General features: G+C 58.7%; 73 protein-coding genes and 1 pseudogene (1 of these 74 running past the window's edge). 27 read left to right on the top strand and 47 right to left on the bottom strand.

The features are described 5' to 3' along the window. From ftsA to B3527_RS11940, 4 genes are all read left to right on the top strand, one after another. Positions 1–830 carry the 3' portion of a cell division protein FtsA gene (gene ftsA / locus B3527_RS11925; protein ID WP_206991405.1) on the top strand. It extends 466 nt beyond the left edge of the window, so 830 of the gene's 1,296 nt are visible here — the last part of the coding sequence; the start codon falls outside the window, past its left edge; its stop codon occupies positions 828–830. Between the two features lie 91 nt (positions 831–921). After that, on the top strand, positions 922–2,376 hold the full coding sequence (gene ftsZ / locus B3527_RS11930; RefSeq protein WP_290480012.1) for a cell division protein FtsZ: 1,455 nt from the start codon (positions 922–924) through the stop codon (positions 2,374–2,376). Between the two features lie 171 nt (positions 2,377–2,547). Further along, entirely contained in the window at positions 2,548–3,471 is a 924-nt protein-coding gene (gene lpxC, locus B3527_RS11935) for a UDP-3-O-acyl-N-acetylglucosamine deacetylase (RefSeq protein WP_290480013.1), read from the top strand. 101 nt (positions 3,472–3,572) lie between these two features. Continuing rightward, on the top strand, positions 3,573–4,412 hold the full coding sequence (locus B3527_RS11940) for an outer membrane protein assembly factor BamD (RefSeq protein ID WP_034815037.1): 840 nt from the start codon (positions 3,573–3,575) through the stop codon (positions 4,410–4,412). Positions 4,413–4,424: 12 nt separating this feature from the next. Here the strand turns inward: B3527_RS11940 and ligA are convergent, their stop codons facing one another. The 3 genes from ligA to B3527_RS11955 form a co-directional block, all read right to left on the bottom strand. Next, positions 4,425–6,710, bottom strand: coding sequence for an NAD-dependent DNA ligase LigA (ligA, locus tag B3527_RS11945; protein WP_290480014.1), 2,286 nt, complete (start codon positions 6,708–6,710; stop codon positions 4,425–4,427). Beyond that, positions 6,707–8,398 (bottom strand): DNA repair protein RecN, encoded by a 1,692-nt coding sequence (locus B3527_RS11950; RefSeq protein WP_290480015.1) that lies wholly within the window; start codon positions 8,396–8,398, stop codon positions 6,707–6,709. The genes ligA and B3527_RS11950 overlap by 4 nt, the downstream gene beginning before the upstream one ends. A 78-nt stretch (positions 8,399–8,476) precedes the next feature. After that, positions 8,477–10,288 carry an aminopeptidase P family protein gene (locus B3527_RS11955; RefSeq protein WP_290480016.1) on the bottom strand — a complete coding sequence of 604 codons (1,812 nt, stop codon included), beginning with the start codon at positions 10,286–10,288 and terminating at the stop codon, positions 8,477–8,479. 170 nt (positions 10,289–10,458) lie between these two features. Between B3527_RS11955 and B3527_RS11960 the strand changes: the two genes are divergently transcribed. Further along, positions 10,459–10,641: a hypothetical protein gene (locus B3527_RS11960; protein ID WP_206991411.1), complete on the top strand. Its 183-nt coding sequence runs from the start codon at positions 10,459–10,461 to the stop codon at positions 10,639–10,641. Positions 10,642–10,652: 11 nt separating this feature from the next. On the opposite strand, the gene B3527_RS11965 is transcribed toward B3527_RS11960, so the two are convergent. Beyond that, positions 10,653–11,510, bottom strand: a complete 858-nt coding sequence (locus tag B3527_RS11965) for a 50S ribosomal protein L11 methyltransferase (RefSeq protein ID WP_290480017.1) — start codon at positions 11,508–11,510, stop codon at positions 10,653–10,655. 63 nt (positions 11,511–11,573) lie between these two features. Between B3527_RS11965 and B3527_RS11970 the strand changes: the two genes are divergently transcribed. The 4 genes from B3527_RS11970 (at position 11,574) to B3527_RS11985 (ending at position 15,682) form a co-directional block, all read left to right on the top strand. Next, positions 11,574–12,497 (top strand): peptidylprolyl isomerase, encoded by a 924-nt coding sequence (locus tag B3527_RS11970; protein ID WP_290480018.1) that lies wholly within the window; start codon positions 11,574–11,576, stop codon positions 12,495–12,497. A gap of 47 nt (positions 12,498–12,544) precedes the next feature. After that, the gene (locus B3527_RS11975) at positions 12,545–13,831 is read left to right on the top strand and encodes an ammonium transporter (protein ID WP_206991414.1); all 1,287 of its coding nucleotides are present in this window, start codon (positions 12,545–12,547) and stop codon (positions 13,829–13,831) included. A gap of 56 nt (positions 13,832–13,887) precedes the next feature. Continuing rightward, positions 13,888–14,658 (top strand): peptidoglycan editing factor PgeF, encoded by a 771-nt coding sequence (gene pgeF, locus B3527_RS11980; protein WP_290480019.1) that lies wholly within the window; start codon positions 13,888–13,890, stop codon positions 14,656–14,658. Positions 14,659–14,746: 88 nt separating this feature from the next. Continuing rightward, positions 14,747–15,682 carry a ribose-phosphate pyrophosphokinase gene (locus B3527_RS11985; protein WP_206991416.1) on the top strand — a complete coding sequence of 312 codons (936 nt, stop codon included), beginning with the start codon at positions 14,747–14,749 and terminating at the stop codon, positions 15,680–15,682. 6 nt (positions 15,683–15,688) lie between these two features. On the opposite strand, the gene B3527_RS11990 is transcribed toward B3527_RS11985, so the two are convergent. The 5 genes from B3527_RS11990 to B3527_RS12010 form a co-directional block, all read right to left on the bottom strand. Then, complete coding sequence (locus B3527_RS11990; protein WP_206991417.1) at positions 15,689–16,192, bottom strand: hypothetical protein; 504 nt, start codon at positions 16,190–16,192, stop codon at positions 15,689–15,691. An 87-nt stretch (positions 16,193–16,279) separates the two neighbouring features. Further along, the gene (locus tag B3527_RS11995; RefSeq protein ID WP_290480020.1) at positions 16,280–18,190 is read right to left on the bottom strand and encodes a peptidoglycan DD-metalloendopeptidase family protein; all 1,911 of its coding nucleotides are present in this window, start codon (positions 18,188–18,190) and stop codon (positions 16,280–16,282) included. Next, positions 18,187–18,570 (bottom strand): BlaI/MecI/CopY family transcriptional regulator, encoded by a 384-nt coding sequence (locus B3527_RS12000; protein ID WP_290480021.1) that lies wholly within the window; start codon positions 18,568–18,570, stop codon positions 18,187–18,189. Before B3527_RS12000 ends, B3527_RS11995 begins: the two co-directional genes overlap by 4 nt. Positions 18,571–18,689: 119 nt before the next feature. Next, positions 18,690–18,968 carry a hypothetical protein gene (locus B3527_RS12005; RefSeq protein WP_290480022.1) on the bottom strand — a complete coding sequence of 93 codons (279 nt, stop codon included), beginning with the start codon at positions 18,966–18,968 and terminating at the stop codon, positions 18,690–18,692. A gap of 91 nt (positions 18,969–19,059) precedes the next feature. Continuing rightward, complete coding sequence (locus B3527_RS12010) at positions 19,060–19,770, bottom strand: molecular chaperone DjiA (RefSeq protein ID WP_034815017.1); 711 nt, start codon at positions 19,768–19,770, stop codon at positions 19,060–19,062. 279 nt (positions 19,771–20,049) lie between these two features. On the opposite strand from B3527_RS12010, the gene B3527_RS12015 reads away from it, so the two are divergent. Then, the gene (locus tag B3527_RS12015) at positions 20,050–20,508 is read left to right on the top strand and encodes a fasciclin domain-containing protein (protein ID WP_349677865.1); all 459 of its coding nucleotides are present in this window, start codon (positions 20,050–20,052) and stop codon (positions 20,506–20,508) included. A 59-nt stretch (positions 20,509–20,567) separates the two neighbouring features. On the opposite strand, the gene B3527_RS12020 is transcribed toward B3527_RS12015, so the two are convergent. The 6 genes from B3527_RS12020 to dusA all read right to left on the bottom strand — a co-directional run bounded on the left by B3527_RS12020 (position 20,568) and on the right by dusA (position 27,953). Further along, positions 20,568–21,449, bottom strand: coding sequence for an ion transporter (locus B3527_RS12020; RefSeq protein ID WP_290480024.1), 882 nt, complete (start codon positions 21,447–21,449; stop codon positions 20,568–20,570). Positions 21,450–21,555: 106 nt separating this feature from the next. Continuing rightward, entirely contained in the window at positions 21,556–22,026 is a 471-nt protein-coding gene (locus tag B3527_RS12025; protein WP_290480025.1) for a YybH family protein, read from the bottom strand. A 26-nt stretch (positions 22,027–22,052) separates the two neighbouring features. Next, entirely contained in the window at positions 22,053–23,792 is a 1,740-nt protein-coding gene (locus tag B3527_RS12030) for an MFS transporter (RefSeq protein ID WP_290480026.1), read from the bottom strand. Beyond that, positions 23,789–25,279: an ATP-binding protein gene (locus B3527_RS12035; RefSeq protein WP_206991425.1), complete on the bottom strand. Its 1,491-nt coding sequence runs from the start codon at positions 25,277–25,279 to the stop codon at positions 23,789–23,791. The genes B3527_RS12030 and B3527_RS12035 overlap by 4 nt, the downstream gene beginning before the upstream one ends. Positions 25,280–25,316: 37 nt before the next feature. Continuing rightward, positions 25,317–26,885 carry a YifB family Mg chelatase-like AAA ATPase gene (locus tag B3527_RS12040; protein WP_290480027.1) on the bottom strand — a complete coding sequence of 523 codons (1,569 nt, stop codon included), beginning with the start codon at positions 26,883–26,885 and terminating at the stop codon, positions 25,317–25,319. A 90-nt stretch (positions 26,886–26,975) separates the two neighbouring features. After that, the gene (gene dusA / locus B3527_RS12045; RefSeq protein WP_290480426.1) at positions 26,976–27,953 is read right to left on the bottom strand and encodes a tRNA dihydrouridine(20/20a) synthase DusA; all 978 of its coding nucleotides are present in this window, start codon (positions 27,951–27,953) and stop codon (positions 26,976–26,978) included. Between the two features lie 136 nt (positions 27,954–28,089). Between dusA and B3527_RS12050 the strand changes: the two genes are divergently transcribed. Then, positions 28,090–28,761 (top strand): 4'-phosphopantetheinyl transferase family protein, encoded by a 672-nt coding sequence (locus tag B3527_RS12050; RefSeq protein WP_290480028.1) that lies wholly within the window; start codon positions 28,090–28,092, stop codon positions 28,759–28,761. Here B3527_RS12050 and B3527_RS12055 read toward each other — a convergent pair. From B3527_RS12055 to B3527_RS12070, 4 genes are all read right to left on the bottom strand, one after another. Further along, positions 28,758–34,862, bottom strand: a complete 6,105-nt coding sequence (locus B3527_RS12055; protein ID WP_290480029.1) for a beta-ketoacyl synthase N-terminal-like domain-containing protein — start codon at positions 34,860–34,862, stop codon at positions 28,758–28,760. The genes B3527_RS12050 and B3527_RS12055 overlap by 4 nt on opposite strands. Then, positions 34,859–36,199, bottom strand: a complete 1,341-nt coding sequence (locus B3527_RS12060; RefSeq protein WP_290480030.1) for an SDR family NAD(P)-dependent oxidoreductase — start codon at positions 36,197–36,199, stop codon at positions 34,859–34,861. The genes B3527_RS12055 and B3527_RS12060 overlap by 4 nt, the downstream gene beginning before the upstream one ends. A gap of 110 nt (positions 36,200–36,309) precedes the next feature. Further along, entirely contained in the window at positions 36,310–40,260 is a 3,951-nt protein-coding gene (locus tag B3527_RS12065; RefSeq protein ID WP_290480031.1) for a beta-ketoacyl synthase N-terminal-like domain-containing protein, read from the bottom strand. A gap of 27 nt (positions 40,261–40,287) precedes the next feature. After that, positions 40,288–41,805, bottom strand: coding sequence for a PfaD family polyunsaturated fatty acid/polyketide biosynthesis protein (locus B3527_RS12070; protein ID WP_290480032.1), 1,518 nt, complete (start codon positions 41,803–41,805; stop codon positions 40,288–40,290). Positions 41,806–42,279: 474 nt separating this feature from the next. Here B3527_RS12070 and B3527_RS12075 point away from each other — a divergent pair, with 474 nt between their 5' ends. The 3 genes from B3527_RS12075 to B3527_RS12085 are packed head-to-tail and all read left to right on the top strand — an operon-like array spanning position 42,280 to position 45,291. After that, a complete protein-coding gene (locus tag B3527_RS12075) occupies positions 42,280–42,807 on the top strand; it encodes an ATP-dependent zinc protease (RefSeq protein WP_206991432.1) in 528 nt (175 codons plus the stop codon). Beyond that, the gene (locus B3527_RS12080; RefSeq protein ID WP_206991433.1) at positions 42,800–44,332 is read left to right on the top strand and encodes a UUP1 family membrane protein; all 1,533 of its coding nucleotides are present in this window, start codon (positions 42,800–42,802) and stop codon (positions 44,330–44,332) included. The genes B3527_RS12075 and B3527_RS12080 overlap by 8 nt, the downstream gene beginning before the upstream one ends. Further along, positions 44,329–45,291 carry an alpha-L-glutamate ligase-like protein gene (locus B3527_RS12085; RefSeq protein WP_206991434.1) on the top strand — a complete coding sequence of 321 codons (963 nt, stop codon included), beginning with the start codon at positions 44,329–44,331 and terminating at the stop codon, positions 45,289–45,291. The genes B3527_RS12080 and B3527_RS12085 overlap by 4 nt, the downstream gene beginning before the upstream one ends. Before the next feature lie 6 nt (positions 45,292–45,297). On the opposite strand, the gene B3527_RS12090 is transcribed toward B3527_RS12085, so the two are convergent. The 8 genes from B3527_RS12090 to B3527_RS12125 form a co-directional block, all read right to left on the bottom strand. Next, positions 45,298–46,029 carry a proteasome-type protease gene (locus B3527_RS12090; RefSeq protein WP_206991435.1) on the bottom strand — a complete coding sequence of 244 codons (732 nt, stop codon included), beginning with the start codon at positions 46,027–46,029 and terminating at the stop codon, positions 45,298–45,300. A gap of 33 nt (positions 46,030–46,062) precedes the next feature. Next, on the bottom strand, positions 46,063–46,863 hold the full coding sequence (locus B3527_RS12095; protein WP_034814986.1) for a transglutaminase family protein: 801 nt from the start codon (positions 46,861–46,863) through the stop codon (positions 46,063–46,065). Between the two features lie 4 nt (positions 46,864–46,867). Continuing rightward, a complete protein-coding gene (locus B3527_RS12100) occupies positions 46,868–47,809 on the bottom strand; it encodes an alpha-E domain-containing protein (RefSeq protein ID WP_206991437.1) in 942 nt (313 codons plus the stop codon). Between the two features lie 3 nt (positions 47,810–47,812). Next, entirely contained in the window at positions 47,813–49,243 is a 1,431-nt protein-coding gene (locus tag B3527_RS12105; RefSeq protein WP_206991438.1) for a circularly permuted type 2 ATP-grasp protein, read from the bottom strand. A gap of 93 nt (positions 49,244–49,336) precedes the next feature. Continuing rightward, complete coding sequence (locus B3527_RS12110) at positions 49,337–51,103, bottom strand: glycoside hydrolase family 15 protein (protein WP_290480033.1); 1,767 nt, start codon at positions 51,101–51,103, stop codon at positions 49,337–49,339. Beyond that, positions 51,100–51,834, bottom strand: coding sequence for a trehalose-phosphatase (gene otsB, locus B3527_RS12115; RefSeq protein WP_290480034.1), 735 nt, complete (start codon positions 51,832–51,834; stop codon positions 51,100–51,102). The genes B3527_RS12110 and otsB overlap by 4 nt, the downstream gene beginning before the upstream one ends. Then, positions 51,831–53,225, bottom strand: a complete 1,395-nt coding sequence (locus tag B3527_RS12120) for an alpha,alpha-trehalose-phosphate synthase (UDP-forming) (protein ID WP_290480035.1) — start codon at positions 53,223–53,225, stop codon at positions 51,831–51,833. Before B3527_RS12120 ends, otsB begins: the two co-directional genes overlap by 4 nt. 151 nt (positions 53,226–53,376) lie before the next feature. After that, positions 53,377–54,966: an FMN-binding glutamate synthase family protein gene (locus B3527_RS12125; protein WP_290480036.1), complete on the bottom strand. Its 1,590-nt coding sequence runs from the start codon at positions 54,964–54,966 to the stop codon at positions 53,377–53,379. A gap of 282 nt (positions 54,967–55,248) precedes the next feature. Between B3527_RS12125 and B3527_RS12130 the strand changes: the two genes are divergently transcribed. After that, positions 55,249–55,677: a DUF2853 family protein gene (locus B3527_RS12130; RefSeq protein ID WP_084333332.1), complete on the top strand. Its 429-nt coding sequence runs from the start codon at positions 55,249–55,251 to the stop codon at positions 55,675–55,677. A 77-nt stretch (positions 55,678–55,754) separates the two neighbouring features. Here the strand turns inward: B3527_RS12130 and B3527_RS12135 are convergent, their stop codons facing one another. The 4 genes from B3527_RS12135 to B3527_RS12150 form a co-directional block, all read right to left on the bottom strand. Further along, on the bottom strand, positions 55,755–56,891 hold the full coding sequence (locus B3527_RS12135) for an acyl-CoA dehydrogenase family protein (protein ID WP_206991442.1): 1,137 nt from the start codon (positions 56,889–56,891) through the stop codon (positions 55,755–55,757). Next, complete coding sequence (locus B3527_RS12140; RefSeq protein ID WP_206991443.1) at positions 56,888–57,211, bottom strand: hypothetical protein; 324 nt, start codon at positions 57,209–57,211, stop codon at positions 56,888–56,890. Before B3527_RS12140 ends, B3527_RS12135 begins: the two co-directional genes overlap by 4 nt. A 2-nt stretch (positions 57,212–57,213) precedes the next feature. Further along, a complete protein-coding gene (locus B3527_RS12145; RefSeq protein ID WP_206991444.1) occupies positions 57,214–58,428 on the bottom strand; it encodes an acyl-CoA dehydrogenase family protein in 1,215 nt (404 codons plus the stop codon). Between the two features lie 78 nt (positions 58,429–58,506). Then, positions 58,507–59,835 carry a glycosyltransferase family 2 protein gene (locus tag B3527_RS12150; RefSeq protein ID WP_290480037.1) on the bottom strand — a complete coding sequence of 443 codons (1,329 nt, stop codon included), beginning with the start codon at positions 59,833–59,835 and terminating at the stop codon, positions 58,507–58,509. Between the two features lie 258 nt (positions 59,836–60,093). Here B3527_RS12150 and B3527_RS12155 point away from each other — a divergent pair, with 258 nt between their 5' ends. From B3527_RS12155 to B3527_RS12165, 3 genes are all read left to right on the top strand, one after another. Continuing rightward, positions 60,094–61,635: an FAD-binding domain-containing protein gene (locus B3527_RS12155; RefSeq protein WP_290480038.1), complete on the top strand. Its 1,542-nt coding sequence runs from the start codon at positions 60,094–60,096 to the stop codon at positions 61,633–61,635. Positions 61,636–61,880: 245 nt separating this feature from the next. After that, a complete protein-coding gene (locus tag B3527_RS12160) occupies positions 61,881–62,063 on the top strand; it encodes a hypothetical protein (protein WP_290480039.1) in 183 nt (60 codons plus the stop codon). A 98-nt stretch (positions 62,064–62,161) separates the two neighbouring features. Then, positions 62,162–62,467, top strand: a complete 306-nt coding sequence (locus tag B3527_RS12165) for a UrcA family protein (protein ID WP_290480040.1) — start codon at positions 62,162–62,164, stop codon at positions 62,465–62,467. A gap of 94 nt (positions 62,468–62,561) precedes the next feature. Here B3527_RS12165 and B3527_RS12170 read toward each other — a convergent pair whose 3' ends face one another. Then, a complete protein-coding gene (locus B3527_RS12170) occupies positions 62,562–63,092 on the bottom strand; it encodes a SixA phosphatase family protein (protein ID WP_206991449.1) in 531 nt (176 codons plus the stop codon). Positions 63,093–63,218: 126 nt separating this feature from the next. On the opposite strand from B3527_RS12170, the gene B3527_RS12175 reads away from it, so the two are divergent. Then, positions 63,219–63,857 carry a peroxiredoxin gene (locus B3527_RS12175; protein ID WP_206991450.1) on the top strand — a complete coding sequence of 213 codons (639 nt, stop codon included), beginning with the start codon at positions 63,219–63,221 and terminating at the stop codon, positions 63,855–63,857. A 53-nt stretch (positions 63,858–63,910) separates the two neighbouring features. Here B3527_RS12175 and B3527_RS12180 read toward each other — a convergent pair whose 3' ends face one another. The 4 genes from B3527_RS12180 to B3527_RS12195 form a co-directional block, all read right to left on the bottom strand. Then, positions 63,911–66,469, bottom strand: coding sequence for an HWE histidine kinase domain-containing protein (locus B3527_RS12180; protein WP_290480041.1), 2,559 nt, complete (start codon positions 66,467–66,469; stop codon positions 63,911–63,913). Next, positions 66,444–67,022 (bottom strand): biliverdin-producing heme oxygenase, encoded by a 579-nt coding sequence (locus tag B3527_RS12185; RefSeq protein WP_290480042.1) that lies wholly within the window; start codon positions 67,020–67,022, stop codon positions 66,444–66,446. Before B3527_RS12185 ends, B3527_RS12180 begins: the two co-directional genes overlap by 26 nt. Before the next feature lie 32 nt (positions 67,023–67,054). Beyond that, positions 67,055–67,876: a TIGR00282 family metallophosphoesterase gene (locus tag B3527_RS12190; protein ID WP_290480043.1), complete on the bottom strand. Its 822-nt coding sequence runs from the start codon at positions 67,874–67,876 to the stop codon at positions 67,055–67,057. Between the two features lie 89 nt (positions 67,877–67,965). Then, positions 67,966–69,597 carry a hypothetical protein gene (locus B3527_RS12195; protein ID WP_290480044.1) on the bottom strand — a complete coding sequence of 544 codons (1,632 nt, stop codon included), beginning with the start codon at positions 69,595–69,597 and terminating at the stop codon, positions 67,966–67,968. 68 nt (positions 69,598–69,665) lie between these two features. On the opposite strand from B3527_RS12195, the gene B3527_RS12200 reads away from it, so the two are divergent. Beyond that, the gene (locus B3527_RS12200; protein ID WP_290480045.1) at positions 69,666–70,385 is read left to right on the top strand and encodes a M48 family metallopeptidase; all 720 of its coding nucleotides are present in this window, start codon (positions 69,666–69,668) and stop codon (positions 70,383–70,385) included. A 6-nt stretch (positions 70,386–70,391) separates the two neighbouring features. Here B3527_RS12200 and B3527_RS12205 read toward each other — a convergent pair whose 3' ends face one another. The 6 genes from B3527_RS12205 to B3527_RS12230 all read right to left on the bottom strand — a co-directional run bounded on the left by B3527_RS12205 (position 70,392) and on the right by B3527_RS12230 (position 77,616). After that, complete coding sequence (locus B3527_RS12205) at positions 70,392–72,308, bottom strand: cation:proton antiporter (protein WP_290480046.1); 1,917 nt, start codon at positions 72,306–72,308, stop codon at positions 70,392–70,394. A 47-nt stretch (positions 72,309–72,355) separates the two neighbouring features. Beyond that, a complete protein-coding gene (locus tag B3527_RS12210; RefSeq protein ID WP_206991457.1) occupies positions 72,356–72,880 on the bottom strand; it encodes a hypothetical protein in 525 nt (174 codons plus the stop codon). A 38-nt stretch (positions 72,881–72,918) separates the two neighbouring features. Then, positions 72,919–73,929, bottom strand: a complete 1,011-nt coding sequence (locus B3527_RS12215; RefSeq protein WP_290480047.1) for an endonuclease/exonuclease/phosphatase family protein — start codon at positions 73,927–73,929, stop codon at positions 72,919–72,921. 53 nt (positions 73,930–73,982) lie between these two features. Then, positions 73,983–74,858, bottom strand: coding sequence for a flagellar motor stator protein MotA (motA, locus tag B3527_RS12220; RefSeq protein WP_290480048.1), 876 nt, complete (start codon positions 74,856–74,858; stop codon positions 73,983–73,985). Between the two features lie 92 nt (positions 74,859–74,950). Further along, entirely contained in the window at positions 74,951–76,786 is a 1,836-nt protein-coding gene (locus B3527_RS12225; RefSeq protein ID WP_034814933.1) for a dipeptide ABC transporter ATP-binding protein, read from the bottom strand. 149 nt (positions 76,787–76,935) lie between these two features. After that, on the bottom strand, positions 76,936–77,616 hold the full coding sequence (locus B3527_RS12230) for an OmpW/AlkL family protein (protein ID WP_290480049.1): 681 nt from the start codon (positions 77,614–77,616) through the stop codon (positions 76,936–76,938). Positions 77,617–77,927: 311 nt separating this feature from the next. Between B3527_RS12230 and B3527_RS12235 the strand changes: the two genes are divergently transcribed. After that, on the top strand, positions 77,928–79,058 hold the full coding sequence (locus tag B3527_RS12235; protein WP_206991460.1) for an iron-containing alcohol dehydrogenase: 1,131 nt from the start codon (positions 77,928–77,930) through the stop codon (positions 79,056–79,058). Between the two features lie 47 nt (positions 79,059–79,105). On the opposite strand, the gene B3527_RS12240 is transcribed toward B3527_RS12235, so the two are convergent. Beyond that, the gene (locus B3527_RS12240) at positions 79,106–80,497 is read right to left on the bottom strand and encodes a carotenoid oxygenase family protein (protein ID WP_242517412.1); all 1,392 of its coding nucleotides are present in this window, start codon (positions 80,495–80,497) and stop codon (positions 79,106–79,108) included. A 115-nt stretch (positions 80,498–80,612) separates the two neighbouring features. On the opposite strand from B3527_RS12240, the gene B3527_RS12245 reads away from it, so the two are divergent. Together B3527_RS12245 and B3527_RS12250 are read left to right on the top strand one after the other, a co-directional pair. Further along, positions 80,613–81,185, top strand: a complete 573-nt coding sequence (locus tag B3527_RS12245; protein WP_290480051.1) for a TetR/AcrR family transcriptional regulator — start codon at positions 80,613–80,615, stop codon at positions 81,183–81,185. 33 nt (positions 81,186–81,218) lie between these two features. After that, entirely contained in the window at positions 81,219–81,635 is a 417-nt protein-coding gene (locus B3527_RS12250; RefSeq protein ID WP_290480052.1) for a hypothetical protein, read from the top strand. Between the two features lie 6 nt (positions 81,636–81,641). Here the strand turns inward: B3527_RS12250 and B3527_RS12255 are convergent, their stop codons facing one another. Further along, complete coding sequence (locus B3527_RS12255; RefSeq protein ID WP_206991464.1) at positions 81,642–82,025, bottom strand: hypothetical protein; 384 nt, start codon at positions 82,023–82,025, stop codon at positions 81,642–81,644. Between the two features lie 188 nt (positions 82,026–82,213). Here B3527_RS12255 and B3527_RS12260 point away from each other — a divergent pair, with 188 nt between their 5' ends. Then, complete coding sequence (locus B3527_RS12260; RefSeq protein ID WP_290480053.1) at positions 82,214–83,515, top strand: polyhydroxyalkanoate depolymerase; 1,302 nt, start codon at positions 82,214–82,216, stop codon at positions 83,513–83,515. Positions 83,516–83,535: 20 nt separating this feature from the next. Here B3527_RS12260 and B3527_RS12265 read toward each other — a convergent pair whose 3' ends face one another. From B3527_RS12265 to B3527_RS12275, 3 genes are read right to left on the bottom strand one after another with little or no spacing between them, the layout of a single operon-like run. After that, positions 83,536–84,180 (bottom strand): hypothetical protein, encoded by a 645-nt coding sequence (locus B3527_RS12265; protein WP_290480054.1) that lies wholly within the window; start codon positions 84,178–84,180, stop codon positions 83,536–83,538. A 40-nt stretch (positions 84,181–84,220) separates the two neighbouring features. Beyond that, a complete protein-coding gene (locus tag B3527_RS12270; protein WP_290480055.1) occupies positions 84,221–85,030 on the bottom strand; it encodes a HupE/UreJ family protein in 810 nt (269 codons plus the stop codon). Continuing rightward, positions 85,030–85,827 carry a ZIP family metal transporter gene (locus B3527_RS12275; protein WP_206991468.1) on the bottom strand — a complete coding sequence of 266 codons (798 nt, stop codon included), beginning with the start codon at positions 85,825–85,827 and terminating at the stop codon, positions 85,030–85,032. Before B3527_RS12275 ends, B3527_RS12270 begins: the two co-directional genes overlap by 1 nt. Before the next feature lie 151 nt (positions 85,828–85,978). On the opposite strand from B3527_RS12275, the gene B3527_RS12280 reads away from it, so the two are divergent. The 3 genes and pseudogenes from B3527_RS12280 to B3527_RS12290 all read left to right on the top strand — a co-directional run. Then, a complete protein-coding gene (locus B3527_RS12280; protein WP_290480056.1) occupies positions 85,979–86,620 on the top strand; it encodes a ZrgA family zinc uptake protein in 642 nt (213 codons plus the stop codon). 1 nt (position 86,621) lies between these two features. After that, positions 86,622–87,317 (top strand): ABC transporter ATP-binding protein, encoded by a 696-nt coding sequence (locus B3527_RS12285; RefSeq protein ID WP_290480057.1) that lies wholly within the window; start codon positions 86,622–86,624, stop codon positions 87,315–87,317. Continuing rightward, positions 87,314–87,613, top strand: a pseudogene (locus B3527_RS12290) (ABC transporter permease); the annotation flags it as partial. The gene B3527_RS12285 and the pseudogene B3527_RS12290, both read left to right, overlap by 4 nt.

An 87,613-nucleotide genomic window follows, 5' to 3' on the forward strand; every position in this document is an offset into this window, starting at 1 on the left:
GTGAGCCCGCCGGGATGTACGCAGACACACTCGGCCTGATGCTGTCTGTGGTCACCGCGCCCAAGTCCATCGTCCGGAATCTGGTCGAATGCGTCGGCCGCGCGCATCTCAGCGTCGATGCCCTGATCCCCTCCTCCATTGCCAGCGGTGCAGGCACGCTGATCGACGACGAAATCGAGAATGGTGCCATCTGTATCGACATGGGCGCCGGCGTTACGGCGGTCTCAGTCTATCTGAACGGCTCGCCCGCATGGCTTGGCCTTATCCCGGCTGGTGGCACACATGTGACCTCCGATATCGCGCAGGGCATCGGCACGACATTCGCCGCCGCCGAGCGCCTCAAAAGTGTCTATGGCACCGCCAATCTCGAAGGCCCGGGCCTGGCAGAACGGATTGAGGCCCCTCGCCTGGGTGATGATGGCCGTCTGCAAGCCACCCGGATGGAACGGGGCAAGCTCGCTGAAATCATCGCGCCGCGCGTCGAGGAAATCTTCGAATATGTTCAGCAAACCCTGCAAGGCAGTGGTGTACGCAAAGTACTGCCGCGCCGCGTGGTGCTGACCGGCGGCGCGAGCCAGTTGCCGGGCGTTCGCGACGTCGCCACGCGCATCCTTGAAGCGCAGGTGCGGCTCGGCCGTCCGACAAATGCTGAGTTCCTTGGCGAAACACTGGGAACACCAGCTTTTTCTACAGCTTCAGGTCTGCTACTGTATCCCGAGTTGGGGTTCGCAGACGCAGTACGGGCTGGCATTGCGTCAAAGGAATACGGAGCAGAAGCCCGAAGCGGAGCCGTGAACAAGGCGTTCCATTGGTTGAAAGAAAATTTCTGATACCAATCGCGAATCACTTAACCGCTTCTTAGCTGCAACGCGTCATTTTAGCGCTTCAGCATGGCTTATGGCGGTAAGGTGAGGACGACGAATGACACATGAACTCAAGCCCAGGATCCTGGTCTTTGGTGTTGGCGGTGCCGGAGGCAATGCCGTCGACAACATGATCGAGGCAAACCTGCAAGGTGTCGAGTTTATCGTTGCCAACACTGACGCTCAGGCCCTTTCCCGTTCCAAAACGGAAAACCGCATCCAGCTCGGCCCGGAAACGACCTCTGGCCTTGGCGCAGGCGCCCGCCCGGACATTGGCGCGAAAGCCGCCGAAGAATCCATGAATGAGATCCGCGAGCGCCTCGAAGGCGCCCACATGGTCTTCATCGCCGCTGGCATGGGCGGCGGAACCGGAACCGGCGCAGCCCCGGTGATTGCGCGGGCCGCGCAGGAAATGAACATTCTGACCGTCGCCGTGGTCACCAAGCCGTTCAGTTTTGAAGGCACGCGCCGCATGACCTTTGCGGAAGAAGGCCTCGCTGGCATCCAGAAATACGTCGACACGATGATCGTCGTGCCGAACCAGAACCTTTTCCGCATCGCGAATGACCGTACGACCTTCGCCGAAGCCTTCCGCATGGCAGATGATGTGCTGTATTCCGGTGTCCGAGGCATTACCGATCTGATGGTCATGCCCGGCCTGATCAATCTCGATTTCGCCGACGTCAGCTCGATCATGCGCGGCATGGGCGCAGCCATGATGGGCATGGGCGAAGCCGAAGGCGAAAACCGCGCTCTCGAAGCTGCCAAGCTGGCCATCGACAACCCGCTGCTCGACGATATTTCGATGCGCGGCGCCAAGGGCGTGCTGATCAATATTACCGGCGGCTATGACATGACGCTGTTTGAACTCGACGAGGCCGCCAATGAGGTGCGCCGCGAGGTCGACCCGGATGCAAATATCATTCTCGGGTCTGCCTTCGATACCGAACTTGAAGGCAAGATCCGCGTCTCCGTCGTCGCCGCAGGCGTCGATGCCGTGATGCCATCTCTGAAGCAGGATGCACCGGTCGCAGAGACTGTGCGCCAGCCCATCGCAGAGCCGATTGAGGAAGAGCATGTGGAGCCCGTCGCCGAAGTTGAATCGGAGACCGAAGTGGAAGTGGCTGCAGAAGAAGACGATCGCCCGAAAGTGATCCTGCATCATGCCTCCCCGCTCCGTTCAGGCGATGTCGATCCGCGGGACGACTTCACGGGACAGTCCCTGCCCGCAGAACATTTTGAAGGCAGTGAAGGCGAAGACCAGATCCAGGCCGACGCCGTTTTCAGCAAGCAGACCGAAGCTCCGGTCGAGGAAGACGGCCGCCCGAGTCCGTCCGGCTTCTCGAACCTTTTCGGCTGGCGCCGCGGCGCTCAGGGCGAGAATGATCACGCTCCGTCTGCCGAATCCGGCTCGCAAATCGTGTCCTCTCCGGACGATCACCCCGAACCCGCCCCGTTCGATGATGCAGACCTCGAAATACCGGCCTTCCTGCGCCGGTCTGCCAATCACTGATTTCGCATTCGATTGCAGTCTCAGCGAACGCGAATTGTTACAATAAATCACCAATGTTTACAGGGCGAAGGCGGGCATCTTCGCCCGCTTTGTAATACGCCGAAACAACCCGTGTTTTGTATCCTGGAGACATACACCCCAAACTAAGCTCCGAAACTGGAGGTTGGTGTGTTGTCCGGTAGTGTAGAATTTCAACAAACGATCGCGCGGCCTGCAGTATGTGCAGGTGTCGGTGTGCATAGCGGCAAGAAGGCAAAGCTCGTCCTGAAGCCTGCCCCTGCTGGCACAGGTGTCGTTTTCCGCCGGACCGACGTGAAAAGCGGCGATACCGCCATTCAGGCCGATGCCGAATACGTCTCCGACACCCAACTCGGCACCACGCTGACCAATGATGATGGTGTCTCTGTGGCAGTGGTCGAGCATTTGATGGCCGCACTCGCGGGCATGGGCATCGACAATCTCCTCATCGAAATCGACGGGCCGGAAGTGCCGATCATGGACGGCTCCTCGGCAGTTTATTGTGAACTGTTGATGCAGGCTGGCCTGCAACGCCAGTCCGCGCCGCGCCGCCGCATTCGCATCCTGGAAGCGATCGAGATTGAAGACGGCCCGAAGCGGGCACGCCTGTCGCCTTCCGACGACAAGTTTCTGACGCTCAATGCGCGCATTGAATATGACGACTCGTTGATCGGCGTGCAGGAGATGGCGCTTAAACTCGCGCCAGGCATGTTTGCCCGCGACCTGGCCTTTGCCCGCACCTACGGGTTTGCGCGCGATGTGGATATGCTGCGCTCGATGGGCCTTGCCCGGGGCGGGTCGCTGGAAAATGCGGTCGTCGTGGACAATGGTGAAGTCATGAATCCTGAGGGCTTGCGCTCAGAGGACGAATTCGTGCGTCACAAGATGCTTGATGCCGTTGGCGACATGATGCTGGCGGGTGCACCGATTGCCGGGATTTATGAAGCGGTTCAACCCGGTCACTCGATCAACAATCTGCTGGTCCGCAAGCTGCTCGATACGCCTTCAGCCTGGTGCTGGGAAACCGATACGGCAGACGCAACCCGCATAGACGCGCGCCGGTCGGCCGCCGTCTGAGGCGTTGCCCCACCGATCCCTGAGAAACCTGCTTGGAAAACCCCGCTGGTTCGCGCTAAGCAGGTAGCCAGATCATCACAGCAGAAAGCGCCTGCCCTGCCATGCGACTGTCCTCCAAGTTTCCGATCCTCCTCATTGCCACTGCAGCCCTCACGCTGACGGCGTGCCAGTCGCGCGACAAGCGCCGTCAAGAACTGGCCTATGTCGAACGCCCCGTGGAGGCGCTCTACAATCAGGCGGCTAGCGAACTCGACAAACGCGACTTTGATCAGGCGGTCCTGCTGTTCAACGAAGTCGAGCGCCAGCACCCTTATTCTGAATGGGCCCGCCGCTCGATGGTCATGACGGCTTTCGCCCATTATCAATCCCGCAATTATGACGAAGCGATCAGTGGCGCCCAGCGCTATCTTGCGCTTCATCCTGGCGGCTCCGAGGCCGAGTATGCGTATTACCTGATTGCGGCGAGCTACTTCGACCAGATCACGGATGTCGGTCGAGATCAGGCAACAACGGAACGCGCGCGTGATGCCTTGGTGGACGTGGTCCGCCGATTCCCAGACAGCCAGTATGCCCGTGATGCCAGCGTGAAGCTCGACATGGTTCGCGACCAGCTGGCTGGCAAGGAAATGACGGTTGGCCGCTGGTATTTGCGTAACAATCAGACCCTGTCTGCGGTCAATCGCTTCCGCACGGTTGTGAAGACCTATGACACGACCTCTCACGCCCCCGAGGCATTGCACCGTCTGGTCGAAGCCTATCTGACGCTTGGCCTGCGGGATCAGGCGCTCGCGGTCGGATCGACGCTTGGCTACAATTATCCCAATAGCGATTGGTACAAGATGAGCTATCGCTTGCTGACCAATGAAGGGCTGGACCCTGAAGCGCTGGACGCCGAGACCCGCCGCACCCTGTTGCAGCGGATTATTCCCGGCGGCAAATAACCGCCCGGCGGATCAGCCGCCGATCAGTTCAAACCATTCGTCTTCTGTCAGCGTCTGAACGCCGAGGCTTTCGGCTTTTTTCAGCTTTGAGCCCGCGCCCGGACCGGCGACGAGGATGTCCGTCTTCGCCGAAACAGACCCCGACACTTTTGCACCCAGCGCATTGGCTCGCGCCTTGGCTTCGTCGCGCGTCACCCGCTCCAGTGTGCCCGTGAAGACAATCGTCTTGCCGGCGACAGGGCTGTCCGATGAGGCAGCTTCTTCGGCTTCGACGCTGATTTCTTCAAGCAACGCGCTCAGCATGTCGCGATTGTGGGGCTCCGCCTCGAAATCGACGAGCGCGCCCGCCGCCGCCTTGCCGACGCCATCAATGCCAGTGAGTTCCGCAAAGGATTCGGATTCCTGTCCGCCTTCGGCTGCGCGCACGACCGTTTCCCAGAAAGGCGCCCAATTCAGGAAATGCCGGGCATAGAGCTGGGACGTGGTCTGGCCGACATGGCGGATGCCGAGCCCGTTGAGAAAGCGCGCAAATGGCACAGTCCGGCGCGCATCGATCGCGTCGAACAATTTCTTCGCTGAGGCTTTTCCGAAGCCTTCCCATTCTTCAAGTGGCGGCAGGCCTTCCGCCTCAATGCGCGCGGCCAATCGGAAAATGTCCTGCGGTGCTTTCACCACGCCCTTCTCCTGAAAGAGCTGGACCTGTTTCGCGCCGATGCCATCAATGTCGAGCGCCTTGCGGGAGACGAAATGCTTCAGTCGCTCGACTGCCTGCGCCGGACAGACGAGCCCGCCCGTGCAGCGACGGCGCACATCGGCCTCGCCCTTGTCGTCGATTTCGCGCACAGCGGCCGATCCACAGACCGGGCACGTGTCCGGCATATGCCAGACCTTGCCGCCGCCATCCTGCACCACGCGCAGGACTTGCGGGATGACATCCCCTGCCCTCTGGATTTCGACCGTATCGCCGGGTTTCACGCCAAGGCGTTCAATTTCGTCTTCATTGTGAAGCGTTGCATTCGAAACCACGACGCCGCCAACCGTAACCGGGGCCAGGCGCGCGACCGGCGTCAGCGAGCCTGTGCGGCCGACCTGAATGTCGATAGCATCAAGCAGGGTCGTTGCCTTCTCGGCAGGAAATTTGTGTGCGATGGCCCAGCGTGGGTGGCGACTAACGAAACCTAATCTGTGTTGTAGTTCGAGGAGATCAACTTTGTAGACAACGCCATCAATATCGTAAGGCAGTTCTGGCCTTTGCTCCTCGATTATTCGATATGCGCGCAAGATATCTTCTACTGAATCTGCAAGCGTCGTAAGCGGGTTGGTCTTAAACCCCCAAGACGCAAACTTCTTCACCGCCTCAAATTGAGAAACTGCAAAAGACGAACTTTCTGACGCCCAAGCGTACGCAAAGAAGCTCAGTGGCCGAGAGTTGGTAACCTGCACGTCTAGCTGTCTTAAACTGCCCGCCGCAGCATTTCGGGGGTTTGCAAAAGTTTTTCGACCCGCGGCTTCTTCTCTTCTATTGAGCTCATTGAAATCATGTTTCGACATGAAAACTTCGCCCCGAATTTCTATTGAGTCGGGCCAACCGCTACCTCTCAAATGCTCGGGGACGTCGCCAATAGTTGCGACATTGGCAGTTACGTTTTCTCCAACGTGGCTGTCTCCACGGGTCGACGCGCGCACAAACTCACCCTTCAAGTAAAGCAGGCTAACCGACAATCCGTCTATCTTAGGGTCCACCGTAAACGCGACCGGCTCATCTCTTCGCAGACTCAAAAACCTCCGAACTCTGTCTACAAAGTCGTACACGTCCGCATCGGAAAAAATATTGTCCAAAGACAGCATCGCAGCGCCGTGTCGGACTTTCCCAAATCCATCACGTGGAGTTGGTCCAACGCGCTCCTCTGGGTCTTCCTCCCATTGGATTCTCAGCTCTTTTCCGAGTAATATTACCAGTTTTCTAAGTTCATCGAATTCTCCATCCGAAAGTGGAGAATCTTGGGTGAAGTTATATCGGTCATCCGCATCGATGTAGAACCGGTAAAGTATGCGTGCTGCATCTCTTAAACGTTCCACTAGGCTCGGTCGCTTAGATAAAACTTGCTGTTCTAGTTCCGCGAAGTCGTGGCAATTGAGACAATAATTACTCGTACTCCGAAAGGTCCCAACGACGCGCTTTCTCTCATCGGGCGAAAGTTTATCGATCGCAGATTCGATCGTCCCCTGGAACACTTGGGGGTAAAAAAGCCTAATCGCAGGCAAATGATCGCGATTTCGAACTCTTCTCTCGCTCATGCACCCTCCAACAACCTCCCGGCGGCTGCGCGGGCCTCAGCGGTAACTTCGGCGCCTGACAGCATTCGGGCAATTTCTTCCTGCCTGCTGCTGTCATCTAGCCCGCGTATGCGTGAGCCGCCAGCCCCATCCTGCTCCTTCTCCACAAGCCACTGGGCTGAAGCGGACGCGGCCACTTGCGGGCTGTGCGTGATGGCGAAGACCTGCCGGGCCTGACCCAGCGAGATCAGGCGTTCCCCGATCGCAGCCGCCACCGCACCGCCGACGCCCTGATCCGCCTCGTCAAAGATCAGCGTCAGCGCAGAGCCTGCTTCGGCGAGGGCGCATTTCAGGGCGAGCGAGACGCGGGCAAGTTCGCCGCCGGACGCAATCTTGCGCAACGGGCCAAAACCCGCGCCCGGATTGGTCTCGGCATCAAATTCGACCCAGTCGATTCCGTTCGGGCCGCCCTCCCCCTCTGCCAGCGGCGTGATCGCAACCCGGATCACCGAGCGGCCGAGTTTCAGCGGCTTCAGCTCGCGCGCGATGGCTTTTTCCAATTGCGACGCGGCCGCCTGCCGGGCGTCGCTTAGCTTGCCCGCCGCCTGATGCCAGTCGGCCCGGGCAGATGCTTCAGCCTTGCGGGCAGCAATCAGCGCGTCTTCGCCCGCTTCAACCAGGTCGAGCCGATCACTCAATGAGGTGAGCATGTCTGGCAGGAGATCGGGATCGCAGCCATGCTTCCGGCCCGCGGCCCGCAAGGCGAACAGCCGCGCCTCGGCGCCGTCCAGTTCAGCAGAATCATGATCGACAAGCCGTTCGAGCTGGCTGATCGCGCCTGCTGCTTCGCGCGCTTCAATCAAGGCCCGCTCGACTGCTTCGGCGGCGGCACGTGCGGCAACCGGCAGCGTGTCCTGAGAGGATTCAAATCCCGGCAAGCGGCAAATCCGTTCGGTGGCACGCGCCGCCTTGGACAAGGCATCTTCCACGCCGGACTTTTCCAACACATTTTCGGCTTCACGCACGGCCTCGGTGACGCGTTCCGACTGCATCAACAGGGTCCGACGCTCTGTCAGGATGGCGGCTTCGCCTTCCTGCGGATTCAAGCTGGAGAGCTCGGCCACAGCCTCGGCCAGCCATTCGCGATGTTCGATGGCTTCGGCATGCGCGTCTTCAAGTTCCTGACGCCGGGCGCTGGCCTCCGCCATCGCAGCATGAGTGGCCGCGCACATGTCCAAAAGCTTTTCATTGCCTGCAAACTGGTCGAGCAAACGGCGGTGAGATGATGGCTTCAGCAGGGTGGAGGCCGCGTGCTGGCCGTGAATCTCGACCAAGAGGTCCCCGATCTCCGACAGGAGCGCCGCGCTGACCGGCTGGTCATTGAGAAAGGCACGCGCGGGGCCGTTGCGGCGGATCACGCGTTTCATGGTCAGGGTCTCGTCCGGCGAAGCGTCAATGCCTGCTTCGGCCAGTGCAGACCAGACCGGATGGCTGACCGGGGGCGAAAACTCAACCGCCACACTCGACTGGTCCTGCCCCGCCCGGATCATCCCACGGTCGGACCCGTGCCCCATCGCAAGCGACAGGGCATCGAGAATGATGGACTTGCCCGCCCCGGTCTCCCCGGTCAGCGCCGTAAACCCGGCGCCCGGTTCGATGTCCAGGCGGTCAATCAGGACGAAATCACGTATCGACAATGAAAGGATCATGGCCAGTCTCCAAAGAGTCTACTGGCCATGATTTATCACCAGAACAAAACCGGAACAAGCGCGATTTTCACAGACTGCCTAAAGCGGCATGCAGGCCGCGCGCAACCAGTCCTTCACCGGCCCGTCCAGACGGTCGGCCAGCAATTCGTAGACTTGCGCGTGATAGGCATCGACCCAGTCCCGCTCGTCCTTGGTCAGATGAGCCAGATCGATCAGGTCCCGCGCGAGGGGCGCAAAGGTCAGGCATTCAAAGCCATACATGTCGAGTTCGCCACCTTCGATGGCCGCCGGTGGCGTGACATATTGAAGGTTCTCGATGCGGATGCCGTACTGTCCGGCGCGGTAGTAGCCCGGCTCATTCGAGACGATCATGCCGGTTTCCAGCGGCACGGAATTCCACGCCTTGGCAATGCGCTGCGGGCCTTCATGGACGCCGAGATAGACGCCGACCCCATGGCCGGTGCCGTGCTGGTAGTCGAGCCCGGCCTGCCAGAGCGCATGGCGCGCGAGAATGTCGAGATGGGTTCCGGTCGTGCCTTTCGGAAAGCGCACCATGGCCAGCGAGATATGCCCCTTCAGGACCAGCGTGTAGTGACGCCGCATGTCCGCGCTCGGATCACCGATGGGAACCGTACGCGTCACGTCTGTCGTGCCGTCCAGATACTGGCCGCCACTGTCGACAAGATAGAGGCTGCCACGTTCCAGCTTTCGGTTCGAGGCTGTCGAAACGCGGTAATGCGGCAGCGCGCCATTCGGGCCGGCACCGGAAATTGTCGGGAAGGACAAATCGTTCAGGCCGCCAAGGTTTTCGCGGAATTCCTCCAGCTTGATGGCGGCGTCGATCTCGGTGATCTCGCCGCTCTGCGCGTCCGTATCAAGCCAGTGCAGGAAGCGCGTCAGGGCCACGCCATCACGAAGATGGGCGGCGGCCGAGCCTGCGAGTTCCGCGTCATTCTTGCAAGCCTTGGGCAGAGCCACCGGGTCGCGTTGGCGTACAGGCGTTGCACCAGCCTGTTCGAGCTGGTCAAAGAACCAGGCTGAGGCCACATCCGGATCAACGCTGACCGTCTTGCCTTTCAGGTCTGAAAGGCCCTTTTCGAGATCGGCCAACGGGCGCAGAGTGACACTGTTGCCAAGATGCTGGCGGAGCGCGTCGGACACTTTCACTTCATCAAGGAAGAGGTCAGCTGACCCGTCTGCGAACAGAATGGCGCGGCCGAGCGGCAGCGGCGTGCAGCTGACATCACCGCCGCGAATGTTGAAAGCCCAGGCGATGGACGCCGGCGACGTGATCACAGCCGCGTCGAGCTTTTCGGCTTTGAGATCGTGGCCAATCTGCACGCGCTTTTCGTCATGCGCGACGCCTGCAAATTTTACCTCATGCGGCACGACGAGCGCGGCGGGCTGGTCTGGCCGGTCGGCCCAGGCGAGGTCGATAGGATTGTTCGCGACGCTGACCAGTTCAGCGCCAGCCGCCTTGGCGGCCGTGCCCATGGCCGCGACATCGTTCGGGCTCATCAGTTTCGGGTCATAGCCGATGCGCTTGCCGGTCATGTCCTGCGATTTGAGCCAGCCGAACGGGCCGGGCTCCGGCACAGCCTGAACTTCCCAGAGATCCGGGTCGGTCTGGTCAGCGACCTGTAGCGTGTAGCGGCCATCGGCGAAGATCACCGCGCGGTCTGTGAAGACGAATGCAGAACCGAACGAACCGGTAAACCCGCTCACCCAAGCCAGGCGCTCATTGGCGTCAGGCAGGTATTCGTTCTGGTATTCATCATCATGCGGAACATAAAGGCCGTCGAGGCCCTGCGCGGAAAGCTGTTCGCGAACGAGGGGCAGATGCGCCCGGCCGTCCTGCGGACCGCCCTTGATATCAAATGTCTGTCTCATGTCCCCTACTTAGTGCGAAAGCGTGGTTTTGACCATAGAAAGCCGCATCGTTGCTATGCATTTATTCATGCTATTTTCCGCTTTTCTATGCTTTTTTGTTTATGCTTTTACGCTACATAGCGCCCACACAAAAAATTGTGCGCCGCACAATACAAAAAGAGGGACGCACTATGAGACGTCAAAACACAATTACTGCGCCAGAAATGGCAATCCTCAACGGCCAGGGCCGTTCGCTGATGGTCAACGAGATGGCTGAGCCAGCCTTCGTGAACGCGCTGCAGAGCGCCGAAAGCCAGCGTCCGCAAATCCTGGCACGCCGTTCTGCGCGCTGGGCGCGCCGCGCCGCTTACTGATCCTGCAGGGCTTAACCCGGCTTCCGGAACACCAGCGTCGACCACCCGTCTTCGCGAATACGTGTCTGGAAGTCGAGCCCGCGGGACGCAAAGGCGTTCCGGACTGGCGGCGCTTGGTGGTGCAGCAGTCCTGACAGGATAATTGTGCCGCCCGGCGCCGTGAGAGACGCAATATCCGGTGCGAGCCCGATCAGGGGCCGCATCAGGATGTTCGCAAACACGGTGTCATACGGCCCGCCCTGACGAATGCGTGGCGTGTTCGCACCGGTGACATGCAAGGCGGTGAAGCCGTTGACATGATTCTTGCGGGCATTCTCATTCGCCACACGCACGCTATCGAGATCGATATCCGTACCGATCGCCGAGGATGCCCCCGCCTTCAGAGCAGCAATCGCCAGAACGCCGGAGCCCGTGCCAAGGTCAAGCACCTTGCCGATGGACCGGCGGCGGCGCACATCATCCAGCGCCAGCAAGCATCCGAGCGTCGTGCCATGATGGCCCGTTCCAAACGCAGGGCCGGCCTCGATCAGCACGGAAATCTTTCCCGGTGACTGGCGCGCAAGGGCGTGGCTGCCCGCTACAACGAACGGTCCGGCCTTGACCGGTGGCAAGCCTTCGAGTGACAGCGTCACCCAGTCTTGCTCGATCACCTGTTCGATCCGCGCGACAAGATCCGGCGCGGCTTCTTCGATAATGACAACGCAGGCTTTGGCGTCTTCGAGCGTTTCCGCGAACGCATCGAGCCGCCAACTGGTCCGGCTGTCCTCCTTGGCATCAACCGCGCCCGCTGGCGACGGATCGGCCCAGGCCAGCGCATCCCACGCCGTTTCAACTGGCGCCCGCGCGCCTTTTGCACTTATCTGATACATGAGCGGCGCTTAGCAGGCGGATGATTTCTTGGGAAGGACACAAAGATGGTGCGGATATCTCTCATGGCAGTTGCCATCGGCATCTCCTTGTTGGGCGCTTGCGAAACAGCGCCCGATCCGAGCCCTGCCCCCGCCTCCGAGATGGTAGACGCTCCGGCCCCTGTGGCGCCATGGCGTGAGGTGGCCCCTGAAAATCTTGTGGTCCTGAAAACGGTGACAGGGGATGTCATGATCGAACTCGCCCCTGAGGCAGCCCCCAAACATGTGGCACAGTTTCGTGAGGCGATCCGGAGCAATCTCTATAATGGCGAATATTTCTATCGCGTGATCGATGGCCATGTGGCGCAGGCAGGACTCGAATTCGAACACCTTCTGGAAGATTGGGCCGAGCTACCGCTGGAAGCCGAGCGGGCCGTGGACGCAGACGGCTTCGTGCCCCTAGGCAATGAGGACCTGTTCGCCGGTCAGGTGGGCCACCGGAATGGCTTCGCAGTTGGCCGAGAGAGCGGACAGGAATGGTTACTGCATTGTCCCGGCGCCCTTGGCATGGCGCGCAATTCCCCGCCGGAGACCGGCTCGACCGAATTCTTTGTTCCCATCGGCCAGCGCCGGTATCTTGATCGGAACTATACGATATTTGGCCGGGTCATTTCGGGCATGGCCCATATCAACCGACTGGAACGCGTGGAGCCTGTGCAGGAGGACAAGATAGAATCCTTCCAGAATCCGGACACATCCGAAAAAGCATTTGCGGCGCGCGCGCAGGCCCTCTCAGCCAATGAGATCTTGTCTGTCGGGCTCGCGGCTGACATGCCCGAAAGTTTGCGCCCACGCTGGGAAGTCATGGCAACGCCCGGCGCAGAATGGGAAGACCTGAAGACCTCCAAACGCGATTACAGCATCTATGATGCCTTTGTGGTTACACCTCCAAAACGCGTGGATATCTGCACACTCCCTGTCCCTGCGAGACAGGTGCTCGTTGATTGACGAACCGTTCGAGCTTCGTCAGAAATGACGAAAAAACGGGGAGTGAAATGCTGAAATCAATAAAAGGCGCTGCACGCGCAGGCTTAGTTGTGGCCGCCATCGGGGCACTTGCCCTGCCCGCCCATGCCGATACCGGAGACACAGCCTGGATCCTGACCGCCACGGCGCTGGTCCTGTTCATGACCCTGCCGGGACTTGCCCTGTTCTATGGCGGCCTCGTTCAAGCGAAGAATTTGCTTTCCATTTTCATGCAGTGCTTTGCCATTGCTTGCCTAGTCAGTCTGGTCTGGCTGGTGTGTGGATATTCCATCGCTTTCGGTCCGGGCGCGACGGGCTATCTCGGCGGGTTCGCGAAGAGCATGCTTGCAAACGTCACCGGCGCGCCACTCGACGGGCAGACCATTCCCGAACCCTTGTTCTTCATGTTCCAGATGACCTTTGCCATCATCACCCCGGCGCTGATTGTCGGCGCGTTCGTGGAGCGCGTGAATTTTGCGGCTGTGCTGATCTTTTCCGCGCTCTGGCTCGTGCTCTGCTACGCGCCTGTTGCCCATTGGGTCTGGGGTGGAGGCTGGCTGGCCCAGCAAGGCGTGATCGATTTCGCAGGGGGTATCGTGGTGCACACGACAGCCGGCATCTCCGCACTCGTCTTCGCACTGATGCTGGGACGTCGTAGCCATTTTCCGAAGGATATGCGTCCGCCCCACAGTCCGGGATTCGTGATGCTTGGCGCGGCCATGCTCTGGGTCGGCTGGTTCGGCTTCAATGCTGGCTCGGCCCTCGGTGCCAATGATGGCGCGGCGCAGGCCATGTTGGTCACACACATCTCGGCCGCCACAGCATCACTTGTCTGGATGCTGATCGAATGGGTCAGCTTTCGCAAACCCACACTCGTCGGCATCGCAACCGGCATGGTCGCAGGCCTCGCGACGATCACCCCGGCGGCGGGATCCGTCGGCCCGGTCGGTGCCATCATTATCGGCATCCTAGCCGCAGGCGTCTGCTACGCAGCCGTTGGCTTGATCCGGCAACGTCTGAAGATCGATGACAGCCTCGACGTGTTCGCCGTGCATGGCGTTGGCGGTATTCTCGGCAGTTTGTTGATCCCATTCCTCGCAGCCGCAGGTCCGCTGGCGCCGGGACTGGAGATGTCCACCGGTGCACAGTTTGGTGTGCAACTGCTCGGTGTAGCAGTCGTCGCCGTTTATTCGGCCATCATGACCGGAGCGATCCTGTTCGTCATCAAGCTGTTCATTCCTTTGCGCGTTTCTACCGAGGATGAGGAGAACGGCCTCGACTCAGCCACTCATGGTGAGTCCGCCTATCACTTCTGAATGGTATCGCGGCGGCGCGCTTGACAGGCGCGCCGCAGCAAACCACGGCTAGGGCAATGACCGATACGCCCCCCTTTGAAACGAGTGATAATCTTTCAGGCCTGCCGGAGATCCGCCATGGATTCTTTGGCCGAATGGGCGGTGTTTCGGGTGGTCTCTATACCAGTTTGAATGCCGGGGAAGGCTCAGGGGATGTGCCCGGCGCCGTCGCGACCAATCGCGAGCGAATCCGCACCGCCATGTCCGCGCGCGCGCTGCTCTCCTGCTACCAGATTCATTCAGCCGATGTCGCACATGTCACCGAACCGTGGAGCGTGCGCCCGGAGGCCGATGCGATGGCGACGAAAATTCCGGGAATCGCCCTGTGCATCCTGACGGCCGACTGCACGCCGGTTCTGTTTGCCGATGCCGAAGCGGGCGTGATTGGTGCGGCACATGCGGGCTGGAAAGGCGCCATCGGAGGTGTGCTCGACACCACTGTTGCGGCGATGATTGAACTTGGCGCCGAAGCTGGCCGGATTCGCGCAGCCATTGGTCCCACGATCCAGCAGGCAAGTTATGAAGTCGGCCCCGAATTCCGAAACACTTTCCTGGACGCCTCCCCCCATAACGCGGCCTTGTTCTTGCCCGGCAAGGGAGACCGGTTTCAGTTCGACCTGCCGGGCTATTGTCGACAAAGGCTGGATGGGCTCGGCGTCCACAGCGTTCACGACACCGGGCTGGACACATGCGCGCTGAAAGACTCCTATTTTTCCAACCGGCGGCGCAATCAGCGGGGCGAGCCAGACTATGGCCGAAATGCCTCAGTCATCATGCTTGCGCTGTAATTTTCTGAAAAAGTCGTAAGAGTCCGGTTGCGACTCGCCGCCCTATGTTACAAAAGCGACACCAATTGGGCAGCACGGGCGCTCCATCATGAAACTGCTTTCCTGCAACGCAAACCGGCCATTGGCGGAAGCCATCGCCGATTATCTTGACACGCGCCTGACGCGGTCTGAGGTGAAGACCTTCTCGGATCAGGAAATATTTGTCCGCATCGACGAGAATGTCCGCGGCGAAGATGTCTTCGTGATCCAGTCCACGTCCTACCCCGCCAATGACAATCTGATGCAGTTGCTGATCTGCATGGACGCGCTGAAGCGCGCCTCGGCCCGTCGCATCACCGCCGTCATCCCCTATTTCGGCTATGCCCGGCAGGATCGTAAAACGGATGGTCGTACGCCCATCTCCGCCAAGCTGGTCGCAAACCTGATCTGCAGCGCGGGCGCCGACCGCGTATTGACCGTCGATCTGCATGCCGGCCAGATCCAGGGCTTCTTCGATATTCCAACAGACAACCTGTTCGGCAGCCCCGTCATGGTCGATGACATCAAGGAGCGCTACGGGAACAAGGATCTCATGGTGGTCTCTCCGGATGTTGGCGGCGTGGTGCGCGCCCGCTCGCTGGCCAAGCGACTGGAGGCCGACCTTGCCATCGTCGACAAACGCCGCCCCGAAGCTGGCAAGTCAGAAGTCATGAACATTATCGGCGATGTGTCCGGCAAGCGCTGCATCATGCTGGACGATATGTGTGATTCCGGGGGCACGCTGGCAAACGCCGCCGCCGCCCTGAAAGAGCATGGTGCCAAATCGGTTTCTGCCTATGTCACGCATGGCGTGCTTTCAAACAATGCCGTTCAGAGGATCGAGAAATCGGTGCTGGACGAATTGGTGATGACCGACTCGATTCAGCCGTCCGAAGATGCGATTAAATCGGAATCTATCCGCATCCTGCCCATTTCCCCGCTATTGGGCGAAGCCATTCGCCGTATCGCGAACGAGGAAAGCGTTTCGAAACTGTTCGATCGCTAGGACTCACTAGTCGACTTCAGGCGCCAGCCGATTCACCAAATACCGGACCGCGCCGAGGATCAACAGGATGCTCGTCACCAGCAAACCCGCCAGCACAGCCATCAGCGTGGCAATGGCGTAATACGACATCACATACCAGTTCGTCGGGATATCTTCGAATTCCCCGATTGGAATGGATGAGAATGTCAAAAGCGCCACAGCGCTGCACAGGCTGATCGTGGCGAACCAGGCAATCATGCGCACGCGCTTGAACAACCAGATGCCGATGTCGGCACTACTGTTGTGCATCATCCCGAGCATGGTGAGCATAAGGGCAAGGATCGTGGCCGACGCGCTGGCGATAGCCGATCCGAAATAGAGGGACGAATCCGACAGCGCCTCCACAAGGCTCACCGCCTCGGATCGGGAATATATCTGACCGACGAACAGACGGTGGATGCCAAACAGGGCAAATGTCAGTACACCCCCAATGATTGGAGTGGATTTCCCGACCGGTTTGGGGTTTGCCATGATCGAGAATCCTCCTGACAGCCGACGCGCCTGCTATTAGACGCGTCGGCGGATCAGAAAGTTCCAAGCATCGTCATCCAGTCCGCGCTAGGCGATACAGAATTCCATCGGATATGTGATGCCTTTGACGTCGACAGGCTTGCCTGCCTTATTGGTAAGCGGTTTGAACGTCGCGCCCTTCAGTGCTGCCGCCGAAGATTCGAAGACCGGATCGGTGCATTCTGCGAGCATGTTCTGCGGAACGCCATCAGTGCCAAGATCGAACAGGACCATGCAGCCACCGCTGAGTCGTTTCTTGGCCGCGTCGGCAGGATAGGATGGCCTTGGATAATTCACAGCCTCAGGCGTCCAGTTTGCGTTTAGCGACAGGCCAGCAAGCTTGTTCTCGGCCTTGGATGCATCCAGCCTTGCCAACCAGACGGCAGACTTTTCGCGCGTGTTGGCCCAGTTTGCGATGACCTCGCAACCGCCAACTTCACCTCGGATCTCCTCAAAAGCCACATCGCGCTTGATTGGTGCCAGCGGTGCAGCCGGGATGGAGGCAGGCTTGGGCGCGGCATCCGGCACAGGAGCCGCGGGGGGCTGTGGAACCTTCGCGCCGGAATTTGCCGTGATGAACAGGGAGTCCGCCAGGATGAGCCCGGGCTCTGCCATCGGATCGACCGCCTGGCCTGCGCGCCAGACTTCAAGGTGCAGGTGTGGCCCGGTGGCTTGGCCGGACTGGCCCAGCGAGCCGATCACAGTACCTGCGGAGACGGATTCCCCCAGTGACACTTTGATATCTTTCAACTGCCCGAAGCGGAGCACAGTCTCACCCGCAGCGATTTCGACGAGATTCCCGTATCCATTTGTCATTTCTGCGCGGGTCACGATTGCTGAAGTCGGCGCATAGATCGGCTTGCCTTCTTCCTCTGCCAAGTCGACGCCCTGATGTTGTTTCAATTCGCCTGAGACAGGGTGTTTACGCACGCCAAAGGCGCTGGTCAGCTTCGCCTTGTCCAGCACGGCATGACTGTATGTAACCGCGTCGGTCGGCAGCGCGGCGGCGCCCCGGATCAGTGATCCCTGCGCCAAGGCGAGCGGGGTCGCGAGCGCCAGCGCTGCCGCGACTGCCAAGCCAAGACGTTTCGGCCGGTGGTGGGTCTCACTCAGGAGTTGGGTCAAGCGCATTTTGAGGGTTCCTTCTTTCTTGAGCGTGAATGCTGCAACCGGCAGGATGAGCGCAGGCCGGGCAAGACGCGCCACCTGGGTCAGGGCGCGAGCATAGGCGATCCGGTCACCCGTCAGCTCGGCGGTCTCTTCATCGACGATCGCCTCGCGCCAATAATCAAGGCGCTCGCGCATGGCCCAGGCAAAAGGAGAGAACCAGAATATGTCTGCGACCATACGGTCAAATGGGCGGGTCAGCAGGTCACCCCGCTTCAGGTGAACCAGTTCGTGCACGATGATTTGTGGTGTGTGTTGTTTCGAGATGAGCGCTGCCGGTATGAAGACGACCGGGCGCACGATACCGGCAAGGAACGGCGCCCCCTGCGGGATAACCCGCACATCCGGCACGCGCCGCAATCCAATCGCGTCGGCCCAGTGGCGAACCGGGCGGATGACCGGACGGGATGTCTGCTTCAGGCGCTGAAGTCTGGCCTGCCCCACAGCCCAACAGACCGCACGCACGAACCACCCGGCAACAAGCGCCCACAGCACCAGTGTCGCAACCGGCGGTATACGGAATTCTGTGGTAGATTCTTCAACAAAGACGGCATCAGACTGGACCGTCAGCGCATCCATGACCGGCAAGTCCGGCAAGGCCTGTGCGGCAACTTGAGTCAGACCCGGCATGAAAGCAGATGCCAGGAATGGTGCGAACATCAAAGCTGCTGCGCCGCGCCATATGGCCTGAGCCATCCTGGGTGAGGGTTTGAGCGTGCAAAGCACGGTGGCGAGCAGCCAGAGCGCCGCGCTCCAACCAAAGGCGAGTGCGATCAGTCCGAACAAGCTCATGCCTTGCCCTCCGTATCGGCCGCCGCCGCGTTGATGATGGCGTCGAGTTCGTCAAGTTCGGCATCGGAGAGGTGTGGACTTTCCGCAAACAAGGCCGCCGGCAACGGCCCGTCCATATCCAGAACCTGGCGGGCGAGATGACGGACCAATCCGCCCAATGTGGCGGTCCGGTCTATAGCGGCGGCATACACTGCGATGCCATGCATGTCCTGACGGCTGACCCAGCCCTTCTCTTCCATCCTAGCAATGACGGTGCGGGTCGTCGACGGCTTCCACCCCTGCCTCGGACCGATGGCATCATGCACCTCACGTGCGCTTTGCCGGCCATGTGACCAGAGATGTTTCAACACGCTGAGTTCGGAAGGATTGGGCTGGGACATGCAAATCTCGCTATCAAAGTCACGTGTACGCTACAGTTGTAGCGCACCAGTGTCAAGCGAGTGCTTTTAGGGGCTTCAGGCTCCCCATCCGTTTCAAAATTCCAAATAATTCGGAGTTGTTATTCGACAGTCCAGCCGCGCGGCGTGCGGCGGGCGTCGAGAATGAGCGGCTCTTCAGCCGTGTCGCGCGCTTGCGGGGGGATGCCCTTCCGGCCAGCATACCGCATGAACAAGGCCGCCGAAGCCAGCAAGACGCCTGCGATAGCGGTCATCACGGCTAGCAATCCGGCAAACAGCACCAGCAAGAGCCCAATACATAGCCGCGCCACAAGGCTGATCGCACTCGAAAATGCGTCTGCAATATTGAAACGGCCGGAACTGGAAGCTGCTTGGGTCATGAATCTCTCGTTTACAGTGCAAACATGGCGCCAGTGCTGCGTTCCGTCAATGGAATGGCATGCCGATACTATGTGAATTCGCGGAAATGCCTCAATCCGACCGGATCAGCAGACCGCGTTCGGTCCGAATTTGCGCATAGGCGGCTGTAATCGATGCCGCCTTGGCATGCGCGGCATCCTCGAATTCGCGTGGTGCGCCCATTTGCACCACACGGTCCGGATGGTGATCAGACATCAACTGACGATAGGCGGCACGAATATCGGAAAACTCTGCATCATGGGAGACGCCGAGAATGTGGTATGGGTCGTCGCTATCCGGGCCCAAATGGCTGGCCTTGATCCGGCGGAATGTCAGCTCATCAAAGCCGAAGGCATCGGATACGGTGCGCAAATAGTCCATCTCATCCGCCGTCACGACGCCATCCGCACCCGCGATTTGGAACAGGCCGTCCAGCACGCCTTCCAGCAAGCATGGGCGGTCTCGGTATTTCCGGCCGATCTTGCGAGCGTAGCCTTCATAGCCGCGCACAGTCTGGCGGGCGATATTGAAGACACGGCGAACACTGTCGGCATCTTCAGGCGCGGCGCGGAAGACGCGCGAAAACACCATGATTTCCTGATCCGATACGGTGCCGTCAGCTACGGCAAGCTTTGCACCGAGCCCCACGACCGCCGCAGTAAACCCGACATCATTCGGATCTGGCGCGCACGCAAAATCAGCTCCGTCGGCAAGCATGCCGTCAGAGTTGTCAGGATCGAACAGGCGCCGTCCGCCCTCAAGCACTCGGGTCCACAAAGACATCTCGGGAAATTCTATACCCTATTTTGGCAATTTTGGGAGCGCGGCATGCTGACAGTTGCGTGAAGTCCTGCTCACACTTCCAAAAATGAATTCTTTTTTAGATTCTGATCCTCCGGGACGGACGACCCGTAAAGAGTGGCATCGATGGATATGGTTCCATCGGAAAATTTCTGAATTGGGACACCCCTAATCATGAAACGTCTTCTCACGCTCACCGCTGCTTTCGCCTTCCTGGCCGCCCCGGCCCTCGCAGAGACCTGTCAGTATTCCAAGGATCGCATGGCTAGCCATGTCGAGGCCGAGCTCATCAAAGGCGAATGGTCCAAGATGGATATCGTCGACACCGCCGCCGAAGCTGGCCAGTTCAACACGCTGCTGGCTGCCGCGACTTCAGCTGGTCTGGTCGATGCCCTGAAGGGCGAAGGCCCGCTTACCGTGTTTGCGCCAACCGATGCTGCCTTCGCCGCCCTTCCCGAGGGTACGGTCGAAATCCTGTTGATGCCGGAGAACAAGCACCAACTTGCCGACATTCTCAAACTGCACGTGATCGCTGACAGCAAGGTGACCTCTGACCAGCTCGCCGGAAAGACACTGACCGCAAGCACGTTGAATGGCGACGTAGCAATCGATGGCACCGACGGCGTAACGGTGAATGGCGCCACCGTCGTGAAAGCCGATGTCATGGCCTCCAACGGTGTCATCCATGTGATCGACCAGGTCCTTCTGCCCAAAGGCTAAGGTGATCTGCAAAGCGAAGCGATGCTGAAGGCCCGCCCACAAACAGAGGCGGGCCTTATCTACTTTGACTGCGCCTCAACCGAGGCTCTCAAGGCGGCGATCTCTGATCGCATCTCCTGTATTGCCGAAAGGACGGCGGCGCGCTCCTTCTCGGCGGTCATGAGTTCACCTTCCAATTCTCCTTCGATTTCGTCGAGTCCCTCCTCGATGATCGCCTGTTGTTCGGCCGCGAGCGAATCCACAATCAGGGCGATGAACAAGTTGAGAATGGCGAAGCTGGCGATGAAGATGAAGATCAGGAAGAACATCCAGGCATAGGGATTGCCATCATCAATCACTTTCTGGACAACTTCGAACCGCCAGCCATCCATCGTCATGACCTGGAAAAGTGAATAGGCCGAACGCGGCAGATCCCCGAACAGTTCGGTGACCTCTTCATTCTCGGTATTGCCGTACATGTTGGTCGCCATTACGGCGGCAACATATGTGATCAGCGCCAGCACTGCGAAAATGGCGCCCATGCCCGGCAGGGCCTTCATCAGCGCCTCGGTAATCCGGCGCATCATTGGAACGATATGCAGCAATCGGAGAATCCGCAGGACCCGGAGCGCACGCAATACGCCGAATGCCTGAGTTCCTGGTATCAGCGAAACGCCAATGACGATGAAGTCAAACCAGTTCCAACCCCGCCGGAAGAATTGCAACCGATAGACTACCAGTTTCAGCAGGATCTCGACCGCAAAGACATATGTGATCGTCTGGTCAACTGCGTCGAGCGACACGACAAGACCCGCGGGCAGTGTCTCGCGATAGGTCAGCACGCCAAGAATCACGGCGTTCACGATGATCAAGGCGATCACCAGGTGCCGGAACCATGGCCGCTCGATCACGCGCTCCAGCGCAGAATTATGGGTTTCAAAATCGAGTGTTGCGCGTTTCATGGTCTGTGCCGGCTCCCCTTCGGTCGTGAGGCCACACGGCGTTTTGCCCGTAACTGGGCCGACTGCCAAGGCTTGGAATGGCTTATGTCGGCGTCATCGCAACCCGTTAGTCCGCTGACGTGGTTGTGTCGGAAATGATCACCCAACCGCCATCAATCTTGCGCAGGACCAGCGTGTACAGTCCGGACGGATTGTCGCCTTCGACTTCGAGCATCCAATGGCCATGTGCGATGGCGGCATCGGGCGACAGAATTTCAATCTCATAGTCGGACGTCACCAGCGTGCCCATTTTTTCAGGCGTATCGTAGCGTGTTTCATAGCGTTGAAGCGTTGCGTCCCACCCGCGCGCAATGTTGCCGCCAGACGCAAAGCGCAAGTCGGGAGACTTCCAATATCCGTCCATGAAGGCGGGTATATCACCGCGATTCCAGGCTGCGTCTTGCGCCTCAAGCATCGCCGTGATGGCTGCCTCCTCCTGAACTTCCAAAGCGACGCTCACCCCAGCCGGTTGGCCCTGAACAGTCCCGCAGGCCGATATGGCAAGGGGCATGACGAACGCAATCAGGGCTGAACGCATGGGACTTCCTCCAGTATTAATGAGGTTTACCCGGCCGATACCGACCGCTTGAGATAGGTTTGACGGCCCCACTCTATGGCACTGAGTACGACCGCAACACCCCCAAGCCAGAAGGTAATGATGAACACGTCATAGAACCCGTTCTGTTCAATCATCTCGCCCAGCCAAGGCCGGCCCAGCGTGCCGATCAGCATTGTGAGCGAGGCCAGCAACGCATACTGAACGGCGGCAAAACGCGGATTGACCACTGATGTCAGATAGGCCGTCATTGCGACGAGCGCGAAGCCGCCTGCAATGTTCTCGGCAAAGATCGTCACCATCAGGCGCGCCATGCGCTGGCCCTGGTCAGAGGCAATTGCCACTTCCTCAGGCTGGAGTTTTGCGGCCCAATCCGCAAAGGTGATCAATGGCGCATCAAGATGGGTGAACGCCAGAAAAGCATCAACCGTCGCCGCGCCAGCCGCCAAGTCCGCATAAAGCAAATTGGTCGCAGCCGCGACGATCCCACCAACAAAAAAGACTGGCATCCGGCCGAGCACCGCGATCAGCGTCGCACCGATGAGCGAGCCGAGAATGGTCGCCACAACACCGAAGAATTTCGAGGCGATGGCTACATCGTCGAGCGTATGTCCCAACGCATCAAGGTCTGCGCGCAAATAGAAAGGATAGGCAAACGAGCCCCAGACCGCATCGGTGAACCGGTAGGTCAGTGCCAGTGCGAGCACGAGAATGGTCCACCAGCCGAGCCGGGAAATGAGCTCCATCAATGGGTCGAAGATCGCCCGAAACAGGGTGGCCAACAGCTTGTCGCCGCGACTCTGTCCCACCACCAGCAAGGGCGCCTCTGTTGCAACAGCCTTTTGTGTGAACACCAGCAAGGCGGCAACGACGGCTGGCAGGACCACGGTCAGCAAGACAATGACGGGCCCCTGTTCGGAAACGAACACCCGCGAGGATATGTCTGCGCCCAAGGCCAGTTTGCGCACGACAAAAGTGCCGATCATCGTGAAGCCGATGAGCCAGCTGAGTGCGACGACGATCACGGCCGGAAGAGTAACTTTTCTGCGCAGCGAGGGCAGGAAACTCATACGGCTCGTATCAGGGCGGGACGAAGATTCCGGTTCCGGCGCGAGCAAACTGCCCAGCACGGTCAGCGCAATGAACACCGACATCATCACATAGGACACGGTCCATCCGACACGTGCGGCCACCAGCAAGGCGAGAAAGCCGGAGATGAAACCGCCGGACTTGTAGCCGAACTGGTAGAGGGCGGACATGAGGTCCTTGTCCTCTTCAGAGCGCGCCACTTCGATCCGCCAGGCATCGAGGATCAGATCATGGGTCGGCCCAATAAGGGTGATCACGAAACAGATCAGCGCCACGAGGCCAATATTTTCCGGTGGATTGCTAAAGGCCAGGATGATCAGCAGCAAAGCGATCACGGATTGGCACACGATCAGCCAGGATCGGCGTCCCCCGATGCGCAGAAATGGTACGTTTCGAGCGCGGCCAAACATGGGCGCCCAGAGATATTTGAACGAGTAACCCAGAGAGACCAGCGCGAGCACACCGATCGTGTTTGTGTCGACGCCTTCCTGAGTAAGCCAGGCCGACAAGACACCAACCACCGCGCCATATGGTATGCTGGCAGCAAATGACAGGATGAGCATAGCCGCCATGCGGCGATCCTTCAGGGCCTTCAGCGCGCGGACAGCGCGCGATGGTTCGCGAACTTCAGGAGGCGTTGGCGCTGAGGTGTCGCTCATGCAGCGCCTTCGTGCCGGACCGGCGCGCTCGTCCAGTGCAGCGCAAGGCGACGGAGTGCCTCGGCATCCAGAGGCTTGGCAGCCACGCCGTTTGCGCCAGCCGCGCGCGCCTGTCGCTCGATGTTCGGATTCATTTCCGCAGAGACAGCCAGCATCGGAACGTCCGACCCGTTGTCGCGAATGCGGCGCATGGCTTCAAAGCCATCCATGACTGGCATGCGCAAATCCATCAGGATGAGGGCGATGTTCATTTGCGTTGCAGTCTCCACAGCTTCGCTTCCGGTGGAGGCTACAGTGACGGTAAAACCGGCCGATTCCAAGGCGCGTCGTGCGATCAGTGCATTTACCGGATTGTCATCGGCAATCAGCACATGCCCTGCCCCTGTCTTCTGCTCCGGCTCGTCTATCGCCTGCTCACCTGATTGGACGACATAGACACGTTCTGCAATCGAGGATGCGCGCAGCGGTCTTACCAGCCAGCCTGTGCAGCCCAGACTCCGAAACCGCTCGATCGCGCCACGGTCTTCGGGACGCAGGACCACCAGGGTTGGACGCTGGCAGGCAAATTCTCTGACGAGCTTTTCGCGTAAATCAGCGCCAATCAACAATATATCGACGTGACCGGGCACACGCCCCGCGACTGGGTCGATCAGAAAAGGCCTGGCCTCGGACCCGGAAAGCGCAGACGCGGCTGCAAGCGTGGTGGCGGCCGGGAGACCGACGAGGCCAACGGTCATGTCGAGTTGCGGCAGGTCATGCGTGGACGGCATGTCTGCACGTGCCAGGGGCAGGAATATCTTGAAGGCGGTGCCCAGGCCGGGAGCACCATCAATGTCTACCCGTCCACCCAGCAGCTCCGTCAGCCGCTTGACGATGGCAAGGCCAAGCCCGACTCCGCCATCATTGAAAGCATCCTGCGTGGCCGATTGTTTGAACGCGCTGAACAATTGCACGCGATCCGCTTCAGCTATGCCGGGACCGGTGTCGATGACACGGAATTCGAGCCCATCCGTTCGAGCCGCGATATCCAGCAGGACCGAACCCTGGCGCGTGAACTTGAGGGCGTTGCCCACCAGGTTAAACAAGATCTGTCGTATACGACCTGCATCGCCGGAATAGGTCGGCATCGGCAAAGGCTGCGCGCGAACAGCAAGGTCGAGCCCTGCCGCATGCGCACGCGGGCTGAGCAGTTCGATCACTTCACGGCCCAGCCGCACCGGGCAAAAATTTTCGACTTCCAGTTCCACTGCAGACGCATCGAGCCGGGCATAATCCAGCACATTATTAAGCAAATCGAGCAGGCGCCCGCCGCTCATCTTGATCGCCTCGGCATATTCGCGCTGCGCTGGGGCCAGTTCGGTCTCAAGCAACAGGGAAACTGTGCCGAGAATACCGTTCAGGGGCGTGCGAATTTCATGACTCGCCGTTGCCAGGAAGGTGTCTTCCGGCTTGGCGGGATTTGCGGGAGGCTTTTGTGAGTCTGTCATCGGGCAGCAGACTTATCGCAAAGCCTTTAGCATTCATTTAACCGACCATGCTCCCGGCTGCAGCGCCGCGCGCCGCAGATACGGCTGGCTCGGGCATGCCCGGCGGACGATGCCGATAGGATAGTGCCTCAGCGACATGAAGCCGCCGCACGCCGTCACAACCCTCAAGATCTGCAATGGTGCGTGCCACTTTGAGCACCCGGCTGTAGCCCCGCGCGGTCAGTTGCAGCCGCGAAGCGGCATCCGCCAGCAAAGCGGCACCAGCCTCATCAGGCGCTGCCGACTTTTCCAGTTCGGAAAGAGGCGTGTCGGCGTTAACCGATCGGATCGTGTCACTTGCCATATGCCCCAGCCGCTCTGTCTGGATGTCACGCGCCCGGGCGACGCGCACGCGAACTTCTTCAGAGCCTTCCGAGGGCGGCGGCAGCGCAAGATCAACGGCGGTAACTGGTGGCGTGTCGTAGTAGAGATCGATCCGGTCCAGGAACGGACCGGACAAGCGGGTCTGATATTGCTGTGCACAGCGGGGACCCCGCCGACAGGCGGCTGCGCCGGGCCCTCCCCCACACCGGCATGGATTCATGGCAGCGATCAGCTGAAACCGCGCCGGATACCGCACATGCCGGTTGGCCCGCGCCACCACGGCTTCGCCCGCCTCAAGCGGCTGTCGCAAACTGTCGAGCACCGTTGCGGGGAATTCCGGCAATTCATCAAGAAAAAGCACGCCATGATGCGCGAGCGAGACTTCACCGGGCTTGGCCTTGATTCCGCCCCCGACCAAAGCAGCCATGGAGGCCGAATGGTGGGGCGCGCGAAAGGGTCGTCTCCGCGAGAGGCGTCCGCGCTCCAACAGGCCCGCAATCGACTGAATTTGCGAAACTTCCAGCAATTCCCGCGCAGATAATGGCGGCAATATGCCAGCCAATCTTTGGGCCAGCATGGACTTCCCCGACCCAGGCGGGCCGCAAAAAAGGAGATTGTGCCCCCCGGCGGCTGCAATTTCGAGTGCGCGCTTGGCACCTTCCTGACCTTTCACATCGCGCAGATCCGGCCCGGCGGGCGGGGTTGCCAGCTCGCCCGGCTGCGGAGGGCTGATAACAGCGCGGCCAGTAAAGTGATTGATCAGGGCAATCAGGCCTGTTGCGCCAATAACACTGCCGCCTGCCCAGGCTGCTTCAGCGCCGCAAATCTGTGGGCAGATGAGTTGTAAATCCATCCCTTCAGCGGCCATGGCGGCTGGCAGGACCCCGAGCGTTTCGCCCAGCGCGCCATCAAGCGAAAGTTCTCCAATGGCCGCGTAGGCCTCCAACTGGTCTGGTGGGATCACGCCCATCATGGCGAGCAGGGCAAGCGCGATGGCGAGATCATAATGGCTGCCTTCCTTGGGAAGATCAGCGGGGGCGAGGTTCACGATGACCCGTTTCGGCGGGAGTGCGAGCCCAAGGGAGGCAAAAGCGGCCCGGACACGTTCACGGCTCTCGCCAACCGCCTTGTCCGGCAAGCCGACAATATGAAACGCTGGCTGGCCGCCGGTCATCTGGACCTGCACATCCACGGGCTGGGCGTCTACGCCCTCAAATGCAAACGTCGTAACCCTGCAAACCATCTCCAACCCCTGTCAGCATGGGGCAAATGGTTAACAGAATATTGCGAACAAATAAAGAACGAAATTCCGAAAAGTTGAACCTGCTTTGTATCAGGCGTCGAGCATGACCGCGCTAAGCGCTTCATCCAACACTTCCAGACCGGCGCCCTTACGCACGGCTTTCTCAGAGAGTGTTCGCCGCCAGCGGCGCGCGCCGGGCTGTCCGTTGAACAGGCCCAGCATATGACGGGTCATCGCATGCAACCCGACGCCCTCTTCCAGACGCGCTGCCATATAAGGCCGGTACGCGTCGAGGGCTACCTCTGGTGAGACAGGCTCGCCGACCCCGAACAATGCGGAATCCACCTCGCCCAGCAGGGCTGGGGATTGATAAGCGGCACGCCCCAGCATGACGCCATCAAAAGTATCGAGGTGGTCGCGGCAAGCCTCGATTGTGGTGATGCCGCCATTCAGGATAATGGTCAGGTCAGGCCGCACGGCCTTCAGGCGCGCCACAAGGTCATAATCAAGCGGCGGAATATCGCGGTTCTCCTTCGGGCTCAGGCCTTTAAGCCAAGCCTTGCGCGCGTGAACGGTGAAAACCTCGCAACCTGCTGCGCTGACTTTCTCGACAAAATCAAACAGAGTTTCTTCCGCTGGCAAATCATCAATGGCGATGCGGCACTTTACCGTGACCGGGATGGACACGCGGGCTTTCATGGCGTCAACGCACGCGGCTACTTCGTCCGGCCGCGCCATCAGGCAAGCTCCGAACGCGCCTGATTGAACTCGGTCGGACGGGCAGCCGCAATTGATATTTACCTCGTCATAGCCGAACTGCTCGGCAATGGCGGCCGCTTCGGCGAGCTTTGCCGGCTCGTTGCCACCCAGTTGCAGGACGACGGGATGCTCAGCTTCGGAGAAGCCAATCAAGCGGCCGCGGTCTCCATGGATGACGGCATCAGCCGTCATCATTTCAGACCAGAGCAGCGCATGTTTCGACAGGCTCCGATGGAACATGCGGCAGTGCCGGTCCGTCCAGTCCATCATGGGCGCGATCGAAAACTTGTAGGAAAGGCTGGATGGCATAGTCAATGTCAGGTCCGGAAGTGCATATACGGGCTCATTCCGACTTCTAGCGGAAACAAGCGGTGTGTGTATATTCTTGGCTGTAATTGGATCATTTCCCGCGCTGATCCGGTATATCACTTGCAGCCTGACTGATATGATCCAACTCGACATTCCCTCATCTCAGACCCGCACGCCGGAGCAGCCGAGCATCTCGGCGTATATTCTGGATCATTCGGAAGTACAGACGCAGTCATCGGTCCTCACCAATACCGAGTACGCGCGCCTTGGAAAGTTGTTCGATCCAGACATACGTCTTGATCTGGAACGCTCATTCGCAGCTGTGCGAACCGGCCTTTCAAATCATCTCGGCCAAGCGAAGGCGGATATAGTTCTCGAACATGATACGCTCGGGGCGCCTTCCCTGCGAAATATGCGGGAACTGTATCTGTCGATTTCTCGCACCGGGGGCTGGTCTGCCTTCGCCACCTCTCATGACAAAGCGGTCGGAATTGATATCGAAAAGGTTCGCGACATCGATTGGCGACAGATGCTGCCGATGATGTGTTCGGCTTCGGAGCGAAAGATATTCAGCGGTATCGCTAACGACGATCTCCTCCCATTCTACAGGCTGTGGACGATCAAGGAGGCCATCATGAAAGCCGCCGGTCAGGGATTCCGCATGGGGGCACCGACGATCAACCTATCCGCAAGCCTCATCCTTGGTGAGACTTCCCAGGGACAAGTATCGCATACGGATCGCATATTCGACATTTCGTGCTTCCTGCACGGAGACATTGTCACTTGCGTCGCGAGCGAGTGCGCCTAGCCTTTGTCCACCAGCGCAAGGCTGTAGGGACCGACTTCGTAAACACGCAGGCCATCCCGCCACAGGCTTCCTCGTGCAGTGACCAACCAGCCCTTGTCGCGTTTCTCTATGGAAACAATCTCCATCACGGTAACGACTTCTTTCTTGTCGGGCGTCACCTGTCCGCGATAGCTCCATTTGAACGGTGCGCCGGTCGCAATGGTTTCAAAGTGCGGGTCGCTCATGCCCTCATCCAGTCCCTTGAGCAGAATGGCGTGCGCCAGCAATTGTGCGAGCGCATCAAGGCCGAGCGACCCCGGCTGGACCGGATCCTGATAGAAGTGCGCCTTGAAGTACCACGCATTCGGATCAACTGCTTGGCGGCCCCGGATCAGACCAAGCCCGGCCTCTCCGCCGGTCGGGTTGAAATAGTCGACCGCGTCCAGCATGCGCATCTTGCCGCCTGCAAGGCGCTTTTCAATCATGCGCGTCTTCACTTTTTCGCCCGGCAGGTCGAACGCAGCAGAGAAATGCGGCTTGGCCGCCAGGCCGGCCTGGCGCACCAGCGCGGCAGCTGGAAAGAATCCGAACTGGGTCGTCAGGTCCAGGACAGGTTCGCCTGAGGCTAGCGTGACCACAACGCTGAAGGTCACAATGGTCATCGGTCCGACACGTGAGAAGGCCGTCAACTCGCTGTCAACGACCATCGTCCCATCGCCCGGGCGAAGCTCGCGATGCAGGACACCATCGCCTTCGAGATTTCGGAATTTCAGATTGCCGGACAAGGCAAAACCGCAATGGCTGGCGAGCCAGCCACACGGCTGCAGCGCAATCTCCGACAGGACGGCGAAGGGCATGGCCCCATTCCGGTTGTCCTCGAAATACCAGGCATTCGCTGGGATATCGTATTCGGCGCGGACCTTTGCGCCAACTTCCTGCACGCCCGGCCGTGTGGACACGTCGATGACCCGCGTCATCATGTGATATGGCTCTTGCGGCAAACGGGGTACAATGCCTTTGGTATCGAACCGGTCATACATTTCGCCAAAGGCCGCCGATGGCGCACCGTTGGCGCAATCTAGCAGCGCGGCATGGTCACCCCGACTCTCCCCCATCGGCCCGGTTCGGATCGGTGCTTTCGCGACGCGTGGTGCTGGCCAATCACGGCGCAGGCGCAGGCCGAAGCGCGGACAATAGAACACCTTCTTGCCGTCACTGCTTGCCAGAAGGGAGGCATAGATTTCCGGGGTTTCTCCATCAACGATCTCATCGATGAAGACCTCATAGGTCACGTCGTGATCCGTATCCGGAATGACCTGCCCCCGGCAGACGAATTGCGCCATATGGCCCGGCATCGGTTCGAAGACATACCCGTCACGTTCGGTCAGCAGGCCGGCGGCCGCTGCGTAGAATTCCAGTGTCTGCACGGCGGCCTCTGCCATGAGCGTGCCGGGCATACAGGGATCGTTGTGGAAATGACCCTCATAGAACCAGGCATCGACGGGTACATGCGCGCGGGCTTTCAAATATCCCCTGCCCCACGGCCCGCCATGGGGGTCAAAGGCTTCGACATCATCGAAGAGAGCCAGCCTGTCGTCCGGCAGACGGATCGGACGTGACTGCGCGGCCGCCAGTTCGAACCCGTCGCCAAAGCATGCCCAGGCATTACCGACACGGTAAGCGTCCAGATCCTTGGCACTGAAAGCTCGCTTCCGGCTCGCGCCCTCGGCGGCAAATGGCGCGGGGTCTGCGGTAGGCGGTGCATCCTTGGCGGGATCCCACATGACGCCCTTTCCGGAGGCAAGTTCCTCATCGCTGAAGAAGCCGGCCTGACCGTTTCGCACGGAGAAGACGCGGCGGTCGCCCGCCATACAATCATACTGGAAGAAAAACATGCGGACACCGGCGAGTGTCGCCTGCCCGGTGATCTCGATCTGGAAGTGTAGCGTCTCACCGGGCTCTGGCAGGCCGCCCTCATGGAATGTGATTTCGCACCCCAGAAGGCGATAGACCCGGTCATCCTGGTTCTTGAAGTCCGCCCCCATCCAGCCAATCAAGGTCAGGTCAGCTTGCCCGCTTTCGATCAGCGGACCGGGCCGGATCCGGCCATCATGGATGAACCATTGATCCGGCTTCAAATCGGTTTCGGTCCAGATGATGCCGGTACTCTCGACTCCGGCCTCTGCATCGATTCCGGTGATCCGGTCGACGAGCAGCAAAGGGGGCGCTGGCAGGCGCACCTGACGAGCATATTGGTCCTGCGGTTTGAATGCGGCGCCGAAGAAGTCAGACATCTTCTCACGCGTGGATTTCTCGATCTCGGGAGAGTTCCAGTGCGGTCCTGCGGGTGATCGCGGCAGAAGTGGCTCTGTTCCAGCAGTCACCTTGCGCGGCGCAGGCATCGGTCGGTCTGCCGGCGGCGCGGGGAATGGCACCTGCGTGGTGCTGACTTTTGAATCGCATGGCGCAGGATAGTTCACGGCGGCCAAAATCGGCGCAACCGGCATCCGGCTTGTTGGGATTAGGGCCGGAACAATAGGCTTGGCGTAAGGGACATCGCGTGTCAGCGCCCAGGGCGCAGGCCGCACGGTCCTGTTGCGTCGCGCGGCGTCGAGCGCGTCTGCGACGGGCTTCATCTTGGGAGCGCGCCCGTCCGCGAACAGGAAGGCGGCGAGGTCGGCGACCTGTCCCAAGTCCGCTGTTTCAATGCGGTCGGTGGCGACCGCATTGTAGTCCTTGCCTTCAAGAATATTGCCAAGTGCTGCGGTCAGCGTGTCGCGCGGGCCAAGCTCCACAAAGGTGCGCACGCCATCTTTCCATGCCTGTTCGACCGTAGGCGGAAAATCTACTGTATCGATGGCCTGCCGGGTTAGCATATCTGCCGAGGTTTCGCTGGTCGGCTCATAGGCGGCATTGACGGCATTGGCGTAGAGACGCACCCCGCCCCCATCATGCATCTTGCGTGTATGCAGCTTGCGCCACGTCTCCGCGAAGGGTTGCATGGCCTTGGCATGCACAATCAGATGCTGGTGCATCTTTGCGCCGCTGCCGGGCCCAAGAGATTCGCAGATCTTGCGACAGGCCTCAGCCGGGCCACCGATCATGCAGTCTGTTCGCGAATAGATGATCGTAATCTCGACGCCGGTATGTTTGGCGACTTCACGCTTCACGGCATCAACCGGCGCCTGGACACGCCAATTGGTCCAGTCCGCCGGGACGTTCGGGCCCCACGCCTCTTTTGCCGTTTCGAACTCGCCGCCGATATGGCGCTCATACATGGCGGCATCGGAAATCTCGTCCAGCAGAGCGCCGGGATCACGCCAGAAGCCGAAAGCGAACAGCGCGTTGCTCTCGCCAAGCGACAGGCCGAGCGCCGCATCCGGCTTGAGACCGAGAAGGTCCAGCAACAGGATTGCGTGTGCCTGGCTCATCAGCGTGCCAGCGCACAATTGTTCAAATTCCGTTAGGCTTGCCTTGGCGAGCAGTGGGGCGATCTCGTCCGCCTTGTCGAGTTTGGCGAGACGCTGGCGCAATTCCGGGAAGGCCGAGAGCAGACCACGTCCCATGCGGGGATAAACGGCCGCAGATCCAGTGAACATGAAGGCCAGTTCGCCCTCAGGCTTGCCTTCGCCAAAGTGGACGCCGTCGCCGACAGGGGCTTTGCCCTGCTCCAGCATCTGCTGCGCAGAATCCAACTGTTCCGCGAGCGCTTCCTCAGTGGGCGCCACTATCGCAATACGGCATTTGCCCCTGCCCCCGGCCTTGCCGGATGCCATGCGCGCGGCGAGCGTCGCTTTGTCTTTTGCCGAGGCCCAGAACAGGAAGGGTGTCGGCCGCAGCGCATCTGGTATGGGCACCGCATCCGCAGGATCGAATGTGACGGAGCCAACGGTGTTGAGCTGCGTTGCTGCAACCGAGATGTCGACCGGAAGAGACGTTTCCCGTATGTCCGGCACCGCGCCTTCCGCCGTCAGCACATGCCCCCGTGCGCAGAGCTGCGCTTGCAGGGCCAGTTCGAACACGACCGAGGCGCAAGGAGCCTTGCCGAATACGCGATTTATGACGCCTGTTTCGGACGCTCCGCCCTTAGACCAGTTGACGTCATGGAGAGACCCGAAGTTCCGATCCGATGCGGCTTCAGCGTCGTCTTTTCGCTTCAGGACGATGGCCGCAGCCTGGTCACCAGGTCGCACTGTAATGCCGATATCTGCGAGCGCAGCGGCACGAACCGGTTCGGTCGCAAAGTCTGCTGCGGCCACGATGGCCATATCCAGCTGACCCAAGCGCAGCGCTTCGACGGCGAGGTCCAGCGCGGCAAGGCCGGAAGCCGCCTCGGCAGACACCGAGAACCCCATGCCCTGGAAATCATGCGCATAGGTCACGCGATTGGCGGTCATGTTCGCCATGGCACCTAGAACGGTGGCTGCATGAAGCGGTGGCGCAATGAGGGCCTGCGCAGTGGCAAGCTCCTCGGAGTTCCGGGGTAATCCTGCCAGATTTGCCAAGCGTTCTCTTAACAGCCAACGCGCCGAATCTGACGCACAGCCCATGCCGGTAAAAATGCCCACCCGATCAGATGCGACAGGCTTTACCGATTGCAGCGCTTCTTCCACCACATCGACAATGGCGAGCTGCTGAGGTTCCGCCTCAAGCAAATCCGTTGGCGGAGTTCGCGCAGTCTTCGGATCTGCGCCCACCTTTCGGCAGGCTGTGGCAGGCTTTATCGGCTGGTTCATGATGCGGCGCGTGACGGCGTCCGCCCCGCGGTCAGAACCCGCCAGCAGGCCTGTCCCGCAGATCACGATGTCCTGCTCGGACAGCTTGGCCTCCCGCGCCTCAACCAAATCCGATTCCGGATTATACTGGTCGAGGATCAGATGCGCATTGTTGCCGCCGAAACCGAAATTGCTGATAGCTGCGCGGCGAATTCCGTTACGCGGCTCCCACGATGCGGCCTCCCCCAGAACTGTCATACCGTTCCGGCTAGCAACTTCGATCAGGTTACCTCTAATCGGTGTAGGCGGCAGGGCTTCGCGCTTGAACGCTTCGGTCAGCTTGAGGAGGCTGGCCAGGCCCGCCGCCGTGATGAGATGCCCTGTATTGGCCTTCAGGGATCCGATGGCGAGATTTTTGTTGCCTGCGAACATGTCCGCAGATGCCTGCACCTCGACACCGTCACCAGTCGGCGTGCCGGTCGCATGGCATTCCAGATAGGACACGCTCTTCGGATCCACGCCCGCCATTGTGTATGCGCGCGTCATGGCTTCAGTCTGGCCCTCGCCGGACGGGGCGAGCAAACCCTTGCGCCGACCATCATTCGAGAGGCCGATGCCCCGAATAACACCGTGAACGACATCCTTCTTCTTCACATCAGACAGACGTTTCAGGACAACCGAGACCGCTCCTTCAGATGGCACTAATCCGTCTGCGCCCTTCACGAAGGGTCGTGACTGGCCGGTCGGGCTGAGTGCCTTCAACGCCTCGAACCCGATATGGAGGATCAGATTGTCGGCCGCGTTGACGCCGACAACGACGGCGCAATCAATCGCCTGCGATTGAAGCCGTCGACAGGCGATCTCCAGCGCATAGAGCGATGAGGCGCACGCCGCATCAAGCGAGAATGCTGGACCGGACAGGCCGAGCGTCTGAGCGATCAGTTGGGGCGGAAGAGAAGCATTGAACGTCGCAAGCGGTTCCGAAAGCGCCTGCCCCGCCCAATGGCGTGCGGCATAGTCTGCATGCGCCGCGCTTGGGTAGGAAAGATTGGCCACAAAGACACCTGCGCGGCCCTTTCGGACCTTCGGACGACGTGCGTTGCTCCACGCATCCAACGCGGCATGAACGGACCAGGCGCAAACCGGGTCGATCCTGGCAGCTGCGCGCCACGCTTCCGGAATACGATCCTCATCGAAGATATCCTCGAATCCTTGCACCGTTCCGGATACATAGTTTCGGGAAGCTGCATCTGCTTCCGAAAGCCCAAGCCGCTCAGAAGGCACCGGGCCGTAGACCACGCGCTTGTCAAAGACGAGATCGCCAAGCTCCGCCGGGCTCATGGCCCCCGGCAGCACGCAGCCCTGGCCGACAATAGCAATCGGCTCAAATCGGCAATCACCCGTCATCCTGCCCACTCATCCCCGATCAATAGTTCGATTTCTTGCCTGTCTCCCTGAAGAATCTGGTCAGCAAAGATGCGCGCGCCATCCTGAAGGCCAATCAACGAAATGCCGCGTGTTGCGAAATGTCCCGCCAGTGTTGCGTCGACCATGCCGCCATCCCAAGGGCCCCAACAGAAACTCTTGACGATCGCGGCGGGCAGTTGCGTTGCGAGCTTCCGCGCAACGGCGCCAAGCCAGGCATTGGCCATCGCATAGTCGCTCTGCCCCGTATTGCCGAATACGGCGGAGGCGGACGAAAACAGGCCGACATGGCGCAGCTGCGAAAGGTCGATAGCGGCGATCAGGTTTGCCAAGCCTTCGACCTTCGGCCCGAAGACATATTCCACATCTTCTCGCGTCTTCTTCAGGGCAAGCCCATCTGCCAGCACCCCTGCCCCATGCACGAGGCCAGTAATCGGCCCGCACTCAGCCGTAATCTTCTGAACGGCGGCGAGAACGCTGTCGCGATTCGACATGTCTACCTGCAAATAGACAGCCCCCGCCCCTGCCGCCGCGATGACGTCCAGTGTGTGACGAATTTCCTGTCCTGCCAGCAGCGCGCGCGCCTGACGATCAATGGAAGGCAAGGCAGGCTTTTCGCCGCGCGCCTTGGCTGCGGAGATCAGCGCACCCCGGACAAGTTTCACGTCGCTTGTTGGCTGCAATCCTTCTGGCCAGGGCGTGATGCCGGACCGGCCTGCCAGAACAAAGGTCGATCCCGCTTGTCGACGCGCCAGTTCGGATACGCAGGCTGCGGTCACACCGCGCGCACCTCCCGGCACAAACCAGACGTTTGCATCTGTTGGAGCGGCCTGCACCAGCCCAGGTGCGGCGCCGATCTCCATCACCGAAGTACCCGCCGCATCAAGATCTGCCTCGGGAGCATTGGAGGCGACGGCGCCAAGGACCAGTTCAGCCTGTGCGTTCAGCGACACGCCAGCAGGAAGGGACCACGTTACTATGGACCGATCAGGCCATTCCTGACGGAGTGTACGCGAGAGGCCTTTCAGACCGCAAAGCTGCGCAAAACCGCCAGCGCCCGCATGCTCCAGAATCACAATCCGGGCACCGCTCGCATATAGCCGCTTGCAAATGTCCAGAACCTGCCAGTGTCGTTCCGTTACCGGCAAATGCGAAAGGCCTTCGGTTACGATCACCGTTTGAACACCCTGAACGCTATCGCCCAGAAGGTCCGCCTGAGCACCTCGTCCGGTGAGCGCCTGAACCAGTTCGGTTGCGATCTCCAATGCCCCAGCCGATACGGCAAACGGCCCCCATGCCGAAAGATCCTGAGCGGCCACCCAGGGCTGCGCAGACCCGGGCGAGACTACCCGAACGAAACTCTCATAGGTGGGAACCGGACCGGCCGGCGGGCCGGGACGGGAGAGCGCAGCGGGCGCCCCGCCGCCCCTTACGCAAAAAAATCTGCGATGGCCCGGATGGTGCGAAGGTCCGCCAGCACTTCGGGATCGACTTCCGGCAATTCCGGATGCTGGTCACGCAGGGCCGACAGGATTTCGACCTGCTTGATCGAGTCGACCCCAAGTTCTCCTTCGAGGTCCATGTCATCTTCGAGCATGTCTTCCGGATAGCCGGTCTTCTCCGCGATCAGGGCCCGGACCGTGTCGGCCGTAACGCCGCCATTGGACGAGGCCGTCACAGCCGCCGGAGCCGCACTCATTGCTGGTGCAGGCGCCGAGGCGACACCCGACGCGTCGATCATGCCCGCAATCGCGGCAATCGTGCGCAACTCCACGAGCTGTTCCGGATCAATCTCTGGCAGGCTTGGCATGCGTTCGCGCAGGGTCGACAGGATCTCGACCTGCTTGATCGAGTCGACGCCGAGTTCCCCTTCGAGGTCCATGTCGGGCTCGAGCATGTCTTCGGGATAGCCGGTCTTCTCGGCGATGATGCCGCGGACCAGGCTGATGGAATCTCCCCCTGATGCAGAGGGTGCTGGAGCCGGAGCCACCACTGGAGCAGGCTGAACGGAGGCTTGTGGCTGAGGCGCGGGTTGGGCCGCGGGTACAGGGACCGCCATCGGCGCGGGAGCGGCTGCAGACTCTACTTCACGATAGGCGCCATTTGGCTTCACATCACTGACCGAAGGCTGTGGTTGGACCGGCGCCGCTGGCGCTGGAGCAGGAGCAGGAGCTGGAGCTGGAGCTGGCAAGGCAACGGGCGCGTGAATACGTGCGGGTTCGAGGGGTGCCTGGCCCGCCATCTGGGCGGCCATATTCAGGAAAGCCGAATGCGCTGTCGACATGGCAGACATGTAGTCTGCATGGCGCTGGGAAACTTCATGCATGATCCGCTCAGAGACTGTTGCAGCGGGCGCAGCTGAGGAACGGGGCTGCACGGCGTATTCAGGGCCTTTTGAGGATGCGTCTTGGGTCATAGGACTGCCTGTCTGTTCTGGAAGGACTTTGTGCTCGGGGCGTGGGGAAGACTGCGCCTGAACGGGATTGCTGGTGGATGGGAATTGCGCGGCTGGGTTCTCCAGCACTGCTGGCCTTTCCGGATTTGATGGAGCGCGGCCTGCCGCACCATTCGCCGGAGGGTAAGGCTTGTTGTAATTGCCGCCGGAAATCTTCACGGCGTGCCTGGAGGGCGCGGGCTTTGGCGGCTGGGCCGGAAGCTCTGCAAACAGGCCGGCATAGTCGAGGTCGATGCCTGAGACGCCGAGCGTTGCGATGGCAAGGAGGAACTGGTTCACGCCATTGCGGCGTTTGTGATCCAATGAGATCGCAAGATGGGGTTTGCCAGCCAGAATATGGCCGACCAACCCCGTGACCACGCCGCCAGGGCCGACTTCCACGAACACGCGGGCTCCGGCCGCATGCATCGCCTCAACCTGTTCACGGAAACGAACCGGCTGGATTAGCTGATCGGATATGAAGTCCGGAAGATCTGCGACCTTGGCGTCGTATTTCTGCGCCGTAGCATTCGCAAAGACATCAAGCTTCGGCGTGCGCAGTTTCTGTTTTGCAAGCACTTTGGCAAAAGGCGGCACGGCTTCGGCAACAATCTCCGAATGGAACGCTGTCGCCACCGGCAGCATGCGAGCCTTCAGGCCAAGCGCTTCGCACTCCAGTCTTGCCTTTTCAACAATGTCTTGCGCACCCGACAGAACGACCTGGTCCGGCCCATTGTCATTGGCAAGTACGAGGCCTTGGCCGATCTTCTTCAATACCGGTGCTATTGTCTCGGAATCGGTCTGGACTGCCAACATGGCGCCCTTGGTGTTGCCCGCCGCCTTGGCCATGAGCGCACCACGCTCCGCAGCCACCGTGAGGGCCGTGTCGGAATCCATCACGCCAGCCAGATGCAGAGCCATGATCTCACCGAAGCTGTGGCCTGCGGCCATGTCTGCCTGCAAGCCGAGCTGTGACAGAAGGCCCAACTGCGACAAGGCCACCGCTGCGATGGCTGGCTGGGCATGCTGCATTTCCGTCAGTGTCTGGGTCTGCGCGCCGAAATCAACCTGATCGAAAGCCGCTGGCGGGAAGGACAATTTGTCGAGCCTCAGCTTGCCCGTGCGCTTGTGGCTGGCTGCCTGATCCCATACTGCCCGAGCCTCCGGGAACGCCATGGCCAGATCAGAGCCCATTCCGACATATTGGCTGCCCTGACCGGAGAACATGAAGGCGATCTTGCCGTCCACAGGCGCATCGAATGAGGCAAAGCAATCGGCCCTGAACGGACGAATACCTACCTCCCCTGCCCGAATCTGGCTTGCGAGACTCTCCGACTTGGTTTTGAGATCGTCTGCGGTTTCAGCAATGATCGCAGCCCGTGCTGGAGCTTTCGATTCGAAGCCCGCATGTGTTTGTGAAGCGGCGTACGCCAGCGATGCGTCATCCACGCCGGATGCGCTGGCCTCGATTGCTGTCGCAAGGGCACCGGGCGTGTCTGCGCTGAACAGGAAAAGTTCCGCCGGAAAGACCCGGTACGGTCGTATTGCGGTTTTGCCGACATATTCTTCCAGGGTCACATGGTAATTGCTTCCACCAAACCCAAATGAGCTGACTGATGCCCGGCGCGGTCGCTTCTTTGTCGTGATCCAGGGACGGGGTTCGGTGTTCAGGTAAAAAGCACTGCTTTCCTTGATGACATCCGCGGGCTCCTCAACCTTGATCGTGGGCGGAAGGACTTTACGACTGAGCGCGTTGACAGTCTTGACGAGACTCGCAACGCCAGCAGCCGCCTTGGAATGCCCCATTTGTGATTTTACGGATCCGAGCGCGCACCATGGTTCGTCGGATTTGACTTCACCGAACACGAGATGCAGGCCGTCCAGTTCTGCCTTGTCACCAGCCTTGGTGCCTGTGCCATGCCCCTCCATCAAGTCGACAGCTTCCGGACCATATCCGGCCTGAACATAGGCACGTTTAAGCGCGCGGGCCTGTCCCTCAGGAACCGGTGCATAGATCGCCGTCCCCTTCCCGTCCGAACCGCCACCCAGTCCACGAATTACCGCATGTATCGTGTTGCCGTCGCGCTCGGCATCGTCCAACCGGCGCAGCGCCAGCATGCCAATACCTTCCCCCAGCATGGTACCATCGGCACTATTCGAAAACGGTCGGCAGTCGCCCGTCGGCGACAGGGCCGGTGTTTTCGAGAAGCACATATACATCAGGATATCGTTCAGTGCGTCGACACCTCCGGTCAGGACCGTATCGCTGTCTCCGGCGCGAAGTTCGTGCAGGGCGATGCTGAGGGCTGACAGGCTGGAGGCGCAGGCGGCATCGGTGACCATGTTGCTGCCGCCCAGGTCAAAGCGGTTGGCGATCCGCCCTGCCACGACGTTCCCAAGCAAGCCGGGGAATGTCGCCTCCTGCCATTCGACATAATGGTTCTCGATCCGCTCAGCGAGTGCGACAACCTCGCTTTCTGGCATGCCTGCTTCGCGCATCGCATTGACCCAGACCGGGCGCTGCAGACGGCCTGCCATATGAGCGGTCAGTTCTGTCGCCGACGCCACGCCGAGGATCACGCTGGTGCGGGATTTGTCGATCCGGCCTTCACTGTCCCGCTCGATATCCTGTAAGGTCGCATAGGCCGCGATCAGTGCCAGCAATTGCGCAGTGTCGGTCCCTTCCATCGTTTTGGGCGGGATGCCGAACGTCAGGGGGTCGAAGGCAACTGGATCAATGAACCCACCGCGCCGACCGTACGTCTTGTCCTTCGCCAGCGGGTCGGAGTCATAATAGTCATCCACGAGCCAATGGCTTGCTGGCACGTCGGACAACAGATCCCGCCCTTCGAAAATATCGCGCCAAAAGCCGGTCACGTCTCCCCGGCCCGGGAAGATTGCGCCCATGCCCACAATGGCAATCGGAGTGGCAGCTTTTGAGCTCATGATCTGCTGGCCTTGTCATTCATCGTATCAGAGAAACTTTCGAGGCGTGTAGGAGAACGCTGAGGGTGGCACGCCAATCCCACAGGCGCGCATCTGTCCGGCGCGTGTCAGACGCGTCGCGCCCTCCATCAGGTTCAGGGCGATCTGGCGGATTGTGCGGTTCTCGATGGGCTCCAGAAATGTGCCAGCGACCCATTCATTGAACGCACCCTGCGCCGGGCCGCACCAGATCTGGTAATCGGAAACGCGGTCAGGAGCACCATCACGCGCCCATTGAGCCCCCATGAACAAATAGCGACGCGCAACGAGCGCGAGCCGCTTGTTGCCATCGGTTTCGGCGCGGGCCGCCTCCTTTGGATTCGACTCCGTGATGAAGGTCCGCGTCTGCTCCCAAGCGCTCTGGAAGGATTCCCCGAGCACGCCTTCCAGCCAGTCGCGATCTTTCTGGTCCATGGTTTCAAAAGACATACCAGACTTGTAGAGCGCGTGCAGCTTGCGTGCCCGCATCGCGAAGAGCGTACCGCGCTTCAGCACCTGCACTTCGACGCCTTGCTCAAACATGTCGGCCGCGGGAGCCATGCCGATATCAGCCGGCCCTGCCTTGGCCAGCAATTGTCGCGCAGGTTCAGACAAGCCGGATTCTACGGCGGCCTGATTGATGGAGCCAGTCAACACATATGCTGCGCCCATCTGAAATGCTGCGGCCACGCCATGTGGCGTCGCTATACCCCCGCCCAGGCCGATACGGATCGCATTTGCGTCTATGCCTGTTTCTGCAGCGACACGGTCTCGCGCCAGGGACAACGAGGAAAAGAGCGGAGCGGCAGAACGATTGTCTGTGTGACCGCCACTGTCAGCTTCAGCGGTGATATCCAGCGCTACTGGTACTCTCGAAGCAAGTTCGGCCTGCTCGGCAGAAATGCTCCCTTCAGAAACCAACGTTCTCAGTATTTTTTCGGGCGCAGGCTGCATGAACTGGGTGGCAACTTCCGCGCGAGAGACCTTGGCAAATACGTGGTTGGCGCGCTGGACCTTGCCGTCCGCGCTGCGTGTGAGACCGAGCGCTGTATAACGGACGATGTCTGGCGAAAGCCTCATATAGGCTGAAGCCGACACCCGCCGGACTCCCATTGCCAGAAACAGATCGACGACGCGCGCTTCATAGCCCGGCTGTTGCGGAGAGTGGATCAGGTTCGCGCCCCAAGCAGTTTGCCCCGGTGCGATACCAGCCTTGATTTCGCGCACGCCTTCTTCAATGGTTTCAGGTTTCAGCCCCGCGCTGCCGTAGAAGCCAACGCATCCCGCGCGAACGGCTTCTATCACCATCTTCGGCGTCGCAATCCCGCGGGCCATTTCGCCGACGACATAGTTGAAGCGCGCGCCCTGCGCTTGCGCAAAGGCTGCATCCCCCAACCATTCAGGATAAATTGCAGGAAGTGTGACAGAACGAGCGCCCTGCTCGTCCGCTCGCAGGGAACCGTCGCGAACGAATAGCCCGACATTCTCACGAACACGGTCCAGAACCTGATCCACCGACAGACTCATAAAGCCTTCCTGCTTGCTGACCCCGATTTCTTCGAGGACGGACGTGACTCGTACATTTGAACACAGATAAAGGAAACGCACCTCCTAAGACGTGTCAAAACCCTCTACTGTGTTCCGTGAGACAGACTCAGCTCTCTCCCTCCAGAAACTACTGTAAAGCAGCAGCCAATGAACGCAACCTGAAATAGATATTTTTTCAAATTCTATTCTTGGTTAATTTTCGTCGGGATATGGCACACCTGCCAAGCGCCATTCTATTTAGGTGCAAAGGCAAGGCCACAGACGATCCCAGCATTCACCATAGAAATGCCACGAAATCAGGTTTTTCAGGCGGAATCGGGCTGTTAAGGGAACTATTCAATCATCCTTGCGTCCCGTTTTGGGACCACCTAGTGATCGGATAGCTATCGCCCGCATGCCTTGCATGTTAGGTGACGAAAAATGCCGATCCTGAGGCAAGAGGAACGAATTCTCGTGAAGTATCTGAGACACGTCTTGGCCGCAACGGCCGTTCTTTCACTGCCCATAGTTTCCGCCATTGCGGACAGTCGCGACCGCTCAAGCGAACCGGCAGTGATGGGCTATGTCGAGAATGTTTATGTCGGCAAGCTCGGCCTGGAGATGAAGGGCAAGCTGGATACCGGCGCTGATTCAAGCTCTGTTTTTGCCCGTGACGTCCATATCTACAATAAATCTGGCAAGGACGACTGGGTCCGGTTTCGTCTGGTCGGCAAGAATGGTCGCACAGTGCGATATGACCAGAATGTCCGTCGCTTCGCGCTGATCAAGCTGAAAACCGGCGGAACCATCCGGCGTCCCGTCATCCACTTGCCGCTCTGCATCGGCGGCGTCAGTGGACTCGCTGAAGTCAATTTGGCTGACCGCGAGGATTTCGAGTACGACTTCCTGGTAGGCCGCGAGTTCATGGCATCCCGCGTGCTTGTTGATTCCTCTTCGACATTCATCGCCGAAGGCAGCTGCGAAAAAGAAGACAGTGAATAGTTTTACACATACCCGACTACTTGCGCTGGTTCTGGCCGCTATCGGTCTCGGCATATTCGCAACCAAAGTTCTGCAATTGGACTATCCCCTGACGCCCGGCGAACGGACGACCACATGGGATTTCGAAATCTACCTCGATTTCGACACGAGCAACCAACCCGTCCGACTGGAAACCTATATTCCGTCGAACAGTGAAAACCGCAGGGTGTCTCAGGAGCAATTCTACAACGGCGCCTTCGGCCTGCGCCTGAATGCGCGCGAGGGTGATGGCCGGACCGCGATCTGGACTTACCGCTATCCGAATGACCGGAAAGTGCTCCGCTACCGCGCGCGCCTGCTCGGCGAAACGCTCGCTAGCCCCTTGCCGGAAAGCATGCAGCGCAAGCTGCGCCGCGCCGCGCCTGAAGCCGAGAATGACCTTGAACGGCAAGCCTTCCTGGTCTGGTCGACAGATCTGCGCCGGCGATCCGCTGACGATGAATCTCTCGCCGATCTGGTGTTGGAAGAGATATTCGTGGACGGCGATGTCGATGAAGTGGAAGCGCTCTTGTCTCCCACACTCACCCGTCAGATCGCCCGCCTTGCACTCGCACGTGATGTGCTGACAAGTCAGGGAATTCCAGCGCGGGTCGCTAATGGTGTTTACATGGACCAGGCACGCCGACGGGCCGAAATCCGTCACTGGCTTGAATACCATGCCGATGGAGCCGATCGACGCTACTTCCCCGGCCCGGACCCCGAAGAATTTTTCACGATCTGGCATGGCACGAATGATTTTATTCGCGCGGAAGGCATTTCGGACCTGGACCTGCAAGTCAGCCTGCAGCCGGTAAACGCAGACGTGGCGGATGTCATGCAGCGCGTCGCCAAAGCAGAAGGCTCGGCCATGCAATGGTTCTCCTTCAACCGACTGCCCATTACCACTCAGCTGGTCTATCAGGTGCTCGTCACCATCCCGGTTGGCATTCTGATGCTGGTCTTCCTGCGTCAGTTCATCGGGCTCCAGACACTCGGCACGTTCATGCCCGTCCTGATCGGAATTGCGTTCCGTGAAACCGCTCTTGTGAATGGCGTGATCCTGTTCACCGCACTGATCGCGCTGGGCCTCGCTGTGCGCTTCTATCTAGAGAAATTGAAGCTGTTGCTGGTGCCGCGATTGGCGACGGTGGTTGTGTTCATTGTTATCTGTATGGCTGTGATCGCCCAGATCATGGCGAATAACGGTCAGCGCATCGGTCTATCGATCTCGCTGTTCCCCATGGTCATTCTGACGATGACGATCGAGCGTATGTCGATCGCATGGGAAGAATACTCGGCTACAGAGGCCATCAAGCAAGGTATTGGCAGTCTCATGGTGGCGGCAGCATCGTATCTGGTGATGACCAACACGCATGTCGAATATCTGATGTTCAATTTCCCTGAACTGCTCCTGGTGATCATGGCGATCTGCCTGCTGATGGGGAAATATACCGGCTTGCGCCTCAGCGAGTTGATCCGTTTCCGTGAACTGGATGACCGGAAATGATCGGACGCTACCGGGCATTGCGACGTGCCGGACTGCTCGGAATCAACGAGCGGAATGTCCGGCTCGTCAATGAGCTCAATCCGAGGCGACTGATCCGGCTGGTTGATGACAAGCGCGAGACGAAGCGACTTGCGAACGCAGCCAATATTCCCACACCGGAACTCTATGGTGTGATCGCCAACCCGTTCCACATGCGCCATCTGGAATCCTATCTCGACAAGCCGGATGGCGTGGTCATCAAGCCCGCCAATGGCTCTCAGGGAAATGGGATTCAAGTGCTGATGGAGCCAATGCGTGGCGGCTGGCGCCGTTCCAATGGGCAGCGCGCCCTGCTCGAAGACATCCGTTTCCACGTCAATAACATCCTGTCGGGCATGTACAGCCTAAGCGGCCAACCGGATGTGGCGATGTTTGAGTACCGGGTGAAGTTCGACGAAATCTTCAATCCGATCTCATTCGGCGGCGTACCGGATATCCGGATCATTGTCGTGCGGGGCATTCCTGCCGTGGCCATGGTGCGTCTGCCGACCGCAGAATCTGACGGTAAGGCAAACCTCCATAAAGGCGGCGTTGGTGTCGGATTGGATCTTGTGACCGGCAAGACACTCAGCGGCATGCAGAATGGCAAAACCACTGACATCCATCCTGACACGGCAAACCCGCTGCGGAATTTCTCGGTGCCACACTGGGACACAATGCTCGAAATGGCAGCAAAGGCCTATGATGTAACCGGGCTCGGCTATCTCGGCGCCGACATCGTACTGGACAAGACCAAGGGGCCGCTCCTGCTGGAGCTCAATGCCCGTCCCGGCCTGGCGATTCAGGTCGCCAACCGGATCGGCATTCGCCCCCTGTTGAACGCGACTCTGAAGGCAGACATTGAGGGCCTGGATGCACTGGCCCGTGTCGAGCTCGCCAAGAGGCTCTACCGCAACCATGTCCCGGAACCGACCTTTTAGGCCAAGTCAGAATTCATAGTCGGGCAGCGAGTTGAAAGCCAGTTTCAGCGCGTCTCCCCAACGCGAAGAGATCGCCGTGAAATAGGGGTCATTCTCTTCGACGCGTCGCTTCTCAGTGACTTTGTAAATGTCTTTTTCAATCGTCTGCAGATCAAGCGGCATCCCCACCGAGAGGTTTGCCTTGAGTGTTGAGTCAAATGAGACGTAGAGCAGTTTTACCGCTTCTTCGAACGTCATGTCCGGGCTGAAGGCTCTCAGCAGGATCGGTCTGCCATATTTGGTCTCGCCAATCTGGAAGAAAGGCGTTTCGTCGCTGGCCTCAATGAAGTTGCCTTCAGGGTAGACCAGGAACAGACGCGGCTCCATCCCGGAGATCTGTCCCCCCACGATGAGCGTCGCGCCGAAAGCCGCCTCTGATTCCGGCCCTCCATCGCCCTGCGTGCGGATGACCTCCTTCACCGTATCTCCGACCAATCTGGCAACCTGAAACATTGTATCAGCTGCCATGATACTGGGGTTTCGTTCTTCCGGTGCCTTCAGGCGCTCATCCAACAGGCTGATCACGGCCTGCGTGGTGGCGAGATTTCCCGCAGTCAAAATGGTGATGACCCGCTCGCCGGGCACCTCCCATGTGAACATCTTCTGGAACTTCGAAATGTTGTCGATGCCCGCATTGGTGCGAGTGTCCGACATAAAGATGAGCCCCCGGTCAAGCCGAAGCGCAACGCAATACGTCACTTGATGATTCTCCGATCAATATCTCGACTAACTTTACTGCTGGACTTGAATGGAAACCACGAGATTTTCCGCACCCGCACCATAGACCAAACCTCTGATGGGGGCCGCGTCGCTGTAATCCAAGCCAGTCGCTACCTGTATGTAGCGCGCATCCGGGCTAATACCATTGGAAACATCAAACCCCGTCCATCCAAGGCCATCGACCCAAGCCTCCGCCCAGGCATGGCCGGCGTCCTGGTCCACCCTGTCCGTCATCATCAGGTATCCGCTGACATAACGCGCAGGATAGCCAAGCAGGCGCGCGACCGTGATGAATATGTGCGCATGGTCCTGACAGACCCCCTGCCCCTGCTGCAGCGCATCTTCTGCCGTGGTGCGCGAGTCTGTCTCATTGGTCCGGTAGGCAACCTTGTCCGCAATTTCCACCATCAACTCATGCAGGACGCCAATATCTTGTGACGGGCTTCGACTGAACTTGCCCGCCAATGCCCGCAATCCTTTCGCCGGCATGGTGAGTTCGGTCGGTCGCTGGTAAAGCCAGAGCGGCACAAGCTGACTGTGCCCCCCCATGACACCGGACGTGTCATGCGTCTCGACCTCACCTTTTACACTGACCGACACGCTCATGACGTCCGGCTCCAACTGGATCAGATCCACCAGATTTCCATGATGGTCGGTATAGCTTGTTTCCCAGTGCGCCCCTTCAATCGACACGTCCCAAGACAGGATTGATTGCGACGGAAGGCTGATCGGCCGTTTGCGAACCTGCTGGAGCGCATAGGACACGCCATGTTCGTATGTGTAGGTTGATGAATGGTCTACGGTCAGTCGCATGTCATCACTCCGCGAACCTGAAATCTGTTTCGATCTGCGCCGAGAGGGATGCATTCCGCCTCAGGAAGTCCGACAGGAATTCGTGCAATCCGTTTTCAAACACGCTCTCAATCGTCGTGGCCGTCAAGCTCGCCTCAAGAGACTCGGCAAGATCATGGGTCCCCAGCCGTTGGCCATATTGCCGGAACAGACAATCCAGTTGGTGGGTGATCGTGTCGTAACAATAGGCCAGCGAGCGCGGCATACGTGTGTCGAAGATCAGGAAATCGGCTATCGCTCGCGGCGTGATATTGCCGCCATTGAGCCAGTGGAAAGACCGCTCTGCCGAAGCCGACCTCAGGATCATCTCCCACTGCACATTGTCGAGCGACGAGCCGACCGAGGCGCTGGACGGTAGCAGGACGTAGTATTTTGTATCGAGAATGCGCGCCGTATTGTCAGCGCGCTCAAACATGATGCCCAACAGGATAAAATTATAGATGTCATTGCGGAGCATAGTGCCTGTGGTCGCGCCTCTTACCTGCGCGCCCTGCTGGCGGATCATGGTCAGGATTTCTGGCAGGTCCGTCTCGGATGGCGCACGCTTCAACGCATCGCGCACGGCCATCCAGAAGTCATTGATCGCTTCCCACATTTCCCGCGTCAGCGCGGTGCGGGTCATGCGGGCATTTTCTCGCGCCGCATGCAGCGTTGACATCACGCTGGACGGATTGCTGCGATCTCGCAGAGCGAAATCGGCAACCTTGTCGCCCGTGATTGTGTCATGACGCGCCAGATAGGCATCACAACAGCCAGCAGTGACGAGCACAGATCGCCACTCCTCCTCGCCCGGTTGGGTCCGGGTGAGCGCCATGCGGAAGCCCGCCTCGACAAGGCGGCTGGTATTTTCGGCTCTTTCCAGAAGCCGGGCCATCCAGAACAGACCCGATGCAGTCCTGCCCAGCATGACTTAGCCCTCCTTCAGGACCCAAGTATCCTTGGTGCCCCCGCCCTGGCTGGAGTTCACAACAAGCGATCCCTTTTTCATGGCAACGCGGGTCAATCCGCCGGGCGTGACCTCAACACCATCAGATGAAACAAGTACGAATGGGCGCAAGTCGACATGGCGAGGTGACAGGCCAGCTTTCGTCAGCACAGGCACCGTCGAAAGGGCCAATGTGGGCTGGGCTATATAATTGGATGGCTTGGCTTGAAGCTTCTTTCGGAAGGCAGCGATTTCCTTCTTGCTCGCTGCGGGCCCGACCAGCATGCCATAGCCTCCGGAGCCGTGAACTTCCTTGACGACGAGTTCTTCCAGATTCTCCAGCACATAGGACAAGGAGTCTTTCTCCGCACAGCGCCAAGTCGGCACATTCTTCAGCAGCGGCGCTTGCCCCGTATAGAATTCGACGATGTCAGGCATGTATGAGTAGATCGCCTTGTCGTCGGCAATGCCGGTGCCCGGAGCATTGGCAATCGTAATGCCCCCAGCCCGGTAAACATCAAAGATGCCCGCCACGCCCAGCATGGATTCCGAGCGGAAATTCAGTGGATCGAGATAGTCATCATCAACTCGTCGATACAGCACATCAATGGTTTCGTAGCCTTGCGTGGTTCGCATGGCGACCCGTCCATCAACGACGCGCAAGTCATGACCTTCGACAAGCTCAACGCCCATCTGGTCCGCCAGGAAGGCATGCTCAAAATAGGCTGAATTATGGATACCAGGTGTAAGGATCGCCACCGTGGGTCGGCCCGAGGCCTGTGCCGGTGCAGACCGTTCGAGCGAACGCCGCAGCGCCATCGGATACCCCGAGACACGCTGCACCGACATCTGCGCAAACAGTTCCGGGAACATCTTCAACATGGTCTCCCGGTTTTCCAGCATATAGGACACGCCAGAGGGCGTGCGGGCATTGTCCTCCAGTACAAAGAATTCGTTGGGGCCGGTGCGCACCAGATCAATCCCGACAATATGCGTGTAAATCCCTCCCGGTGGATCGAAGCCGATCATTTTCGGAAGAAAGGCGTCATTCTCGCGGATAAGGTGTTCCGGCAGGCGACCGGCGCGGACGATCTCCTGTCGGTGATAGATATCGTACAGGAAAGCGTTGATTGCCTTGACCCGTTGCTCGATGCCGCGAACCAGCAAGGCCCACTCGCTGGCGCCGATAATGCGCGGCACCAGATCGAACGGGATCAGCCGCTCGTCAGCTTCAGATTTTCCATAAACGTTGAAGGTGATACCGGTTCGCCGAAAGAAGGTTTGCGCATCCCGTGATTTCTTCAGCAGAGCCGAAGGGGTCGTGTTGTCAAACCAGCCATTGTATCCGGCATAAGGCGCTCGCACGCCTTCGCCAAATCCATGCATCTCGTCGAATACGTCCTCACCATCAGCCATGGACCCAGCAACACACAAACGCTGGATAGTTTCAACAAACTCAGTCAGCGATCATGATGATCAATAGCCTGCGTTCGTACAAACTGCGCAATATCAGGTAACCGCTGCCCAAGGCTTGCTCAGCAGGGCCGCAGAATTGATTATCCCGACCATGCAGTAGGTTTGAGGAAAGTTCCCCCAAAGCTCGCCGGTCTCCGGATCAACATCCTCCGACAGCAATCCAACATGATTGCGGCTGGCAAGCACGCTTTCAAAGATTTCGCGCGCCTCCTCGACGCGCCCCACCCGGTAGAGCGCATCAATGAACCAGAAAGTACACGCCGTGAAGGCAGTCTTCGGTTTTCCGAAATCATCCTCGACCTTGTAGCGATAAACATGGTTTCCCATTCGAAGGTCGCGGTCGACAGCCTCAACGGTTGCGACATAACGCGGATCGCCTGCCGGGAGAAAGCCGATCTCGGCCATCAGCAGGACAGAGGCATCAAGGTCGGTGCCACCAAAGGCCGCTGTAAACGCGCCGACGTCTGCACTCCAGGCCTTCTCCAGAATGGTGGCGTGAATGATGTCCGCCCGCTCACGCCAATAGGCCGCGCGATTGTCGAGTTCGAGCCGCACGGCAATACGCGACAGGCGATCGCATGCTGCCCAGCACATGATCGCCGACGATGTGTGGACATGCGCAATGGTCCGGAACTCCCAGATGCCTGCATCCGGTGTGTCATAGACCGCGAATGCGCGCTCGCCCACGGGCTCAAGTTGTTCAAACTCGGCGATGCCGGGCTGCGCAAGCAGCCGGTGATCGAAAAAGGATTGCGCGACGCCGAGTACGACCTGGCCGTAAACATCGTGCTGTACATGTTCGGCGGCCTGATTACCCCGACGCACCGGTCCTGAATCGCGGAAGCCCGGCAAGTTCGGTGCAAGGTCTTCGGTCAAGTCAGCCTCGAGTCCGATCCCGTACACGGGCTGGATGTGGCCGCCTTTGGAATGCGCCACAATATTCCGTACCCACCTCATATAGTGCTCCAGCGTCCCCATGCCTGAGAGCCGGTTCAGCGCTGTCACAGTGAAATAGGCATCCCGGATCCAGCAAAAGCGATAATCCCAGTTGCGTGAAGAACCTTCATGTTCCGGAATGGACGTGGTCAGCGCCGCCACAATGCCGCCAGTCTCTTCGAACACGCACAGTTTAAGTGTTATGGCCGCGCGGATAACCTCATCCTGCCACTCGAACGGAACGGCAAGGCTCCGCGCCCATTTCGCCCAATACTGACGCGTGCGCTCTTCCCAGTCGCGTGCGATGACACTCGGGGAATCGGTCAGCGATTCGTCTGCCCCAAGAATAAACGTCACATCCTTGTCCAGGACGAAGCTTGTTTCGGTGAGAATATAGGAAACCGGCGCGTCAGTCGTGACTCGGAATGAAAACTCTTCATCGACGAACCGCACATGATTGACACCGCGTATGGGCTTGAGCCGACGCCCTCCCCAGTCAGTTTCCGGCGTCAGGGAGATTTTCAGCTGTGGCGTGCCCGCGATAACTTCAAACCGTCGCACCAGACTGACGGGCCGGAACGTGCGACCCTTGCGTTCAAACCTCGGAGCAAAGTCGACGATCTCCAGGATGGCGCCATCTTCAGACTCCATACGCGTGCGCAGGATGGCGGTGTTTCGGTCATAGGACTGCGTACGCTTGGACAGGCCCTCCATCCACACACTGAATGAACCGCCACCGCCCAAAAGCTTGTTGAAGACGGGCTCCCCGTCAAAGCGTGGCAGGCAGAACCACTCATAGTCACCGCGCGCATTGATCAGGCCCGCAATGGTTCCGTTGCCAACAATTCCCAGATCGAGACTCATACTTCTCCCAACACTTGTTCCAGATAGGTAGCGACGTCGCGATGAGACGCCAGCCGATAGTTTGCCGCGCTCTCGCCTTCCCCGACCTTGATCGACCAGCCACCGAGCTTATTGGCCACAAGGAAGGCGTCTTCATCTGTCTTGTCGTCGCCAATCATCACCGGCAGGCGCCCAGCGAACGGCGCAGTCTCCATGGCAGCTTGCAGGCAAACGCCCTTATTGGCCCCACTCGGCTTTGCCTCAAGCACCATCTTTCCCGATTGCAACGAGTAATCTTTGTACTGAGAAATTACGCTACTGATTTCGTGAGTGAGTTGCTCACTCTTTTCAGGTGCCGCACGATAGTGGATTGCGAGAACCGGCCCTTTCTCTTCCAAGCGTACACCATCATGCACGTCCACGACGGATGAGATACCGGAGAGCAGAGACTCGGGCGCGGACGGCACACCTTCGGTCATTGCCGCGCCGGGTGCGGCTGATCTCAGGCCATGATTGCCGAACCTCCAAAGCGTATCAGGCACACGTTTCGACAAATCTGTCAGGTCACGGCCAGAGAGAATTGCCAATGCACCATCGAGCTTTTGAGAGACACGCATGAGAACCGAATCCAGACCTGACGCCAGAAACACGGCATCTGGATCATCCTGAAGCGGAGACAGCGTTCCATCAAAATCCAGGAACAAGGCGACACCTTGGTCAAGCGCCGGCGGCACGACAGAGGAATTACTCATGCAGGAACGCCCTCAAACGCCGTCATGAAGCGGTGGCGCCACCAGTTGATGTCCTGCTGGGCAATATTGTCGAAGAGCGTCTGCCAACGGTCCTGCCGCTCGTCGAGCGGCATCTCTATGGCCTGCTTAACGGCTTCCGCGATGGCCGAGCTGTCATATGGATTGATGATGATCGCCTCCTTCATCTGCTCTGCCGCACCGGCAAATTGCGACAGGATCAGAACACCCGGGTCCTGAGGGTCTTGCGCGGCGACAAACTCCTTCGCAACAAGATTCATGCCGTCCTGCAAGGGGGTCACCAAGCAGGCCTTTGCGAGACGGTAGAGCCCGGCGATTTCTTCGCGGTCGTACCCGCGCGCCAGATATCTGATCGGCATCCAGTCGAGGTCGCCATAGTCGCCATTGATCCGTCCGGACAGCGCATCAAGCTGTTCACGGAGCTGGGCGTATTCCTCGACGACAGACCGTGAGGGCGGTGCGATCTGAGTGAACGAAATCTTGCCGTGTAATTCCGGATACCGGTCGAACAAGTCGGCCATACCTTCAAACCGCTGCGGCAGACCCTTTGAATAGTCCATCCGGTCAACCCCGATGACGAGGTCGCGTTCACCTAGAAAACGTGACAGGCGGGTCGCCGCCCGGTCTGCTGGCTCCTTGGTTGCCGCCGCAGCAAAGCCCTCACTATCAATGCCAATAGGACAGTGCAGCAGGTGGACAATGCGGCCCTCTACTTTGAACTTCCCATCCGGCTGTTCCTCGGCCCCGAATTCTTCTTCGAGGTATTGCGCGAGATTGGCGAGGTCCTTGCGGCACTGAAGGCCGACCACGTCATAGGCGCAAAGTCCCTTTGCCAACTTGCGGTGTTCCGGAATGGCACGGAACACTTCTGGTGCGGGAAAGGGAATATGCAGGAAGAAACCACATTTTCCCTGCCACCCGTCTTCCCGCAAGATGTCGCCTAGCAGCAGGAAGTGGTAATCATGGACCCAGACAATGTCGGCTTCGTCTGCTTGGTGCCGTACGATTTCCGCAAACTTCTCATTGATCTCGACATAGAACCGATAATACGCGGAATCGAACACGGCCAGATCAATCCGGTTGTGCATGACCGGCCAGAGCACACTGTTTGAATATCCGAGATAGAAACCGTCAAACTGGTCGCGGGAATAGTCAGTCAAGGCGAACTCAACGCCGTCCTCTGCAGACCGTTTCGCGCGGTTGCTGGGAAAGTCGAGAATACGGCCGCTCCAGCCAATCCAGAGGCCCTGTGTGTCGGCGAGCGTATCCCAAAGCGCAACTGCGAGCCCTCCGGCTCGGCTTTCCTGTCCCGCCGCGGTACGGTTTGAGACTGCGATCAGTCGTGAGCCTTTTGAAACTTTATGTTCTGTCATTGCCCATCCTGTCTCACCCCGTCTAACGCGTGACGCATCACTGCCAAAGACATAGCGCTGTACCTGAGTGCAGAAACCCCCACCCTGCTCGCTTTGTGAGCACTACCATAAATCTGAGTAGCGCGGAGATGGTTCCCGCCAAATCACAGAACTAGCTTGCTGGCAGGAAACTGTTGGCTTGTGCCATGCGCCATTCTTGCGCAAGTTGGGTTTCATCCGGGGCATTCAACAATTGTCCGGCCCGCACAAGCTGGTAGGCGCGTTCCGCGGTGTAGGCGATGTCCTCGGTCACGCGATGCATCACGTGGCGCGGGGTCAGCTCGCACGGATGTTCACATCCTGCGGCACCAACAACCTCCATCAATGCCTTGACCGTATTTCGTTGGTAGTTCCTGACGCGGATCGCCTTGTCGGCCACGACCAATCCGCGCTGGCGCGCTTTGTCGGATGTCGCAATGCCGGTCGGGCATGTATTGTTGTGGCAGTTCAGCGACTGAATGCAGCCGAGCGAGAACATGAAGCCACGCGCCGTATTCACCCAGTCAGCTCCCAGCGCCATGGAAGATGCAAGGGAGAAAGCGCTGATCTGTTTACCGGAACAGGCAAGCCGCACATCACCCTTCAAACCCGTCCCCACAAGTGCGTTGCGAGCCAGCACCAGGGCCTGTCTCAAGGGTGCACCGACATGGTCAAGAAACTCAGCAGGCGCTGCGCCAGTGCCCCCTTCCCCACCATCGACCACCATGAAGTCAACCCGCAACCCAGTTTCCAACATGGCTTTGCAGATGGCCAATGTTTCCCAACGATTGCCGACAGCAAACTTGATCCCGACCGGTTTGCCACCTGACAGCTCGCGCAGGCGCTCAACAAATTCCAGCATCTCGATTGGCGTCGAGAAGGAGGAATGCGCGGGCGGCGAAACGCATGTTTGTCCAACTGCGATCCCGCGCGCCTCGGCGATCTCATGTGTTACCTTTTCTCCCGGCAACACGCCGCCATGCCCCGGCTTTGCGCCTTGGCTCAGCTTTACTTCAATCATCTTGATCTGTGGGTCAGAGGCCGTGTCCGCGAACTTGGCCGCATCAAAAGATCCGTCAGCTGCGCGGCACCCGAAATATCCAGAGCCCAGTTCCCAGACAAGATCGCCGCCGCCCTGACGGTGGTAACGTGACACGCCACCCTCTCCTGTGTCGTGATAGAAGCCACCCAGGGATGCGCCTTGTGACAAGGCTTCAATTGCGTGCGCGCCGAGTGAGCCAAAACTCATTGCAGAGATATTGAAAACGCTTGCCGAGTAAGGCTGCGATGTTTCCGGCGCGCCAACCAGCACACGCGGGTTTGCCTCTTCCGGATGTTTCGCCGCTATGGAATGCGCCAGCCATTCATAAGGCGGTTTGTCGATATCAAGATGGCTGCCGAACGGCTCAACGGACGAAACATCCTTTGCACGCCGATACACCAATGTGCGCTCTTCATGATTGAAGGGACGCCCCTCCGTTTCACTTTCGACAATGTAGGCACGCAGGAAAGGTCGCAACTCCTCCGCGACCCATCGAATGCGCGCGAAAAGCGGAAAGTTTCGCCAAAGACTGTGTCGACGCTGAAGCACATCATACAGACCTGTCAGGGCCAAAGGGATCAAGGCGACAGCGAGGTAGATCAACCAGCTGTGCTGTCGCCAAAACACAAGGCATAGCGCCAACAGCAGAACAGTTGCGAGCCAAGGCAGGTAACGAAACATTTTATCCTCACTTCACGGCCAGTATCGCCATTGGGTGTGAACTCCTCGCATAGAGAGGTCAATCAATCGTATCCATACGCTTCCAGCGAACCGCCCAAGACGGCATATTGGTCATTCAATCCGTGCTCACACTACTTCGGGATATTGTTGCACTACCGAAAAGGGGTTGGCAGGCTGTGGAAAAACGGGTCAGTGTTCAAACAGCGTTTCAAACTGATTCGTGTTGTGAGCTGCGTAAATTTAAACACGCCCGTCCGTCGGGCCCATTGAGGAGACACTCCCATGGCAAAAGCAACCAAAGCCAAGAAAGCTGCGGCGCCAAAAAAAGCTGCTGCGCCCAAGACAACGAAACCAGCCAAGGCACCTTCACCGAAGGAAGTCCTGATGGAGAAGTACATCACTGACCTGAAAGACAAGGTTGGTGAGACACGCTCTGACATGGCGCTTCTGGATGCAGCCGTCAAAGCCTGTGGGCCGACGATCTACAAGGCCGATTCCGCAACCGTTGCTGCTTCCGACAAGGAAGAGCTGGGTCGCATCAAGAAGGGCTTTATCGCAAAGAAGCTTGGCGTTACTGACGACGCAAAAGCCGATGCCGCGATTGCGGATGCTGTTGCAAAGTACGGAAAGTCCGTTCGCGCAAAGCATCGTCCGGTAATGTATTACCTGATCGCGAAGGCGCTCAAGAAGGGCTCGGTCCTCAAGGGCTAAGCACTCTTCCCTCACGGGAGAAAAAGAAAGCCGGGAAGGTTGTAACCTTCCCGGCTTTTTTTGCGTTGAATGCTGGATCAGTATCCAGCAAGGCGCGCGTAGCGATCCCTGTGCCAGCTGGCAGAACCATAGAGCGCTTCCTGTACGCGAGCCCGCTTCATGTAGAGGCCAGGGTCTGCATCATCCGTCATGCCAATACCCCCATGCATCTGCACGCACTCGTTTGATACGAGATGAATCAATTCGCCGGCGCGCGCCTTGGCCAGACTTGCCAGTTCCGCAATATTTGGCTTGCCGTCATCAACGGCCGCCAGCGCAGCCGCAATGCAGGAACGCGTCAGCTCCAGCTCAGTAAACATCTTTGCGGCACGATGCTGCAATGATTGGAACGATCCAATCAGTTGGCCGAACTGTTTCCGGTTGTTGAGGTACTCCAATGTCATCTCAAACGCCGCATCTGCACTTCCCAGCATTTCCGCCGCCTGGCCGATCGCCGCCCGGTCCAGAACCGGCTCCAATACGTCTGCGCCTTTGTCCACTGCGCCGATGACAGCTGTTGCCGGAACCATCACATCTTCCAGCACGACATGAGCCGCGCCGTGAGAGTCGACGGAGTTCAGCGCTTGGATAGACACGCCCTTTGCATCCGCCGGAACCATGAACAGCGTAAGGCCGTGACGGTCACCTGCTTCGCCAAAGGTACGCGCCACAACAATCAGCATCTCGGCATGATGAGCGTCCGGCACAAACCGCTTCATGCCGTTCAACGTGTAGCCTTGCCCATTGCTCTCCGCCTCGGTGGCGACGCCCAGCGGATTGAAATGCGCAGTTTCGTCGAGCGCCAAGGCAAAACTGGTTGCGCCCCCGGCAATCTTGGGCAACCATTCCGCCTGCTGTTCTGCGCTGCCGCCCAGCTGCAAGGCGCTGGCCGCGATCAGGGCTGTCTGGAGAACCGGTGTTGGCGCCAGTGTACGGCCTTGCGCTTCCAGAACCTGGCCAAGTCCGACCAGGCCGAAGTGTTCACCACCTGGCTCATCCGGAATGATCACACCAAAGAAGCCGAGTTCGGCGAGTTTCTGTCGTGTCTCTGCGTCTACGCCATTTGCTCCACTGTCGCGCAGTTGGCGCAGGCGAGTCACTGGCATTTCGTCACGCGCGAACGCCATAGCGGTGTCGCGCAGCATTTCCTGGTCTTCCGTCAAAAGGAACGTCATCTGAATATCTCCGAAGCCTTGCGTTTTTCCCTGGTGTTTATTGCATCACGGCGGACATTTTCCGCTTCGCGCCCCACGAGCAGACCGGCCAAACCGGCCGTACTCCAAAGGGCGCTGGCAGCGAGAACCAGCCGGATGTTTGTCAATTCGAGGCGCGCTGCCTCCATGCCTGCCCATACGTAGACAACGACAAGGGTCGACAACAGCGCAAGTGTCCACACAGCCACCTGCGTAAGCCAGCGCCCACGGAAAAACGGAGCCAGGACTCCGGCCATGAACGGTGTGCCAAGAAACAGAATGATGATCTGCGTGGACGACATGCTTATTTGTGGTCCTTGAGACCCAGTACGCGTTTCGAGATCACGTTGAGATTGATCTCGCTCGTGCCGCCCTCGATTGAGTTGCCTTTCGAGCGAAGCCATTGGCGCGTAACCTTTTTGGCAGACGGGTCAAAGCCCTCCCCTTCCCAGCCAAGCCCCTCAGTTCCAAGCGCCTCGACGAGTAGTTCGTGACGATCCTGATTCATCTTGGCAGCACCATATTTCAGGATGGAAGCTGTGTGGCCCACCTGCTGGCCAGCCTTGGCTTGTTCGGCCTGGCGCTGGACGGTTAGATTGAACGCCTTCGCATACATCTTGTGGTCCGTGATCCGTCCGCGTAGATCGCCATCGATGAGACGTCCCTCATTGTCGGTACCGATATGCATCTTCGCATATTCTTCAGGCCCAAGAATGCCGGAGCCTCCCGTGCCGCCAAATCCGCCAGCAGAGATTGAAGAGCGCTCGAACTGAAGCAGCCGCTTGGCGATCTGCCAGCCCCCATTCACGTCGCCGACCAATTGATCCTTCGGCACCTTGACGTCGGAAAAGAAGGTTTCGCAGAATGGGCTTTCACCCGAAATCAACTGGATCGGACGCGCCTCAACGCCCGGGCTCTCCATGTCGAACAGAATGAAGCTGATGCCTTCATGCTTCACGCTCGTGTCAGTGCGAACGAGACAGAAGATCCAATCGGCCTTGTCGGCGTAAGATGTCCATACCTTCTGTCCGTTGATCAGGTAGTGATCGCCCTTGTCTTCGCAACGCGTCTGAAGGTCGGCAAGGTCAGACCCCGCGCCGGGCTCTGAATATCCCTGACACCAGCGCGTCTTGCCTTTCACGATGTCCGGGATGAAACGAAGTTTCTGCTCCTCGTTGCCAAACTCAAGCAAGGCCGGGCCAAACATCCAAAGGCCAAAGGAGAACAGCGCCGGGCGCGCCTTGATGCGGCGTAGCTCTTCCTGAAGCACACGATTCTGCGCGCGGCTAAGTCCGCCACCCCCATATTTCGCTGGCCATTCAGGAGAGGTCCACCCCTTCTCGCCCATACGCTCCAACCAGAGCTTTGCTTCGGGATTCTTGAACTTTTCGCGCTTACCGCCCCAGACGATCTCGTCATCCTTCATGGGCGTGCGCATAGACGGCGGACAATTCTCCTCAAGCCATTCCCGCGTTTCTGCACGGAATTGCTCTAAATCGACAGATTCATCATACGCCATATCGGACTCCTGAAGGGGCAACAGAACTTTGCCCAACCATATGCCCATCAGATAGCACCGCCAAGCACTGACCTAGCGTTAGAATTGGTGCGCGCCTCCCGCGCCAGGCACGCCCTCTCGAGGCGTTTTGACCCAATAATGTGGTCTGCGCGCCAAGCTGTAGAGGGCTCTCGCCATCGCGAAGAACTGCAGCGGCCAATAAAATGGCAATGTGATAAGGTCTCGCATGCGTATTGCGAAGGAAGCCGACGGCACTGTGAGGGCGGTCACAGCACCAACCGCATAAGAAACGGTGAGCATCGCCCAGCTGATGCGGCTTAGGTTGGCATCCGGAGACACGATACAGACCACGCACCAGACCAGCCAAGGAAGGTGAAAGAGCGCAGACAGAATGGAGGCGCCAAGCGTCAGCTGCATTGAGACAAAGCGCAGCGCCCCCATTTCACGTGCTGCAGTGACGGGTTCGCGCATCAGCACCAACCAAGTCTGCACGAAGCCCTTCAACCATCGCGACCGCTGACCAAGCCAGACATTCAGATGCTGTGGCGGTAGCTCAACAGTTGATGGGGCGATGACATCAATCTTCTTGCCAAGGCGTGCGAACCGCAGACCCAGGTCCGCATCTTCAGTCACATTCCAAGCGTCCCACCCGCCCGACGCAAGTAGCGCCCTGCGGCGGAAATGATTGCTTGTTCCGCCGAGCGGTATGGGCATGCCGAGCCGAGCCAGCGCTGGCATGAGCCGATGAAACTGAATTGCATACTCCAGTGCCCAGTGTCGGGACAGCCAACTACCGAAGCGCACATTCCCAGACAGGGGAGCCTGTACACAAGCCAGGTCCGGATCCCACGCAAACCGGCGTGCCGCCTCCATGAGCTGCCCCGGATTGGGCCGGTCCTCGGCATCATAGACGGTCACAAATGCCCCACGGGCCCGTCCGAGGCCATAATTCAACGCGCGGGGCTTGGTCTTTGGATCGCCGGGGGGCAGGACCAGAACTTCGGTTCCTTCCGGCCATATTTGAGCATGGATCGCATCCTTCGTTGCGTCGTCTCCGGCTTCCAACAACAGTTTCACATCAAGCAAATGCCGCGGATATTCGAGCGACATCAGGCTGTCTGATAGCTGGGGCATGCAGGCGGCCTCGTCCTTGAGCGCTATCAGGATCGTATATACCGGCAGCAACAAGGAGAGGGAGGCTGGATCGGTCAGAAGGTAGGCGCGACTGTCCCCAAAGATCGCCAATGCGAGTCTATACGCAATGATGAGAACGAAGATGACCAGGCTGAGCGTCCCAAGCCCAGTCAGGATCAACCCGGGCGCAAACAATCCCAAAATACCAAGTGTGGCCGCGCTCCGACCGACGAAACGAGACTGTGCCTCGTCAAGTCCTGTCTTTGCAGACATGCCTTGGAATCGGGAAGGGAACGCCTCCGCTGCCCTTTCCGCCAGACGCACGTCCGGCGGAGGCTCAGCAAGGTCATCAAACAAATGCTGCGGAAATCTCTCCCGCGCGGACGCCCCATCACCACCCATGAAATGCATTGATGAGTAAAGAGGACGAAGCTCAAGAAACCACAAGTTGAATTCGTTTCGAGATCGTAACGAATGCCCCAATTGATAGAAATATATAGACTCTCGCAAAGTTTGTTCTATATTTGTTCTATGACTGAGCTCAACATCATCTGGTTTCGACGGGACCTTCGGGTTCACGATCATGCCGCACTAGCTTCTGCCTGCGCAGCGGGCGGACAGATTGTGCCGCTTTTCATATTCGAGCCGAATTATTGGCAACGGGCCGACACGTCGGAACGCCAATTTGAGTTTGCAGTGGAATCTCTTGCTGATCTTGATCGCGCCCTGCGCCAACGCGGTAGTCAGCTTTGCCTCAGATCCGGCGTGGTGACGGAAGTTCTCTCACGCCTGCATGCCCAGCATGGCATCGCTTCCCTTCATTTCCACTCTCTCGGCAATACGCCTGCAGAGGCGGAACAGGACCGGCAGGTTCGCACCTGGGCGCTCAAGGTTGGGATTCCCCTGAGAGAGCATACCGGGATACAACATTCAATTTCGCCGCATTCTGATTGGGATACGGCGTGGCGCAGACATATGAGAAAGCCTCGTATCGCGGCGCCCGCAGCTCTTCCTCCGCTGTCAATTCCATCGGAAGGCTGGCCGATCGCTTCTGATTTCGGTCTGGAATCAGACGGGTGCCCAAACCGACAAACGGGCGGGCGGACCAATGCGATCCTTCAATTGCGGTGGTTCCTGTCGGGCGGTGGTCGCAATGCTGGGAAGGCAAACTTGTCCATAACGGCATGTGAGGCGACCGCATCGCGACTGTCCGCTCATTTGACGATGGGCTCAGTGTCAGAACGCGAAGTCTGGCAAGCCGCCATGAAAGCCCAGGCGGCACTGGTCACCGATGGGGACGAGACCTTTGCCACGGCACTTCACCGCTTCACCGAAAAGCTCGCCAAGCGATCTCGACGTGTTCAGGCATCTGCCCGGGTCAGTCTGACCGACACGTCCCTGCTCCCGGTCGACATTCATAACCGAGAAGAAGCCAGTTTGGCTGATCCTCGTTTGTCTGCCTGGACAAATGGAAAAACGGGGTTTCCGCTATTGGATGCGAGTATGCGGTGTCTTCAGGCCACCGGGCATTTGGAATCGAGCCTCAGGAGCCTGCTTCTTTCCTTTGCAACATGTCATCTCTGGCTGGGACCGGTTCGCCCGGCTCAAGTCCTGGCGCAACTCTGCACCGATTTTGCTCCGGCGATGTACTACGTAAGTGCCAGCCAAGTCATCGGCCTCTCCAAAGCAGCTCCGGCATATATCCCCAACCCCGTCAGGCAATCCCTGTCTCGTGACCCAGACGGCGCGTTCATCCGCAAATGGATTCCCGAGATCGCCGAACTACCCGACCAGTATCTCCATGCACCCTGGGAAGCTCCCAAGTCGGCCCTGTCCGCGCACGGCATCATTCTCGGACAATCCTACCCTATGCCGCTGGTGGACCATGTCGCAGCCGCCCGAGAAGCAAAACGCAGGCTTTCCCCTGACGGGGCGTCTCGCCCACTGCCCTTTCATTCTATTGCCCGAAAGCCGCTGGGCATCAGAAGGTCAACTATCGGCCGCAACATGACAGCAAAGCGCTCAGGCCATAGCCCAATCCAGCTCAGCTTTGATTTGCAGAGCCAAGCCTGATTGGGGGGCCGCACAATACAATCCTTTGCATTAATTCTGCTTCAGATTTTTTCTTCGGCTTGACTTGCAATTGGCCGGCCCATATCGATATTCAACAAATAACAGAGCCTTGAAATTGCTCGTATTTATCTTTTTTCGATAAAAACTTATTGATTTTCGATAATTTCCAACCTAGATTGTTTGTGTCGGCGGCGGGATGGTCTCGCCAAGGACATTCAGAAAACAGCTAGAAGGAATTGAAAATCATGATCCCCCGCGCTCGTCATACCGACATCGCCGCTCCCGCCAAGAATGACGTGATGGCCCTCTCCATCATGACCGGAGAGGCAACTCACCGGACCCGGCCGGCCAATGATGTCAAAGCGGAGGATCGTCAGAATCTTCTGGTTCGCCGCCGCCGCCGCTTCGCCCGCCGCGAAGCGCACTAAGCCCGCCTGCCGGCGCCGCGACAATCGGTTCCCCTGCCGATCGTGGCGCCGGCCTCCCCCCGCCCCCACACTCACAAGCCCAGAAGGATAATCTCACCATGATCCGCTCAATCACAGCCATCGCCATTGCCGCTTCCATCGCCACGGCGCCTGCTTTCGCTGCGTCCGACAATTTCCAGATGAAAATCGATCTGAACCGCACGCAACTTGAGACGCAGGAAGGCGCAATCCAAGAATACAAGCGCATTCGTCAGGATGTTCATGAGCGCTGCGCCGCCGAACATGACACATTTCGCTTCGCGAAGGACTATGTGGTCGAAAAGTGCGAACGCTCGATGATGAAAAAGGTCGTCGCCTTCGTGGATGACGCGACCTTCACCAAGGTTCACTACGCATCCAACTAATCTTCTTCGGCTCTGGCGGGCCTCCTGCCTCTCCAAACACACGCCCGCCCGGTCCGGATCCTTGCCCTGCTCTCACCAGCAGGGCATTTTCTTGTCAGGAATTCGCGTCGGCTTCCCGGAAGTCCTTTGCCCGCAGGACCTGCGCAAGTCGGAAATGGGCAGGCACAAACGCTTCATCCTCATCACTCTCGAACAAGGCACAGCAACTGGTTGGGAATTTTTCTATTAACCGGATCGATTCCTGATGGTCCTGGCTACCGGCTTCGCGAAGAATTTCCATCGAGAAGTCATGCAGGCCCGGATTGTGACCGATGATCATGAGCGTACCGGCACCATCATTATGCCGCACAGCTTCGGTCAAGCCGCGCACACCCGACAAATAGAGAGACTCCATCGGGCGTACTTTCTCGCCCTCCACAACCCTGGCAACTTCAGAACAGGTTTCGCGGGCGCGGCGGGCGCTGGATACCAAAATCCGCTCCGGGCACCATCCCATCGCGACCAGTTCCTCGGCCATGCGCTGCGCGTCCTCCTTGCCTCTTGCCGTCAGAGCGCGGCTGAAATCGTCTACCCCTTCGCCCCAAGGCTCCGTCTTGGCGTGTCGCATCAGGATCAGGCGCTTCATTCCAATTCCTTCTTCCCGGATCGGGCATTAGAAAAACTTATCGACAGCTTCAGGTGCCGCGCATTGGATTGCTTCTTCTTAGGCACCATTTTCTGGTCAGAAATCAAGAGACAGGAGTATGGTAATATGAGCCTTCTGATTGGCGACGTCGCCCCAGATTTTGAAGCCGAGACAACAGAAGGCCGCATTCGCTTCCACGAATGGGCTGGCGATGACTGGGTCGTGTTCTTCTCCCACCCGGCAGATTTCACACCGGTTTGCACCACCGAACTTGGCTATACAGCGAAACTGAAGGATGAATTCGCAAAGCGTGGCGCAAAAGCCCTCGTTATTTCAGTCGACAGCCTCGAAGACCACAAGAAGTGGATCGCTGATATCGAGGAAACCCAGAATACCAGTGTTCAATTTCCGATCATTGCCGATCCTGATCGCAGCGTGGCAACGCTGTACAACATGATCCACCCAAATGCGGACGCCAAAGTCACGGTTCGGGCAGTTTATGTCGTCGACCCCAACAAGAAAATTCGCGCTTCCATCATCTATCCCCCAAGCGCAGGTCGGAACTTTGATGAGATCCTCCGCCTGATTGACAGCCTTCAACTTACGGACGGCCACAAAGTGGCGACGCCAGTGAACTGGAACGACGGCGATGATGTGATCATCGTGCCTTCTCTGACTGACCCGAACGAAATCGCCAGGCTCTTTCCGAAAGGCTACAAGGCGGTGAAGCCGTACTTGCGCTACACTCCTCAGCCGGAAAAATAGATTTCCTCCTGACCTTCCGTGCCATCAGCGCACGGAAGGCACTGAAAGCGAATTCAATTTGGCAAAGCTGCTTTGATCGAGTCGATATCGTATGGTTTCTTGACCACTGGCGCGGATGAGTAACGCTTTGCCAAATCGATGGAATCTCCATATCCCGTCGCAAATGCAAAGGAAATGCCTTGTGCGTGCAATTGTTCGGCGACCGGTTCACTGGTCTCTGATCCGAGGTTGACATCCAACAAGGCGAATTGAAGGGTCTCGCTCTCGATGAAATCGAGGGCTTCCTTCACGTTTGACGCCACGAACACTTCCGTCGCACCTAGCGACCGAAGCATGTCCTCCGCATCCATCGCTATGATCAAATTGTCTTCCAGTACCAGCGCATGCCCAGACAGGCTGGCCTGCTTGCGTTCATCCATCTTGTTTCCGGTCTCCGGGTGCAAGGCATCGGAAAATCCATCGACATGTGCAGGGGGAATTTCGAAATCCGCTGAGACACCGGTGACCTCAAACCTAATCTCGGCTCGACCACCCAGCTCATACGGAATCGATCGCTCAATGATGGTCGAACCGAAGCCCCGGCGTACAGGAGGCGACTGGATGGGCGGGCCACCGGTCTCCAACCACGATATTGACAAGGCCCCGTCCGAGAGCCGCGCGAAGCCAATCTGCACGACGCCATTTGTTTTGCTAAGCGCCCCGTATTTGGCCGAGTTGGTTAGCAATTCATGCACGACCAGTGACACAGCCGTGAAGGCTTTTGGTCGCAAGTGGACGTCCGGCCCCTGAATCTTCACCTTCTCGGCGTTTGCCCCAAGATAGGCCTCTACCTCGATGCGTATCAGTTCTCGTGCTGAAGCAGGCTCCCATTGCTGCCTCGTGATCAAGTCATGGGCACGACTGAGTGCATGGATCCGACCACCCACAACATGCGTAAACTCAGAGATGGAGCGCGCCTCGGATCCGCTCTGTTCAACAAGCCCACCAATCAAGCTCAAGATATTCCGCACTCGGTGATTAAGCTCGGCAATCAGAAGTTCCTGATGCTCCTGCGCTTTAGCCCGTTCGCGCAATGTTGCGTCCGACATACGCAAAATGACTTCGAGCAATGTCAGCCGCAGCGCTTCAGCGGCGCGCACTTCGGCGGGCTGCCAGGGGGCAGATGTATTCCGCACAATCTGCTGCCATGCCTCAAAACTCTTGCGCGGGGTGAGACGGTCGCCATTCGGACCAGAAACGACGGGTTTATCCGGATTCCCGGCCCATGTGACAGATTTTGCAAGCTCCCTGCGGAACAGCACAATATAGTCTCTCGGCGCCCGCGACACGGGCAAGACGAGCATACCGGCAGCGCGATCCACAAACCCAGCAGCAGCGGGATAGGCTTTAACAACACTGTCCGTGTGATAAATCCGGCTGGCGGCCGTCGTATTCAGGAAACTCACCAAGCCAAGAAATTCCTCCTTGCTCGGCGTATGTCCGATCGATTCGAATTCTCCGTTAACCCACCCAACGGCTCCGTCGTAAGGAATGACCGAGGCGATACCGCTGATGATGGTATCAAAATTGTCAGATATCGACGCATCTTCGGCAAGCTGAGCCATGAGTTGGTCATGCAGGGACTGGGCGCGCTCCTGCTCATCCCTGCCCTCGTCAGATTCTTTCTGGTCCAATACAAATGAGAAAAGCTGCCCAAACAGTTCCGCGGCCGTGCGAACTTCATAGCCAAGCACTCGCGGGCTCTCATGATGGCAGGCGAAAAGCCCCCAGAGCTTGCCCCGCTTCAGGATGGAAATGGAGAGCGATGCCTGAACGCCCATATTTGCCAGATATTCCAGATGAATGGGCGAGACGGACCGCAAACCACTCATAGACAAGTCGAGCGGCACACCCTCAGGATTGATGGCAGGAATGATCTCCGCGCCCGAATCCGATACATCCGCGATGATACGCAGAAGGTTACGTTTGTAGAGTGCTCGCGCTTGCTTTGGAATGTCAGACGCCGGATAATGTAATCCCTTGAAACTATCCATTCCCGGCTTGACGGATTCAGATACGACAACGCCGGAATCATCCTCTGCAAAGCGGTAAACCATGATCCGATCAAACCCAATCAGGTTGCGCAACTGGCGCGCCGCCTCATCGCACAATTGTTGTGAAGAATCGGCGCGAGATATACGCTCCACCATGGGACGAACATAGTTCACATAGTTGGTATCGCGTGCATCGTCCCGAGGCTCGAACTCCATCACGATTGAGCGCCCCGACAGGTGCATGGAGAGGTCGAACAAGCGCTCATCCCCGGTCAATGCCACACCGAATACGCGCTCAACAGCATCCGGCGACGCCAGCATCGGCATGCGGGATCGAATCAACAGCAAGGCCTGTTCCGAGAAACAGTCTCTCAGGGGCTTGCCTATCAGCTCTTCCGCTGCGGCTCCGATGAACTCTTTGACGTTTACCGAAGCATGGTTCACGATCCAGTCTGACGACATGGAGATCAGGCCACCAAAGGACTGTACACGCCCGATGACGTGAATGGGTTCACGGTCGCAATTCGTCAGGTCAACATCGCTCGCGGGCCCGTCAGTTTCGGGGCTGTGGCGGATCATAGGCAAACTTTCTGGTCACGTCCTGGCAAGCCGCCTCAAAAATCGAGAAACAGCCCTTCGCAGATTCTACTATATCAATAAATTCCGATTGGCTAATTTGCGCGTTTGAAACCTGGACAAGAAAATCTGTCCAGCAAGAACGGTCTGTCATCTGGCTCAAAAAGCGACCTGCAAGCCGGACATTCGAATCATCGGCCTGCTGCCATCGTTTGTGCAGAACCGTACCACCGAGGCGGCTACCCGCGATAACATAAATTATTCCAACTGGATGCGCCGCCTCCATACTGGGCTCTGCCTGCCAGGTCGGTATTCCAGCGCCGAGTGAGGCAAGATCAGCCTCTATTTCTTCAAGGGGCAAGTGTGGCAATGCGAACCCGCCATGCGGTCGCAAATGACGCTCAATCGTCGTATAGGCGAGATGATTGATTGCGAGAAAGGCGGCAAGCCCTTCCGGCCGAGTGAGGTCATGGCGGCTGATCAATTCGTCCACGCGCGCATGATGGTCAGCGGTTCTTAAGCGCAAATCCTGCCTGACCGTGTCCACAATTTTCATCAATGAAATCTCTCTGTGCGTCCGCGCAGCGCTCAGGCCGGAACAGAATCGCTCAAACGGCCGCCAATGCGGATAGCTTCAATTCTTGTGGCAAGTCCTGTGGCGTCATCGGTTTCTATATAGGTTCCGCACAAGGTCCCCTCCCCCAAAGCGGGCTGGTAACGCTCTCCAGGCAATTGTGTCTGGAATCGATACAGGGAAATCTGCTTCTGCATGCCGATGACGCTGTCATAGTCACCGCACATTCCGGCATCCGTCTGATAAGCCGTGCCGCCCTCAAGGATCATCGTGTCGGCTGTGGGGACATGGGTGTGACTTCCAACCACGAGACTTGCCCGCCCATCGCAGTGGTGGCCCATAGCCATTTTCTCACTGGTCGCTTCACAATGCATGTCCACAATGATGGCATCCGCCACAGCGCCAAGCGGCATGGAATCCAATGCCGCATCCACGGCCGCAAAGGGACACGGCAGCGTCTGGCGCATGAACACATTCCCCTGCACCTGGACGACCCCGACACGACGCCCATCCGGCAAGCTGAACAGATTGGCTCCCTTGCCAGGTGCGCCGGCAGCCGATGGGTAATTTATGGGGCGCAACAAACGGGGTTCGCGTTCGATATAGGTCAAAGCCTCGCGTTGATCCCAGGCATGATCACCGAGAGTCAGGCAATCAGCACCTGCGGCAAAGAATTCCTCCGCAATGACGCTTGTCAGGCCGAAGCCCCCCGCCGAATTCTCAGCGTTTACTAAAGCAAAATCCAGACGCATGCGCGCCTTAAGGCCCGGCAAATGGTCCAGGACAGCCTGTCGGCCAGGCTTTCCGACCACATCTCCAAAAAAGGCAATTTTCATGGCGAAAAGTCTATGCCCCGGCCTGAGAACAAAGAAAAGCGCGCGCGCCCAGTCGGCACGCGCGCGCTTAGAGCGGATTCCAGTAGACTCTATTCGTTGCTAGCCGAGAAGCCGAGCGACGACTTGGTCAGCGTAGACGGGTCTTCCATCTCTGCAAATGTCGACATCTTGATCGGTGTCGCAGGGTTCAACGAAATGGTCAGCGTCTTCGGATCCGTGATGAAGCTGGACAGGGCCGTGGAGGCCTCAGTTGCCAGTTCCATGTCGATCCCCGAACCTGACGCCATCATGGGTGCCATGGCCAGCAGACCAGCCGTTTGATTGCGCAGCTGCTGCGGGTCTTCACCGCTCTGCGCGGCGTAGGCATTGAACGCACGGTCCACAATGCCATCATCATCCAAAGACAGGTCGATGGAGTGGAGCGTAAGCTTCTCCATGACTTCTCCCAGCATTGCCGATGGATCTGCAGAGTCCATATCCTGCTCAGCCTGAGCTGCTGCCATCGCGCTGGCACCTTCATACTTCGCGCCGAAATTCAAGCGGAAGCCATCTTTCAGCTCCCAGTAATTCTTGCCTTTTTCCAGCGTCACCACGTCTGCATCAGGATCGTAAGCCTGTTCACTGGCCATGGTCAGCTCAAGCTTTTCGTACCCGAGCGTCGCAAGCTGGGTGCCCAACTGCTGGCCAAGTTCACCATCACCAGCGTTCAGAACCATTTTGACAGGCTCAGTGATCACTTTTACGGCACGGCCCTGCTTGTCATGGCTTACATTGGATACAAGCGAAGGCATGTCGAAATTGACGCCTGAAACATCGAAGTTCAGATCTTTCAGATTGATAGACTTGTAACCGGGATTGGCCGGATCTTTCGGGTTCATGCCGGCCATGAAGCCAGACTCAAAGCTGTCTTCCAGAGAGTCGCCCTCAGCTGGTGCAAACACCGACCAGTCAAACCCGCGAATATCCACATTGCTGAGATTGGCCTTGACGGTCATGTCGTCTTCAGGATCGAACATGTCGAATTTCAGGCCCTTCAGCATCATCTGAGCAGCCTTCTGATTCTTCATCCCAGAGACCGAAATCGTGTCCACGAGGAAAGTACCACTTTCGCCATCGTCTTCATCGATCTGCATGTTCATGTCGTTCATGGTCCACAGATCGAAAGAGAGCGCCTCCCCTGTAGGCATGTCAGCAGGTTCTGCGTCCGCAAACACGCTCGCGACCCATGCTGCCAGCGCAGGTGAAGGATTGACCAGTTCGATGGAGCCAATGGACGCGCTGCCATCTTCTGCTTCTTCGGGATCAGTCGGAACCAGCGAAATGTCGGACATGACCATGCGCGAGAAGCTCGCTTTGCCGTCAATCATGGCAAGACCGTCGAATTCCAGCTTTTTCGCTTTTACATCAGCACCATCCAGGTGCGTGCCGTCTTCATCGTCGTCGGACCCGTCATCGTCGCCTGCCAGAAGCGTCACGTCAGTGAATACGGCCTTGTCCCCGTTCAGCGTGCTGCTGCCGAAGGAAATGCGGCTGTCGTCGGCTTCATCCATAGCAAAAGCCGCAAGCGCCTGTGGCGCGGTTGCTGGATCACCTTTGCGGGCCTTGACGTCCTTTGCGGCATCTGTGGCGTATTCAGAGCCAGCGCCATCAACCGGCTTGTCTTTGTCTCCGCAAGCCGTAAGCATGGCGATGGCGGCAACGCCTGTGAGCAGATATTTCATGTTTGGTCCCTTTAATGATTGATGCCAGCGTTTCATTTGCGCCCGTCACCTAGAGTGAGATTATTAACATGGCATACAACAATGGCCAGACCGTGACATTCAATGGCCCCGACGGGGACGAAATTCGTGTTCGCCTTGAAGTGAATTCGAAGGCACGCCGGTTGATTTTGAGATTGGATGAACGCCGCCGGGAAGCGGTCGCGATTGCGCCATCGCGGCGGCAGATCAAGGACGCCGCCGCATTCGCAGCCGAGCGAATCGACTGGATTTCAACGCGCCTCCAACACCTTCCAGAAGTTGTTCGCTTTGATGAAAACAATCTGATTTCGTATCGGGGTGCTCCCTGCCGCCTGACTGCAGAAGGCTCGGGCCGCGTAGCCCGCATGATAACCGGTCAGCCGAACACACTTTGCGCGCCAGGTGACCCGGAAACACTACATTTGCGAGTCACCCGCTACCTGAAGAAACAGGCGCGTGCAGATATCACCCGCTCAGTAAACCGTCATGCCGCCACGTTGGGCGTCTCGTACAATAGCATTTCGGTGAAGGATACCCGCTCGCGTTGGGGCTCGTGCACGGCCGATGGTAAATTGTCGTTCTCATGGCGCCTGATCATGGCGCCCTCTGAAGTGCTTGACTACGTGGCGGCCCATGAATGCGCACATTTACTGGAAATGAACCACTCCCCGCGGTTCTGGGCGCATGTTGCAACCTGCTGCAGCGACTGGAAGCGGCAACGCTCATGGCTGCGTGAGCATGGCGCTGGCTTGCAGGCAGCCGGCGAATAGTGCGGCCTAGCTGGCAGCAACCTCTTCAGGTTCAGTTGCGACTTCGACATCGCGGGCCGGACCAAAGCTGATCAACGTGACCCCGTCGCCGCCCTTGGCCTCCCGATTCGGCCCGAGGAAGATCAGCGTGCCATCTGCGCGAATTTCAGCGATCAGGTCCACTTTCGGTCGATCCTTGCGATAATCTTCAAGGTCGTATTCATCCGTCAACTTCGTCTTGCCAAAGGTCCAACCGCGATAATGGTCGCGGATCAGGCTGTCATAGCCCCTGCCCCGACGAATCAGTGTTCGCCCGCGTGTGCCCATGCCGATGGCCCGGGGATCTTCTTCTTCGGTATCCTGTGCCGACAATTGATAGACCCTGTGGCGGCCGAGTTCAGGGGCAAAATGTCCGGAAACGAGCGCGTTGTACGGCTCATTGGCAGACAAGCCAACAACCTGGTCAAAGGCGGCATGATCCAGCCGAACCTCCGCTTCCTCTGACAGGACTTCGCCGAAGAAGGTGTTGAGCCCGGCCTCGCGTGCAGGTCGCAAGCGCCTCCAGTTATTGTCTGCAAGGATCGGTTCAATGCCGACATCCTTCAGCACTTTGGCCAGATCGATACTCCAGGGGTTCACACCTACCAGCAAGACGCCGGGTCGCTCCTTGCGGGCGAGTCCCAATCGCCGGGCCATTGGCCCGATCGTAAAGCCGTGGAGGACCACGGTCACGAACACCATGGCAAAGGCGAGCGGGGTGATCTGTTCTGCACCAGAGAAATAGAACCGGGAATCTCCGCGCCGCCCGAGATCCTCCAGCAGGGTTGCAAAAAGGCTGGAAACGGCAACCGCCACGATCCCGCGGGGCGCAATCCAGCCAAGCAGGATCGCTTCATTGCGTTTCAACGTCCCGAATGTGGCGATCCACACCGAAAGCGGCCGCACGATGAACAGCATTGCCAACAGGAAGGCGAGCGTATTCCAGGTCAGTGCGCGGCGAATGACATCTGGCGTGAGGTTGGCCGTCAGGATGACAAACACGCCTGAAACGAGCAAGACGGCGATATCCTCCTTGAATTTTCGGAGCTCTGCGAGCCCGGCAAGGCGCGAATTGGCCAGCGTCATGCCATAGGCCGTGACGGCAACGAGGCCGATTTCCTTTTCGATCATTTCTGCCAGCGCATAACAGAGAATGATGGACGCGAAGATGATCGGCGCCTTGAGGTATTCCGGAGTCCACCCCTGACGGAAGGCGCGCACGATGGCCCAACCGAAGGCGAAGCCCAGCCCGACACCCAGTGCAGCGGCCACGATGATCATGGCGCCCTTACCCAGGATCGACTCCCCCGTGGCGGCCACGCGAATGATTTCGAAAGCAGCCACGGCAAACAGGGCGCCAACCGGATCGTTGACGATGCCTTCCCATTTCAGGAACTGACCGGTTCGCCCGCCGAGTTTGGACTGACGCAACAATGGCATGATCACGGTGGGCCCGGTAACCACCAGTACGCCCGCAAACACAACAGAACTGCCCCAATCGAGACCGGCGGCATAATGGGCTGCGAAAGTGCCCAGCGCCCAAGCCAGCGGGCCACCAAGGAATACCATGCGCCGAACAGCTGCACCGGCATCACGCAGGTTCTCGAATTTCAGGACGAGCCCGCCCTCGAACAGGATCACGGCAACGGCCAGCGACACGATGGGACGCAACAATTCGCTGCTGCCACTGTTGAACACCTTCTCAGGATTGAGCAGAGGCTCGCCGAAAACCACAGTCCACAGTGGACCGACCGCCAAACCTGCCAACGCCATCAGCACAATGGCGGGTGCCTGTATACGCCAAGCGACCCATTGCGCACCAATTCCCAGCGCCCCGATCAGGGCGCAGGCGAAGATCAGCTCGCTGGATCCGGCGGATGCCAGTGCAAAGTTGAATTGGTCCATAAAAGCCCCGTTTCGTGGTGCATTCTGCCCGTCGGGCGATCAGAAAACTAGGCTTGAGCCGCGTTTATGTCATCAGCAAAGTCAAATCCGATCTCGCGGGTACCATAATCGCCTTCTTTGTAGCGTTCGATATGGTCGGAGAACCAGAGCAGGATGTGCTGGTAAAGGTGTTCATAGAATGGTTCAGGGTCAGCATCTTTCAGCGGCAGGCTGAATTCGTATACCGAACCGTCCTCAATCTGAATTTTGAATTTGTCGCCGATCTTGCGGCACTGCATCACCAGCCTCAGCCAGTCCGTATCGCGCGTGACGCGCACAGCAAGGCCGAACGATATTGGCCCCAGGAGCCGGAAGCCTCGCGGCGGGATCGAAAAGGCTGCATCCCCATGTGCCTTTGGTTTGTAGGCCCCGGCCGGCGGGACGAGGTGGACACAAACGCCATCGGTTGAGCCAAGGAATTCGCAAAACCCGCTGCGGATTTCTTCCGCCAGTGTGCGGATTCGGTCGTAATTTTCAGCAGCGAGGGCCTGATAGGCCTCCACCGTCTCGATCAGATTATCAAAACGTGACACAGCCTGACGGCCCCCTTCATTACCAAAGCCAACATAAATTAGGGTGCCGCAGGGCGACCTTCAAATTTTAAAGTCGCCACCATCGGACAATGATCAGAAGCTTTCGGCGTAATCCAGCCGACGCCGGGAAAGCGAGCCCCATCATATCTCGCGGCTCTATATGGCGATCCTGCCCGCACAATCTCAACCCTGGCAGCAGGATTCAGGGCGGCGAGCTTGGGTGACAGGAAGATGTGATCCAGCGCGCCATAGGTGTCGTCGCCGCTATAATGGTGAGTCCAGCGGTCATAGGGGTCTGCAATGGCGCGGCTGGCCAGATCGATGGCGAACCCGTCGCCTACCAGCGCCCCCAGACCATGCGGCCGTGCCGGGCGGCCATCTACTTCCCAATAATCATTGAAATCACCCAGAATAACCCATTCCGCTTTCGCCGGGTCATCAAATCGCTGGCTTACAATCCGGCGCACAGCCTGAGCTTCAGCTTCACGCATGGCAACCGTCCTCTTGCGTCCACCATGCATGGATTTGAAGTGGCAGACAAAAAGTGTCAAAAGCCGCCCGTCTTTTTCCACATCCACTTCCAGACAATCCCGGCGAAAGACGTAGTCATTGATGGAAGCCCCTTTGGGGGGGTGAATGCCCAACCGTCCGAAGGTCGCCCGCGCATGGCTGCGCTGGAATGCAACCGTAAGCGACGACAACAGACCCACATCAATCCCGCGGCTGTCATTCCCTTCGTGCAGCACACGTTCGCCAAACGGCTTTCCGGCCCAGCGCCCGACATAGCGATTGTCAAAAGCGGTCAAGGTGACGAGGTTTTCGACCTCCTGCAGCGCGCACACTTCGGCCTTGGTCGCGACCAGAGCCTGCGCGGTCAGGGTGCGGTCATCCTCGGACAGGACATCGAAAACCGCATCCACCTGTTCGGCGACCAGGGCGTCGTCGACATCGGTCAGCTTGCGACGCGCATTGGCGAGACCTGAGCGCGCGAAATCGCAGCGCATCATCAGGTTTTCGCAATTGAACGTGGCCAAACGAATATCAGGCATTCATCGGTGATGCGGCCTCATGCCTGCGGGGTCAACGCAGAATGGCGGCTGTCTCAGGCGACGGCGCGTTCAGCAAAACGGGCGCTCGTCTGGGCCCGTTCAACCGATTCCGCGTCGGGGCGCTGATCTACGGGAATGGCCGTGCGGCCAAGTTCTACGGCAATGCCTGGCTGAACCCCGCCGCCAAATGCAGACAACACCGTGCGGATCACATCGAGAGGCTGGGCCTCATCTTCGACAATCTGTCCGAAGCGAGCGGCGACAGGCCCAACTACGCCATAAGCCAAAAATACACCGAGAAAGGTGCCCAGCAGAGCTGACCCGATCATCATTCCAAGCACTGCAGGCGACTGATCAATCGACCCCATGGTCTTGATGATGCCCAGCACAGCCGCCACGATACCGAGCGCTGGCAAGGCATCGGCTACAGTATTGAGTGCACTCACTGCTTTCATGCGCTGGTCGACATGCAGGGCCACAGACTGCTCCATATGCGCCTCAGCCCGTGCAGGGTCTGACAGGTCGAGCGCCATCAGGCGAAAGGAATCGCAGATCATGTCACGCGCAGCAGGATCGGAAAGCACCGCAGGGGACAAAGCAAACAAGGGCGACGCATCCGGGTCTTCGATATCCGATTCAATCGCGACAAACCCGCCTTGGCGTACCTTGCGCATCAAGTTGGACAGCAGAACCAGCAATTCGCGGTGTTGGGCACGCTGCCAACGGCTGCCCTGAAACGAGCGAACGAACCCACCCAAAGCTTCCTTGGCAACTTTCGGCGAATTACCGATCAGAATGGTGCCGACCGCGGCGCCACCAATCAGGGCCAGTTCGAACGGCAGCGCCTGCATGGCGCCGTGTCCGCCCGTGAGGACGAGGCCGCCCATCACGAGGACGACCACAAGAACAAGACCAATCAATTGGGGCAAGACGCGCGGGCTCCGGCATTAACTCAGCCTGCACCATGACACATTCGTCTTAAGCCAAGCTTACAGCGCACACCCTGCCCTGCCTGCAGCGCTTAACTGGCTCGCAATCCTGCGCCGCCCATCACGGGGTCATGCTCTGCCACAAGGTGGCCTGGAGCAATCTCGACCAGTTTCGGTTGGTACTGTTCCGCGTCCCCATCATCAATGAGTTTGGACTTCATGAAGCGCAGCGATGCACGGCTGTCGAGCGGACTCGGAAGATCGCCCGTCAGGCGCAAGCGTTCCCGCGTGCGCTCCCCGGTCGGATCAGCGTTTGGCACAGCCGCAATCAGCGCTTTCGTATAGGGGTGGCGCGCTTCGGTGTAGATGGCATTGCGACCGGCAAGTTCCACTACGCGGCCAAGATACAACACCATTACCCGGTGGCTGATCTGCCGCACGACGGCGAGATCGTGGCTGATGAAGATCATGGCGAGGCCGAACTCTTTCTGCAGCTCGATCAGCAAATCCACGACTTGCGCCTGGACAGACACATCAAGCGCGGAAACCGCTTCATCACAGATCACCAGTTTCGGCTGAAGGATCATGGCACGGGCAATGCCAACCCGCTGGTTCTGGCCCCCAGACAATTCGTGCGGGTACCGGTTGATCAAATTCGGGTCGAGCCCGACCCGCGGCAGGATTTCGCGTACTTTCGCTTCCCGATCCGCGCGCGACAGGCGGGGTTGGTGAACTTGCAACGGTTCGGCAATGGAAGCGCCGATGGTCATGCGGGGGTCAAGGCTGGCGAGCGGGTCCTGGAACACGATCTGGAGATCGTCGCGCAGGCCGTTCATTTCCTTGCGGCTCGCCTTGGATATGTCGCGCCCCAGCCAGGCAACCGTGCCATCGGTTGGAGGGATGAGGTTCAACACGCCGCGCGCGAGCGTGGACTTGCCACACCCGGATTCTCCGACAACTCCCAACGTCTCGCCCGGTTTCAAATCGAACGAAACACCATCCACCGCTTTCAACGGCTTCGTCTTGCCAAACAGACCGCCCTTCACCGCAATCGGGAAATGGATTTTCATGTCCTCTACCTTGAGAACCGGCTCAGTTTCAGGCGCCGGCGGCGCCGACAGGACGGGTCGGCCCGGACGATCAGGTTCGTCGATGCGCGGCACAGCATTGAGCAGCATCTTCGTATAGTCTGCCTGAGGCTTGTAGAAAATGTCGTCGACGCTCCCCTGCTCGACGATCTCGCCATGACGCATGACGATGACGCGGTCGCACATGCGGGCGACCACACCCATATTGTGAGTGATCAGCGCGATGCCGGTACCCGTCTCGCGTTTCAGCTCGTCCATCAGTTCCAGCACCTGCGCCTGCACGGTCACATCCAGCGCTGTGGTAGGCTCATCCGCGAGCAACAGTTCAGGATTGCAAAGCATGGCGATGGCAATCATGACGCGCTGGCGCATGCCACCTGAAAGCTCATGCGGAAACTGGTTCATGCGCCGGGCTGCTTCCGGAATGCGCACATTCTCCAGCCAGTCGACGCATATGCGATCCGCTTCTTCGCCCTTGAGGCCCTTATGGAGCGCCAACACTTCGCGCATCTGCGCGCCGACTGTCATGTGCGGCGTCAAACTGGTCAGCGGGTCCTGAAAAATCATCGACATCCGCGCGCCACGGATATTGCGAAGTGTTGCGTCCGAAGCCTCCAGCATATTGGTGCCATCGAAATCAATCCGGCCGGTTGCAGTGCCATTGCCTGCCAACAGACCCAGAGCCGAGAGCGCAGACTGGCTCTTCCCGGAGCCGCTTTCGCCGACAATGCCGAGGCATTCGCCCTTGGCGACGTCGAAACTTATACCTTTGACAGCCTCAACCACACCGTCAGGTGTGTCGAAGGAAACACGAAGATCTTTGACAGAAAGAATAGCCATGCTGGCATTCTGTATACGCGCGGGCGGGGCGTGCAACGACCGCTCTGCAGAAAGCGGAAAAAAGGCCGCGCTGTCGGGAAATAGCACGGCCCAAGAGAGAGTGAGGACAGGGCGCAATGGGTCAAAGCCCTGCCCTCATGGTATGGCGCTCAGAATTTATATCCGAGCCCCAGTCCCACCACGAGTGGATTGATGTCCACGTCAGCATCCACTGTTGCGCCCAGCGCCGTGGTGAAATCCACAGTCACATCCGGATTTATCCAGATCTTCTTGATGTCTGCGTTGACAGCCCAGCCACCTGGCTCGCCATCAAGATCGTAATCTACGCCCGCCTGAAGCGCGAGACCGACACTGGTGTCGTAATCTATGCCGTCTGCGACAGGGCCTTCATCCTCGTTGAAGAAGAAGGTCGCATTGATGCCGGCACCGACATAGGGCTTCCACTGGCTGTCATTCACGAAGTGGTATTGCACCGTCAGAGTGGGTGGCAGCAGCGTGACATCGCCCAGATCGATCGTTGCATTATCGAGTGCGCCTGGAACGGTCACGCCCGTGGCTTTCACATCATGTGGCGTCACGCCAAGGATCAGCTCGGCAGCGATATTCTTCGTGAAGAAGTAAGTAATGTCCAATTCGGGCACGTACTGGTCTGAAATGTCCACATCCCCTGCAAGGCGCGACCCTGCGACGGAGAGATCGCCGGACTCATCCGGCAGGACCCCGATGACGCGTCCGCGGACCATCCAGGGATTCTCGTCTGCCGAGGCAGCAGGTGCTGTCCCGACCCAAGTTGCCCCGGCAACCAGAGTAGCAAGGAGAAGCTGTTTCATGTCGTTTAACTCCTGTTTTGGCGCACCAATTCGCGCCGGATGCCAAACGCCTACTCCGATGATTTGATGAGGATAATTGCCCGTTTTGACGCGCGGGCGCGTGTCGCGCGTCATGGCATCGCGACTAGGTATTCTTCCCAATTGCGCCGGTGAGCACTTCCTGAGATCTTGGTTCGGTGCGCTTCCGTCCGAGCTATATCCATCCGCCTGCTGCGGCGTACCATCCCGGTTCTCCCACGGTCAGGCTTGAACTGTGCGCTTCCGCTGGGGCACATGGAGGGTGAGGAAACCATCCCAATGAGGACCACACCATGCCCGTCATAAATTATCTCACCACTTGCATCTTTGATTCAGGTGCCTTGAAGCAGCTCGCCGGTACGGCGAAGAAGCTCGGCATGACCCGGCCTTTCATTGTGACGGACCCCGGCATCAAGGCCGCCGGCATTCTGGCGAAGGTCGAAGATGCGTTGGGCGTTGCAGCGGCAGGCGTGTTCGCGGAGACCGTGCCGAACCCGACCGAGAAGCAGACCAAGGAAGCGGCAGCCGCCTACAAGGCATGCGGCGCCGACGGCCTGATCGCACTCGGCGGCGGCTCGTCCATGGACCATGCCAAGGGAATCGGCCTGCTGGTCAGTCATGATGAACCGCTCGAAAATTATGCTGCCATCACCGGCGGTGCCAAGAAGATCGGCAAGATCCCGCCGCTGATCGCCATCCCGACCACATCCGGTACGGGTTCAGAAGTCTCAGTCGGCCTGGTCCTTGTACTGGAGAATGGCCGCAAGGAGACCATCGTCTCTCCAAACCTGATCCCTGCCACAGCCATTTGCGATCCGGACCTGACTCTTGGCCTTCCTGCCGGACTGACGGCCGCCACTGGGATGGACGCCGTCACACACTGCATTGAATCAGTCCTGTCCCCAACCGTGAATCCGCCTGCCGAAGGCATTGCGTATGAGGGCGTGTTCCGCGCCGTCGGCAATGGCTGGCTGAAGAAGGCGGTCAAGGATGGCTCGGACGCGGACGCCCGCTGGCACATGATGATGGCGAGTTATGAAGGCGCTCTGGCATTCGTGAAAGGCCTTGGCGGGGTCCACGCCCTGTCACACGCGGCGGGCCGTCTGCATGACAAGCGACTGCACCACGGCACGCTGAACGCGATCTTCCTGCCGCATATCCTACGCTTCCATGAGGGTTCAGCCGATGAGAAATATGTGCGTCTTCGTCAGGCCATGGGTCTGAAACCCGGCGCGGATCTTGGCGACGCAATTGCAGAGCTGAATGCCGATATCGGCATCCCAGCCACCCTGTCCGCCATCGGATTGTCGGCAGACGACGCCCCCGGCGTGGTTGAGTATGCACTTAAAGACCTCGCCCATTTCGGCAATCCAAAGCCTATGAGCGCGGATGATTATGCAAAGGTCTACGAGGCCGCCCTTTAAGGGTACGTGGAAGGGGGCCGTCATCGACGGCCCCCTCGTCCCCCCACTCAGCCAACTGGAATGAAATTACCGTGGAATCCCTGCGGAATGCGTTGCGGAATGTGCACGGTTGCAACCGCCGGTGCGGTGAAATTTGCGGCATCGAGAATGACCAATTCGGATAGGCCCGCGTTCGTGTCGACCACATAGCCCATCAGCCAGCCCTCATCCTCTGAGGCCGTTTCGCTGGCAGGAATGAAAATGAATTCGCCCGGCACCCGTCCTGATCCAAAATCGCGAACTTCGCAGCTGCCATTGGTCAGGTCATGCTTGAAGATGCGTGTTTCGGTGAGGAAGCCGTCTGCCGCGACAGCCGTTGTGTAAACATAGCGATAGGGTTTTCCGGTCAGCCGCTCATCATAGCGCGGAAACTCATGAGCGCGGTCATCTATCACACGCCGTGACACGGTTCGCGTCGCCGGATCAATCGTCAGGGATTCAAATTTCGGGACGCCGTCCGGGCCAGTATTGTCAGGGGCAAACATGTGATCATAAACACATGCGTCCATCACGACTTTTCCGTCCTCGGTTTCATAGGCATTCGCAGGATGGAAGATGTAACAGGGATCGACATCACACCAGATGATATCATCCGCACTCCCCTCTCGCGGTAACAGACCAATACGCGCCTTGTGGTTCTCATTCCACCGGTACGGAAAGCTCATGCCACTGATGATGGCACTCATGGAGAACGTCACCGGAAGGTCCATCACGATCACGTATTTCGGGGTGATCATGCAGTCATGAACCATTGGGCCGTGCTCGACAGGGATTGGCTCATCCCGGCGCACGCGGCCATCAGCGCCCAGCACCTTGTGCCAAAGCAGATTGGTTTGCTGCGACTCGTAACAGATGGCGTGCATCTCGCCTGTGTCGGGGTCGTAATGCGGGTGCGCGGAAAAAGATTGACCCAAAGTCCCGTCAAAGTCCGAATGCGCACGCGTCTCCAGGTCCTCGGACACTTCGACGGGATACCCACCCGCTTCAACAATCGCCCAGATCTTTCCTGCGTGACCAACAATGTTCGTGTTCGCCACATCAATTCTGGGGTGACGCGGACCGGGCGCACGCGGCTCGCCAAGGGCATCACTCACACTGTTGGACCTCACCCAGCGATTGCGGTACCAAAGCGCCTTGCCATCCTGCAGGCGGACACCGTGCAACATGCCATCCCCTACAAACCAATGATGTGCAGCTGGATTGACCGGCGAAACGGGGTTCGGGCCATTGCGGACGTAAAGGCCATTCAGACCAGCGGGAATAGCCCCCGTCACCTTTGGATCAATTTCGGTGATCTCTTCCGTCAGCGGGGTATGAACGCCTTCAAGAAAGATGTTGGGCTGTGTTGCCTTGCGCCGGCTGCGGTTGAATCCCGCCACCGCCATGACTCCTTTTGTCACGACTCCCCGAATAGCTGTTTTCACAGGGCTGGGCATGGAGATCATCCTCGCGGCTTGTTGTCTGCGCCGCAATGTTTACACTGATAACATGCCGAGGAATGATAACAGTGTCAACATGAACGCTCAGGGCCGGAACTACCACCATGGTGATCTAAGGGCCGCCCTGATCGAAGAAGGATTGGCGCAGATCAGCAACAGCCCGGCCGAGAAAGTGAGCCTCAGAAAAATTGCCCGGAATGTCGGTGTTTCAGCGACGGCAGTTTATCGACACTTTCCCAATAAGGCCGCGCTTCTAGGCGCTTTGTGCGGAGTTGGGAGCGTGAAGCTGTCTGATACGTTCCGGGATGCCCTTTCCAAAACTCCAGCGGGCATTGATGCGTTCGAAATCATGGGGCGAACCTATGTCCGGTTTGCAATAGACAATCCGTCTCTGTTTCGCCTGATGATGACGAAAGCGCCTCGCGCCGAAGTGCTTCAGCCAAATCAGGCGAAAGAGACCGGCGCATTCGCTATGTTGTCCAACACGTTGGGGGATGTGTTGCCGAAGGATACGCCGCCCGAATTACAGATGGTCAAACGCCTTCAGGCCTGGTCGATCGTGCATGGATTGTCGATGCTGATACTGGATGGCCAGCTGCCCGACGATGAAAAGATGATCGCCGCCGTCGTCTCTCGAAGCTTTCTCTAGGCCAGCCCGCGAATCCGGCGCATATTGCAGTGCATGTTCGAAGGAATCTCCACCACCGCCACGCATCTTGGTCTGCTCGCTGGTGCGATGGCCGTGGGCGCGTCCTGGGTCGCGGCCATTGCGTCGCCCAATTGCAGCTTTGACAAGCTGGACGGATCGCGCGCTGATCGCCACGTCCGGGAATTGCTGCTCCAGACGTCCACGCCGATTGCCGGCATGATGCTCGCTTCCGGCGCGTTCTTCCTGCTTGCCTCAAGCTGGGCAGCCGCCGTCACCGCCTTGCTCGCAGCTTTCGGATTCTTCTCCAATCGCTGGATGCTGACACCCGGGAAGAAGCAAAAGGGCGAACGCACGAGCCGCAAGGGTCAGCGCGCCATTTCGGTCAGCCTGTCCCTGATGTTTACGTTGGTGGCGATTGTATCCGTCGTACTCGGCATGATCCGCATCTAGCGGGGATCAGGCGAATACGAGCCAGAGACAGCCCATTTCGTGCAGTTTTCTGAAATTGTCGGCCGATTTCCGGGCAGCTCGCAGCGCAATCTCGCCAGCGGCCTTTCGATTGACAGCCAGCATCATGGTGCAAATTGCAATGCCCGGCAGGAACATCCACCAGACAAAGGCCAGAGATGCCAATACACCCGCAAGGCAGATGAAATAGGCCAACGCGTCCAGAACACGAAAGCGCGTGTGCATGTAGCTGCCGAAATCATTGAGCAATTCCGGCTGTTTGTGCAGAGTTTCCGCATCAATCGCAAAATGCTGGCCCGGAGCCTGCTCATAGATGATGGCCCGGGTCATGCGACCGCCGCGATGGGGATTGGGTTGGCATTTGAGGAACATGGCAATCACTCCATTTCGGGGACAATTTACCTTGTCCCGGTTAAGCTGAAGCTTGCTGAATTCGATCAATTTTGCAGAAAAATGAAACCATGAAGTTCCCGTCCCGACACACGCCTATCTGGCGAATATGTTTGCCCTGTTAGGGATTGCCATCTATGCTGCACCGCAACATGAAAGGTGTGTAGCTGATGCTGTACTCACTTGTCGAAATGAACCGGGCGGCAATGGCACCCATGCGGGTTGCCGCGCGCGCCAGTCGCGCAGCGCTGAGTTCGCCGCTGAACCTGATGGGGCAGACCGACTATGGTCGCTCGCTGTCCGCCATGGCGGACGTATTTGAAAGCGCAACACGCTATTACGGTAAACCGGAATGGCGGATCGATACGGTGCGGATCAATAGCGCGCCCATTGATGTGACCCCTGTTGTGGCGTGGCGCTCGCCTTGGTGCAACATGATCCACTTCAAGAAGGATCCAGAAGCGCTTGCCGCCGCCCGGAATACAGAAAAGCTCGGCCCTCAGCCCCGTCTTCTGATAGCTGCCCCGCTCTCTGGCCATTATGCCACTCTGCTGCGCGGGACAGTTGAGGCGTTCCTGCCGACCCATGATGTCTACATCACTGACTGGCAGGACTCTCGTATGGCACCTGTCTGGTTGGGGCGGTTCGATCTGGACGATTATATTGATCACATACGATCGATGCTGACTCATCTGGGCGCGGGCGCCCATGTACTTGGCGTGTGTCAGCCAGGCCCGCCTGTGCTTGCTGCTGTCGCCATGATGGCCGAGGATGATGACCCGGCCCGGCCCGCTTCCATGACGTTCATGGGGTCGCCGATCGACACACGGCTTAGTCCGACCGTTCCGAACGTGCTGGCCGAGGAAAAACCGCTTTCGTGGTTTGAAGAGAACATGATCCACACTGTGCCGGGCCCCTACCCGGGCATGTTCCGGAGAGTCTATCCAGGCTTTGTCCAGCTCGCTTCCTTCATGAACATGAACTGGTCGCGCCATGTCGATGCGCACTGGAACTTTTTCAATCATCTGGTTGAAGGGGATGGCGACAATGTCGGCAAGCATCGGGAATTCTACGATGAATACCTGTCGGTGCTCGACCTGACGGAAGAATTCTACCTGCAAACAATCGTACGCGTGTTTCAGGAGCACCAGCTGGCCCGCGGCATGTATCGCTATCGCGGAACACATCTCGTCAAACCGGAACTGATCCGCGATGTCGCGCTGATGACGGTTGAAGGCGAGAAGGATGATATTTCCGGCATCGGTCAAACACAGGCTGCACACGACCTATGTGTGAAGTTGCCGGAAGACATGCAGACCGACTATATCCAGCCGGGCGTTGGCCATTACGGCGTATTCAATGGCAGACGCTTTCAGACCGAGATCGCTCCGCGCGTAACTGAATTCACGAAGCGCTTCACGATGCGGGATGCCGACGAAGCCGCCACGGAGCGACTCAGAAAAACGTCTTGAACAGGCTTGAGCTTTTGGGACTATTTCTCAGGTGTGGGCAAGACTCGCGCAATCTGACGACAAATGTCTCGTGCTTCGCTCAATACCGTGATGGGCATCGGATCAGGTGTGTCGAGATAGGCGCTAAGCTGAGAAACTGCACGGGCCTTAGCCTGCTCCGTCAGTAAGGTGTCATCGGATACTTGCAGTGTCCGACGAGAGGTACACGACTGCAGTTCCAGAATGGTCAGGTCAGCCGCGCCGCGATGAGGTGTGCGTAGCAGGACCGACGACGGCAGATCCGGACCATCCGGCACCGCAACCCAAAGCGCATGGATGTCATCCTCGACAACAGGGTTTCGGAAACGGATTGCATAGATCAAGCCCTTGTCCAGATGGCGTACTGAATAGTCCGCCAAACCAGCATCGTTCAGTCCACCAAGCCAGGCAGCGATCATGGCATTGCGCGCCTGCTTTGCTTCGGCACCGCGCCATGCGGCTGCCTCAGCATAGACCTGCCTCAGGGCAAGGCCAGGCTCCTTCAGAAGTGAGCGCGGCGAGGTCGTTTCAACGTTCGCTGGAGGGGGCACATACGCCGATGCGTATTCTGCAAAACCAATCCAACCCGTCAGTGCCGAAGCCAGCAGAGCCGAGCTGAGATGTCTGATCCAGTCGCGAGAGGCCATTGAGCGCGTTCCGTTCCGAGTCGAAGCGCACTTTGCCAGGCTAAGAGTTAAGGAAGGTCCGCTCGATTGCCCACCAGAGCCCAATTGCTCCGATGGCCGCCGATACCGGCCATACCAGAACTGGCCGGTAGAGGTCTGGCCGGCCGGCCTGCTTCAGGGCGCCCCTGATGACAACGGCCACTGCAAGCGCCATGCCGATAACGGCGAGCTGGCCGATCTCAACGCCGACATTGAATCCGATCAAAGCTGGCCAGAAGATCCCCGGTGGCAGGCCAAGATCCCCAAACGCACCGGCGAAACCCATGCCGTGGATCAGGCCAAAGCCGAATACGAGTGCCGGACGCCAGGCGCTTGGTTCCTTGAACAGGATGTTCTCAAGCGCGGCCCAGGCGATTGTCAGAGCAATCAGTGGCTCGACGATACTTGCCGGAGGCGAGATCACCCCGGCAGCCGCAAGGCCGAGCGTGGATGTGTGCGCCAGCGTGAAGGCGGAGATTTGCCAGAGCAGCGGCTTTATCCGCCGACTGGACAGGAAAAGCGCCAGGACGAACAGGATATGGTCCACCCCCATTGGCAGGATGTGCTCGAATCCGATCCGAACATAGAAGATCGCCGTCTCGATCCCGGATCTGTCGAGTTCAACCTCGCTGCCTGAGACGTTGTCTCCTGTTTCAGTTGCGTCACCAGCCCTGTCCAGTTCCTGAAGCTCCCGGCACAAAGCGGGGTCCATCCCTCCCCCCGGCAGGCAAAGCTCGTCTTCCGGGTGGGCGAACGCCGCTTGCGGCGCAGATGTGACAGCAAGGCAGGCTATCAGACAGCATGCCAGAAAGGCGATGAGCCGATGCCGCATCAAATCTCGTCCGGCAGCGGATGCGGCGCTTCCATACGGATGGCCTCGTGATGGTCATCATCATGGTCATGTACCGGCAGGAAGGACAGCACGAGCGCTATGGCGACACCGGCCGACAGAGCCAACAGGCTGCGCAGCGGCGGCTCCTCCTTCATCGGCGCCATCAAGGGGCCGGTCGCAACGTAGAGGAGCAGGCCGGCAGAGGCCGCGAACAGAGCGCCAACCGCCTCGCTGCCCAGGAAATACATGAAGGGCGACGACATAATCACGCCCAGCGGGGTCGTGGCGGACGCAGCCAGGAAGGCCCACAGGAAGGATTGCCGGTTCGAAAAATTGTGCCTGCGCAGGATCGCGAACGCGATCACACCTTCCGGAAATTCATGCAGGATCAGCGAGACCGCCGCATAGACACCTGCGGAAAAGCTCGCGGCAAAGGTCACCGAATAGATGACGCCGTCGATAAAGGAATGGATGGCAATCGCGATTATGGGGGTGACAGCCGCCATCCGGCCGCCATTCACGCTTTCCGGGAAGAATGTGTTGAGGCCGTAATTAAGTATCAGCCCGCCAAGGAATCCGCCCAGCATGAAGTATGGCGCCTGAGAACTTTCGGCAAAGGCTTCCGGCGCAATGTGCAACAGGCTGAGCGTGACGAGCATGCCCGCCGCCGCGAGGCCCATGACGGCAGAGAACCGCGCACTCCAATCGCCCCGCATCGCCACAGCGATGAGGCCGACCGTGGTCACAAAGGCCGCGATCAAGCCGAAAAACAAAGGGGCCTGCATGGATTCAAACATGGAAAGCGGTAAGCCGGTCCGTTAACAGTCAGGTGCGGTCTATAACCGCGTCCTGCGGCCTTGCGAAGAAGTGTTATATGGTATCATTATTCAGCTTGCGAGCAGATTTTCCGAAAACACTGAATTCCCCAATCGGGGCAATGGGAGCGATATGATAGACCGATCATGGGGCCGTGGCGCAAAAATGCTTCTGGCGGGTGCCGGTTTGACGCTGTGCGTCGCCTGTAGCGCAGAAGTGCCATACGAACCTGAACCGGCTGCAGTGGAGCCTCCACCGACGGTCGAATCCACTCCTCCTGCGTCAGATATGGAGTACTCGGCTCATACGGCAGAGCACCGTGACGATGATAGTCATGACGAGGACCATGGTGAATATGCTGGCGGCGAAGCCCATGTACACGGCGCTGCAGAGTTGGCCGTTGCGCTCGACACCAGTTTCGTCACGATCACCGTTGACGCCCCGCTCGTAAATTACGGCCTATCGGAAAAAACGAAGAAGAAATCCACCGAGCTTGAAAAATATGCCGAGGGCCTGACAGAACTCATGGGCAATGCGCGCTGCGACCTTGTCGAGCGCTCTGCAGAAGTGCGCCGATCGGGCGATCATGCTGCACTCACCCTGTCCATAGTCTGGGATTGCAAGCGCCCCAGCCAGCTGGATGGCCTCATGTTCACCGGCTTTGAACACTATCCCGCCTTTGAGGAAGTCGACGCCATCTATCTTGGTGAAGAAGGGGAATCCAATTCTGCGTCACTCACACCGGACAGCCCTTTCCTGCCCTTCGGATCCTGACATGGCAGAACCGATTGTCTCTATTTCGAATCTTTCCTTTGCCTGGACGCCAGGCAATGAGGTCCTCGACATTTCAGACTTCCAATTGAAGGCGGGCGAGCGCTTGTTTCTGCGCGGAGCATCCGGCTCTGGAAAATCCACCCTTCTCGGCATCATCGCTGGTGTGCTGGAGGCGGGCTCTGGTGAGGTCATCGTTCTCGGACAGGATCTGGCGACCTTGGAACCCGCAGCGCGGGACCGCCTGAGGGCGGACCATCTCGGTGTGATTTTCCAGATGTTCAATCTCGTGCCTTATCTCTCCGTCATCGGGAATGTCACGCTGCCTCTACGTTTCTCTCCCAAGCGCCGCGCAGCAATCAACGGTAACGAAGACGATGAAGCCCGACGGTTGCTTTCGCGGCTGGGCCTGACGGACGAGACTCTACTGACACGCCGTGTCTCTGACCTTTCTGTCGGTCAGCAGCAACGTGTCGCCGCCGCACGCGCCCTGATCGGCGGCCCCGAAATCGTGATCGCTGACGAACCGACCTCAGCGCTTGATGCGGATGCCCGTGATCAATTCATTGATCTACTGAGCGAGGAAGCGCGGCGCACAGGCGCAGCACTTCTCTTCGTCAGCCACGATGCCGGGCTCGCCACACATTTCGACCGGGCGGTAGACCTCGGCGAGATAAATCGCGCGGGAGTGTCAGCATGAGCGCTATCCTGTCTCTCGCCTGGCAGAGCCTCATGAACCGCAAGGGATCTGTTTTGCTCACCCTGTTGGCAGTTGCCTTGTCGGTGGCACTTTTTCTGGGCGTAGACAAAGCCCGCACAGGCGCCCGCGAAGGCTTCGGTAACACTATCTCTGGCACCGAACTGATTGTCGGCGCACCTACCGGCAGCGTGAACTTGCTGCTTTATTCGGTCTTTCGAATGGGCAGCGCGACAGCAGAAATTTCGTGGCCGACCTATCAGGAGATCGCCACGCGGCCGGATATAGACTGGGCTGTT

It is taken from the genome of Hyphomonas sp. UBA4505, from assembly GCF_002388685.1.
GTDB lineage: Bacteria > Pseudomonadota > Alphaproteobacteria > Caulobacterales > Hyphomonadaceae > Hyphomonas.

What these genes read in the sequence shown, in the direction of transcription:
- B3527_RS12280 (WP_290480056.1), top strand. Translation starts at nt 85,979, where the DNA reads ATGATAGACCGATCATGGGGCCGTGGCGCAAAAATGCTTCTGGCGGGT.
- B3527_RS12215 (WP_290480047.1), bottom strand. Translation starts at nt 73,929, where the DNA reads ATGCCTGATATTCGTTTGGCCACGTTCAATTGCGAAAACCTGATGATG.
- B3527_RS12145 (WP_206991444.1), bottom strand. Translation starts at nt 58,428, where the DNA reads ATGGCGTATGATGAATCTGTCGATTTAGAGCAATTCCGTGCAGAAACG.
- B3527_RS11950 (WP_290480015.1), bottom strand. Translation starts at nt 8,398, where the DNA reads ATGATCCTTTCATTGTCGATACGTGATTTCGTCCTGATTGACCGCCTG.
- B3527_RS12070 (WP_290480032.1), bottom strand. Translation starts at nt 41,805, where the DNA reads ATGAGTCTGTCGGTGGATCAGGTTCTGGACCGTGTTCGTGAGAATGTC.
- B3527_RS12025 (WP_290480025.1), bottom strand. Translation starts at nt 22,026, where the DNA reads ATGCGTTCAGCCCTGATTGCGTTCGTCATGCCCCTTGCCATATCGGCC.
- B3527_RS11960 (WP_206991411.1), top strand. Translation starts at nt 10,459, where the DNA reads ATGAGACGTCAAAACACAATTACTGCGCCAGAAATGGCAATCCTCAAC.
- B3527_RS12150 (WP_290480037.1), bottom strand. Translation starts at nt 59,835, where the DNA reads ATGTCTGCAAAGACAGGACTTGACGAGGCACAGTCTCGTTTCGTCGGT.
- B3527_RS11985 (WP_206991416.1), top strand. Translation starts at nt 14,747, where the DNA reads ATGAAACTGCTTTCCTGCAACGCAAACCGGCCATTGGCGGAAGCCATC.
- B3527_RS12255 (WP_206991464.1), bottom strand. Translation starts at nt 82,025, where the DNA reads ATGTTCCTCAAATGCCAACCCAATCCCCATCGCGGCGGTCGCATGACC.
- B3527_RS12180 (WP_290480041.1), bottom strand. Translation starts at nt 66,469, where the DNA reads ATGATCCGCCACAGCCCCGAAACTGACGGGCCCGCGAGCGATGTTGAC.
- B3527_RS12120 (WP_290480035.1), bottom strand. Translation starts at nt 53,225, where the DNA reads ATGACAGAACATAAAGTTTCAAAAGGCTCACGACTGATCGCAGTCTCA.
- B3527_RS11970 (WP_290480018.1), top strand. Translation starts at nt 11,574, where the DNA reads ATGGCAGTTGCCATCGGCATCTCCTTGTTGGGCGCTTGCGAAACAGCG.
- B3527_RS12135 (WP_206991442.1), bottom strand. Translation starts at nt 56,891, where the DNA reads ATGACGTTCCTTTTGACGGAAGACCAGGAAATGCTGCGCGACACCGCT.
- B3527_RS12195 (WP_290480044.1), bottom strand. Translation starts at nt 69,597, where the DNA reads ATGAAATATCTGCTCACAGGCGTTGCCGCCATCGCCATGCTTACGGCT.
- ligA (WP_290480014.1), bottom strand. Translation starts at nt 6,710, where the DNA reads ATGAGCGAGAGAAGAGTTCGAAATCGCGATCATTTGCCTGCGATTAGG.
- B3527_RS12065 (WP_290480031.1), bottom strand. Translation starts at nt 40,260, where the DNA reads ATGAGCTCAAAAGCTGCCACTCCGATTGCCATTGTGGGCATGGGCGCA.
- B3527_RS12020 (WP_290480024.1), bottom strand. Translation starts at nt 21,449, where the DNA reads ATGAAACGCGCAACACTCGATTTTGAAACCCATAATTCTGCGCTGGAG.
- pgeF (WP_290480019.1), top strand. Translation starts at nt 13,888, where the DNA reads ATGACCGATACGCCCCCCTTTGAAACGAGTGATAATCTTTCAGGCCTG.
- B3527_RS12050 (WP_290480028.1), top strand. Translation starts at nt 28,090, where the DNA reads ATGATCCAACTCGACATTCCCTCATCTCAGACCCGCACGCCGGAGCAG.
- B3527_RS12105 (WP_206991438.1), bottom strand. Translation starts at nt 49,243, where the DNA reads ATGGCTGATGGTGAGGACGTATTCGACGAGATGCATGGATTTGGCGAA.
- B3527_RS12040 (WP_290480027.1), bottom strand. Translation starts at nt 26,885, where the DNA reads ATGGTTTGCAGGGTTACGACGTTTGCATTTGAGGGCGTAGACGCCCAG.
- B3527_RS12165 (WP_290480040.1), top strand. Translation starts at nt 62,162, where the DNA reads ATGATCCGCTCAATCACAGCCATCGCCATTGCCGCTTCCATCGCCACG.
- B3527_RS11955 (WP_290480016.1), bottom strand. Translation starts at nt 10,288, where the DNA reads ATGAGACAGACATTTGATATCAAGGGCGGTCCGCAGGACGGCCGGGCG.
- B3527_RS12110 (WP_290480033.1), bottom strand. Translation starts at nt 51,103, where the DNA reads ATGAGTCTCGATCTGGGAATTGTTGGCAACGGAACCATTGCGGGCCTG.
- B3527_RS12250 (WP_290480052.1), top strand. Translation starts at nt 81,219, where the DNA reads ATGTTCGAAGGAATCTCCACCACCGCCACGCATCTTGGTCTGCTCGCT.
- B3527_RS12200 (WP_290480045.1), top strand. Translation starts at nt 69,666, where the DNA reads ATGGCATACAACAATGGCCAGACCGTGACATTCAATGGCCCCGACGGG.
- B3527_RS12185 (WP_290480042.1), bottom strand. Translation starts at nt 67,022, where the DNA reads ATGAAAATTGTGGACACGGTCAGGCAGGATTTGCGCTTAAGAACCGCT.
- B3527_RS12055 (WP_290480029.1), bottom strand. Translation starts at nt 34,862, where the DNA reads ATGACGGGTGATTGCCGATTTGAGCCGATTGCTATTGTCGGCCAGGGC.
- B3527_RS11995 (WP_290480020.1), bottom strand. Translation starts at nt 18,190, where the DNA reads ATGAGCTTGTTCGGACTGATCGCACTCGCCTTTGGTTGGAGCGCGGCG.
- B3527_RS11965 (WP_290480017.1), bottom strand. Translation starts at nt 11,510, where the DNA reads ATGTATCAGATAAGTGCAAAAGGCGCGCGGGCGCCAGTTGAAACGGCG.
- B3527_RS12275 (WP_206991468.1), bottom strand. Translation starts at nt 85,827, where the DNA reads ATGTTTGAATCCATGCAGGCCCCTTTGTTTTTCGGCTTGATCGCGGCC.
- B3527_RS12125 (WP_290480036.1), bottom strand. Translation starts at nt 54,966, where the DNA reads ATGTTTCGTTACCTGCCTTGGCTCGCAACTGTTCTGCTGTTGGCGCTA.
- B3527_RS11940 (WP_034815037.1), top strand. Translation starts at nt 3,573, where the DNA reads ATGCGACTGTCCTCCAAGTTTCCGATCCTCCTCATTGCCACTGCAGCC.
- B3527_RS12170 (WP_206991449.1), bottom strand. Translation starts at nt 63,092, where the DNA reads ATGAAGCGCCTGATCCTGATGCGACACGCCAAGACGGAGCCTTGGGGC.
- B3527_RS12130 (WP_084333332.1), top strand. Translation starts at nt 55,249, where the DNA reads ATGGCAAAAGCAACCAAAGCCAAGAAAGCTGCGGCGCCAAAAAAAGCT.
- B3527_RS12005 (WP_290480022.1), bottom strand. Translation starts at nt 18,968, where the DNA reads ATGACCCAAGCAGCTTCCAGTTCCGGCCGTTTCAATATTGCAGACGCA.
- B3527_RS11990 (WP_206991417.1), bottom strand. Translation starts at nt 16,192, where the DNA reads ATGGCAAACCCCAAACCGGTCGGGAAATCCACTCCAATCATTGGGGGT.
- B3527_RS12190 (WP_290480043.1), bottom strand. Translation starts at nt 67,876, where the DNA reads ATGAAAATTGCCTTTTTTGGAGATGTGGTCGGAAAGCCTGGCCGACAG.
- B3527_RS12140 (WP_206991443.1), bottom strand. Translation starts at nt 57,211, where the DNA reads ATGTCGTCCACGCAGATCATCATTCTGTTTCTTGGCACACCGTTCATG.
- B3527_RS12225 (WP_034814933.1), bottom strand. Translation starts at nt 76,786, where the DNA reads ATGGCTATTCTTTCTGTCAAAGATCTTCGTGTTTCCTTCGACACACCT.
- B3527_RS11975 (WP_206991414.1), top strand. Translation starts at nt 12,545, where the DNA reads ATGCTGAAATCAATAAAAGGCGCTGCACGCGCAGGCTTAGTTGTGGCC.
- B3527_RS12095 (WP_034814986.1), bottom strand. Translation starts at nt 46,863, where the DNA reads ATGCGACTGACCGTAGACCATTCATCAACCTACACATACGAACATGGC.
- B3527_RS12160 (WP_290480039.1), top strand. Translation starts at nt 61,881, where the DNA reads ATGATCCCCCGCGCTCGTCATACCGACATCGCCGCTCCCGCCAAGAAT.
- B3527_RS12285 (WP_290480057.1), top strand. Translation starts at nt 86,622, where the DNA reads ATGGCAGAACCGATTGTCTCTATTTCGAATCTTTCCTTTGCCTGGACG.
- B3527_RS12035 (WP_206991425.1), bottom strand. Translation starts at nt 25,279, where the DNA reads ATGACAGACTCACAAAAGCCTCCCGCAAATCCCGCCAAGCCGGAAGAC.
- B3527_RS12175 (WP_206991450.1), top strand. Translation starts at nt 63,219, where the DNA reads ATGAGCCTTCTGATTGGCGACGTCGCCCCAGATTTTGAAGCCGAGACA.
- B3527_RS12015 (WP_349677865.1), top strand. Translation starts at nt 20,050, where the DNA reads ATGGCTAGCCATGTCGAGGCCGAGCTCATCAAAGGCGAATGGTCCAAG.
- B3527_RS12000 (WP_290480021.1), bottom strand. Translation starts at nt 18,570, where the DNA reads ATGTCCCAGCCCAATCCTTCCGAACTCAGCGTGTTGAAACATCTCTGG.
- B3527_RS12230 (WP_290480049.1), bottom strand. Translation starts at nt 77,616, where the DNA reads ATGAAACAGCTTCTCCTTGCTACTCTGGTTGCCGGGGCAACTTGGGTC.
- B3527_RS12235 (WP_206991460.1), top strand. Translation starts at nt 77,928, where the DNA reads ATGCCCGTCATAAATTATCTCACCACTTGCATCTTTGATTCAGGTGCC.
- B3527_RS12245 (WP_290480051.1), top strand. Translation starts at nt 80,613, where the DNA reads ATGAACGCTCAGGGCCGGAACTACCACCATGGTGATCTAAGGGCCGCC.
- B3527_RS12270 (WP_290480055.1), bottom strand. Translation starts at nt 85,030, where the DNA reads ATGCGGCATCGGCTCATCGCCTTTCTGGCATGCTGTCTGATAGCCTGC.
- B3527_RS12010 (WP_034815017.1), bottom strand. Translation starts at nt 19,770, where the DNA reads ATGTCTTTGTGGACCCGAGTGCTTGAGGGCGGACGGCGCCTGTTCGAT.
- B3527_RS12100 (WP_206991437.1), bottom strand. Translation starts at nt 47,809, where the DNA reads ATGCTGGGCAGGACTGCATCGGGTCTGTTCTGGATGGCCCGGCTTCTG.
- dusA (WP_290480426.1), bottom strand. Translation starts at nt 27,953, where the DNA reads ATGCCATCCAGCCTTTCCTACAAGTTTTCGATCGCGCCCATGATGGAC.
- B3527_RS12155 (WP_290480038.1), top strand. Translation starts at nt 60,094, where the DNA reads ATGACTGAGCTCAACATCATCTGGTTTCGACGGGACCTTCGGGTTCAC.
- ftsZ (WP_290480012.1), top strand. Translation starts at nt 922, where the DNA reads ATGACACATGAACTCAAGCCCAGGATCCTGGTCTTTGGTGTTGGCGGT.
- B3527_RS12205 (WP_290480046.1), bottom strand. Translation starts at nt 72,308, where the DNA reads ATGGACCAATTCAACTTTGCACTGGCATCCGCCGGATCCAGCGAGCTG.
- B3527_RS12265 (WP_290480054.1), bottom strand. Translation starts at nt 84,180, where the DNA reads ATGGCCTCTCGCGACTGGATCAGACATCTCAGCTCGGCTCTGCTGGCT.
- otsB (WP_290480034.1), bottom strand. Translation starts at nt 51,834, where the DNA reads ATGAGTAATTCCTCTGTCGTGCCGCCGGCGCTTGACCAAGGTGTCGCC.
- B3527_RS12085 (WP_206991434.1), top strand. Translation starts at nt 44,329, where the DNA reads ATGATCGGACGCTACCGGGCATTGCGACGTGCCGGACTGCTCGGAATC.
- B3527_RS12030 (WP_290480026.1), bottom strand. Translation starts at nt 23,792, where the DNA reads ATGAGCGACACCTCAGCGCCAACGCCTCCTGAAGTTCGCGAACCATCG.
- B3527_RS12260 (WP_290480053.1), top strand. Translation starts at nt 82,214, where the DNA reads ATGCTGTACTCACTTGTCGAAATGAACCGGGCGGCAATGGCACCCATG.